Below are 110,739 nucleotides of genomic sequence, written 5' to 3'. Positions count from 1 at the left end.
TAGCCGCGGACCAGTTCGCACAGCTGCATCATCGGCACCGGCGAGAAGAAGTGCGCGCCGACGACCCGCTCGGGGCGCTCCGTCGCGGCCGCGATCTTGGTGATCGGGATGGCGGAGGTGTTGGAGGCGAGGATCGCCTCGTCCTTCACGAGCTTGTCGAGCGCGCGGAAGATCTCGTGCTTGATCTCGAGCTTCTCGAAGACGGCCTCGACGACGACGTCCGCGTCGGCCACGGCGTCCAGGTCGGTGGTGGCGGTGATTCGGGCGAGGGCGGCGTCGGCGTCGTGCGCCTCCAGCTTGCCCTTGGCGACGAACTTGTCGTACGAGGCCTTGATTCCGTCGGTGCCCCGCTTCAGCGCCTCGTCCGTGACGTCGCGCAGGACCACGTCCCAGCCCGCCTGTGCCGATACCTGGGCGATGCCGGCTCCCATGAGGCCGGCTCCGATGACGGCGAGCTTCCCTGCCACGTTACGACTCCCTGCTGACACGGCTCTTATGTATGCCTCTCGGGCGGACACTAGCGCTCGTGAGGCGCTGTGTGACCGCTAAGTAACGCGCGTCACGTCTCACATGACGGACATCACACCGGGCAGGGTCACGCGGCGCCTCGTACGGCGTAGTTGAGCACCTTGTCGCTCAACAGCTCCTCGATGCCGTCGAGGAGGACGAGCACCTCTCGTGACACTTCGTCCGGGTTGCGCCCCTTGACCATCTCGCGGCCGATGGCGGCGAAGACGGTGCCGTGGATCCAGCAGATCTGACCGGCGATCAGCCCCGGCAGCGGGTCGCCGTCACCGGCGCCGCTCTCCTCACGGAGGGTGACCTCCAGGTTGTCCTGGACCTCCTGCTGGATGCTCCACAGCCGGGAGCGCAGCGGCGGCGCCTCGTCGATGCAGCGCATGAAGCGGTCGTAGCCCTCGATGAGGCCCATCCGGGGTGAGACGGCCTCGATCTCGGCGCGCAGCTCGCGCAGTACCGCCCCGGTGGCCGACTCCCCCGCGTCCCGGCCGCGCACCCAGCGGGAGAGGCGGTCGACGACGCCCTGGGAGCGGTCGAAGAAGAGATCCTCCTTGGCCGGGAAGTAGTTGTAGACGGTGTTCACGGAGACGTCGGCCGCCTCCGCCACGTCCGCGATCGTCACCGTCACGAAGCCGTGCTCCAGGAACAGCCCGGTGGCGATGTCCGAGATGCGCTGCCTGGTCTCGCGCTTCTTCCGCTCTCTGAGCCCCTCAGCCATGTCCGAATCCTAGCTTCCCTGGGGGCTACCAAAACTTGGGGTCATTGCAAATTTTAAGAGACTCTGTTTTTCTGTGCGCATGGCAATCATCAGTACGGCCGGTCTGGCCCGTACCTTCCAGACGAAGCGCGGCCCGGTCGAGGCCGTGCGCGGCATCGACCTGACCGTCCGCGAAGGCGAGATCCTCGGCTTCCTCGGCCCGAACGGCGCCGGCAAGACGACGACCCTGCGGATGCTGACGACCCTGCTGGAACCGACCGGCGGGGCCGCCACCGTCGCGGGCCACGACCTGGCGACCGACCCGGCAGGGGTGCGGCGGGCCTGCGGCTACGTGGCGCAGTCCGGCGGGGTGGACCCGCAGATCACCGTGCGGGAGGAACTGGTCACCCAGGGGCGCCTGTACCGGCTGACGAAGCCGCAGGCTGCCGAGCGCGCCGAGGAACTCGCCCGCGACCTGGGCCTCACCGAGCTGCTCGACCGCAAGTGCGTCGCGCTCTCCGGCGGACAGCGGCGGCGCCTGGATATCGCGATGGCGCTCACCCACCGCCCGAAGGTGCTGTTCCTCGACGAGCCGACGACCGGTCTCGACCCCGGCAGCCGCGCCGACCTGTGGGACCTGGTGCGCCGGCTGCGCGACGAGCACGGCACGACCGTCTTCCTGACCACCCACTACCTCGACGAGGCCGACGCGCTCTCCGACCGGCTGGTCGTCGTCGACCAGGGCGTGGTGGTCGCCGAGGGCACCCCGGGCGCGCTGAAGCTCCGGTACGGCGGCTCACTCGACGCCTCGCTCCAGGACACCTTCCTCGCCATCACCGGCCGCAGCGCCACCCCGGCCGACGCCGAACCCGTAGCCGTATAGGAATCCCAGAGATGCTCTTCCACGACACCGCGCTCGTCTACGGGCGCTATCTGCGCCAGTCCCTGCGCTCCCGATTCGCACTGCTCTTCGGCGTCCTGATGCCGCTGCTTTACCTGCTGTTCTTCGGTCCCCTGCTCACGGACCTGCCGCTCGGTGAGCAGGGCAGCTCCTGGCAGGTGCTCGTCCCCGGCCTGCTGCTCCAACTGGGCCTGTTCGGGGCGTCGTTCGCCGGCTTCTCGATCATCATCGAGAAGGGCCACGGGGTGGTCGAACGCATGCGCGTCACCCCGGTCAGCCGACTGGCCCTGCTGCTGGGCCGGGTGCTGCGGGACGCCACGGTGTTCGTCTTCCAGGCGGTGCTGCTGGTGCTGGCGGCGATGGCGATGGGGCTGCGGGCCCCGCTGGGAGGCGTTCTGATCGGCTTCGGGTTCGTCGCCCTGCTCTCGCTCTCGCTGGCCTCGCTGTCGTACGCGCTGGCCATGAAGCTGAGCACCCCGCAGAGCTTCGGCCCGGCGGTCAACGCGCTGACCATGCCGTCCATGCTCCTGTCCGGCCTGATGCTGCCGATGACGCTGGGCCCGGCCTGGCTGGACGTCCTGTCGCACCTCATGCCGTTCCGCTATCTGGTGGACGCGGTGCGGGACGCCTACGTCGGCAGCTACGCGACGGCGCCCATGCTGTACGGCGTCCTGGTGGCCGTCGGCCTCACGGCTCTGTCCGTGACAGTGGGCACACGCGTGTTCCGAACCGCCGGAGCGTAACTACGCTGGCCACATGGTCAATCTGACGCGCATCTACACCAGGACCGGCGACCAGGGCACCACCGCCCTCGGCGACATGAGCCGGGTCGCCAAGACCGACCTCAGGATCTCCGCGTACGCCGACGCCAACGAGGCGAACGCGGCGATCGGCGCGGCGATCGCCCTGGGCGGCCTGGACGAGGAGATCGTCAAGGTTCTCACCCGTGTGCAGAACGACCTGTTCGACGTGGGCGCGGACCTGTCGACACCGGTGGTGGAGAACCCGGAGTTCCCGCCGCTGCGGGTCGAGCAGTTCTACATCGACAAGCTCGAAGCCGACTGCGACCGCTTCAACGAGCGGCTGGAGAAGTTGCGGTCCTTCATCCTGCCGGGCGGCACCCCGGGCGCGGCCCTGCTCCACCAGGCCTGCACGGTCGTACGCCGGGCGGAGCGCTCGACGTGGGCCGCCCTGGAGGTGCACGCCGAGACGATGAACCCCCTGACGGCGACCTACCTCAACCGCGCCTCCGACCTGCTGTTCATCCTCGCGAGGACGGCGAACAAGCAGGTCGGAGACGTGTTGTGGGTGCCGGGCGGAGAGCGCTAGGTTCTCCCCCGGGCGGCATGCCAGAGGCCGTTGGCGGAGAGGACCCCGCCGACGATCATCATCACGATGCCGACCTTGGTGAGGGTGACGACGGGGACGTCGACGTCTCCGGTGAAGCGCCACAGCAGCAGGCCGATCAGGAAGGTGACGACGCCTTCGGTCAGATACTGCTTTGCCTTGGTCATGACTGGATCCTTTCCTTCGAGGTGACGACGGGGGTGTCCTGCTCCCCGTCGGAGGGCTTGCGCGGCCAGACGAAGTAGCTCAGCGCGACCACGCCGTGGATGCCGGCCGCGCGCCAGGCCGTGTAACGCCAGCTCTCCAGGGAGGTGACGCGGCTCGGGTCGTCCACGTACCAGATGGCGCCCTGGAGCAGCACGGTCGCGACGACGGCGCCGATCAGCGTGCCCAGCCAGATCCTGGCCTCGTGGCGTGCGCGGGCCATTCCGTTGCGCGGGGGCTTCTGCGGAGGCGGGGCACCGCCGAACCGGTGGGCCGCGTGGCCGTCGAGCCACTTCACCGTGCGGTGGCCGTGGCCGACGGTGTAGCCGATGTACAGCGCGGCCAGTCCGTGCGTCCAGTTCGGGTCGGCACCGTTCTTCAGGTCCAGCGCGGTGGCGACCAGCAGGACGACCTCCAGCAGCGGCTCGCAGAGCAGCAGCGCCAGGCCGGTGCGCGGCATCTTCAGCAGATAGCGGGCGCCCAGTCCGGCGGCCAGCAGCACCCAGAAGCCGATCTCGCAGGCGGCGATCAGTGCGACGATCACGGTTCGCTCCTCTCGGTCACCTTCAAGGCTCCCGGCCGGGGCGGCCGGAATCGTCGTCGCGACTGACGAACCCGCCGTACATCGAAAGATGCAGCCAGGGACCCTACGCGCGGATCACGCGTGCGGCGCCACGGCCGTGTTGGATGGAGTCATGGCCGTACGACTCCCCCGCCCACGCCGCTTCGACGTCCACATCGCGACGGGCGGCATGCTCGGCGGACTGCTGCTGTGGGGCGTCGGACTGGCCACCCGTCCGCACACCGAGGTGTATGTGCTCCTGCCGGGGCGATGGCCGGTGCTGCTGCCGCTCTTCGTCATGGCAGGCTGCGAGCTGCTGCGCCGGGCCGCCCCGCGCACCGCCCTGCTGACCGGCACGGCCGCGATCGTCCTGGACACCCTCACGCAGGGCAACCTGGTCACGATCCTGATGTACACCGACGTGATGTACGCGGCCGTCCTGTACGGCACGCCTTCCTCGGCCCGCCGCATTCCGCGGATCACCGGGCTGCTCTCGGTGATCGGGGCCGTGGTGCCGTTCGCCCTGTGGCGCGAGCCCGAGGCGCTGCTGATCGGTGTAATCACGGGCATCGTGGCCTTCGGTCCCGCCGCCACCGGCCTGATCGTCCGCAACCACCGCGACGCGGCCGAGTCCGCCCGGCTGCGCGCCGAGCAGACCGCGCTGCTCGCCGAGATGGACCGCACCCAGGCGGTGACCGCCGAACGCGCCCGGATGGCCCGCGAACTGCACGACATGGTCGCCAACCACCTGTCCGCGATCGCCATCCACTCCACAGCCGCGCTCTCCCTCGACGACCCGAAGACCTCCCAGGACGCCCTGGTCGTCATCCGCGAGAACAGCGTGGAGGGGCTCTCGGAGATGCGGCGGCTCATCGGGATCCTCCGGGACTCCAGCGGTGACACCGAGCCCGTCGCCGCCCCCACCCTCGACGGACTCGGCGCCCTGGTCGAGGGGGCGGGCACCAACGGCCTCGACGTCACGCTCGACGCCTCCCACGGAACCGTCCCGGCGCCCGTCGAACTCGCCGCCTACCGCATCGTGCAGGAGTCCCTCACCAACGCCCTCAAGCACGCCGGCCCCGGCCGGGTCACCGTGTCCCTCACCCAGCGGGCCGGACTGCTGACCGTCGCGGTGACCAGCCCCTACGGCGACCGGGACGGGCCGACAGCTCCCGGCTCAGGCGCCGGTCTGGTCGGTATGCGGGAACGCACGGCGCTGCTGGACGGCACGTTCGAGGCCGGCCCGGAGGACTCGCCGCACGGCAAGATCTGGGTCGTACGCGCGACCCTGCCCGTCACCGAAGGAGAACCCGAATGATCCGCGTCCTGGTCGCCGAGGACCAGTCCGCCGTCCGCGCCGGACTGGTGCTCATCCTGCGCAGCGCGCCCGACATCGAGGTGGTCGGCGAGGCGGCGGACGGCGAGCAGGCGGTGGCGCTGGCCCGCGAGCTGCGGCCCGACCTGGTGCTGATGGACATTCAGATGCCCCGCCTGGACGGGGTGTCGGCGACCCGCCAGGTCGTCACGGAACAGCTCGCCGATGTGCTGGTGCTGACGACCTTCGACCTCGACGAGTACGTCTTCGGGGCGCTGCGGGCGGGAGCGTCCGGCTTCCTGCTGAAGAACACCGAGGCGAGGCAGCTGCTGGAGGCGGTACGGACGGTCGCGCGCGGGGAAGGGCTGATCTCCCCCGCGGTCACGCGGCGGCTGATCGCGGAGTTCGCCGCGAAGCCGACGCGGGAGCCCACGGCCGACCCGGCCGTCCTGGACCGGCTGACCCGGCGTGAGCGCGAGGTGCTGTCCTGCCTCGGCGAGGGCCTGTCCAACGCGGACATCGCCGACCGGCTCGACATGGCCGAGGCGACCGTGAAGACCCACGTCAGCAGGTTGCTGGCGAAGCTGGAGCTGCGCAGCCGGGTCCAAGCGGCGGTACTCGCACAGGAGTTGGGTGTCTGACCCGACCCTGAAGTGCGGTGGTCCAGACCTATTGACCGGTGGTCCAGACCTTTCTATTCTCACCGCACCATGAGGGACGTGAGGCTCAGTCACGCCCCGACCACCCCACAAGGGAGGCGCAGCATGCGCTTCAGACACAGAGCCGCGGCAGGGTTCGCGACCCTGTTGCTCCCGCTGGCCGGTCTCGTCGGCCTCGCGAGCCCCGCCGAGGCCGCGACATCCGCGACCGCCACCTACGCCAAGACCCAGGACTGGGGCTCCGGCTTCGAAGGCAAGTGGACGGTGAAGAACACCGGCACGACCGCCCTCAGCTCCTGGACCGTCGAATGGGACTTCCCCTCCGGTACGTCCGTCACCTCCGCCTGGGACGCCGACGTCACCTCCTCCGGCACCCACTGGACCGCCAAGAACAAGTCCTGGAACGGCACCCTCGCCCCCGGCGCCTCCGTCTCCTTCGGATTCAACGGCACCGGCTCCGGCTCCCCCGCGAACTGCAGGCTGAACGGCGGCAGCTGTGACGGCGGCACCACGGAACCCGGCGACAAGCCACCCAGCGCCCCCGGCACCCCCAGCGCCTCCCAGATCACCAACACCTCGGTGAAGCTGTCCTGGAGCGCCGCCACCGACGACAAGGGCGTCAAGAACTACGACGTCCTGCGCGACGGCACCAAGGTCGCCACCGTGACGACCACGTCGTACTCCGACACCGGTCTGACCGCCGGCACCGACTACTCCTACACCGTCCGGGCCCGAGACACCGCCGACCAGACCGGCCCGGTCAGCGGCGCCCGCGCGGTGCGCACCACCGGCGGTACCACCGAGCCGCCCACCGGCGACAAGATCAAGCTCGGCTACTTCACCGAGTGGGGCGTCTACGGCCGCAACTACCACGTCAAGAACCTGGTGTCCTCGGGCACCGCCTCGAAGATCACCCACATCAACTACGCCTTCGGCAACGTCAAGAACGGCCAGTGCACCGTCGACGACACCTACGCCGCCTACGACAAGGCCTACACGGCCGACCAGTCCGTCAGCGGCACCGCCGACACCTGGGACCAGCCGCTGCGCGGCAACTTCAACCAGCTCCGCCAGCTGAAGGCCAAGTACCCGCACATCAAGGTGCTGTACTCCTTCGGCGGCTGGACCTACTCGGGCGGCTTCGGCCAGGCCGCGCAGAACGCCGCCGCGTTCGCCAAGTCCTGCAAGGCCGTCGTCGAGGACCCGCGCTGGGCCGACGTCTTCGACGGCATCGACATCGACTGGGAGTACCCGAACGCCTGCGGCCTGACCTGCGACACCTCCGGTCCGGCGGCCTTCAAGAACCTCTCCCAGGCCCTGCGCACCGAGTTCGGCTCGAACTACCTGGTCACCGCGGCCATCACCGCCGACGGCTCCGCCGGCGGCAAGATCGACGCGGCCGACTACGGAGGCGCCGCGCAGTACCTCGACTGGTACAACGTGATGACGTACGACTACTTCGGCGCCTTCGACAAGGACGGCCCGACCGCACCGCACTCCCCGCTCACCTCGTACCCCGGGATCCCGCAGGCCGGCTTCAACTCCGCCGACGCGATCGCCAAGCTGAAGGCCAAGGGCGTCCCGGCGAAGAAGCTCCTGCTCGGCATCGGCTTCTACGGCCGCGGCTGGACCGGCGTCACCCAGTCGGCACCGGGCGGATCGGCCACCGGCGCGGCTCCCGGTACGTATGAGGCGGGCATCGAGGACTACAAGGTCCTGAAGAACTCCTGCCCGGCCACCGGCACGATCGCGGGCACGGCGTACGCCCACTGCGGCAGCAACTGGTGGTCGTACGACACTCCGTCGACCATCGCCGGGAAGATGAGCTGGGCCAAGAACCAGGGCCTCGGCGGCGCGTTCTTCTGGGAGTTCAGCGGCGACACCGGCAACGGGGAGCTGGTGACCGCGATCGACAACGGCCTGTCGTAAGGAAGTTCGGCGAATTACGCCACGTTGACACTCCCCCAGACTTCGTCCGGGGGGACCCCCACCCAGCGAGTGAACGCGGCTACGCCACGTTCACTCGCTGACCGGGCGGGGCTGCCTCAAGCCACGCGAGGAAACCGGTCAGCGCGTCCTCGCTCATCGCGAGTTCGAGACGCGAGCCCCGGTGCAGACAGGCCAGGATCACATGGTCGGAGAGCAGGGCCAGCTCCTCCTCGCCCTCCGGGACCCGGCGGCCGGCCACCTCGATCGCGGAACGCTCCAGGACGCGGCGCGGGCGCGGCGAGTACGAGAAGACGCGGTACCACTCGACGCGGTCGCCGTTGTACCGGGCCACCCCGTAGGCCCAGCCCTTGCCGTTCGTGTCGCCCTGCTCGGGGACGCCCCAGCGCAGGCTGGCGTCGAACGTGCCGCCCGAGCGCTGGATGAGCCGGCGGCGCAGACCGAAGACGAACAGGCCCACCACCACGAGGGCCACCACGATTCCGCACACAGTCAGAGCGAGGACCATCGACACCGACCTCCTCGTCTCCTAGGTAACGGAACGTAAAAATCACCCACATCCGCCTCAGCCGCGGCTGGGTCCGGATCTCTCCGGTACCCAGCCGCGGCTGAGTGACGTCATCACACGGCGGACTCCGGTCAGCGCGCCGCCGTCGCAGCCCGCAGCCGGACGTCCGCGCGGCGCTGGGCCTCCGCGTCGTCCTCCGCCTTCGCGCGCTCGAGCTCCTGCTCCGCGCGCTGGACATCGATCTCGTCCGACAGCTCCGCGACTTCCGCCAGCAGCGAGAGCTTGTCGTCCGCGAACGAGATGAAACCGCCGTGGACGGCGGCGACGACGGTCCCGCCATCGCTCGTACGGATGGTCACCGGGCCCGACTCCAGCACACCGAGCAGCGGCTGGTGACCGGGCATGACGCCGATGTCGCCGGACGTGGTGCGCGCGACGACCAGGGTGGCCTGGCCGGACCAGACCTCACGGTCGGCGGCGACCAGCGCGACGTGCAGCTCAGCAGCCAAGGTGGCTCCTCGGGTCACCACCCGGCGGTAGTGCCGGGTGTTGGTTACAAGTCTAGTAGGCGTGGCAGAGGGGGCGGGACGAACCCCGCCCCCTCATGACTCGAGCGCGGCCCGGGTCAGGAGACGCCCAGCTCCTTGGCGTTGTTCTTCAGGTCCTCGAGACCACCGCACATGAAGAACGCCTGCTCCGGGAAGTGGTCGTACTCGCCGTCGCAGATCGCGTTGAACGCGGCGATCGACTCGTCCAGCGGCACGTCCGAACCGTCCACGCCGGTGAACTGCTTGGCGGCGTGGGTGTTCTGGGACAGGAAGCGCTCCACGCGACGGGCGCGGTGGACAACGAGCTTGTCCTCCTCGCCGAGCTCGTCGATACCGAGGATCGCGATGATGTCCTGCAGGTCCTTGTACTTCTGCAGGATGTTCTTCACGCGCATCGCGGCGTTGTAGTGGTCCGCCGCGATGTACCGCGGGTCGAGGATGCGGGACGTCGAGTCCAGCGGGTCCACGGCCGGGTAGATGCCCTTCTCGGAGATCGGACGGGAGAGAACCGTCGTCGCGTCGAGGTGGGCGAAGGTGGTGGCCGGGGCCGGGTCGGTCAGGTCGTCCGCGGGGACGTAGATCGCCTGCATCGAGGTGATCGAGTGACCACGGGTCGAGGTGATGCGCTCCTGCAGGGTGCCCATCTCGTCGGCCAGGTTCGGCTGGTAGCCCACCGCGGAGGGCATACGGCCGAGCAGGGTCGACACCTCGGAACCGGCCTGGGTGAAGCGGAAGATGTTGTCGATGAAGAACAGCACGTCCTGCTTCTGGACGTCACGGAAGTACTCCGCCATCGTCAGGCCGGCCAGGGCCACGCGCAGACGGGTGCCCGGGGGCTCGTCCATCTGGCCGAAGACCAGGGCGGTCTTGTCCAGAACGCCGGACTCTTCCATCTCCGCGATGAGGTCGTTGCCCTCACGGGTGCGCTCACCGACGCCCGCGAAGACGGAGACGCCCTCGTGGAGGTTGGCGACACGCATGATCATTTCCTGGATCAGCACGGTCTTGCCGACACCGGCACCACCGAACAGACCGATCTTGCCGCCCTTGACATACGGGGTCAGCAGGTCGACGACCTTCAGGCCCGTCTCGAACATCTCGGTCTTCGACTCGAGCTGGTCGAACGCGGGGGCCTTGCGGTGGATGGACCAGCGCTCGCCCTCGTAGGTCTCGTCGCTGTTCAGCACCTCACCGAGGGTGTTGAATACCTTGCCCTTGGTGAAGTCACCGACGGGGACGGAGATGCCCGCGCCCGTGTCGGTCACCGAGGCCTGGCGGACCAGACCGTCCGTGGGCTGCATGGAGATCGCGCGGACCAGGCCGTCACCCAGGTGCTGGGCGACCTCCAGGGTCAGCGTCTTCTTCTCGCCCGCCAGCGCCGGGTCGGCGACCTCGACGTGAAGGGCGTTGTAGATGTCCGGCATCGCGTCGACGGGGAACTCCACGTCGACGACCGGGCCGATGACCCGCGCGACGCGGCCCGTCGCCGTGGCCGTCTCAACAGTGGTGGTCATTTTCAGTCACTCCCCGCGGTCGCGTCGGCCAGGGCACTGGCACCACCGACGATCTCGCTGATTTCCTGGGTGATTTCGGCCTGGCGGGCCTGGTTGGCAAGCCGGGTGAGGTTCTCGATGAGATCACCGGCGTTGTCGGTCGCCGACTTCATCGCGCGCCGCGTGGCGGCGTGCTTCGAGGCGGCCGACTGGAGCAGCGCGTTGTAGATGCGGCTCTCGACGTAGCGCGGCAGCAGGGCGTCCAGGACGTCCTCCGCCGAGGGCTCGAAGTCGAACAGCGGGAGGATCTCGCCCTTGGGCTTCGCCTCTTCCGCCACCTCTTCGAGGCTGAGCGGCAGCAGCCGCGCCTCGACAGCCGTCTGCGTCATCATCGACACGAACTCGGTGTAGACGATGTGGAGCTCGTCCACGCCGCCCTCGGCCGTCTCCGTCTCGATCGCCTCGATCAGCGGGGCCGCGACCTTCTTGGCGTCCGCGTACGAGGGGTCGTCGGTGAAGCCCGTGAACGACTCCGCGATCTTGCGCTCGCGGAAGTTGTAGTGGGCGACACCACGGCGGCCGACGATGTAGTTGACGACCTCCTTGCCCTCACCCTCGAGCTGCGCGGTGAGCCTCTCCGCGGCCTTGATGGCGTTGGAGTTGAAGGCGCCGGCCAGACCACGGTCGCTCGTGAGGAGCAGGACCGCGGCGCGGGTCGGGTTCTCCGCCTCCGTCGTCAGCGGGTGCTTGGTGTTCGACCCGGTGGCGACCGCGGTGACCGCGCGGGTGAGCTCGGTCGCATACGGGGTGGAGGCCGCCACCTTGCGCTGCGCCTTGACGACGCGCGAGGCGGCGATCATCTCCATCGCCTTCGTGATCTTCTTGGTCGCGGAGACGGATCGGATGCGACGCTTGTAGACCCGGAGCTGGGCTCCCATGAGTCAGGTCCCTTCCGTCGTCACTTACCGGCAGCCGGGGTGTCCTCGCCGAGCAGCTTGCCGTCGGAGGTCTCGAACTGCTTCTTGAACTCCGCGATGGCGTCGGCCATGGCCTGGAGGGTGTCGTCCGACATCTTGCCGCCCTCGCGGATGGAGGTCAGCAGGCCCTGCTCCTTGCGGTGCAGGTACTCCAGCAGCTCCTTCTCGAAGCGGCGGATGTCGACGACCGGGACCTCGTCCATCTTGCCGGTGGTGCCGGCCCAGATGGAGACGACCTGGTCCTCGGTGGCCATCGGCTGGTACTGCGGCTGCTTCAGCAGCTCGACCATGCGCTGACCACGCTCGAGCTGCGCCTTGGACGCGGCGTCCAGGTCGGAACCGAAGGCGGCGAACGCCTCCAGCTCACGGAACTGGGCGAGGTCCACGCGGAGGCGGCCGGACACCTGGCGGATCGCCTTGTGCTGCGCGGAACCACCGACTCGGGAGACGGAGATACCGACGTTCAGCGCGGGACGCTGACCGGCGTTGAACAGGTCCGACTCCAGGAAGCACTGGCCGTCGGTGATGGAGATGACGTTGGTCGGGATGAACGCCGAGACGTCGTTGGCCTTGGTCTCGACGATCGGCAGACCGGTCATCGAGCCGGCGCCCATCTCGTCGGAGAGCTTGGCGCAGCGCTCCAGCAGACGGGAGTGCAGGTAGAAGACGTCACCCGGGTAGGCCTCACGGCCCGGCGGGCGGCGCAGCAGCAGCGACACGGCACGGTAGGCGTCGGCCTGCTTCGACAGGTCGTCGAAGATGATGAGGACGTGCTTGCCGTCGTACATCCACTGCTGACCGATGGCCGAACCGGTGTACGGCGCGAGGTACTTGAAGCCGGCCGGGTCGGACGCCGGGGCGGCGACGATGGTCGTGTACTCCAGCGCGCCGGCCTCCTCCAGAGCGCCGCGCACACCGGCGATGGTGGAGCCCTTCTGGCCGATGGCGACGTAGATGCAGCGGACCTGCTTGTCCGGGTCGCCCGAGCGCCAGTTGTCGCGCTGGTTGATGATCGTGTCGACGGCCAGGGCGGTCTTGCCGGTCTGGCGGTCACCGATGATCAGCTGACGCTGGCCACGGCCGATCGGGGTCATGGTGTCGACGGCCTTGTAGCCGGTCTCCATCGGCTGGTGGACCGACTTACGGACCATGACGCCCGGGGCCTGCAGCTCCAGGGCGCGACGGCCGTCCGTCTCGATCTCGCCGAGGCCGTCGATCGGGTTGCCGAGGGGGTCCACCACGCGGCCGAGGTAGCCCTCGCCCACCGCGACGGAGAGAACCTCACCGGTGCGCTGCACCGGCTGCCCCTCCTCGACGCCGCTGAACTCGCCGAGGACGATGGCACCGATCTCGCGCTCCTCGAGGTTGAGGGCGAGGCCGAGGGTGCCGTCCTCGAACTTCAGCAGCTCGTTGGCCATGGCCGAGGGCAGACCCTCGACCTTCGCGATGCCGTCGCCGGCAAAGGTGACCGTACCGACCTCCTCGCGCGAGGCCGCGTCCGGCTTGTACGCCTGGACGAAGTTCTCCAGCGCGTCCCGGATCTCCTCCGGCCGGATCGTGAGCTCCGCCATCTGGGTTCCCTGCTCTCCTTGTTGGGCCCGAAGTTTCTAAGGGGGTCTGGGGGCGACCCCCAGGATTCTTCTGCACGGCCCAACCAGGGCCGTCGTAAGTACGTGGTGCTATTGAGTTGCTGCTCAGCTCGCCAGGCGGCGGCTCGCGTCCTCCAGCCGGTCCGCGAGGGAGCCGTTGATGACCTCGTCGCCGACCTGCACCCGGATTCCGCCGAGGACCTCGGGGTCCACGTCCAGGTTGAGGTGCATCCGGCGGCCGTAGATCTTCGCGAGGGCGTCGCCCAGGCGTCGCTTCTGCGGGTCGCTCAGCGGCACCGCCGAGGTGACGATGGCCACCATGCGGTCCCGGCGCTCGGCGGCGAGCTTGGACAGGGACTCCAGTCCCGACTCCAGGCTACGTCCCCGCGGCGCGGTCACAAGGCGCGTCACCAGACGCTCGGTGGCCGGCTGCGCGCGGCCGCCGAGCAGGCTGCGCAGCAGCTCGCCCTTGGCCGAGGTGGTGGCCTTGCGGTCGGTCAGCGCGGCGCGCAGCTCGGTGCTGCCGGAGACGATCCGGCCGAACCGGAACAGCTCGTCCTCGACGTCGTCGAGCTTGCCGGCCTGCTGCGCGGCGGTGAGGTCGGCGGTGTTCGCCAGCTCCTCCAGCGCGTCCACCAGGTCGCGCGACTGCGACCAGCGGGAGCGCACCATGCCGGCCACCAGGTCGGCGGCGGGGCCGCTGACCTGGGTGCCGAGCAGACGCTGGGCCAGCTCGGCCTTGGCCTCACCGGCCTGCGCCGGGTCGGTCAGGACCCGACGCAGCGAAACCTCGCGGTGGAGCAGCGCGGTGACGGCGGCCAGCTCGTCGGCGAGCCGCGCCGCGTCGGCGGACGTGGAGTCCGTCAGCGCGTCGAGACGCTCTCGTGCGGCTGCCAGGGCCTCGCGGCTCGCTCCGTTCATCGCCCGGCCTCGGCCTTCTCCTCGAGCTCGTCGAGGAACCGGTCGATCACGCGGCTCTGGCGGGCGTGGTCCTCGAGGGACTCCCCGACGAGCTTGCCGGCCAGGTCGGTGGCGAGCTTGCCGACGTCCTGGCGCAGCGCGGACGCGGCGGCCTTGCGGTCGGCCTCGATCTGGGAGTGGCCGGCGGCGACGATCTCCTCGCGCTGACGCTGGCCCTCGGCCCGCATCTCGGCGATGAGCGTGGCACCCTGCTCCTGCGCCTCCTGGCGCAGACGCGCGGCCTCGTGCCGGGCCTCGGCGAGCTGTGCCTTGTACTGCTCAAGGACGCTCTGGGCCTCGACCTTCATGGTCTCGGCCTCTTCGATACCGCCTTCGATCGCCGCGCGGCGCTCCTCCAGAACCTTGTTGATGTTCGGAAGCAGCTTCTTCCAGAAGAAGAAGAACACGATGGCGAAGGCGATGGTGCCGACGAGCAGCTCGGGGCCCGGAGGAACGAGCGGATTCTGCTCCTCCTCGGCCGCCAGCTGTACCAGGTTGGCGATCACATCAGTGCCTTTCGTCGATGCCTGTCGGTAGGAAATCTTTAGTCAATACCGAAGACGAACGGCATGACGATGCCGATGAGGGCGAGCGCCTCACAGAAGGCGAAGCCCAGGATCTGGTTGGCACGGATCAGGCCGGCGGCCTCGGGCTGGCGGGCAAGGGCCTGGGTGCCGTTACCGAAGATGATGCCGACGCCGATGCCGGGGCCGATAGCCGAGAGGCCGTAACCGACGGAACCGATGGAACCGGAGACAGCGGCAAGGGTCTCAGTGGCAGCCATGCTGAATCTTCCTTCTCTTAACGGACCGGTGGGGGTTGGCCACCGGACGACATGGTGTGGGGGTGGGGCTCAGTGGTGCTCGGCCAGAGCGCCCTGGACGTACGTGCAGGCGAGGAGTACGAAGACGTACGCCTGGACGGCCTGCACGAAAAGCTCGAAGCCGATCATGGCGACGGTCATGACGAAGGACACACCGGCCGCCGGGATCATCCAGCTGTTCAGCAGGTACCAGGAGGCCACGGTGAACATGACCAGCATCAGGTGGCCGGCGAACATGTTGGCGAACAGTCGCACCGCGTGCGTGAACGGCCGGACGAGCAGGTTCGAGAAGAACTCGATGACCATCACGAGCGGAAGCACTCCGCCGAGCGACTTGTCGTAGCCGGTGACGTTCTTGAAGAACCCGACGAAACCGTGCCGCTTGAAGGTCAGCGAGACCCAGGTCACGTAGACGATCACGGCAAGGACCGCCGGGAAGGCGATGATCGACGAGACCGGGAACTGGGCCAGCGGGATCACGGACCAGATGTTCATGATCCAGATGAAGAAGAACAGCGAGACCATCAGGGGGACGTACTTCTCGCCCTCCTTCTTTCCGAGGGTCTCGTAGACGATGCCTCGGCGGACGAAGTCGTAGCCGGCCTCGCCGACCATCTGCAGCTTGCCCGGCACCACCTTGGCTTTGCCGAAGGCCGCCCAGAAGAAGCCGATGACGAGGACAGTGGTGATGATGGCGAGCAGCATCACCTTGTTGAACTCGAACCCCCCGACCGTGGCAATCGGCTTGAAGAGGAACGAGTGCAGGCCCGGTGCCGGAAAACCACACCCGTCGGACATGATCCGACAGCTCCAGTCAAAGGCGAGCTGGGTCTGGTCAGCACTCACCGGGGGCTCCTTCGGCGTGACGCATGGGTACGGCAACCTCGTTGTGTCGGCGCGGCGCGCAGCCGCGGATCGGCACTGGACTGGTGTTACGGATGTGAGGGCGGCTTTGGGGCATCGAGCCTCGCGTTCGAGCAGGCGTCAGCTCAGATGCCCGCGCCCGCGATGCCGCAGTTGGCACCGGACGATAGCAGGAGTTCTCAGTGCCCTTTATCCCGCCCCTACTCGTCACGACGACGGCCCGGTCTTCTCCGGCTTCTCACTCTTCTCGGAGTCCGGGTCGATGTAGAAGATCTTGGCCTTCATATGCGCACGAGCCTGCGCAGCCATCCACACGACGGTCGCGACGACGATCCCGGCGGCGAACGCCCTCGGGTTGAAGAGTGAGGTGCCCTTGAAGAGGGCGACGAAAATGAGGAGCAGCAGGAGCTGGGCCATGTAGAGCATCAGCCCCATGGCCTGGAACAGCTGCGGGAGCGTTTTTGCCGTCCACTGGAGAACGAAGAGGCCGATTCCCATGAAGAGGATGGCCAGCGCCGCACCGACGGCCGCTCCGACGGCTCCCTTGCCTCCGGCCACCACGCCACTGACGGCGACCGCGACCGCACCGGCAGCCGCTGTGGGCACAGCGCACTGCAAGAGGTTCCGGGCGTCATTGGACGGCATGGCGGCAACTCCGCTTTCGCAGGGGGCAGGGGTGTCGTCATGGACGAGCGTAGTCCCGGGCTGAGTGGAGTCCTCACGCCAATGGACCGTCGCACTGCGGTCCTTCGGCTCTATCCGGGGGTTCTCGTGAACCGTATCACAAACTATTTGATGCAGTCTTTACCTGGAGGTGTGCGGACTGTCACACATGAGAGTGAACCTGCGCGTCTGAGCGAGAACCGCGCCGACTTGTCTGCTATTGGGGCGCTTCGCTCCCCCATCGCAACCCCACGACTTGGCAATGCTCTAGTCAGATTCTTACCTTGTCCCGGCCTTGCGCCGGTCCGCCAGACGCGAACGGGGGCCGATGGCGGTCGCCCCGTTGACCCCGGAGACACCAGAGACACCGGGCAAGGCCGCCGCGGGAGCCGGCGTCGAGGCCTCGGGTGCGAGGGCGGCGACCGAGACACGGCGCCGGTAGCGCGGCGGCACGAAGCGCTCCATCCAGCGCGGGGCGCGCGGCGTGAAGCGCGGCAGCAGAAGCAGCAGGAGCCCGATCGCGCTGAGGAACACGACACCGAGCACGATCCACATCGACGCCGAGTTGACCGAGTAGGCGAGCGCGCCGAAGGCGATCAGCGCCGACCAGAAGTACATGATCAGCACCGCCCGGCTGTGCGAGTGGCCGATCTCCAGGAGGCGGTGGTGCAGGTGGCCGCGGTCGGCGGCGAACGGCGACTGACCTCGCCAGGTGCGCCGCACGATGGCCAGGATCAGGTCGGCGGCCGGGATCGCGATGATCGTCAACGGCATCAGCAGGGGGATGAAGACGGGAAGCATCGCGTGGGTCGTCTCCCGGTCACCGCCGAGGTTGACGTTGAGCGCCTCGACGTCCAGCTGGCCGGTGACAGACACGGCGCTGGCCGCGAGGACCAAACCGATCAGCATGGACCCGGAGTCGCCCATGAAGATCCGGGCAGGGTGCATGTTGTGGGGCAGGAAGCCGAGGCACATACCCATGAGCACCGCGGAGAACAGGGTCGCGGGGGCCGCCGCTTCAGCGCCGTAGCCGTACCAGATCCGGTAGGTGTACAGGAAGAACGCCGCTGCGGCGATGCACACCATCCCTGCCGCCAGGCCGTCCAGGCCATCGACGAAGTTGACCGCGTTGATGGTGATGACCACGAGCGCCACGGTGAGCAGGTTGCCCTGCCACGGAGTGACGGACACCGTTCCGACGCCGGGGACAGGCAACCACAGAATGGTCAGGCCCTGCAGGATCATGACGCCGGCCGCGATCATCTGGCCGCCCAGCTTGATCAAGGCGCCCAGCTCGAACTTGTCGTCCAGCACACCGATCAGCCAGATCAGCGCCGCCCCGGACAGCAGCGCCCGGGGTTCGTTCGAGGTCTCGAAGACCTGGCTCAGGTTGGTCAGGTGGTCGGCGACGAGCAGGCCCGCGCACAGGCCGAAGAACATCGCGATCCCGCCGAGCCGCGGAGTGGGTTCCCGGTGCACATCACGTGCCCGGATCTCCGGCATCGCTCCGGCCACGATCGCGAATTTCCGTACCGGCCCTGTCAGCAGATACGTCACCGCGGCCGTGATGCAGAGCGTCAGCAGGTATTCACGCACGGGCTTCCCCACAGGTCTCGCTGGCCATCACAGCCCCACACCCTAGCGATGCGCGCATATGGGTGGGGACTTCCGGGTAGCGACGATGGTTGCACGAGTGGCTGTGCACCCTGGTGCGTCTACCCCCACTCAGCGCGGATACGGCGGAAATCCACCGGCCAGCTCCCGCACTTCTTCACGGGCCCTCACGGTCTCGGTCACGCCCCTGAGCACCCCCGCGAGCAGCTTGGCGATCCTCGCCATCTCGGCTTCTCCCATGCCCTGTGTGGTGACCGCGGCCGTGCCCAGTCTGAGGCCACGGGCGTCGCCGTGAGGAAGCGCACAGCAGTCCAGGACCAGGCCGGCCGCGGCGAGACGGCCGCGGGCGGTACGTCCTTCGACGCCCAGGGGTGCCGGGTCGGCGGTGATGAGGTGGGTGTCGGTGCCACCGGTGGTGACGACCAGGCCCTCGGCGGCCAGCCGGGCCGCGAGAACCCTCGCATTGGCGACCACCTGATGGGCGTACGCGACGTACGCCGGTGTTGCCGCCTCCCCGAACGCGACCGCCTTGGCGGCGATGGTGTGCATCTGCGCGCCGCCCTGTGTGAAAGGAAACACCGCCCGGTCCACCCGCTCGGCCAGCTCCGCGCGGCACAGGATCATGCCGCCGCGCGGGCCGCGCAGCACCTTGTGGGTGGTCGCGCAGACGATGTCCGCGTACGGCACCGGGTTCGGCGCCGCTCTCCCGGCGACGAGCCCGATGGGGTGCGCGGCGTCCGCGATCAGGTAGGCGCCCACCTCGTCGGCCACCTCGCGGAAGAACGCGTAGTCGATGTGCCGGGGGTAGGCGATCGAACCGCACACGATCGCCTTGGGCCGGCGCGTCCGGGCCAGGGTGCGCACCTGCTCGTGGTCGATGAACCCGGACTCGGCCTCCACGCCGTAGCCGGCGAAGTCGAACCAGCGGCCGGAGAAGTTGGCGGGCGAGCCGTGGGTGAGGTGGCCGCCGTGGGGCAGGCCGAGGGCGAGGACGGTGTCGCCGGGGCGGAGCAGGGCGGCATAGGCGGCCAGCACCGCCGAAGAGCCCGAGTGGGGCTGGACGTTGGCGTGGTCGGCGCCGAACAGGGCTCTGGCCCGGTCCACGGCGAGGCGCTCGGCGACGTCGACGATCTCGCAGCCGCCGTGGTGCCGAGCCCCCGGGTAGCCCTCGGCGTACTTGTTGGCCAGCGGCGAGCCGAGGGCGGCCAGCACGGCCGGCGAGGTGAAGTTCTCGGCGGCGATCAGCTGGAGCGTCGTCGACTGCCGCTCCCGCTCCGCGAGCAGGACATCGGCGAGCTCGGGGTCCTGGTGGCGCAGGACGTCGGCCTCGATGGCAGGGGTGACCGTCATGATGGGCTCCGGGCGGCGTCGACGGTGACGTACGTCCAATGTAGGCCCGGTGCCCCCGGGGCGCTCGGCTGCTACGCCTTTGCGGGGACACCCGTGAGGGCCGTGACCACCGGATCGAGTGCCTGGTGTATCTCGTCCCCGATGGACCGGAAGAACGTCAGGGGCGCCCCATACGGGTCGTACACCTCGTCCGCCTCGGCGTTCGGCGCCAGGAGCCACCCGCGTAGAGCCGCCGCGGCACGCACCAGCGCACGCGCGCGGATGACCACGCCCTCCTCCAGGGGCGGCAGGGTCGCCGGGTCGATGGCCTTCACCAGACGGGTGAACTCCTTGAGCGTGAAGGTCCGCAGGCCCGCCGAGTGCCCCATCGAGATGACCTGTGCCCGGTGGTCCCGGGTGGCGGTCAGCACCAGGTCGGCGCGGATCACGTGCTCGTCGAGGAGTTCACGCCCGGTGAAGCCGGAGGCGTCCGCGCCGAAGTCGGCCAGGACGGTCTCCGCGTGGGACTCCATGGGCGCGCCCTCGTGGCCCCAGGTGCCCGCGCTCTCCACGATCAGCCCGCCGCCCAGGATCCCCAGCCGCTCCCGCACGGCATGGCGGGTCAGCCGCTCGGTGATGGGCGAGCGGCACACATTGCCGGTACTGACGTGGAGGATGCGGAAGCTGTCACGCGGAAGCCCCACGAACGTCGTCGTGATCTCCGCCGCGCTTTCCCCGTTGCCTATGCCACGCCCCGCTCCAGGGGCCGTCAATTCGCCACCTCGAGGTCGGGTACGACCTTTCGGAGCTCGTCCGCGGAGATCGCGCCCGCGCGCAGCAGCAGCGGCACCTCACGGGTCACGTCGACGATCGACGACGGCACGTTGCCGGGGGTCGGGCCGCCGTCGAGGTAGACGGAGACGGAGTCGCCGAGCATCTCCTGCGCGGCGTCGCAGTCCTCCGGCGCCGGGTGGCCGGTGAGGTTGGCGGACGACACGGCCATCGGGCCGACCTCGGTGAGCAGCTCGATGGCGACCGGGTGCAGGGGCATGCGCACGGCGACGGTGCCACGGGTGTCCCCGAGGTCCCACTGGAGGGACGGCTGGTGCTTGGCGACGAGGGTCAGCGCGCCCGGCCAGAAGGCGTCGACGAGCTCCCAGGCCAGCTCGGAGAAGTCGGTGACGAGCCCGTGCAGGGTGTTCGGGGAGCCGATGAGGACAGGGGTGGGCATGTTGCGGCCCCGGCCCTTCGCGTCCAGCAGGTCGGCGACGGCCTCCGAGGAGAACGCGTCGGCGCCGATGCCGTACACCGTGTCCGTCGGCAGCACCACGAGCTCGCCACGGCGGACGGCGGACGCTGCCTCACGCAGACCGGTCACGCGGTCGGTCGCGTCGTTGGTGTCGTATCGCCGTGCCATCTTTAGCTGGCCTCCTCGTACACGTGCTGCTGGGATGAAGACTGCGAAGACTGGGGGGTGATCGGGTTGCTCACGGAAGCGCCTTGCGGGCCGTGGCGAAACGCGGGCGCTTGTTGAGGTCCGGATGGTCGGCCGCGTCGGCCCAGCCCCGCTCCTCGGTGAAGATCCACGGCACCTGGCCGCCCTGGGTGTCGGCGTGCTCCACGACCACGACGCCGCCGGGGCGCAGCAGCCGGTGCGCGGTGCGTTCCAGGCCGCGGATGAGGTCGAGGCCGTCCTCGCCGGAGAAGAGGGCCAGGTCGGGGTCGTAGTCCCGCGCCTCCGGGGCGACGTACTCCCACTCGGTGAGCGGGATGTACGGCGGGTTGGTGATGACCAGGTCGACCTGCCCGTCCAGGTCCGGGAAGGCCGTCAGGGCGTCGCCCTGGCGCAGCTCGACCCTGGACCCCTCCACGTTCTTGCGGGTCCACCTGAGGGCGTCCTCGGACAGCTCCACGGCGTACACGCGCGAGCGCGGCACCTCCTGGGCGAGGGCGAGCGCGATGGCGCCGGAGCCGGTGCACAGGTCGACGATGCACGGCTCGACGACGTCCATGGCCCGTACGGCGTCTATGGCCCAGCCGACCACGGACTCGGTCTCGGGACGCGGCACGAACACCCCGGGGCCGACCTGGAGTTCCAGGTACCGGAAGTAGGCCCGCCCGGTGATGTGCTGGAGCGGCTCGCGGGCCTCGCGGCGGGCGATGACCTCCCAGTAACGGGCGTCGAAGTCGGAGTCCTTGACGGAGTGCAGCTCGCCGCGCTTGACGCCGTGTACGAACGCGGCGAGTTCCTCCGCGTCGGTGCGCGGCGAGGGCACGCCGGCGTCGGCGAGCCGCTGGGTGGCCTGGGCCACCTCCGCGAGCAGCAGGTTCACGCAAGTCCTCCGGTACTCGTACTCCTACGTGTCTTACGCGGCCGCCAGCTTGGCCGCCGAGTCCGCGTCGACGCAGGCCTGGATCACCGCGTCGAGGTCGCCGTCCAGGACCTGGTCCAGGTTGTACGCCTTGAAGCCGACGCGGTGGTCCGAGATGCGGTTCTCCGGGAAGTTGTACGTGCGGATCTTCTCGGAGCGGTCGACGGTGCGGACCTGGCTGCGGCGGGCGTCGGCGGCCTCCCTCTCCGCCTCCTCCTGCGCCGCGGCAAGCAGCCTCGAGCGCAGGATACGCAGTGCCTGCTCCTTGTTCTGCAGCTGGCTCTTCTCGTTCTGGCAGGAGGCGACGACTCCGGTGGGAATGTGCGTGATGCGCACGGCGGAGTCGGTGGTGTTGACGGACTGTCCGCCCGGCCCGGAGGAGCGGTAGACGTCGATCCGGAGGTCGTTGGGGTTGATCTCCACGTCGACCTCCTCGGCCTCCGGGGTGACCAGCACACCGGCGGCGGAGGTGTGGATACGGCCCTGGGACTCCGTGGCCGGCACCCGCTGCACGCGGTGCACACCGCCCTCGTACTTCATCCGGGCCCAGACGCCCTGTCCGGGCTCGGTGGCGCCCTGGCCGCCCTTGGTCTTCACGGCGACCTGGACGTCCTTGTAGCCGCCCAGCTCGGACTCGGTGGCGTCGATGATCTCGGTCTTCCAGCCGACCCGCTCGGCGTAGCGCAGGTACATGCGCAGCAGGTCGCCGGCGAACAGCGCCGACTCGTCGCCGCCCGCGCCGGCCTTGATCTCCAGGATGACGTCCTTGTCGTCGCTGGGGTCGCGCGGGACGAGCAGGAGGCGCAGCTTCTCCGTGAGCTCCTCGCGCGCCTTCTCCAGCTCCTTGACCTCGGCGGCGAACTCCGGGTCGTCGGCGCCCAGTTCACGCGCGGTCTCGATGTCGTCGCCCGTCTGCCTCCAGGACCGGTACGTGGCGACGATGGGGGTGAGCTCGGCGTAACGCTTGTTCAGCTTGCGCGCGTTGGCCTGGTCGGAGTGGACCGACGGGTCGGCGAGCTTCTTCTCCAGGTCGGCGTGCTCGGCGACGAGTTCCTCGACGGCCTCGAACATCTTGGGCTCCTGTGTACGGACGGGGGGTGAAGGGGCGGGCGACCAAAAACGCCGGTCCCGGAGCGCCCGGTGAGGGGGCGCGTCCGTGGACCGGCGAATTGAGGCTCGCTACTTCTTGGAGCCGGCGGCCTTGCCGAAGCGGGCCTCGAAGCGGGCCACACGGCCACCGGTGTCGAGGATCTTCTGCTTGCCCGTGTAGAACGGGTGGCACTCGGAGCAGACATCGGCACGGATGGTGCCGGACTCGATGGTGCTGCGAGTCGTGAACGACGCGCCGCAGGTGCAGCTGACCTGCGTCTCGACGTACTCGGGGTGGATGTCGCGCTTCAAGGTGTCTCCTAGGTTTCGGGAGGGCGCCGGGTCGCTGCCGCGGGGTGCGGGAGCGTGAACCGGAGCCGACGTACCAGTCTGCCAGGACCGGGGCCATCCCCCAAAACCGGGGGTTGTTGTTGTTTGTTCCCTGCGGGCCGGTGGGGGCTTGTCGCGCCCACGCGGCGGAGCCGCAAATCGATACAGCCCCGCGCCCCTTATGGGGCGCTTACTACGCCCTTGGCCTCGCCCGAGGCGTTGCCCTTTGTGGCGCTCTTCGGGATCGGCTTGTCGTGCTCCAGGGCCTTCCAGATCTGGTCGGCCTTCTTTTCCTGGAGGAGGACGCGGTTGGGGTCGGCCGGGTCGTAGGCCACCGGCATCGTGACCATGTTCATGTTGGCCGGGGTGATGCCCTTGAGGCCGTTCGCGAAGGACACGAGCTTGTTGACCGAGCCGAGGTCGGAGTCGGCCGTCACCGTCTTGGTCGCGGTTTCCGCGAGGTCGTAGAGCTTCTTCGGGTTGGAGAAGACGCCGACGTCCTTGACCTGGTTGAGCAGGGCCTTGATGAAGGCCTGCTGGAGCTGGATGCGGCCCAGGTCGGAGCCGTCGCCCACGCCGTGCCGGGTGCGGACCAGGCCGAGGGCCTGCTCGCCGTCGAGTCTGTGGGTTCCGGCCTTCAGCTTCAGATGGCTGTCGGGGTCGTCGATGGCCTTGCTCGTGGTCACCTCGACGCCGCCGAGGTCGTCGATGAGCGTCTGGAAGCCGGCGAAGTCGACCTCCAGGTAGTGGTCCATGCGCAGATCGGTGATCGACTCGACGGTCTTCACGGCGCAGGCGGCCCCACCCGTGGAGTACGCGGAGTTGAACATCACGCCGTTCGCGGCGGGGTACTGCTTGCCCTTGGTGTCCGTGCAGGAGGGCCGGTCGATGAGGGTGTCACGCGGGATGGAGACCACGCTGGCCTTCTTGTGGCCCTTGTTGACGTGCACGATCATCGCCGTGTCGGAGCGGGCGCTGCCGTCGTCGGTGCCGCCGCCGAGCTTCTTGTTGCCACCGGCCCGGGTGTCGGAGCCGAGCACCAGGATGTTCTCGGAGCCGTTGTCGGCCTTCTTGGGCCGGTCGGTGCCGAGGGCCTGGTCGATGTCGACGCTCTTGAGGTTGCCGTTGAGCTTGAAGTACACGTACCCCGCCCCGGTCCCGCCCAGAACGACGATGCCCGCCGCGGTCCAGGCCATGATCATCATGCCCTTGTGACGCTTGCGGGGCTTGCGGCGTCGGCCCTTGGCGCGGCGCGATCCGGTGGTGCCGGTCTCGCCCGGTATACCCGGACCCGGCGTGCTCTCGGCAGACATGTGCTCCTCGGCTCGTCTTCGGTCGATTACCCCCTGCGGTCGGTGCCAGGCGTACTCGGTCGGGGGACTGCCCCCTGGCACCATCGTCGCTCCGCCTGGTCAGACGGGGAAACTCGGGAAAGGGTTGCACAACGGACTGTGCCCACCGCGTGCGGCGGTGGGCACAGTCCGTGTTCGTCACAGCGGGGAGTATCCCGCTCACCTGCGGTTTCAACCGAAGATGTCGTACTGCTTGAAATCGGTACCTACGGACTTTCTTGTGGCAAAGATCTCGCTGGTCGCCTTTCCGGTCCCCGGGTAGAGGTAGAGCGTGCCGCCGGGGGTGCGGGCCAGGAAGTCGGCCTTGCCGTCGCCGGTGATGTCACCGGTCGCGTCGAAGGCGTTGTAGCCGCCCCAGGAGCGCACCTTGACCCGGGCCGAGAAGGCGCCGGAGCCGGACTTGCCGGTGCCCTTGTAGAGGTAGATGTCGCTGCCCGACTTGCTGCGGGCGATCAGGTCGGTCTTGCCGTCACCGGTGAAGTCGCCCTTGCCGCGCACGGAGTTGTACTGGTTCCAGCCCGAGCCGACCTTCACGCGGGCCGCGAAGGTGCCGTTGCCCTTGCCCGGGTAGATCCACATGACGCCCGCCGAGTCGACCGAGAGCAGGTCGGGCAGATAGTCGCCTGTGACGTCACCAGGGGTGATGACGCGGGTGCGGGTCTTCCAGTTGTCGGCGATCTGCTTGGTGGACCAGGTGCCGCTGGCGATGACGTAGTGCGTCCAGAAGAGGTCGCCGTCGCTGCTGCGCCGGTAGACCAGGTCCTGGTAGCCGTCGCGGTCGAGGTCGGTCTGCAGGACGACGTTGAAGCCGTTCCAGTTGCCCCAGGACTCACGGGCGGCGAACGACGTGCCCTTGGAGTCCTTGGAGTAGCCGGTCTTGGTGGAGGCGTTGCGCACCCACAGGTCGGCCTTGTGGTCGCCGCTGATGTTGGTGTCGTCGACGCGTGGGTAGGCGGCGCCGACGTACGTGCTGACCTTGCTGAAGACGCTGTAGGCGCCCTTGGCGACGCAGTCGGTCACGCCCCAGGACACGACACCGACGATCCGGTTGTTGACGACCAGGGGGCCGCCGGAGTCGCCGTTGCAGGCGGAGGTGGTGCCGGTGTCGCTGCCGGTGGCGGCCTTGCCCGCGCAGACCATGTGGCCCTTGACGAAGTCCCTGCCGTAGTAGCCGGCGCAGGTGGTGTCGGACTGGACGGGCAGCGTGGCCGTCTTCAGCGTCTCGGAGATGTCGTCGCTGGTGGAGCTGGTGCGGCCCCAGCCGTAGACCTTGGCGCTGGTGCCGGCCTTGTACGACGTGGTGTCACCGGAGGTCGTCATGCGGATGGGCGTGGCCTTGACCGGGACCGGCAGGGTGAGCACCGCGATGTCGTTGTCGATGGTCGTCGCGTTGTACGACGGGTGGTTCCACTGCCTCCAGACGCCCGTGACGGTGCCGCCGTGCAGGTCGGTGCCGTCGGCCGAGGGCAGCTGGGAGGTGCCGGTGACGACGGCGCCGTTGGCGTTCCAGTTGTAGCCCTTGACGCAGTGCGCGGCGGTGAGGATCTTCGTCGGCGCGACGACGGCGCCGCCGCAGAAGAAGCCGATGTCGTCGCTGGTGCCGGCCGTGCCCCGGTCGTCGAAGTAGTGGAGCTGCGTCATCCACGGGGCCGAGGTGATGGTGGTCTGGCTGCCGCCGATGACCTTCGGGTCGATGCGGCCCTCGGTGGTGCTGGCGCTCAGCGACGCCTTGCTCGTGCTGCCCGCCGTGTCGTCGCCGGCCAGGGCGCCCGCGACGCGCTTCTCCAGCTCCGCGAGCGACGGCGAGCCCGTGGCGGGCTTGACCGTCGGCTGCGGCAGCGGGGTGGCCGCGCCGGCGGACGTCGTCAGCAGCGCGGCGGCCACGGCAGCCGCGACTCCGGCCGCGGCCACGGGCAGTGCGATACGTATCCGGCGTCTGTGGCGCCCGCCCCCAGGCATGGATGTACCCACGTGTGTCCCCCCTCGGGATCACATGTGTCCCCCCTCGGGATCACATGTTCGAAGAGCGTGATCCTACCTGCACACGAACACCACAAAGGGCCGCCCCCGTCCTTTCCCGACGGGGGCGGCCCTTTGTGGTCTGACGGTGCCTAGTCGCCGTTCCCCGGCATCGGCGTCGTCTTCTGGATCTGCATCAGGAACTCGGCGTTCGACTTCGTCTGCTTCATCTTGTCGAGGAGCAGCTCGATCGCCTGCTGCTGGTCGAGCGCGTGCAGCACGCGGCGCAGCTTCCAGGTGATGGCGAGCTCGTCGCTGCCGAGCAGGATCTCTTCCTTACGGGTGCCGGACGCGTCGACGTCCACCGCCGGGAAGATGCGCTTGTCGGCGAGCTTCCGGTCGAGCTTGAGCTCCGCGTTGCCGGTGCCCTTGAACTCCTCGAAGATCACCTCGTCCATGCGGGAGCCGGTGTCGACGAGCGCGGTGGCCAGGATGGTGAGCGAGCCACCGTCCTCGATGTTCCGCGCGGCACCGAAGAAGCGCTTCGGCGGGTACAGCGCGGTCGAGTCGACACCACCGGACAGGATGCGGCCGGAGGCGGGCGCGGCCAGGTTGTAGGCACGGCCCAGACGGGTGATGGAGTCCAGCAGGACGACCACGTCGTGCCCGAGCTCGACCAGCCGCTTGGCGCGCTCGATGGCGAGCTCGGCGACGGTCGTGTGGTCCTCGGCCGGGCGGTCGAAGGTCGAGGAGATGACCTCGCCCTTGACCGACCGCTGCATGTCGGTGACCTCTTCCGGACGCTCGTCGACCAGGACGACCATCAGGTGGCACTCGGGGTTGTTGTGCGTGATCGCGTTGGCGATCGCCTGCATGATCATGGTCTTGCCGGTCTTCGGCGGGGCCACGATCAGACCGCGCTGGCCCTTACCGATCGGCGACACGAGGTCGATGATGCGGGTGGTCAGGACGCCCGGGTCGGTCTCCAGACGGAGCCGGTCCTGCGGGTACAGCGGCGTCAGCTTGTTGAACTCCGGCCGCCCGCGCCCGGATTCGGGCGCCATGCCGTTGACGGAGTCCAGGCGGACCAGCGCGTTGAACTTCTCGCGGCGCTCGCCCTCCTTCGGCTGACGGACGGCACCGGTGATGTGGTCACCCTTGCGCAGGCCGTTCTTGCGGACCTGGGCGAGGGAGACGTACACGTCGTTCGGGCCGGGCAGGTAGCCGGATGTGCGGATGAAGGCGTAGTTGTCGAGGATGTCCAGGATGCCCGCGACGGGGATCAGGACGTCGTCCTCGGTGATCTGCGGCTCCTGCACGTCGTCGCGGCCGCGACGGCCTCGGCGGTCGCGGTAACGCCCGCGACGGCCCCGGCGGCCGCCCTCGAAGTCGTCGTCGTCCTGCTGCTGGCCACGGTCCTGGCGACCGCCGCCACCCTGCTGCTGGCCCTGCTGCTGGCCGCGCTGGCCGCCCTGCTGGTCGTCGCCCTTGTTGCCCCGGCCGCGGTCCCGGTCACGGTCGCGACCGCCACGGTCCCGGCGGTCGCGGCGGCGGCCCTCGCCACCGTCGCCGGAGTCGGACTTGGCGTCGTTCTGGGACTGCTGCTGCGACTGCTGCGCCGGCGCCTCGGCCTTGGCGTCGTTCTTCGCCTCGGCGGTGACCGTCTCGGCGGCGGAGGCCGGGGATCCGGCGTCGGCGGTGGCACGGCGACGACGGCGCTCGGAGGGCTCGTCGTTGCTGGCGGGCTGGCCGGGAATCTCGATCTGCTGCTGGGCCACGGCCTTCTCGGCCTTGTCGGCCTTCTCGGCGGGGGCCTCGGCGGCCTGCTTCGCGTCCGCCTTCTTCTCCGCCTTCTCGGCGTTGTCCCCCGTACGGGTCCGGGAGGTGGCGCGGCGCTTCGGCTTGGTCTCGGCGGGGGCGTCGGCCTTGGCGGCCGGAGCGGCGCCGCCGGACGCCTGCGCCTCCTTGATGACCTCGATCAGCTGGCTCTTGCGCATACGCGCCGTGCCCTTGATGCCGAGGCCGGATGCGACCTGCTGCAGCTCGGCCAGCACCATGCCCTCGAGGCCGGTACCGCGGCGCCGCCGGGAGCCGGCACCGCTGGCAGGCGCGGAGGCGTCCGTGGCGGGCGCGGCAGCGGTCTCCTCGACACGTGCGCCCATCAGATCGGTGGTGTCGCTCACGAAGGGTCCTTCCCTGGAGCGGACGTCGGCCTGTCTGGCTCGGCGACCGGTTGTGCTGTCCGACTTCGGTCCGTGTGGTGTGAACCGTGCCGGGGCGGTGGTCCGCCTAAGCGGCGGAGGAATCTGGTGATGGCGCTTCCTTGAGCCGTGGCACCCAGTGTCAGTGTCACGCGGCGTGGTCGCACCGGTTCCGGAGCGTGCCCTGCGCCCCGCTCAGTGTCCGCGTACGGCGTACGGTCCGACGTACAAAACACAGTGCGGCTTGGGGGGCTCCCGGAAGAATGTCTGTCCCGGACGGGGACACGAGGCACCTCGCCATGGTGGGGTCGGGTGCAGACTTGAGGTTAACACTACCGGATCCAACAAACATTCCCCCTCTCCAAATCCGGCAACCGAGTGCTTTTAAAAGTCGCCGGGGGCCGCCAGCGGAAGAACGCTCGCGCCCTGTGCGTCGAGGCTCAGCCGGTTCGCGGCCCAGTCCGCGCCCGCCAGGGCCTCGACCTTGTCCGCGGTGCCCGCGTCGGTCAGTGCCATGACCGTCGGTCCGGCGCCGGAGATGACCGCGGGGACCCCCTCGGCCCGCAGCCGCTCCACCAGCGCCGCGCTCTCGGGCATGGCGGGGGCGCGGTACTCCTGGTGCAGGCGGTCCTCGGTGGCGGGCAGCAGCAGTTCGGGGCGCCGCGTCAGGGCCTCGACGAGCAGGGCGGCCCGGCCCGCGTTGGTGGCGGCGTCGATGTGCGGGACGGAGCGCGGGAGCAGGCCGCGCGCCGTCTCCGTCAGAACCGGCTTTCCGGGCACGAAAACCACCGGAACGATGGAATCGGCGGGCTCCATCCTGATCGCGCGGGCCGCGCCGCCCTCCATCCAGGACAGGGTGAAGCCGCCCAGCAGACACGCCGCGACATTGTCGGGGTGACCCTCGATCTCGGTGGCGAGCTCGAGCAGCGCGGTGTCGTCGAGCTTGGCGTCGGCGCCTATGGTCACGGCGCGGGCGGCGACGATCCCGGCGCAGATGGCGGCCGAGGAGGAGCCCAGGCCCCGGCCGTGCGGAATGCGGTTGGCGCAGACGATCTCCAGGCCGCGCGGCTGTCCGCCGAGCAGGTCGAAGGCCGTGCGCAGGGAACGGACGAGGAGGTGCTCCTCGTCGCGCGGGAGCGTCTCGCTGCCCTCACCCGCGATGTCGATGTGCAGCCCGGAGTCGGCCACCCGGACGACGACGTCGTCGTACAAGCCCAGCGCGAGGCCGAGGGCGTCGAAGCCCGGGCCGAGGTTGGCGCTGGTGGCGGGGACGCGCACCCGGACGGCGGCGGCGCGGAAGGCTGGACCGGCCATCGCTCGATGACTCTCCTTGAGCTGCGTGATTGTCGAATGACGTTCGATGGACATTCGATGCGTACGAGAACCCTGGGGGCCGCTGCCGACCGGGATGGCCGGCCGCTGTCCCGGCCGCGGAGACGGCGCGGCACCGCGCTCTATGCGGAGGCATATGCGGCGGGCGGGTTCAGTACAGCCTATCGAAAGAAGGTTCTGCGGCGACATAGGGCGCACAGGAGGCGCACGATGCGTGTCGTATGAGCCCCGTGCACCCCCCGTAGGGAAGTTCCCCGGGCGAGCGCCGTCTTACGCCGGACCGTGCCGAGCGCTACACCGGCGCTCGGCACGTCCACGCAGGTCAGGCGAGTCCGAGGCGCTCCGCCGCGGCCGCCGAGTCGACGGGGACGGTGACCGGCTGCGGGGCACCGGCGACGGCCCAGTCGGGGTCCTTCAGCCCGTTGCCGGTGACGGTGCACACGATCCGCTGCCCCGGGTCGACCTTGCCCTGCTCGGCGGCCTTCAGCAGACCGGCGACGGAAGCGGCGGACGCGGGCTCGACGAAGACGCCCTCCTGGGAGGCCAACAGCCGGTAGGCGCGCAGGATCTCACGGTCCGTCACCTCATCGATGAAGCCGCCCGACTCGTCCCGCGCGGCGATCGCGTGGTTCCACGACGCAGGGTTGCCGATGCGGATGGCGGTGGCGACGGTCGACGGGTCCTTGACGATCTCGCCGCGCACGATCGGGGCGCTGCCGGAGGCCTGGAAGCCCCACATCCGGGGGGTCCGGGCGGCGACGCCGTCGGCGGCGTACTCCTTGTAGCCCTTCCAATAGGCCGTGATGTTGCCCGCGTTGCCCACCGGCAGGACGTGGATGTCGGGCGCGTCGCCGAGCATGTCCACGATCTCGAAGGCGGCCGTCTTCTGACCCTCGATACGTACCGGGTTGACCGAATTGACCAGCGCGACGGGGTAGTTGTCGCTCAGCGCGCGCGCGAGGGTGAGGCAGTCGTCGAAGTTGCCGTCGACCTGGAGGATCTTCGCGCCGTGCACGAGGGCCTGGCCCATCTTGCCGAGCGCGATCTTGCCCTGGGGCACGAGCACGGCGCAGACCATCCCGGCCCGCACGGCGTACGCGGCGGCGGAGGCCGACGTATTGCCGGTGGAGGCGCAGATGACGGCCTTGGCCCCCTCCTCCTTGGCCCGGGTGATGGCCATGGTCATGCCGCGGTCCTTGAAGGACCCGGTGGGGTTCGCGCCCTCCACCTTCAGGTGGACCTCGCAGCCCGTGCGCTCGGAGAGCACCTGCGCGGGCACGAGCGGGGTGCCGCCCTCGCGGAGCGTCACGACCGGCGTGGTGTCGGATACCGGCAGCCGGTCCCGGTACTCCTCGATGATTCCGCGCCACTGGTGGGTCATTGCTGGTTACTCTCCTTCAACCCGCATGATGCTGGCGACACCACGCACGGTGTCGAGCTTGCGCAACGCCTCGACGGTCCCGGTGAGGGCGGCGTCGGACGCACGGTGCGTGACGACGACGAGGGAGGCCTCGCCGTCCTTCCCCGACTGGCGAACCGTATCGATCGAGACTCCGTGCTCGGCGAAGACGGTCGCGACCTGGGCGAGAACACCCGGTTTGTCGGCCACGTCGAGGCTGATGTGGTAGCGCGTGACCACCTCGCCCATGGGCGACACCGGCAGGGCGGCGTAGGCGGACTCGCCCGGTCCGGTCGCGCCGCTGAGCCGGTTGCGGCAGACGGCGACGAGATCGCCGAGCACGGCGGAGGCGGTCGGGGAACCGCCCGCTCCGGGCCCGTAGAACATGAGCTGCCCGGCGGCGTCGGACTCGACGAACACGGCGTTGTAGGCGCCGCGGACGGAGGCCAGCGGGTGGCTCAGCGGGATCATGGCCGGGTGCACGCGCGCGGTGACGGACGCACCGTCGGCGGCCCGCTCGCAGATGGCGAGCAGCTTGATCGTGCAGCCCATCTCCCTGGCGGAGGCGAAGTCCGCGGCGGTGACCTCGGTCATGCCCTCGCGGTAGACGTCGTCGAGACGCACGCGCGTGTGGAAGGCGATGCCGGCGAGGATGGCGGCCTTGGCGGCGGCGTCGAAGCCCTCGACGTCGGCGGTGGGGTCGGCCTCCGCGTACCCCAGGGCGGTGGCCTCGTCGAGGGCCTCCTGGTAGCCGGCCCCGGTCGAGTCCATCTTGTCGAGGATGAAGTTGGTCGTGCCGTTGACGATGCCCATCACCCGGTTGATCTTGTCGCCGGCGAGGGACTCGCGCAGCGGCCTGATCAGCGGGATGGCACCGGCGACGGCGGCCTCGTAGTAGAGGTCCTTGTCGTGCTGCCCGGCGACGGCGTGCAGGGCGGCCCCGTCCTGGGCGAGCAGCGCCTTGTTGGCGGAGACGACGGAGGCACCGTGCTCGAAGGCGGTGGTGATGAGGGTCCGGGCGGGCTCGATCCCGCCGATCACCTCCACCACGACATCAATGTCGCCGCGCTTGACGAGGGCGGTGGCGTCGGTGGTGACGAGGTCCTGGTCGATGCCTTCCCTGACCCGGTCGGGCCGCCGCACGGCCACGCCCGCGAGCTCCACGGGGGCACCGATCCGGGCTGTGAGGTCGTCGGCGTGCGTCGTCATGATGCGCGCCACCTCTGAGCCGACCACTCCACAGCCCAGCAGCGCCACCTTCAGCGGACGCGTACGCATCATCCGACCTCTTTCCTCATACCGTCTACGGTTGCACCAGTCTCACTCACCGGACGGGACTTTCTGCCCTTCGTCCGGATCGTGAGATATCTATTTCATTTGTACGGGGGTGGAAGACAGGAGATCTTCCACCCCACCCCTGGCGTGGCTCAGCCGACGTCGAGACGCAGCAGGTCCTCCTCGGTCTCCCGGCGGACGATCACCCGGGCCTCGCCGTTGTGCACGGTGACGACCGGCGGCCGCAGCACGTGGTTGTAGTTGCTGGCCATGGACCGGCAGTAGGCGCCCGTCGCCGGTACGGCGATGAGGTCACCCGGTGCCAGGTCGGCCGGCAGGAACGCGTCCTTGACCACGATGTCCCCGCTCTCGCAGTGCTTGCCGACGACACGGGCGAGCATCGGCTCGGCGTCGGAGGTGCGGGAGACGAGCGCGACGCTGTATTCGGCGTCGTACAGCGCGGTGCGGATGTTGTCCGACATGCCGCCGTCGACGGAGACGTACGTCCGCAGCCCGTCGAGGGGCTTGATGGTGCCGACCTCGTAGAGCGTGAAGGCGGTCGGGCCGACGATGGCGCGCCCGGGCTCGACGGAGATGCGCGGCGTGCGCAGGCGGGCGGCCTCGCACTCCCGCGTGACGATCTCGGTGAGCGCCTTGGCGATCTCGTGCGGCTCACGCGGGTCGTCGTCGCTGGTGTACGCGATACCGAGCCCGCCGCCGAGGTCGATCTCCGGCAGCTCGACGCCGTGCTCGTCGCGGACGTCCTTGAGCAGCGAGACGACCCGGTGGGCGGCGACCTCGAACCCGGACATGTCGAAGATCTGCGAACCGATGTGGCTGTGGATGCCGACGAGTTCGAGTCCGTCGAGCTGCAGGGCACGCCGTACGGCCTCGGCGGCCTGCCCGCCGGCCAGCGGAATCCCGAACTTCTGGTCCTCGTGGGCGGTGGCGATGAACTCGTGCGTGTGGGCTTCCACACCGACGGTGATCCGGATCAGGACCTTCTGCCGCTTCCCGAGGCCCTGCGCGATGTGGGCGACCCGGGCGATCTCCTGGAAGGAGTCGAGCACGATGTGGCCCACGCCGGCCTCGACGGCCCTGGTGATCTCGTCGACGGACTTGTTGTTGCCGTGGAAGGCGATGCGGTCGGCGGGCATACCGGCGGAGAGGGCGGTGGCCAGCTCGCCGCCGGAGCAGACGTCGACGTTCAGCCCTTCCTCGTGCAGCCAGCGCACGACGGCACGGGAGAGGAACGCCTTGCCGGCGTAGAAGACGTCGGCGTCGGTCCCGAAGGCGGTCCGCCACGCACGCGCACGGGCCCGGAAGTCGGCCTCGTCGAGGACGTAGGCGGGGGTACCGAACTCCTCGGCGAGCTCCGTGACGGCGATGCCGCCGACGGTGACCACACCGTCCGCGCCCCGCGTGACGGTCTCGGCCCACACCTTGGGGTCCAGGGCGTTGAGGTCGGCGGGCGGGGCGGAGTAGTGACCCTCGGGGTAGACATCGGCGTGACGGGGCCCGGCGGGGTGTGCGGAACGGCTCATGTTCGTGTCTTTCAGAGGTGATCGGGTGCGTCGATGCCGAGCAGGGACAGGCCGCCGGCCAGCACCGCCCCGGCGGCTTCGGCGAGCGCGAGCCGGGCACGGTGGGCGGCCGAGGGTTTCTCCTCGCCGAGGGGCAGCACGGCGGAGAGCAGCGGCAACGTGGCGTCGGCGACGGTGACGAGGTGCCGGGCCAGGCGGTCGGGGGTGTGGCCGGTGGCGGCGGTCGCGAGGACACGGGGGTGGTCGCCGAGTGCGGCGATCAGCGGTGCCGTGTCGGGTGTGTGCGCGGGGCCGGGCTCGGACCGGAAGCCGAGGTCGTCGGCGTTGCGCAGCAGGGCCCGGGTGCGGGCGTGGGCGTACCGGACGCGGAAGAGGGGATTGGTCTCCCGCTGGACCAGATGATCGCCGGTGATCCTGGGCCGGTCGTGCGCGGCGGGGTGCAGCAGGGCCCAGCGGGCGGCGTCCCGGCCGAGGGGGAGGGGGTCGGTGGGGGCGGGGACGGGGCGGATGGTGAGGGGGGTGACGGGGCTGTCGATACGAAGGCCGGGCTCGCGGGTGGCGACGGGGCTGTCGATACGAAGCCTGGGCCCGTGGGTGGTGACGTCCGCGCCGATGACGGACTCCCACTCCGGGGCGGGCCGGCCGTCGCACTCGACATGGACGGAGTCCCCCTGGCTGCGCAGCACGCGGGCAAGGGCATCCGCGACCACGACAGCACGGACCTCTGCCGGGCAGCGGAGCCGGACGATGTTCCCGCTGAACCCCGCGGCGTGGCCGTAGCGCGATCCGCGCCGCAGGATCTCCTCGACCAGGGCGGCGGAAGCGGTGCGCTCGAGGCTGAGATTGAGGAACCCGGGCCCGGTGACGACGACGTCGCTGATGCGGCACTCGTCCAACAGCCGCACCCGCAGGATGTCGGCCACGCGCCACGGCGACTCCCCCGCCGCACCGGCGAGCTGGAGGGCGATGTTGGTGGCGTAGTCGCCGCAGCCCCCCGGTCCTGGCCGGGTGACCACGGCCCGCTCCGGCACGGTCACGCTGAGCTCACCCTCGTCGACAGCGCGACGCACGGCGTGCAGCACGGTGCGGGAGAGCTCGACGGGGGTCACGGGCACAAGCGTATGGGAGGAGGGGGGTGGGCATGCGAGCCGGTTTGGGGAGGGTCCGGGATGTGGACGCGGCTTCCCTCAGGAGGCCGAGCGGCTGCTCGTCACCTACGGTACGGCCGGCTGATCGACGGTCTGGGCCTGGGCACCGTCGCCCCCTACGTCGGGGCCATCACCGCCCTGTCTCTCCCGACGCCGGGCCCGCTCCATCAACTGCCGCACCATCCCGACCAGTTCGGCGGGCTCGAAGGGTTTGGCGAGGAAGGCGTCGACACCGACTTCGAGCCCGGCCTCGACCTCGTGCTGGGTACAGGCACTGATGATGGCGAGGGGCAGGTCACGGGTCAGCGGATCGGTCCGCAGCCGAGCGGCGGTCCTCAGCCCGTCCAGCCGGGGCATGACGACATCGAGGGTCACGACATCGGGCCGCACCTGATGAATGACATCAAGGCACTCGGCACCATCGGCCGCGGTCACGACCTCCAGCCCCTCCAGCTCGAGGTTGACCCTGATCAACTGCCGGATGACCTTGTTGTCGTCCACAACAAGCACCCGACCCGACGCGCCTGGCACAACTCGAGAGTAGGTCGGCCCCCGCCACCGCGTCCGGGTTTTCCCCACTTCCACCCCGCACGGGCGACCCGCACACCCGCCCCCGGCAGCGGAAACCCGTTGATGACCACCCCGAGGGAGCTGGTAGTGTTCTACCCGTCGCCGCGAGCAATCGCGCCGGACACGCCCCCGTAGCTCAGGGGATAGAGCAACGGCCTCCGGAGCCGTGTGCGCAGGTTCGAATCCTGCCGGGGGCACTTCGCTATCGGTCAGCGTCATCAGGCAGTTGATCAGCGTAGTGCCTTGCACGAAGAGCGGGACCCAGTGGGACTGGGGCCCGCTCTTCATCGTTGTCGGGTTCAGTCCGCCTGGCGCTGCGCGAAGCGGCGACGTGCCGCTGTCGCGAGCAGGGCCGTGCCCGCGCAGCCGACCAGGAGGGTTGCCCACTCCGGTACGTGGGCCGCCCGCAACAGGCCGGAGACGCCGAAGCTCGTGTTCCAGCCGGCCTCCGTGATGGCGGAGCCGAAGCCCTGGACGGTCAGGATGGCGCCGAAGAGCCAGAGCGAGCCTTGACCTGAGCCGGCGTTCGAATTCTTGGGCTGCTGCTTCGGCATGACGGGTCCCCTCCGAGCGAATGCGGTTTTTCCGATGCGGTCGCATCACATCGTGCAGTGTCAGCGGTTACGATGCAACCGCATCGGAACATGGGAGGAGTGGAGCTTGCCCCGGCAGGTCGACTACGAGGAGCGGCGGTTGCGGATCGCCGAGGCGGTCTGTGCCCTGATCGCGCGTTCCGGGATGGAGACCGTGAGCCTCCGGGACGTCGCCACCGAGGCGGGGGTGTCCATGGGGGCCGTCCAGCGGTGCTTCCGCACCAAGGAGGACATGATGCTCTTCGCGCTGGAGCACGTCTCGCAGCGCGTCAGTGAACGCGCCGAACAGCGCATCGCCGCGGCCTCCTCCCCGCAAGCAGCGTCCACGTTGCTGTCACACACCCTGGCCGAACTCGCCTTGCTGGACGAGACGTCGAAGACTGAGGCGCATGTCTGGCTGGCCTTCGTCAGCCGGGCCCCGGCCGGCGAGCGACTGCCCGCCGTCCTGCGCGACACCTACGGCAAGCTCCATGACCTCATCGTGTGGCTCATCCGCTACGGCCAGGACACCCAGGAGGTCCCAGAACACCTCGACGCCGTCCAGGAGGCACACGCTCTTCTCGCCGTGGCCGACGGACTCACCGTCCATGTCCTCGCCGGGCACCACTCCCCCGAGGTCGCACTGGCTGTCCTCCAGCGCCACGTCGACCGTCTGCTGCGGTGAGGGTCGTATGGGCGCTGGAGGGCCGTCTGGGGCTTTCCATCACTTTCGCCCCATACGCACCGTTGTTCTACCGTAGATAGGAACGACGCTGCTCATACCCCCGCACCCAGTCATCGAGGTGACGGTCATGACGGAGACCACTCAGCGCAGAAACACCGCTCCCGGCACCAGGACGGGAAAGCAGGACGGGGCCACGGCACCGCAGGGCGGCGGCGGGGGCAGCGCTCCCCCCGAGGCCCGTGGAAGCACCGCGATCGCGGACACGGTCGTGGCGAAGGTCGCGGGCATGGCCGCCCGGGAGATTCCGGAGGTTCACAACCTCGGTGGAGGGATGACCAGGGCCTTCGGGGCCGTGCGCCAGCGCGTGCCCGGTGGGGGCAGCGGGGTCACCCAGGGGGTGAAGGTGGAGGTCGGTGAGCGCCAGGCCGCCGTGGATCTCGATCTCGTCGTCGAGTACGGGGCCGCCATCGCCGACACCGCGGCGGATGTCCGGACCAACGTCGTCAACGCGGTGGAGCGGATGACCGGTCTGGAGGTCGTGGAGGTCAACATCGCCGTCGACGACGTACATCTGCCGGACGAGGAGGAGAGCGAGCCCGAGCAGCAGGAGGGGCAGCGGCGCGTGGCCTGAGAGAGGCGTGCCGGTTCTTCCCCCTCTCCCTTCCGTTCCTCCTTCCGTTCCCCCTTCCGTTCCCCCTTCCGTTCCTCCTTCCGTTCCCCCTTCCGTTCCTCTCGGTTCAGTTTCCCTTCCGGGGTGTCGCACTCGTGGCGCCCCGGAAGTCGTAGCCGTGCCGCAGTGTAAGCGTTTACCGGTGCCCATCTCCCCTGTCCGTCAGTATTGACGGTCCATCGGGCCAGTGCTTCCATCACGGATGTGAAAGCGCTTAACCCCGCGTTCGAACCGTCGGCACCCGAAGGAGGCAGAGTTGTCATGGGCATGAGGGTTACCGCGACAGTCCTGGCCGTCTGCGCCACGCTCACCGTCGCCGGTGCGAGTCCCGCCCCGTCGGTGAAGGCCGCACGTGTGATGGAGGACCTCGGCCGCGGGGTCGTGGCGGTGCGGGCAGGCAGTGGCCAGGTTCTCGTCTCCTGGCGGCTGCTGGGGCTCGACCCCGAGGGCATCGGGTTCAACGTGTACCGGTCCACGGCGGGCGGCGCGTACGTCAGGCTCAACTCCGGTGTGCTGACCGGCGGGACGAACTACACCGACGCCACGGCCGATCTGACGCGTGCCAACAGCTACCGCGTGACCCCGGTCGTCGGCGGCCGGGAGCAGGCGCCCAGCGATGCCTTCACGCTGACGGCCGGCCACGCCGTGGAGCCCGTGGTGCGGGTGCCGTTACGGTCCGGGGGCGCGGTGAAGTTCGTGTGGGTCGGCGACCTCGACGGCGACGGAGAGTACGACTACGTCGTCGACCGGCAGACCTCCCCGCAGAAGCTGGAGGCGTACAGCGGCGACGGCGACTTCCTGTGGGAGGTCGATCTGGGGCCGAACAGCCGGAACCAGGACAACATCGAGCCGGGGTCGTCCGCGATCGACGTGGGCCACTGGGACGGCGTCACGGTCTACGACTTCGACAGCGACGGCCGCGCGGAGGTCGCCCTGCGGGTCGCCGACGGGGTCAGGTTCGGCGACGGGACGACCTGGACGCACGAGGACGACGCGCGCCAGTTCATGGCCGTGCTCGACGGCCGGACCGGGGCGCTCCGAAACTGGTCCGCCGTACCGACGACCTATCTGGCCGACGGCCCGATGGCCGCGCGGCTCGGGGTGGCGTATCTCAACGGCGCGACGCCCAGTCTGGTCGCCTACATGAAGAACCGGCGCGACGACGGGGCCTTCAACCTGATGACGGTCGCCTGGAAGTTCGACGGTGACTCACTGGACCGCCAGTGGACGTGGCAGCGCGGCGGCCAGGACGCGCCCGACGGGCACAACACCCGTGCCGTCGACGTCGACGGCGACGGCACGGACGAGGTCGCCGAGATCGGGTTCGTCCTCAACGGGAACGGTTCGCTGCGCTACTCCATGGGCCCGCGGGGCATCATCCACGGCGATCGCTTCCACATCGCCGACATGGACCCCGGCCGTCCTGGCCTGGAGGGCTACGGCGTGCAGCAGGACAACCCGAGCGGGCTGCTGGAGTACTACTACGACGCCGCGAACGGCAACGTGATCTGGCGGCACGGCGGCGGCCCCGGCGACGTGGGGCGCGGTATGGCGGGCGATGTCGACCCGCGCTTCGCCGGTATGGAGGTCTGGTCCTTCTCCGGCCTGTACAACGCGCCCACGAACCGGCTCACCGAGCCGGACACCTCGCTGCGCCCCTGGCCGCAGCTCGGGCTGTGGTGGGACGGGGACCTCACCATGGAACTGCTCAACGACGGCAAGATCGAGAAGTGGGATCCGGCCCGTCCGTCGCCGAGCGGCAGCCTGCCCCGGCTGGTCAGCACCTGGAACCACGGCGCGGTCAAGGCGGCCCAGGGCGGTCCCACCCTCGTCGGCGACATTCTCGGCGACTGGCGCGAGGAGGCCGTGTACACCAACGCGTCCTACGACGAGCTGATCATCTTCACCACGAACCAGCCGACGGACCACCGGCTGTACACCCTGGCCCACAATCCCGCCTACCGGAACGCCATGACGTTCAAGGGCTACATGCAGTCCCACCACGTCGACTACTTCCTCGGAGCCGGCATGAGCAGGCCGCCGCGGCCTGACATCGTGTACGCGCCATGAGGCGGTCAGGCCGTGCGTTTGCGTGAGGTCGACTTCTTCGAGGTCGTCTTCTTCGCGGTGCTCTTCGCCGCCGACTTCTTCGTGCCCTGGCCCGACTGCCCCGACTTCGCCGTGGATTTCTTGGCCGCTGTGGTCTTCTTGGCCGCCGTCTTCTTCGCCGCCGACGTCGACTTCTTGCCGCCGGTCTGCTTGGGGGCCGCGCGGGCCGTCTTGCGCTGCGGGAGCGACTTGACCTCGGCGTGGTCGTCGGCCTCCTCGCCGCGCGACTCGCGGGCCGCGCGGACGCTGCTCTCCAGGGCCGCCATCAGGTCCAGGACCTTGCCGCCCGTCGCCGGTTCCGGGGCCTGGCGCGGGGTCTCGCCGGCGGCCTTCGCGGCGATGACCTCCTCCACGGCCTCGCGGTACTCGTCGTGCAGATCCGCCAGGTCGACCTCGCCCAGGGTGTCCATCAGGGCGTCCGCCAGGTCCAGTTCCTGGTCGCGGACCGTGACGTTCGTGTCGGGGGCCACGCCCTCGGGGGCGCGGACCTCGTCCGGCCACAGCAGACCGTGCATCGCGATGGCCTCGCCGACCACCCGGAGCATGCCGAGGCGTTCCCGGCCGCGCAGGGCGAACTTCGCGATCGCCACCTTGTTGCTGCGCTTCAGGGCCTCGCGGAGGAGGGTGTACGGCTTCGCCGCCGGGGCGCCGCTCGCCTGGAGGTAGTACGCGGCGTCCATCTGGAGCGGATCGATCCGGTCGCCCGGGACGAAGGCGACGATCTCGATCGTCTTGGCGGTGGGGATGGGCAGGCTGGAGAGGTCCTCCTCGGTGATCGGGATGATCGTGCCGTCCGCGTCCTCGTAGCCCTTGCCGATCTCCGCCTGGGTGACCTCGCGGTCCTCCAGCTCGCAGAACTTGCGGTAGCGGACGCGGCCGCCGTCCTCGGTGTGGATCTGGCGGAAGGAGATCGAGTGGCTCTCGGTGGCGTTCACCAGCTTGATCGGGATGCTGACCAGCCCGAACGAGATGGCGCCGTTCCAGATGGATCTCACGTGCAGCACCCTTCCGGTCACTCTCGGGAGTGTTCGTCCTGGTTCGCGTGGGATTCTTATCGTATGGCGCCTATCACAGTGGTGGAGGGGCGACGGCTCGCGCTCAGCAATCTGGAGAAGGTGCTGTATCCCGCCACCGGCTTCACCAAAGGCGAGGTGCTGCACTACTACGCGACCGTCGCCGAGGTCCTGCTGCCCCATCTGCGGGACCGTGCGGTGTCCTTCCTGCGGTATCCGGACGGGCCGGACGGGCAGGTCTTCTTCGCGAAGAACGTGCCGCCGGGTACGCCCGAGTGGGTCACCACCGCCGAGGTACCGCGGGTCGAGGGACCCTCGCGGATGGTCCTGGTGCAGGACCTGCCGAGCCTGATGTGGGCGGCCAACCTCGTCACCGAGTTCCACACCCACCAGTGGCTCGTCGACACGCCGGACGAGGCCGACCGGATCGTCTTCGACCTCGATCCGGGGGCGCCGGCGAGCATCGTGCAGTGCTGCGAGGTCGCGCTGTGGCTGCGGGAACGGCTCGCGGACGACGGCATCGAGGCCTACGCCAAGACCTCCGGCTCGAAGGGGCTGCATCTGCTGGCCGCCGTGCGCGGGGCCTCGTCCGAGCGCGTCTCCGAGTACGCCAAGGAACTGGCGGTCGAGGCGGAGAAGGCCATGCCCCGCCTGGCCCTCCACCGGATGACCCGGAGTCTGCGCTCCGGGAAGGTCTTCGTCGACTGGAGCCAGAACGCCGCGCGCAAGACCACCGCGACCCCCTACACCCTCCGGGCCCGCCCCGAGCCGACCGTCTCGGCCCCCGTGACCTGGGAGGAGATCGAGCAGTGCGAGGCACCCGGCCGGCTGGACTTCGACGCGCGGGATCTCGCACCACGGGTGCGGGAACAGGGCGATCTGCTGGCTCCGCTGCTGGATCGGGAGCGGGCCGGGTCGCTTCCGTAGTCGTGCGGTCGCGGGTCGGGCCGGGTCGCTGCCATGGCCGTACCGTCGCGGATCGGGCCGGGGCGCTGCCGCGGGCGGGCGAGCGCAAAGCTGACCAGGTCGCTGCCATAGCCGTACGGTCGCGGGTCGGGCCAGGTCGCTGCCGCGGGCGGGCGAGCGCAAAGCTGACCAGGTCGCTGCCATAGCCGTACGGTCGCCAATCGGGCCGGGGCGCTGCCGCGGGCGGGCGAGCGCAAAGCTGACCAGGTCGCTGCCATAGCCGTACGGTCGCCAATCGGGCCGGGTCGCTGCCGCGGGCGGGCGAGCGCAAAGCTGACCAGGTCGCTGCCATAGCCGTACGGTCGCGGATCGGGCCAGGTCGCTGCCGCGGGCGGGCGAGCGCAAAGCGGACCGGGGCGCTGCCATAGCCATACGGTCGCGGATCGGGCCGGTTCGCTGCCGTAGCCGTACGGTCGGCCGGTCAGGCCGCTCGGTGTGGGCCGTGTGGGGGCGGCTTGTCGCCCGGTCGGTGGCCGGGGCGGACGTCGGCGGCGGTTGACCGGCCGGCCGGGGCGGCTCTCCAGGCGACTCGGGCCGTGTGCCCGTCTCGGTGTGTGGTCGCGCCCGGTCGGGGCGACCGCGTCCTCGCGGCCCGTGGCACCCTCACACCCTCGCCCAAGTCCTCCGGTCCCGGGCCATCGCGTACAGGGCCTCCACGTCCGCCGGTTTCAGGACGGCGCCCTGGGTGGCCAGGCTCTGGACGTCCGTGTCCGTCAGGATGCGGAGGTCACGCGGCGGGGCCTGGACCGACATCGTCGTGGGGCCCAGGAGGGCGAGTACCGGGTGGACCTCCGCCGTCAGGGCGTAGGAAGCGCGGTCGGCGTCGGTGCGGACTCGGCGGAGCGGGGGGTGCGGTTCGCGGCGGCCCAGGGTGACCATGGGGTCGGCGACCGTCACGCGGTGCCTGCGCGCGTACAGGCTGTGTACGGCGTACAGCCCGCCGGGGCCGATCAGCAGATGGTGGATGCGGCTGCCGCCGGGGAGCGGGACGGAGTGCAGGGCGTGCCAGCCCGCGCCGTCCAGGCGGTCCAGGGCGTCCCCGACGGCCTGCTCGGCCGCCAGGGCCCGGCGGCGCGGGTCGGGGCGGAGCCGGTGGGGCGGGCCGGGGTCGCGGTCGAGGGCGACGACGAGGGCCTCGCCGGGGCGGTTGGGGGCCAGGTCGTCGTCGGGGTGGAGCGCCAGGCGGGCGAGTTCGGCGGGGGTCGGCACCGGGGGCGGCCCCACCGTCACCGGGCCGGTGATGAAGGGTCCGAGGGCCCGGAGCACATCGTCCTCGCGGTCCGCGCCGAGGAGGTTGACCCGGGCCGCCTCACGGTCGTACCAGGCGACGTTCCTGCCGTCCGGGAGGCAGACGTACAGCCGTTCCTGGCCGTGTCGCCGGGCCGGTATGACGCGCAGTCCGTCCATGCACCATCACCCCCGACCATGGGAACAGGCGGGGTGCTGCGGGGGCAAGAACCCGGCTACCTTTGAGAGGAGTTGGGCAGGCCCCCGGGCGGCGATGGTGGGGAGGCTTCGTTGCGTACCCGCAGGAAACCCGATGTGCCGGCTCCGGAGAGCCCGTGGAGCGAGGTGGTCCCCGGACTGTGGATGGGCGGCCACGAGTACACGGGCACCCTGGGCCACCCGGAGTTCGTCGTCGTACGCGACGAGTTCGACCTCGTGCAGACGCTGCTGCGGCTGCCGGGACACGGCCCCGATCCGGGCGTCCGGCATCACGTCTGGCCCATTCCCGACGGACCGCTCGACGGGACGCAGCTCGCCGGGGTGATCCGACTGGCCGAGGCGGCGTGCGAGGCACTGGACGAGGGCCGCAGGGTCCTCGTTCGCTGTTACCACGGGTACAACCGCTCAGGACTCGTCGTCGCGCACGCGCTGATGCGCCGGGGCGACTCCGCCGAGACGGCGATCCGGCTGATCCGGGACCGCCGCTCGCCCTGGGCGCTGCACAACGAGCTGTTCGTCGAGTACCTGCGGGCCGGGCTGGCCACGGCCCGGCTGCTGGAGGAACTCACCGAGTAGGACGGCACAGAACCAGCACAGCACCCGGCCGGTGCGGCGGCAAACGGGCTCCCTCGCGCGCAAATGGGACTTCCGCGCGAATAAGGTGTACGGGGCCGGCGGGGTCGTGCCCGAGCCGTGTGTCACCCTCGAACCGCAGGAGTGCAGTGCCCCTCAGCCGTCCCGGAGGCCCTCTCGGAAGCCGACCCGTCCAAGCCGCCCGCCGCGCCATCGCCGGCTCCCGCCGCGCCATCGCCGGCTCCCGCCGCGCCATCGCCAGCTCCCGGCGCGCCATCGTCGGCTCCCGCCGCGCCATCGTCGTTCCCCGCCGCTCCGTCGTCGCCGCCCGCCGCGCCATCGTCGTCGCCCTCCTGCTGGCGACCGCCGCGGGCTGCGGGGACGCCGGAGGGCTCGAGGGCGCCGGGGCGACGCCGACGGCGGTCGGTCCGGCCCGGCTCTGGCCGGAGCAGACCCCCGCGTCCAGCCCGGCCTTCGAGATCGGCGAGGTGAACACCGAGGTGGTCAAGGGCGTCAACGTCCCCGCCGGTGACGACATCCGCGGCGTGGACCCGGTCGACGTCGTCCGGGCCGAGATCGCCGCGAGCCCGGGCGACTACGAGGGCGGCAAGGCCCCGTACCGCGACACGGCCGGCCGTATGACCGGCTGCGGCAAGGGCCCCGGGCACGGAAAGTGCCCGGTCCTCAAGCCGTACTACCGGGACCTGACCGGCGACGGGCGCGACGATCTGACGTTGGGCTTCCGGCTGCTGCCCGGCAAGACGACCGCGGTGCGCGTCTACACCGTGGAGAAGCACCGGCTGGTGCAGGTGATGTCGTGGGAGGACGCGCTGAGCGGGGTGGAACTGGCCGGGCGTTCCCTGGTCATCCGCTCGCCGTCCGAGGTGGCGGGGTACGAGTACCGACTCCAGTGGACCTGGGACCGGGACCAGCGGGCCATGCTCCTGACCCACGACGAGATGCTGCGCACCGGCCCGCGGAAGCACTCCCGCCACCCGTCCGCCTCCCCCTCGGCGAGCACCGGATGAGACCCACGCTCCCCCAGTGGTCGGGGACGCTCGCCGTGAAGGCCGCCGCCTTCATCACGGTGATGTGCTGCGCGCTGGCCGCCCTGCTCGGCGTCCTGGTGCATGTGCAGGTGACCGACCAGACCGTCGGCCAGGCCCGTGACCAGGCGTTGCAGCGGCTGGAGCAGGCGACGGAGCGGTATGAGGCCGGGGACCCGCTGCGGCGGGGCGCCGCACTGGATCCCCCGGAGCTGCCCCGGAAGTTGCGGGATCTCGCGGTGGCCGGCGACCGGGGCACGATGGTGGCCGACCGCGAGGGGCGCCCCACGATGTGGGCGGCGGGGCCGGCCGACGGCGGACGCGCCCTGGCCGTGGCGGTGGACTACTCGCAGCAGGCGCGGACCATCGCGGGCCTGGACCGGGCGATCCTGTGGTCGTCGGGCCTGGCGATCGGGGCGACACTGCTGGTCGGCGCGTTCGCGGTGACGCGGGTGACGCGGCGGCTGCACACCACGGCGCGGGTGGCCCGGCGGATCAGCGCGGGCGACCTGGACGCACGCGTGAACGATCCCCGTACCGCCGCGCGAGCGGACCTGCCCGCCAGGGTTCCGGCGCGCCCGCAGGACGAGGTGGCCGCGGTCGCCGCCGCGCTGGACTCCATGGCGTCGTCGCTGCAGGGCAAGCTGCTGGCCGAGCAGCGGTTCACGGCGGACGTGGCCCATGAGCTGCGCACGCCGTTGACCGGGCTGCACGCGGCGGCCGAACTGCTGCCGCCGGGACGCCCGACGGAGCTGGTGCGGGACCGGGTCGCGGCACTGCGCACGCTCACCGAGGACCTGCTGGAGATCTCCCGGCTGGACACCAGGCGGGAGCGGCTGGAGCTGGACACGGAGCGGTTGGGGCCGTTGGCCGAGCGGGCGGTGCGGGCCGCGGGGAACGGCACGGAGGTCAGGGTCGTACGGGACGTGTCCGTGGAGACGGACCGGCGGCGGCTGGAGCGGGTGCTCGGGAATCTCGTGGCCAACGCGCACAAGCACGGCCGGGGGCCGGTCGTACTGACCGTGGACGGGCCGGTGGTGACGGTTCGCGATCACGGGGACGGTTTTCCGGAGTACCTGGTGGCGCACGGTCCGCAGCGATTCCGTACGGAGGGCGGGGCCAGGGGGCACGGGCTGGGGCTGACCATCGCGCTGGGGCAGGCCGAGGTGCTGGGCGCGCGGCTGGGGTTCGCGAACGCGCCGGAAGGCGGGGCGGTGGCGACGCTGAGACTGGCGGCAGAGGCGCACTAGAGGCCGGGGCTGCGGATCATCGGCGTCCGCGCGTCCCCTGTGGCCGGTCGCGCGGTTCCCCGCGCCCCTTCCAGGCGCGCCCCAGCGGCCTTCCTCCTATGGCCCACTGTGACGGGCGGGCCGCAGGGGGCGCTCCTAATGTGGCGATTAGTCAGCTTCGGTCCTTCCGCCCCCACATGGAGGTACTCCCCATGTCTCTGCGCTCCCGCCTCTCCATAGCCACCGCCGCCGCACTCCTCGCCGCCGCTGTCGCCGTGACGCCCGCCGCCGCGGACGACGAGTGGGACACGACGGGTGACACCACGATGGGCGCCGGCACGATGGGCGCCGGCACGATGGGCGGCGACGGACACCACCGCCACGACGACGACCGGCGCTTCACCAGAGGCATCGTCACGGCGAACACGCTGGCGCTGCGCAGCGCCCCGAACCGCGGCTCGCGGATCATCCGGTTCGCCCACCGGGGCGACATCGTCAAGATCTTCTGCAAGACCCCCGGCCAGACCGTGCAGGGCAATCCGCTCTGGTACCTCCTGGCGGACGGCACCTGGGCCTGGGGCTCGGCCCGCTTCATCGACAACATCGGCCCCGCGCCACGCTGGTGCTGACACTCCGTCACCCAAACACACACAAGACTCACCGTTTGGGTAGGTTCCGGACATGAGCAAGGCCGGAATCACCGTGGCGACGGCGGACCCGCCCGCGCCCGCCGTCCGCCCCCTCCCCCAGCGCCGTGGCATCGAGCTCGCCCTCATCGTCGTGGCCGTACTGCTGTCCGTGTACGGCTACTGCGACGTGGGCCTCGCCCAGCACGGCACCCTCCCGCCCGGTGCCGCCGGCTACGGCGCCGGACTGGGCGTCCTCGCGCTGCTGGCGCATCTGGCGGTGCGGCTGCGGGCCCCCCACGCCGACCCCCTCCTCCTCCCCATCGGCGTGCTGCTCAACGGGCTCGGCCTGGTGCTCATCTACCGGCTCGACCTGGAGACCCCGGGCGACCGGGCGGCACCGGCCCAGCTGGTGTGGTCGACGCTGGGCGTGACGCTGTTCATCCTGGTCGTCCTGCTTCTGCGCGACCACCGGGTGCTCCAGCGCTACACCTACGTCTGTGTCGTCGCCGTGCTCGTCCTGCTCACCCTGCCGATCCTGTTCCCGGCGGTGAACGGGGCCCGCATCTGGATCCGGATCGCCGGGTTCTCGATCCAGCCGGGCGAGTTCGCGAAGGTGCTGCTGGCGGTGTTCTTCGCCGCGTACCTGGCCGCGAACCGCAACGCCCTCGCGTACACCGGCCGCCGCGTCTGGAAGTTCCAGTTCCCCACCGGCCGGGTGCTCGGCCCGATCGTCGCCGTCTGGCTGGTGAGCGTCGGCGTGCTGATCCTGGAGCGGGACCTCGGTACGTCGCTGCTCTTCTTCGGCCTGTTCGTCGTCCTCCTCTACGTCGCCACGGGCCGCACCGGCTGGATCGCCGTCGGGTTGCTGCTGGCGGCGCTGGGCGCGGCCGCCGTCGGCCGGCTCGAGCCGCATGTGCACAGCAGGATCGAGACATGGCTGCACCCGTTCGCCTCGGTCGAGGCGGGCGAAGGCCCGAACCAGCTCGCCCAGTCCCTGTTCGCCTTCGCGGAGGGCGGCTTTCTCGGCACGGGCCTCGGACTGGGCCACTCCGTCCTCATCGGCTTCGCCGTGAAATCGGACTTCATCCTGGCCACGGCGGGCGAGGAACTGGGCCTGGCGGGCCTGTCGGCCATCTTCGTCCTCTACGGCCTGCTGGTGGAGCGCGGGTTCCGGGCGGGCCTCGCGCTGCGGGAGCCCTTCGGGCGGTTGCTGGCGGTGGGGCTCGCCTCGCTCGTGGCGCTCCAGGTGTTCGTGATCGCGGGCGGGGTGACCGGCCTGATCCCGCTGACCGGCATGGCGATGCCGTTCCTGGCGCAGGGCGGCTCGTCGGTGGTCACCAACTGGGCGATCGTCGCGCTGCTGGTACGGGTGAGCGACTCGGCCCGGCGTCAGCACGACGTGCAGGAGACCCCATGACCCGGCACATCCGGCACGCCGGCCTCTTCTGCGCCCTGCTGCTGGTGGCCCTGCTGCTGAACGCCGCCCGCGTCCAGGTCGTCCAGGCCCCGCTGTACGAGGGCCACCCCGCCAACCGCCGCCCGGAGATCGCCCGTTACGAGCAGCCGCGCGGGAACATCCTGGTCGGCGGCAGGCCGATCACCGGCTCGCAGGACACCCGAGAGCATCTGCGCTACGAGCGGACCTACGCGGACGGCCCGATGTACGCGCCGGTCACCGGCTTCGCCTCCCAGCTGTACGGCACGACGCTCCTGGAGCACACCGAGGACGGCGTCCTGTCCGGCTCGCACCCGATGCTCGCGCCGTTCCCGCTGTGGAACGACTTCACGCGTGCGCGCAACGCCGGCGGGGACGTCGTGACGACACTCGCCCCGGCGGCACAACGGGCCGCGTACCAGGGGCTCGCCGGGCGCAAGGGCGCGGTGGCGGCCCTGGAGCCGTCGACCGGCCGGATCCTGGCCCTGGTGTCCGCCCCGTCCTACGACCCCCAGCCGCTGTCCGGGAACGGAGCGGCGGCGGCCCGGGCCTGGAAGCGGCTGAACGCCGACCGGGACCGGCCGATGCTCAACCGGGCGGTACGGCAGACGTATCCGCCGGGTTCGACCTTCAAGATCGTCACCTTGGCCGCCGCGCTGGACGCCGGTCTGGTCCCGGACCTCGACAAGCCGACCGACTCCCCCGACCCCTACCGGCTGCCCAGTACGAGGACGCGACTGTCGAACTATGCCAAGGGCTGCGCGGACGCCTCCGTGCGCGAGGCGTTCGTCTTCTCCTGCAACACGGTGTTCGCCCAACTGGGCGTGGAGGTGGGCGTGCCGGGCATGACGGCGGCGGCCCGGGCCTTCGGCTTCAACGACACGGCGCTCCGTATCCCCTTCTCAGTGGCACGGTCCACCTTCGACACCTCCCTCGACAAGGCACAGCTCGCGCTGTCGTCGATCGGCCAGTACAACACCCGCGCCACCCCACTGCAGATGGCGATGGTGGCGGCGGCCGTGGCGAACGGCGGACAGGTACGGGAGCCTTATCTGGTGGAGCGTACGACCCGTCCTGGCGGCAGCACGCTGGCGACCGCCGGCTCGCGCGCGATCCGCCAGGCGATGTCCCCCGCGACCGCGGCGCGGCTGCGCGGGCTGATGCGGGGCGTGGTCAAGGGGGGCACGGGACGCAACGCCGCGATCCGCGGTGCCACCGTGGGCGGCAAGACCGGCACCGCCCAGCACGGCATCGGCAACTCCGGCACGCCGTACGCCTGGTTCGTCTCCTGGGCGCAGGGCGATCGCGATCTGCAGCCGCGGGTGGCGGTCGCGGTCGTCGTGGAGGACGCGGACGCGGACCGCGGGGAGATCAGCGGGGGCGGCGACGCGGCGCCGATCGCGCGGGCGGTGATGGAGGCGGTCCTGAAGTCCCGGGACCGGCTGCCCGGCTCCTGAGACGGCCCTACCGCGAGGGCAGGCTGCCGACCTAGCGTTCGGTCATGACTTCTGCCGCGGCCTTCGAACTCGCACAGGTCAACATCGCCCGCCTCAAGGCCCCCCTGGACTCCCCGCAGTTGAAGGACTTCGTCGACGCCCTGGACCCCGTGAACGCGGACGCCGACACCGCCGAGGGTTTCGTGTGGCGGTTGCAGGACGAGTCCGGCGACGCGACGAACGTGCCCGTCTTCGGTGACTCCTGGCTGATCGTCAACATGTCGGTGTGGCGGGACACGGACGCGCTCACGGCGTTCATGTACCAGGGCAGGCACCGGGAGATGCTCGCCCGCCGTCGCGAGTGGTTCGAGCGGGTCCAGGAGGCGATGGTGGCGATGTGGTGGGTCCCGGCGGGCCACCGCCCGACCGTGGCCGAGGCCGAATCCCGCCTCCTCCACCTCCGCACCCATGGTCCGACCCCGTACGCCTTCACCCTGCGGACGTCGTACCCGCCCCAGGGGGCCACGCCGCTGCTGGGCGATGTGCCGGAAGGGCTCGGCTGCTCGGTCTAGCGGCGGCGGTCGATGGCGGTGAGGTCGATGTCGAGAGGAAACGGGACGGTGAGTTCGAGCTTGTCGTGGAAGATGCCGTTGGGGACGTACGCCCTGGTTGCCGGGTCGAGTTCGTAGACGTAGACAACGGGAAGGCCACCGATCTCCTCGACCCGCCAATAGTGGCGGATGCCGGCCTTGGCGTACTTCCGGGGCTTCAGTTCGCGGTCGCGCTCCTCGGAGTCCTCGGACACGATCTCGACGGCGAGGATGACGTCATCGGGATGGACTCGCGTCTTCCGGGGACCTCTGTCCGCGTCGGCCCTGATCACCATCACGTCGGGCTCCGGTCGATCCCGCTCGCTGAGCTTGACGGTGAACTCCCGGAAGACATCCAAGTCGTCCGGGACCTGATCCAGCAGGCGGTGCTCCAGCAGACGCAGGACGCGCATGTGGAACTCGGTCTGTGGACTCATGAGGACAAGACTCCCGTCGATCAGCTCCGTGTGCGGAGGCAGGTTGGGAAGCTCGTCGAGGTCGTCCGCCGTCCAGCCGCCCTCGGGCGGACGAGGCCACTCGTAGTCGTCGTCCAGCCCGTAGTCACGCGCGGCGCTCATGATTGCTCCCATGTGCCGGAGTCTGCCTGGCACAGCCAGCGTACCCAGGGGAATATGCCGATTCATCGGTCGAACGAGTGATCAGCCATCGAGCCGTTGACCGGCTTCGATCGCCCCCTCCACCTCCGCGACCCGCTCCCGCTCCTCCACCGCGAACCGCTCGGCGTCCAGCTTCTCGGCGATCTCCTCGTCCTGGGACATCAGCAGGTCGAGGTTGGAGTCGCCCATGTCCAGCACGCCCATGTCGACGTAGGCCTGCTGGAGGCGTTTTCCCCACAGGCCGATGTCCTTGACGCAGGGGACGATGCGGCTGAAGAGGAGTTTGCGGAAGAGGGCGAGGAACTCGGACTGCTCGCTGCAGGCCTCGGCCTCGGCCTTCGGGATGCCGAAGTTCTCGAGCACCTCCACGCCCCGCAGCCGGTCGCGCATGAGGTAGCAGCCCTCGATGACGAACTCCTCGCGCTCGCGGAGCTCGGCGTCGGTGAGCTGCCGGTAGTAGTCCCTGAGCGCCATCCGCCCGAAGGCCACGTGCCGGGCCTCGTCCTGCATGACGTACGCGAGGATCTGCTTGGGCAGCGGCTTGTCCGTGGTGTCCCTGATCATGCCGAAGGCGGCCAGCGCCAGGCCCTCGATCAGTACCTGCATGCCCAGGTACGGCATGTCCCAGCGGGAGTCCCGCAGCGTGTCGCCCAGCAGGGACTGGAGATTGTCGTTGATCGGGTACAGCAGCCCGACCTTCTCGTGCAGGAACCGGCCGTAGATCTCGGCGTGCCGGGCCTCGTCCATCGCCTGGGTCGCCGAGTAGAACTTCGCGTCCAGGTCAGGGACGGACTCGACGATCCGCGCGGCACAGATCATCGCGCCCTGCTCACCGTGCAGAAACTGGCTGAACTGCCAGGAGGCGTAGTGCAGGCGCAGCTCCCCCTTGTCCTTCTCCGTCAGCTTCGCCCAGTGCCTGGTCCCGTAGAGGGACATCGCCTCATCCGGAGTCCCCAGCGGATCGTAAGGATCCACCTCCAGCTCCCAGTCGATCCGCCGCTGGCCGTCCCACTGCTTGTCCTTGCCCTTCTGATAGAGGGCCAGAAGCCGGTCACGGCCGCGGTCGTACTCCCAGTCGAAACGGGCCGCGCCGCTCGCCGGCACCTGCCACACGGACTCTTCCGGTTCCTCGGCGTACAGGTCGAAGGTCGGCATGCCTCGCAGGTTCCTACGTGGTAGACGCCGCGTCAACAAGTCACGCACAGGGGATTGACGAGCTTGCTGACACGCAGTCTCATAAAGGGGACAGTGACGTGTGCACAACGAGGTGGGCAGCCATGACGACCCTGACGGAAGCCGACGCGCTCGACGGCCTGCGCGACGCCCTCGGCCTGCTCAAGGACCGGGAGCAGGTGGCCCAGCGGCTGCTCGACTCCTCCGCCAAGCACTCCTTCGACCCGGACAAGGAACTGGACTGGGACGCGCCCTTCGAGGAGGGAAAGTGGTTCTGGCCCCCTGAGCTGGTCTCTCTCTACGACACCCCGCTCTGGAAGCGCATGGGCGAGGAGCAGCGCATCCTGCTCTCCCAGCACGAGGCGGCGGCCCTAGCCTCCCTGGGCATCTGGTTCGAGATCATCCTCATGCAGCTCCTCGTCCGCCACATCTACGACAAGGCCGCGACCAGCGCACACGTCCGCTACGCGCTCACCGAGATCGAGGACGAGTGCCGCCACTCCAAGATGTTCGCCCGCCTGATCTCCCACGGCGACACACCCTGGTACCCGGTCAGCCGCACCCACCAGCACCTGGGCCGCCTGTTCAAGACCATCTCCACCACCCCCGGCTCCTTCACGGCCACCCTCCTCGGCGAGGAGGTCCTCGACTGGATGCAACGCCTGACGTTCCCCGACGAGCGCGTCCAGCCCTTGATCCGGGGCGTCACCCGCATCCACGTCGTGGAGGAGGCCCGCCACGTCCGCTACGCCCGCGAGGAACTCCGCCGCCAGATGGTGACGGCCCCGAAGTGGTCCCAGGAGTTCACCCGGGTCACCTCCGGCGAGTTCGCCCGGGTCTTCTCGGTGGCGTTCGTGAACCCGGACGTCTACACGAACGTCGGCCTCGACAAGCGCGAGGCCCTCGCCCAGGTCAGGGCCAGCGGACATCGCCGGGAGGTCATGCAGAACGGCTCGAAGCGCCTGACGGACTTCCTGGACGACATCGGAGTGCTGCGGGGAGTGGGCCGCCGCCTGTGGAAGTCCTCGGGCCTGCTGGCGTAGCGCGCTGGCGGGGAGCCGAACGCTCCCGCACCCGCCGGCTCACGGAAGGGGACGTGTCGGGGGGTGTCCGCCCGCAGCGGTTGTCGCGTCAACGAACAGCCAGTCGGTTCGCAACCCCATCGCGACGTTCCGAGGACGGACACCCCCCGACACGTCCCCGACCCACACCCGGCGAGACGGCGCCACGCGCACCCCCACCAACCCCCGCAGGCCGCCGCAGGCACCCCACCCCCGGCCCCCCGGCTACGCTGCGAGTCATGACACCAGCCGCCGCCACCCCCGCCTACCGGCGACTCAGCGTCGAGGAACGCCGCAGCCAGCTGCTCACCTCCGCGCTGTCGCTCTTCGCGCACCGCGCCCCGGAGGACGTGTCCCTGGACGACGTGGCGGAGGCGGCGGGAGTGTCCCGCCCCCTGGTGTACCGGTACTTCCCCGGCGGCAAGCAGCAGCTCTACGAGGCCGCCCTCCGCTCCGCCGCCGACGAGCTCCGAACCTGCTTCGACGAACCCCGCGAGGGCCCCCTCCTCCCCCGCCTCTCCCGCGCCCTCGACCGCTACCTCGCCTTCGTCGACCAGCACGACACCGGCTTCAGCGCCCTCCTCCAGGGTGGCAGCGTCGTGGAGACCTCACGGACCACCGCCATCGTCGACGGCGTACGCCGCGCCGCCGCCGCGCACATCGTCAGCCACCTGGAGGTCACCACCCCGGGCCCCCGCCTGCGCATGACCATCCGCATGTGGATCACGGCCGTGGAGGCCTCGTCGCTCATCTGGCTGGACGAGGACAAGCAGCCCCCCGCCGAGGACCTCCGCGACTGGCTCGTCGAGCAGTTCGTGGCCATGCTGTCGGTGACCGCCCGCCGGGACCCGCAGACCGACGCCCTGGTCCAGACCCTCGCCGAGGATGTCTGACACTGATCTGGTGAAGAGCGAAGACACCCCCTTCGAGGGCGGCCCCATGGACGGCAGGGTCCTGCCCGTCCTGCTCGGCATCACCGGCCACCCGCCCAAGACGTACCGCATCCCCGTCCCGGACCCGGCCGGCGGCCCGCCCACCGTGCTCGTCTACCGCCGCGTCCCCCGAGGACCGGGCACGGTCGGCCTGACCAACCGCTGGAAGTACGAGTACGCCCCCGAGGGCGTCCCGCCCCGGCGGCTCACATGGCCCTGGTCGAAGCCACACGCCACGCCGCCCGGCAAGCGGGACGACGCCGACGGGTGACCCTGTTGCGCCGAACCGCGCAGGCTTACCGCACACACCGCCCCACACCCCTCATCCTCACGATGTCCGGTGGCCGAAGGGCCGCCCCCACATCGGAGGTGATGGCATGTCAGGAACCCTTCCGCGTCTGGCCTGTACGGCGGCGATGGCAGCAGCAACCATCCTCGCCCCCGCTCCCACCCCGGCCACAGCAGCCCCGAAACCCGACCCCGGACCACCCCCCGCCTCCCTCGCCTACCTCCTGACGGACCTTCAGACCCTCTACCGCAAGGCCGAACAGGCCACCGAGGCCTACAACGCCACCGAGGAGAAGCTGAAGAAACAGCGCGCCGAGACCGACCGCCTGAACCGCGCCCTGGCCCGTACCCGGCTCTCCCTCCACGACAGCCGGAGCGAGGTCGGCCGCCTGGCCCGCCAGCAGTACCAGAGCAGCACCGACATCTCTCCGTACGTACGGATCCTCCTGGCCCGCGACCCCCAGCACGCGATCGACCAGGGTCATGTGATCGCCCGGATCGCACGGGACCGGGCCGGCACCATCAAACGACTGACCGGCGACGAGCGAAAGGCCGACGACCTGGCCCGCAAGGCCCGCAAGGCACTCGACGCGCAGCTCGCCCTCACCGAGCGGCGGAAGAAGGAACGGGACCAGGTCGTCAAACGGCTGCACGACGTCGAGGACCTGCTCGCCACCCTCAGCCGCGACCAACTGGCCGCTCTCGCCGAGTTCGAGAGGAACGGGATCACGAAGGCCCAGAGGAAATTCATGGCGTCCGGCGCGCTCAGCAGCGTCCGCAAACCGTCAGCGGAGGGCGACCGAGCCCTGCGCTACGTCCTCCGGCAGCTCGGCAAGCCGTACAAGTGGGGCGCGGAGGGCCCGAAGTCGTACGACTGCTCTGGCCTGACCTCACAGGCCTGGGCGGAGGCCGGGGCGCCCATCCCCCGGACCAGCCAGGAGCAGTGGAAGCGGCTGAAGCGCATCCCGCTCGCCGAGCTGCGCCCGGGGGATCTGGTCGTGTACTTCCCCGAGGCCACGCACGTGGCGATGTACCTCGGCGACGGCATGGTCGTACAGGCACCCCGCCCGGGCGCGAAGGTGAAGGTGTCACCGATCGCGGCCAACCCGCTCCTGGGCGCCGTACGCCCGGACCCGGCCGGGAAGCCCCTGCGGCGGTACGCGCCGCCGAAGCTCCCCAAGGGCGCCACGGACGGGTCGGACGACGGGTACGACGGGTAAGACGGCTACGCGGCGCCCGCTCCCGACACCTCGACGAGGTAGGCCTGGGCCTTGTCCGGCTCGTAGAAGAAGTTCTCGAAGCCGGCCGGGTCGTTGAAGCCGTTGGCGAAGCGGTCGGCGACCGGCTGGAGCTCACCGGCGGCGCCGATCAGGTTCAGGATGTGCTCCGGCGGCGGCGCGAGCATCGCGTTGGTCCACTTGGTGACGTGCTGGGCGGTGTCCCAGTAGCGGTCGAAGGTGGCCCGCATCCACTCCTCGTCGAACGGCTTGTCACCGTGCTCGACGATCGAGGAGAGGTACGCGGCGGCGCACTTGGACGCCGAGTTGGAGCCCTGCCCGGTGATCGGGTCGTTCGCGACGACGACGTCCGCCACGCCCAGCACGAGCCCGCCGCCGGGGAGCCGGCCGATCGGGTTGCGGACGGTGGGGGCGTAGCGCCCGGCCAGCGTGCCGCCCGCGTCGGTCAGCTCGACCTTGGTGGCCCGCGCGTACTCCCAGGGGACGTACCGCTCCATGAGTTCCAGGGTCAGGGAGAGGTGCTCCGCCGGGTCCTTGACGCCGCTGAAGGCGTCGAGCGGGCCGCCGGGTATGCCCTCCCAGAACAGGATGTCGGCGCGGCCGGAGGTGGTCAGAGTGGGCATGACGAACAGCTCGCCGACGCCCGGCACGAGGTTGCAGCGGACCCCTTCGGTGTCCGGGTGCTCGGGGCGCGGGCCCAGACCGTGGACGTACGACACGGCCAGCGCGCGCTGCGGCTCGCTGTAGGGGGAGCGCTCCGCGTCCCGGCCGAACATCTGGACCAGCTCGCCCTTGCCGGCCGCGACCAGCACCAGGTCGTACGTGCGGGAGAAGTAGTCGAGGTCGCCGACGGCCGCGCCGTGGATGACGAGCTGGCCGCCGCGCTGCGCGAAGGTCTCCATCCAGCCGGCCATCTTCACGCGCTGGTCGACCGACTGCGCGTACCCGTCGAGCCTGCCCAGCCAGTCGATCGCACGCGCCGCGGGGCCCTCGGCCCAGGAGCCGGGGGCGGCGACCGAGACGCCGAGTCCTTCGATCTTCGGGGCCTGGGACTCCCAGAAGTTCAGCTGGAGATCGCGCTCGTGCTGCAGTGCCGTGTGGAACATGCACTGCGTCGACATGACCCGGCCGGTACGGATCTCGTCCGCCGTCCGGTTGGACATCAGGGTGACCTCGTACCCCTGTGACTGGAGGCCGAGAGCTATCTGGAGCCCGGACTGACCGGCTCCGACGACGAGTATCTTCCGCATGCGGGGCTGTCCTCTACTCGGGGGTTTCGTCGAGCGCGTGGCCCACCAGGGCCAGGAGGGTCTCGATCACGGAGATCCGGCGACGCGCGTCCATGATCATGACAGGTATGTGTCGCGGGATGGTCAAGGCCTCCCGCACATCCTCCGGCTCGAACAGCTCGCTGTCGTCGAAGTGGTTGACCGCGACCACGTACGGCAGTCCTGAGCTCTCGAAGTAGTCCAGGACCGGGAAGCAGTCCTTCAGCCGCCGTGTGTCGGCCATGACGACCGCGCCGATCGCGCCGCGCACGATGTCGTCCCACATGAACCAGAACCGCTGCTGGCCCGGCGTGCCGAACAGGTAGAGCACCAGGTCGTCGTCGAGCGTGAGGCGCCCGAAGTCCATGGCCACGGTGGTGGTGGTCTTGCCCGGTGTGTCGGTGAGGTCGTCGGTGGCCTCGCTCGCCTCGGTCATCAGCGCCTCGGTCTGCAGGGGCGTGATCTCCGAGACGGCGGTGACCAGGGTGGTCTTGCCCACGCCGAAACCGCCCGCCACCACGATCTTCGTGGCGATGGGTGCGCGGGTACGGTCCGTCTCCCAGGCGTGCATGCTCGCGTCGGGCTGAACGAACGGGGAGGTTGCGGAGACGCCGTGAGCGGCGTCAGAGACGACGGAGTCCACTCAGCACCCTTTCCAGCAGAGCTCGGTCCGGGCGGCCCGTGCCGTGGCCGGTTCCCGTTCCGTACACACGAATCTTTCCCTGGTCCGCGAGGTCGCTGAGGAGCACGCGGACCACGCCGAGCGGCATCTTCAGCAGCGCGGCGATCTCGGCCACCGTACGCATCCGGCGGCACAGTTCGACGATGGCCTGGAGCTCCGGCATCACGCGGGTGGAGAGGGAGCCGTTGGTCAGTTCCCGGCGCTCCTCCGGGGCCTCCAGCGCGGCAGTGCTCGCCACGAACGTCTCCACGAGGAGGACGTGGCCGAACCGGGTGCGGCCGCCGGTGAGCGAGTAGGGGCGGACCCGGGCCGGTTTGCGGGCACCGCCGCGGACCGGGAGGTGATGCTTCGGCGTACTGCTCATCGGGCACTCCCCGTCGTCTGGGACCGCTCCAGGGAACTACGGAGCTCGCTGCGGAGTTCGGGCGTCAGGACATGGCCGGCGCGGCCGACGAACAGGGCCATGTGGTACGCCACCACGCTCATGTCGCACTCCGCGGAGCCGTGGACGCCGAGCAGCGAACCGTCGCTGATCGACATGACGAACAGGCTGCCCTCGTCCATCGCGACCATCGTGTGCCTGACCCCGCCGAAGTCCATCAGCTTGGCGGCGCCGACGGTGAGGCTGCCGATGCCGGAGACGATGGTGGCCAGGTCGGCGGCTGAGCCGCGCGGGCCGGTCCGCTTGGTTCCGCGGGCCTGCAGGGCTTCCCTGGCCTGCCGGTTGCGGTGGTCGTCGGAGGAGAGCAGGAGCAGTCCGTCGGAGGAGACGACCGCGACCGAGAGGATGCCGGGTACCTCCTCGACGAGGTTGGTCAGCAGCCAGTGCAGGTTGCGGGCCTCACTGCTCAGCCCGATCAGTCCGAAGGTACTGGGAGCGGTCAACTACTTGCCTCCTCGGCTGTGCCCCCCGTGGCTTCTTCGGATTCAGCTGGTCCTGATGTGCCGGTGACCGGCCGCTTGTGCGAGGCCGTCTGCTCGGCGATCTCCGCCTCCACCTCGCGGTAGCCGGCCTGGGCGCCCTGGCGGAAGCCGCCGAGGCGGCGGCGGAGGGCCGCGGCGTCCACGGAACCGGTCCGCTGGCGCGGAGCCTGGGCCTGGGCGGTGATCTTGGGAGTGCGCTTGGGGAGACCCTTGTCGGTGACGCGTTCGTGCTCCGCGTCGACCTCGGCCTCGCCCTCGGCGTGTTCGCTCTCACCCGCACCCCCCGTGCGGGTTTCGTGGTCGAGTGCGGGCGGCCCCTGCGGGGCGGAATCGCCGTCGGCGGCCGCGGACTCGTGCTGCGTCGGCTCCGGTTCCCCCTCCGGCACCGGAAGCAGCAGCTCCATCGTGGTCTCGGCAGGGGTTTCCCGAGGTGCCATCAGCACCTCGGACTCCATCGGCACCTCGGATTCAACCGGAGCCTCGGACTCGACCGGAGCCTCGGACTCGACCGGAGCCTCGACATCGGCCGGTGCGCCGGCTTCCGCCGGCTCCGGGTGCTCGGCGGCCTCCGCCGCCTCGTCCCGCCGTACCGCCTTCTCCGCCAGCGCCACCAAGGGGTCCCCACCGCCGGCGCGGCCGTGCAGGACGTTGGAGTTGGCCTCGGCGTCGGCGCCCGGGAAGGAGACGGTGTGGGTCGTGGCGGAGAGCGGGCCGGAGGCCGGGACGGCCGCGTGCGGGGCGGCCGCGAGGAGGGCGCGGGGCAGGACGACGACCGCCGCGACACCGCCCTGCTTCTGCTCGCGCAACTGCACCCGCACCCCGTGCCGGTGGGCGAGGCGGGCCACGACGTACAGGCCGAGGCCGAGACCGTCCTCGCCCTCCTGGTCGTAAGGCGCCTCCGGGTCGAAGTCGGCGAGGCGGGAGTTCAGGCGCTCCAGCCGATCCTCGGTCATGCCGATGCCCTCGTCCTGGACGGAGAGCATGACCTCGCCGTTCTCCAGCAGCCAGCCGGAGACCTCGACGGGCAGGTCGGGCGGCGAGAACGACGTGGCGTTCTCCATGAGTTCGGCCAGCAGGTGGGACAGGTCGTCCGCGGCGAACCCGGCTATGTGCGCGTGCGGCGGCAGGGCGGCGATACGGACCCGCTCGTACCGCTCGATCTCGCTCACCGCGGCACGGACGATGTCCACGAGCGGCACGGGCCCGGCGGCGTGCTGGACGTGCTCGGTGCCGGCGAGGACCAGCAGGTTCTCGCTGTGCCGGCGCATGACCGTCGCGAAGTGGTCCAGCTTGAACAGGGTGGCGAGCCGGTCGGGGTCCTGCTCGCGCTCCTCCAGGTTCTCGATGACCGCGAGTTGCCGCTCGACCAGTCCGAGGGTGCGCAGCGCGAGGTTGACGAACGTACCGCCGATGGCCGTGCGCACCCGCTCCAGCTGGGCGACGGACTCGGCGAGTTCGCCGCGCAGTTCCTCGCGGGCGTCGGCCATCTTCTGGCGCTGGCCGACGAGGTGCTTGCGGTCGGACTCCAGCGTGGTGATCCGCTCTGTCAGGGCGGCCGCGTGCGCGTGCAGGGCATTGACGGAGCGGATGACCTGGGCGAACTCGTCGTTGCGGCCGGTGAACTTGACCGGTTCCTCGGCCGCCGGGTCCTCGGCCTCGGCGAGGCGCTTCGACCCCAGCCGCAGGACCGCCAGGGGCCGGGTGAGGCTGCGGGCCATGCCCGTGGCGACGCCGACGGCGAGCAGCATGAGGGCGCCGAGGACGGCGATGCGGATCTCCAGCGCGGTGACGTCGTCGTCGCGCAGCGCCTCGAGGTCCTTGGTGCTCCGGTCGAAGAGGGCGGACTCCACGCCGCGCATCAGGTCGACCCGGGCCGAGAGTGCCGCGTCCAGTTTCTTCGGGTTGGCGGCGAAGTCGCCGCCGCTGAGCGTCGGCTGGTCGGTGAGGGTGGCGAGGTACTTCTCGGCGGAGTTGACCTCGGTGCCGGTGACCGTGGAGTCGAACGAGGTGCGGGCCGTCTTGGGCGCGGTGTCGCGGAAGTCGGCCAGTGCCGCGTCGGAGCGCAGCCGGGCCTGCTGGGCGGCGGCGCTCAGGGCGTCGCGCTGCCGGGCGTCGGCGTCGGAGGAGGTCTCGGTCGGCAGGCCGGTGACCGGGTCGATCGTCTCGGTGCCGCGCGGCACGCTGAGGGCGGCGAGCAGCAGCCCGCGGGCCGCGGCGGCCTGCTGGACGGCGGAGTCCAGTTCGGCCCGGGCGTAGGCGCCGGAGCCCGCGCGGGGCGGCGTCTGCTGCGCGAGCTGCTCGGCGAGCCGGTGGAGTTGGGTGATGGCGGTGGAGTACGCCTGGTGCGCTTCGAGCGCGTTGCTCTTGCCGGTGAGCGCCGCCCGGCGGACGGCCGCGATGTCGTCGAGGTCCGAGCGGAGCGAGGCGGGCGTGTCGGTGTCGGCCCGCAACTCCTCGACCTGCCGGTCCACACGGGCGCTGCGCTGCTCGGAGGGCGCCTTGGCCTTGGGGCGGCCGGCCGCTATGTAGGAGGTGACGTCGTCCCGCTCGTCGGCGAGGGAGTGCGCGAGCCCGAGGGCGTCCTGTGTCTGCTCCGCGAGCGTCACCAGCTCCTGCGAGTCATGGAGTTGCCCGGAGGCGGCCAGGACGGACGGGGTGCCGGCACCGGCGATGGCCGCTGCGACCACGGCCACGGCCACGATGAGCCGGTTGCGTACATGCGTGGCGCGGCCCCTGCCGGTGGAGGGCGTCGGCTCAGTGTCCTGAGCGGGGGCCGTCTGCTTGCCTGTACGACGAGGCCGCGTCTTCTGCACCGGTGCTCGCATTCCTGACTCGTGAACCCATGGGCCCGGGTGACGTTCCGTCAACTGGCGCGCACTCCCGGTACGCTTCCCGACCCTCCCAGCGCCGGTGGGCAGCGCACGCGCATCACCTGACCCGCCACCCGAAGGAGTGAACCCCGGACGAGAGTTGAGGGGCAAGTTCCGCTGACCGTTGCAGCGGCCTTGTGCGGCACGCCGGTTGGACGTCGGCGGCGGGCGGTGGCAATATTCGCCACCACGCCTTCCCGGAACAAAGCATTCCAGCCCAAAACAGGCGTCTGACCTGCGCGGCCGCACCGATCCCGCAACTATTGCCAGTCTTTTGCGACCCTTGTGGAGGGCTCGTGCAGACTGGCTGGATGCGCACTGAACTCGCCTCGGAGCCGGGAGACGCCGACCGCCCCAACGAGGACTTCGCCAGTGTCGGACTACCGGCCTCCGGACAGGGCGGTTCGGTCGTCGTCCTGGACGGTGTCACGCCACCGAAGGGCGGGACGGGCTGTCTGCATTCCGTCCCCTGGTTCACCGCACGCCTCGGCGGAGCTCTGACCGAACTGACCGTTTCACTCCCGGATGCTCCCCTGGTCGAAGCCTTGTCCAGCGCCATCGCGCGTACCTCCGAGGCGCACGCCGCAACCTGTGACCTTTCTCACCCCCGGACACCGCAGGCCACGGTGGTCGTGGCCCGCTGGACCCCGGCCACGGTGGAGTACCTGGTGCTCTCGGACTCCGCACTCCTCCTTGAGTCCCCCGACGGCGTGGTGACGCCCGTCCTCGACGACCGTCTCTCCCTCCTCCCCCGCTCGGCCCTGGCCACGGACGCGCTGGTGGACTCCACGGTCCGCAACAAGGAGGGCGGCTTCTTCACGGCGGCCGCCGACCCCTCGGTGGCCCGGCGGGCGGTGACCGGAACCGTGCCCCGCCACGAGGTACGTGCCCTGGCCGCCCTGACGGACGGTGCCGCCCGCTGGGTGGAGAGGTTCGAGGAGGGTGACTGGAGGGACTGCTTCCAGCTCGTGCGCAAGGAGGGCCCGCAGGCGCTGGTGGACCGCGTACGGGCGCTGGAGCGGGGGGACATCGCGAGGACGTTCCTGGGCCGGAGCAAGACGCACGACGACGCGACGGTGGTGTTCGTCGAGTTCTAGTACCCGGCTCCCGGTGCCGGGCGCTACTTCTCCATGCCGCGGTTGAGCTGGTGCAGCAGCCGGGCCAGTTCCGTGACCTCGTGGGTGTCCCAGTCGGCCAGGCGGCCGGCGTAACGGGCGCGGCGGGCCTCCCGCACCCGGCGAACCCGGTCGTGGCCCTCCTGGGTGAGGGCGACGAGCCAGGCGCGGCCGTCGGCGGGGTCGGGCTCGCGCGCGACCAGCCCGAGTTCCTCCAGGGCGCGCAGCTGGCGGGACATCGTGGCCTTGCCGACGCCGATGTAGGCGGCGAGCTCGGTGGCCCGCTGGCTGCCGCACTCGTCGAGCCGGACGAGGAGCCCGTACGCGGACGACTCCAGGTCGGGGTGGACCTCGCGGGCCATCTCGCCCTGGTTGGCCCGGGCACGCCGCAGCAGCACGGTCAGCTCACGCTCCAGCGCGAGGAAGGCGGGCTGGTCCACACCGCTCGCGGCCAGGGCGGATTCGCCTCCCGGTCCGTCGCCGTTCCCGTTGTCCTGCACGTCAGCCCCTGCCTCGGTCTCGCCCCGTACTGAGATTTTCCGCCACCTGCCGTCATCACCGCAGTTCGGCAAGTATTCCGCAGGTCACGGCACACGTGTACACAGGGCCACTACACGGTGAAGGCCCGGGCCTCCCTCACGAGAACCCGGGCCTTCCCTCATCCGGCGGCCTCCGTCACGCGGCCACCGGAACCTCCGGCGCCGCCCCGTTCGTCGCGGGCGCGAGCGCCAGCTCCAGGACCTGGCGGACGTCGGTCACGGCGTGGACGTCGAGCCTGTCCAGCACCTCGGCCGGGACGTCGTCCAGGTCGGGCTCGTTGCGCTTGGGGATGATCACGGTGGTGACCCCGGCGCGGTGCGCGGCCAGCAGCTTCTGCTTCACGCCGCCGATCGGCAGGACCCGCCCCGTCAGCGAGACCTCGCCGGTCATCGCCACGTCCGTGCGGACCAGCCGGCCGGACAGCAGGGACGCGAGGGCCGTGGTCATCGTGATGCCGGCGCTGGGGCCGTCCTTGGGGACCGCGCCCGCCGGGAAGTGGATGTGCACGCCCCGGTCCTTCAGATCGCCCACCGGCAGCTCGAGCTCGGCACCGCGGGAGCGCAGGAAGCTCAGCGCGATCTGCGCGGACTCCTTCATCACGTCGCCCAGCTGGCCGGTCAGGGTCAGCCCGGCCGCGCCCGTCTCCGGGTCGGCCAGCGACGCCTCCACGTACAGCACGTCACCGCCCGCTCCCGTCACCGCGAGCCCGGTCGCCACGCCCGGCACCGACGTCCGCCGCTCCGCCGGCTCCTGCGCGGACTCGGGCACGTGATGCGGCCGGCCGATCAGTGCGCGCAGATCCCCGTCCGTGACGGTGTACGGCAGCTCCCGCTCGCCCAGTTCGTGCTGGGCCGCGACCTTGCGCAGCAGCCGCGCGACGGACCGCTCCAGGTTCCGGACGCCTGCCTCGCGGGTGTACTCCCCGGCGAGCTTGCGCAGCGCGCTCTCGTCGACGGTCACCTCGTCCTCGGCGAGCCCGGCCCGCTCCAGCTGGCGCGGCAGCAGGTGATCGCGGGCGATGACGACCTTCTCGTCCTCGGTGTAGCCGTCCAGCCGGACGATCTCCATCCGGTCGGCCAGCGCCTCCGGGATGGCCTCCAGCACGTTGGCGGTTGCCAGGAAGACGACGTCCGACAGGTCCAGCTCGACCTCCAGGTAGTGGTCCCGGAAGGTGTGGTTCTGCGCCGGGTCGAGGACTTCGAGGAGGGCGGCGGCCGGGTCGCCACGGAAGTCCGAGCCCACCTTGTCGATCTCGTCGAGCAGCACGACCGGGTTCATCGACCCGGCCTCCTTGATGGCGCGGACGACACGGCCGGGCAGCGCGCCGACGTACGTACGCCGGTGACCGCGGATCTCGGCCTCGTCGCGCACACCGCCGAGGGCGACGCGCACGAACTTGCGGCCCATCGCGTGGGCGACGGACTCCCCGAGGCTGGTCTTGCCGACGCCGGGCGGCCCCACGAGCGCGAGCACGGCACCGCCACGTCGCCCGCCGACCACGCCGAGGCCCCGGTCGGTACGCCGCTTGCGCACCGCGAGGTACTCCGTGATCCGCTCCTTCACGTCCTCCAGACCGGCGTGCTCGGCGTCGAGGACGGCCTGGGCGCCCTGGATGTCGTACGCGTCCTCGGTGCGCTCGTTCCACGGCATCTCCAGGACCGTGTCGAGCCAGGTGCGGATCCACGAGCCCTCGGGCGACTGGTCGGAGGACCGCTCCAGCTTGTCGACCTCCTTGAGCGCGGCCTCGCGGACGTTGTCGGGCAGGTCGGCGGCCTCCACGCGGGCGCGGTAGTCGTCGGACTCCTCGCCGTCCTGCTCGCCGTTCAGCTCGCGCAGCTCCTTGCGGACGGCTTCCAGCTGACGCCGCAGCAGGAACTCGCGCTGCTGCTTGTCGACACCCTCCTGGACGTCCTTGGCGATGGACTCGGCCACGTCCTGCTCGGCGAGGTGGTCGCGCAGCTGCTGGGCGGCGAGCTTCAGACGGGCCACCGGGTCGGCGGTCTCCAGCAGCTCGATCTTCTGGTCGGTGGTCAGGAACGGCGAGTAGCCGGAGTTGTCGGCGAGCGCCGAGACGTCGTCGATGGCCTGGACCCGGTCGACGACCTGCCAGGCGCCGCGACCCCGCAGCCAGGCGGTGGCGAGGGCCTTGTATTCCTTGACCAGTTCGGCGACCTGGCCGGGCAGCGGCTCCGGCACGGTCTCCTCGATGCGGGTGCCCTCGACCCAGAGGGCGGCGCCGGGTCCCGTGGTCCCCGCACCGATGCGGACCCTGCTCCGGCCTCGGATCAGGGCGCCCGGGTCGCCGTCGGCGAGCCTGCCGACCTGCTCGACGGTGCCGAGGACACCGGTGTTCGCGTATGTCCCGTCGATCCGTGGCACCAGGAGTACCCGGGGCTTCCCCGGCGTTGACCTGGCAGCGGCCTGCGCGGCCTCCACCGCGGCACGGACCTCGGAGTCGCTCAGATCGAGCGGGACCACCATCCCGGGCAGCACGACCTCTCCGTCGAGCGGCAGCACGGGCAGGGTGAGCGATGTGAACGCCTTGGACTCAGCAGCCATGATCTCCCCTTCGGCAGTCAAGTTGAGCTATGCCGACTCAATGCGCGGGAGCCGCTGGATGTTCCCTCAGCGCCGTTCGCTCTGAGCGATCACTTACGAGGCGCCAGATTTATTCGAGGCGCCGGATCGAGAGGTCCCAGCTCGCTTCGCGCGCCACCGCCGGAGCACCGGCCAGGTCGCGATGCCGATGGCCAGGGCGATCAGATGCCCCCAGTTCGTCATCGGGTCGGTGAAGGCGAGGAGGTCCTGGAGCAACATCCCGCCGAAGACGGCCAGCAGCGGCACGCGCAGCCAGGGGGACAGCAGGCCGGCCAGGGCGCCGGTGCCGGCCGCGACGCCGAAGCTGACGCCGTAGTCGAGGCGGTGGAGCGAACTGTCGGGGAGGTGCCCGGCCAGCACCGCCAGTCCCACCGGGACCTCGGTCGCCAGGGTGGCCAGGACATGCCCGAGCAGGAAGACACCGGCCGTGCGCAGGCCTCCGATCCGCCGTTCCAGCGCGGTCAGCACCAGCACGAACCCGATCGTGAACGGCGAGGCCACGCCGCCCGCGACCCACAGCGCGCTGCCGATCAGCACCAGCCCCGGCGTCCGCACCAGGTGCGCGACATCGGTGCTGGCTCCCTGGAGCAGGGCGTGGACCAGCGCGGGGTCCGCGTACGCGGAGATCAGCGAGGTGACACAGAGCACGACCGCGTACCCGAAGGTGAACGGCGTGCCCGTGGGCGTGGGCAGCAGCCGCCAGGGCCGCGGCACCCGGAGCCGGGGCTCCCGCACCGGCACGGACTCCCGCATGCCCTCTCGCGGACCGCGCTGCCTCGGAACCCCGTCCAGGAGCCCCGGCGCATCGGACACGGGCACGCCCGGTCGCGTCGTCACGGCCGTCTCGTCGGGCGGCGCGGTGCGTTCCGCCACGGGCGCTCCTTCCGTCATGTCCCAGCCTTCGCGCCCCTTAGCCCACTGTCTGTGACCGGCGCCACGCGAGAGCCGATTCACAGCAACCCGAAAGCCGCGCACCGCGTCCGCCACGGGCCGCTCCGTAATTCTTGGCGCCGGGCACCCCGCACCTGCCAGGATGCTCCGATGCCCACCTCGAACGACACGCCCGATGTACTGGACCGTCGCGAGGGCCCGCACGGTGAGGTCGTGCTGCGGCGGCACGGAGACCGGCTGGAGATCATCGCGAACGGCTGCTTCCTGATGGACACCTCCGACGGCCGCTCGGAGCGGCGGCTGGTCGACGCGGCCCTGGACGCCCTGGCCGGCCGGGACCGCCCGGACGTCCTGATCGGCGGACTCGGTGTCGGCTTCTCCCTGGCCCACGCGGCCGCCGACCCCCGCTGGGGAGGGATCGCGGTCGTGGAACGCGAGCACGCGATTGTCGAATGGCACCTCGACGGCCCGCTCTCCGCGTTCTCCGCCGAGGCCCTTGCCGACCCCCGCACGAAAATCGTCGAAGCCGATCTCGTGACATACGTCAATGAGACATCCGACACGTTCGACGCCCTGTGCCTCGACATCGACAACGGACCCGGCTGGACCGTCACGGAGGGCAACGGAAATCTCTACTCGGAGGCCGGACTGGCAGGCTGCGCACGGGTGTTGAGACCCGGCGGGGTGCTCGCCGTCTGGTCCGCCCAGCCCTCGCCGGAATTCGAAGAAACCTTGCGGAATGCCGGGTTCCAACGGGTGCGTACCGAAGAGATCCCGGTTGCCCGGGGCGTTCCCGACGTCGTACACCTCGGCATCCGCCCTGGATAGCAAAGGTGTGCTGACTCCCCGTACGCTGCTCCTCTGACGCCGATCATTCAAGCGTCAATCGCAACCATGCGCAGGCATAGCCAGTCATGAGGAATCACCCCACTGATTCCGGAAAGCACACCCCAGGGGCGGGCGATGGAGCAGACACAGACCTCCCACAACGGTTCGGCGACGGCTACCCCGGGCGCGCAGCGCCGGGTTCTCGTCGTCGAGGACGACGCCACGATCGTGGACGCCATCGCGACCCGCCTGCGAGCCGAGGGATTCCTCGTGCAAACGGCGGGCGACGGTCCGGCGGCGGTCGACACGGCCGAGGCCTGGCAGCCCGACCTGCTGATCCTCGACATCATGCTGCCCGGCTTCGACGGTCTGGAGGTCTGCCGTCGCGTGCAGGCCGCCCGGCCGGTGCCGGTGATGATGCTCACCGCGCGCGACGACGAGACCGACATGCTGGTCGGGCTGGGCGTCGGCGCCGACGACTACATGACGAAGCCTTTCTCGATGCGGGAGCTGGCGGCGCGTGTGCACGTGCTGCTGCGCCGTGTGGAGCGGGCCGCGCTGGCCGCCGCGACGCCGCGCAGCGGCATCCTGCGCCTCGGCGAGCTGGAGATCGACCACGCACAGCGACGCGTGCGGGTGCGCAGTGAGGATGTTCACCTCACGCCGACCGAGTTCGATCTGCTGGTCTGCCTGGCGAACACCCCGCGCGCGGTGCTCTCGCGCGAGCAGCTGCTCGCCGAGGTCTGGGACTGGGCGGACGCCTCCGGCACCCGCACCGTCGACAGCCACATCAAGGCGCTGCGCCGGAAGATCGGCGCCGAGCGGATCCGCACGGTGCACGGCGTGGGCTACGCCCTGGAGACCCCGACGCCATGAGCGGCGGGCCGGCCGCACGGAGAAACCCCGGGGAGCCGGAACCCTGGGTCGGGGTGAGCCCGTTCTCGATCAAGACCAAGCTGGGCGCGCTGGTCGTCATCTCGGTGCTGATCACCACAGGTCTGTCGGTGATCGCGGTGCACACGAAGACGGAGCTGCGCTTCATCACGGTCTTCTCGATGATCGCCACACTTCTCATCACGCAGTTCGTGGCCCATTCGCTCACCGCGCCGCTGGACGAGATGACCGCCGTGGCCCGCTCCATCTCGCAGGGCGACTACACCCGCCGGGTGCGGGACAACCGCCGTGACGAGCTGGGCGACCTGGCGGTGACGATCAACGCCATGGCCGACGAGCTGGAGGCCCAGGACCGCCAGCGAAAGGAGCTGGTGGCGAACGTCTCGCACGAGCTGCGCACACCCATCGCGGGACTGCGCGCGGTGCTGGAGAACATCGTCGACGGTGTCACCCAGGCCGACCCGGAGACGATGCGCACGGCCCTGAAGCAGACCGAGCGGCTCGGCCGGCTGGTGGAGACGCTGCTGGATCTGTCCCGCCTGGACAACGGCGTCGTACCGCTCAAACAGCGGCGCTTCGAGGTGTGGCCGTATCTGTCGGGCGTACTGAAGGAGGCCAACATGGTCGCCTCGGTGCGCGCGGGCATCGCCACCGGCTCGGGCAGTCACACCCGTACGGACGTCCATCTGCACCTCGACGTCTCGCCGCCGGAGTTGACCGCGCACGCCGACCCGGAGCGCATCCACCAGGTCGTGGCCAACCTCATCGACAACGCGGTCAAGCACAGTCCGCCGCACGGCCGGGTGACGGTCAAGGCGCGGCGCGGCACACTGCCGGAGTCACTGGAGCTGGAGGTCCTGGACGAGGGCCCCGGCATTCCGAAGTCCGAGTGGCACCGTGTGTTCGAGCGGTTCAACCGCGGCAGCGCCAAGCGGCCGCCGGGCTCGGGCAGCGACGGCGGCACGGGTCTAGGCCTCGCCATCGCCCGCTGGGCGGTGGATCTGCACGGCGGACGGATCGGAGTGGCCGAATCCGAGCGAGGTTGCCGGATTCTTGTCACTCTTCCGGGACTTCCATCTCTGCCAAGTTGACGTAAAGTTCGAAGCGGAGCCTCAAGATCCACGGGCGTCCGCGCTGACGGACACGTGTGATCAGGCACAGACCCGCGCCGTCGGCGCCCCGGGTGCCGCTCCCCCCTTCCCTCCTTAAGCGGAACCACGCTTGTTTCCCGCCATTTCAAGCCCCGAAACACTCTTTGAAGTGTGACTTGCGTGACGTTGAACGGGCCCGGCCTGACCTTCACGGTCCGGGAGGCGTAGCCTTGATTCCCGCTGTCCATCATCTTGTGAAGCGGAAGAGGGCGGTTGCCGCCGTGTCGCCACAGTCCCCCAGTAACTCGAGCATCTCGACCGACACCGACCAAGCGGGGAAGAACCCCGCCGCGTCGTTCGGTGCCAACGAGTGGCTCGTCGACGAGATCTATCAGCAGTACCTCCAGGACCCGAATTCGGTAGACCGAGCCTGGTGGGACTTCTTCGCCGACTACAAGCCAGGGGCGGCCGCCGCCTCGGCTCCGGCGGGTACCGCGGCCGCGGGGGCCGCGGGGACCACCACCGCTCCGGCGGCCCAGGCCGCCCCCGCCCAGGCCGCGGCCCCCGCCCCGGCGGCCGAGAAGCCCGCCGCCGCCCCGGCTCCCGCCCAGGCGAAGCCCGCCGCGCAGGCCCCGGCTCAGGCCGCCGCTCCGGCGAAGGCCGCTCCGGCCCCCGCCAAGCCGGCCGCCGCGAAGCCGAAGGCCGAGCCCGACGGCGAGGCCCCCGCGGGCCCCGAGCAGGTCGTGCTGCGCGGCCCCGCCGCCGCGGTCGCGAAGAACATGAACGCCTCCCTGGAGGTGCCCACGGCCACGTCCGTGCGCGCCGTCCCGGTGAAGCTGCTCTTCGACAACCGCATCGTCATCAACAACCACCTGAAGCGCGCCCGGGGCGGGAAGATCTCCTTCACGCACCTGATCGGCTACGCGATGGTGCAGGCCATCAAGGCCATGCCGTCGATGAACTACTCCTTCGCGGAGAAGGACGGCAAGCCGACCCTGGTCAAGCCGGAGCACGTCAACTTCGGCCTCGCGATCGACCTGGTCAAGCCCAACGGCGACCGCCAGCTCGTGGTCGCGGGCATCAAGAAGGCCGAGACGCTGAACTTCTTCGAGTTCTGGCAGGCCTACGAGGACATCGTCCGCCGCGCCCGCGACGGCAAGCTCGGCATGGACGACTTCACCGGCGTGACGGTCTCCCTGACCAACCCCGGCGGCCTCGGCACCGTCCACTCCGTGCCGCGCCTGATGCCCGGCCAGTCGGTGATCATGGGCGTCGGCTCCATGGACTACCCGGCGGAGTTCCAGGGCACGTCCCAGGACACCCTGAACAAGCTCGGCATCTCCAAGGTCATGACGCTCACGTCGACCTACGACCACCGGGTCATCCAGGGCGCCGCCTCCGGCGAGTTCCTTCGGATCGTCGCGAACCTCCTCCTCGGCGAGAACGGCTTCTACGACGAGATCTTCGAGGCGCTGCGCATCCCCTACGAGCCGGTCCGCTGGCTCAAGGACATCGACGCCAGCCACGACGACGACGTCACCAAGGCCGCCCGTGTCTTCGAGCTGATCCACTCCTACCGGGTCCGCGGCCACGTCATGGCCGACACCGACCCACTGGAGTACCAGCAGCGCAAGCACCCCGACCTGGACATCACCGAGCACGGGCTCACCCTGTGGGACCTGGAGCGCGAGTTCGCCGTCGGCGGCTTCTCCGGCAAGTCCCTGATGAAGCTGCGCGACATCCTCGGCGTGCTGCGCGACTCGTACTGCCGCACCACCGGCATCGAGTTCATGCACATCCAGGACCCCAAGCAGCGCAAGTGGATCCAGGACCGCATCGAGCGCCCGCACACCAAGCCGGAGCGCGAGGAGCAGCTGCGCATCCTGCGCCGGCTGAACGCGGCGGAGGCCTTCGAGACCTTCCTGCAGACGAAGTACGTCGGCCAGAAGCGGTTCTCCCTGGAGGGCGGCGAGTCCGTCATCCCGCTGCTGGACGCGGTCCTCGACTCGGCCGCCGAGTCGCGCCTGGACGAGGTCGTCATCGGCATGGCCCACCGCGGCCGGCTGAACGTCCTGGCGAACATCGTCGGCAAGTCGTACGCGCAGATCTTCCGCGAGTTCGAGGGCAACCTCGACCCGAAGTCGATGCACGGCTCCGGCGACGTGAAGTACCACCTGGGCGCCGAGGGCACCTTCACGGGCCTGGACGGCGAGCAGATCAAGGTCTCGCTGGCCGCCAACCCCTCCCACCTGGAGGCGGTCGACCCGATCCTGGAGGGCATCGCCCGCGCCAAGCAGGACATCATCAACAAGGGCGGCACGGACTTCACCGTCCTGCCGGTGGCGATCCACGGCGACGCGGCCTTCGCGGGCCAGGGCGTGGTGGCCGAGACCCTGAACATGTCGCAGCTGCGCGGCTACCGCACCGGCGGCACGGTCCACGTGGTCATCAACAACCAGGTCGGTTTCACGGCGGCTCCCGAGTCGTCGCGCTCCTCGATGTACGCCACCGACGTGGCCCGCATGATCGAGGCCCCGATCTTCCACGTGAACGGCGACGACCCCGAGGCGGTCGTCCGCGTCGCCCGCCTGGCCTTCGAGTTCCGCCAGGCGTTCAACAAGGACGTGGTGATCGACCTCATCTGCTACCGCCGCCGCGGTCACAACGAGTCGGACAACCCGGCCTTCACCCAGCCGCTGATGTACGACCTGATCGACAAGAAGCGCTCGGTGCGCAAGCTGTACACCGAGTCCCTCATCGGTCGCGGCGACATCACCCTGGAAGAGGCCGAGCAGGCGCTGCAGGACTACCAGGGCCAGCTGGAGAAGGTCTTCACGGAGGTCCGCGAGGCCACCTCGCAGCCGGCCGCCGCGGAGCCCACCGACCCGCAGGCCGAGTTCCCGGTCGCCGTGAACACCGCGGTGACCTCGGAGGTCGTCAAGCGGATCGCCGAGTCCCAGGTCAACATCCCCGACCACATCACCGTCCACCCGCGTCTGCTGCCGCAGCTGCAGCGCCGGGCGTCGATGGTCGAGGACGGCACCATCGACTGGGGCATGGGCGAGACCCTCGCCATCGGCTCCCTCCTGCTGGAGGGTGTCCCGGTCCGCCTCGCGGGCCAGGACTCGCAGCGCGGTACGTTCGGCCAGCGCCACGCGGTCATCATCGACCGCACCACGGGCGACGAGTACACGCCGCTGCAGTACCTCTCCGAGGACCAGGCGAGGCTCAACGTCTACAACTCCCTCCTCTCCGAGTACGCGGCGATGGGCTTCGAGTACGGCTACTCGCTGGCCCGCCCGAACGCGCTCGTGATGTGGGAGGCGCAGTTCGGCGACTTCGTCAACGGCGCCCAGACGGTCGTGGACGAGTTCATCTCGTCGGCCGAGCAGAAGTGGGCCCAGACGTCCGGCGTCGTCCTGCTCCTGCCGCACGGCTACGAGGGCCAGGGCCCGGACCACTCCTCGGCCCGCCCGGAGCGGTTCCTGCAGCTCTGCGCCCAGAACAACATGACGGTCGCCACGCCGACGTCGCCGTCGAACTACTTCCACCTCCTGCGGTGGCAGGTGCACAACCCGCACCACAAGCCGCTGGTGGTCTTCACGCCGAAGTCGATGCTGCGCCTGAAGGCGGCGGCGGCGAAGGCGGAGGAGTTCACGACGGGCCAGTTCCAGCCGGTCATCGGAGACGCGTCGGTCGACCCGGCCGCGGTCAAGAAGGTCGTCTTCTGCGCCGGCAAGGTCTACTACGACCTGGAGGCCGAGCGTCAGAAGCGCGGCGTCACGGACACGGCGATCATCCGCATCGAGCGCCTGTACCCGCTGCCGGGTGCCGAGCTCCAGGCGGAGATCAAGAAGTACCCGAACGCCGAGAAGTACCTGTGGGCCCAGGAGGAGCCGGCGAACCAGGGTGCCTGGCCGTTCATCGCGCTCAACCTGATCGACCACCTGGACCTGGCGGTCGGCGCCGACGTCCCGCACGGCGAGCGCCTGCGCCGCATCTCGCGCCCGCACAGCTCGTCCCCGGCGGTCGGTTCCGCGAAGCGGCACCAGGCCGAGCAGGAGCAGCTGGTGCGTGAGGTGTTCGAGGCGTAAGCGCCCTCGCGCGTCCTGTGACCGGGCCGCATCCCCGCTGCGGGGGTGCGGCCCGGCCGTTTGCGCGCACATATCCTTGACGGCATGTACTTCACGGACCGTGGCATCGAGGAACTGGAGAAGCGGCGCGGCGAGGAGGAGGTCACCTTCGAGTGGCTCGCCGAGCAGCTGCGGACGTTCGTCGACCTCAACCCCGACTTCGAGGTGCCGGTGGAGCGCCTGGCGACGTGGCTGGCACGGCTGGACGACGAGGACGACGAGTAGGAATCCGCCGCGTCAGTCGCGTGGATGTGTGAGGCCGTACGCCAGGCCCAGCGTGCCGTTGGCCAGCAGCAGCCCTCCGGCCGCGACCCAGCCCCCGCTGCGCCGCCGTAGCCCCCAGGCCAGGAGCGGTACGCCCGCCGCCACTTGAGCGAGAGCCAGCGCGCGAGCCCTTGGGTCGCCGGTCCACGGCATCCAGGGGCCGAGGCGGCTGTGATCAGCCGTACGGCGTGCCGCGGCCTCACGCCCGCCCGGCCATGCGACCGGGAGGCTGTCCGGCAGGAGCGCGGCGGCCTTGCGGAGGCGGTCGGCGGGTTCGCCGGGGGCGAGTTCGGGCGGCAGTGAGACGCCCACGCGCGCGAGGACCGCCAGCAGGCCGCGCAGCCGGGCGCGGGCATCGGCGTCGGCGTCGGCCTTCGCCAGTCGCTCGAGGGCCTGCACGTCCAGGACGGGCTCGAGGCCCACGCGCGCGGCGAAGGTCCGCATCGCCTCGTCCTCCCCCACCGGGACGCCGCTCGCGAGCCAGACGAATCCGACCGGGCGGCGGAAGCCGGACGCCAGCAGGAACCCCGAGTGATCGACGTCCCACCACAGGGCGAGCACGGGCCAGGGAGCGCCGACGGCGAGGGCCGTGGCCCAGCCGGTGACCACCCGGTCGACGGGCTCGCCGCCGTCCCGCCAGGGCCCGCCCTCGGGGACGAGCACGCTCCATTCGTCGCCCGCGCGAAGGAGCTGCACGGGTTCGCGCAGCAGGTGGGCGACGGGGGCGACGGCCCCGGGCACCGCCCGGCACAGCAGCAGCGCCCCAGAGGCGCGACCTGCGGGACCCGTGCGGCCAGCTTCCGTCGGCATGGTCACACGCTAGGGCGACTCACCCCTCTTTGAACACTTTTGCCCACCCTGCCATCCCCAGAACGAGTGCCTTGACTTTCCCCTCCCACGATATATCGTGAATACGAGAAGACGCGATATGGCGCGTTGAATCGGGGAGGTCTGCACCATGTCCGAGTGGTCCGTCACGGAACCGAGGAAGCTCACGTTCGACGAGCCCGTGAGCGATCTGCACGTGCGACTCGTCAACGGAACGGTGAACGTGGTGGGCACGGACGAAGGTTCCGCCCGCCTGGAGATCTCCGAGATCGAAGGCCCGCCCCTGGTGGTGACCCAGCAGGACGGCACACTCACGGTGGCTTACGAGGACCTGCCCTGGAAGGGCTTCCTCAAGTGGCTGGACCGTAAGGGCTGGCGCCGCAGCGCCGTGGTCTCCCTGGCCGTCCCGGCCGGCACCCGGGTGGAGGTGGGGGTGGTAGGCGCGGCCGCCGTGATCTCCGGGATCCAGGGACCGTCGGTGGTGAAGGGCGTCACGGGCGACACCACCCTGGTGGGACTCTCCGGCCCGGTCCGCGCCGACACGGTATCCGGCAGTCTGGAGGCCCAGGACGTGACCGGCGACCTCCGGTTCAACTCCGTCTCCGGCGACCTCACGGTGGTCGAGGGCTCCGGCCCCTCCGTACGGGCCGAGTCGGTCAGCGGCTCCATGATCATCGACCTCGACCCGGACGGCCCCACGGACGTGCGGCTGACCAGCGTCTCGGGCGAGATCGCGATCCGACTGCCCTACCCGGCGGACGCGGAGGTCGAGGCCAACACGGCGAGCGGCGCCATCTCGAACGCCTTCGACGGACTACGGGTACACGGCCAGTGGGGCGCCCACAAGATCACGGGCCGTCTCGGCGCGGGCAACGGCACGCTGCGGGCCACGACCGTCTCCGGCTCGATCGCCCTGCTGCGCCGCCCGACCAGGGAGGACGAGGACGAGCCGTGGGGCACGCGACCCGGCACAGGCAGCTCGCCGACGGACCCGCCGCCCGGCCCCCGGGGCGACTCGGGAGACAATTCCGTCTCCGGCCGGGACGAGGGCGCCGCCGGCGTCCCGGCCGACGGCACGACCGACAAGAAGGTGCTCTGACATGCCCCCCGTCTTCGCCCACGGCCGCCTCCGCCTCTACCTGCTGAAGCTGTTGGACGAGGCCCCCCGCCACGGCTACGAGGTGATCCGACTCCTCGAGGAGCGCTTCCAGGGGCTGTACGCACCGTCGGCGGGCACGGTCTACCCGCGTCTGGCGAAGCTGGAGGCCGAGGGCCTGGTCACCCACACCACCGAGGGCGGCCGCAAGGTGTACTCGATCACGGACGCCGGCCGGGCCGAACTGGCCGACCGCAGCGGCGAGCTGGCCGATCTGGAACTGGAGATCCGGGAGTCGGTCGCGGAACTGGCCGCCGAGATCCAGGCCGATGTGCGCGGGGCCGCGGGCGACCTGCGCCGCGAGATGCGCGCGGCGGCGACCGAGGCCCGCCGCGGCAACGGCGGCAAGACCTCCGGCGCACAGGACGCCCCCTTCGGGGACTTCACGGCCCACGGCGACAAGGAGGCGTGGCGCATCGCCAAGGAGGAGATGCGGCGCGCCAGGCAGGAGTGGAAGGAACAGGCCCGCCGCGCCAAGGACGAGAGCCGCCGCGCCCGCGAGGACGCCCAGCGCGCCCGCCGTCAGGCCAAAGAGGCCCAGGAACAGGCCCGGGCCCAGGCGCAGGAGCAGGTGCAGCACATCGCCCGCCGGGTCCAGGAACAGGTACAGGACCATTTCACACGCGGCGACTGGCCGACGGGCCTGCGCGAGGGCCTGAGCGAACTGGTCAAGGAGGTGGGCGAGTTCGGAAAGGACTACGGCAAGGACTTCGGCTTCGACTGGACAGGCACGGGCCCCGCATCCGCCCCCCACAGGCGGACCACCCCCGAGCCACCGACCACCCCCGAGCCACCGGCCCCCTCCCCTCCCTCCGCGGACTTCCCGGCCGCCTACGAACCGGCCTGGGCCCACGAGGACACCGCGGATTCCACCGGCGACCCCGCCCGCGATCTGGACCGCCTGCTCGACCGCTTCCGGGACGACATCCGCGACGCGGCCCGCGACCACGGCGTCACCTCCGGCCAACTGCGTGACGCCCGCCGCCACCTGTCGACGGCGGCAGCCCACCTGGGAGCGCTGCTGCGCACGCCGAAGAAGTAGCCGGCCGGAGGGAAAGCCGCGTCACCCGGCCTTGGCCTCGCCGCCCCCGTACAGCACCCGCACCAGGGACTCGTACGTCACCCCGTGGTCGGCGAGGACCTCGGCCGGCACGCCGGGGCGCATGGTCAGGGCCAGCAGGATGTGCTCATCACCGATGTGCCGGTCCCGCTGGGCGAGAGCGACACGCAAGGAGTGCTCCAGCACGCCCTTGGCACCCCGCCCGAACGAGGGCCGCCCGGACCACCACCCTTTTTCCTTCCGGTCACCGGACATGGCGCCGACCCCATGCACGTCCTCCACCCGGGCGACGATCTCGGCCACATCGATCCCCAACCCGGCGAGCGCATCCGTATCGGCCTGCGACAGCCCTGCCCGCCGCCGTGCCTCACGCAGCGCCTGACGCACGGACTCCCGCCGCTCCCCGAGCCCGAGAGCGGTCAGCGCGAACGACCCACGACTGCCCTCACGGTCGAGCAGCGCCAGCAGCAGATGCTCCGGCTCCACACTCTGCCCGTCTCCCCCCTCCACGTACTCGAACGCGCTCTTCACCACACCCCGGGCGTCTTTCGTGAACCGCTCGAACATCAATGCCTCCCGTACTTCTTGTGCACGGCCTGCCTGCTCACACCGAGTTCGGCGGCGATCTCCTGCCACGACCAGCCCTGATTGCGCGCATTACGCACCTGTACGGCTTCCAACTGCTCCAGCAGCCTGCGCAGCGCGGCGACAGCCCTCAGGCCGACCCGTGGATCACGGTCACCCGCGCGCTCGGCCAGATCCGTTGCTTCGGTCATACCGTCAACCTAAGTTGACACCCGCCATTCGTCAACCCCAGTTGACACACGAAAGCGGCCGGCCCATCCCGGACCGACCGCCCACGTCACTCAGGAGGCACCTCACATACGCCCCCGGAACACCTCAGGAATTCGCCAGCACGACCTTCCCGATCTGCTCACCCGAAGCCAGCCGCTCGAAGCCCTCACGCGCACGGTCCATGGGCAGCACCTCGTCGATCACGGGCCGCACCCCGGTGGCGGCACAGAACGCGAGCAGATCCTCCAGCTCGTCCTTGGTCCCCATCGTGGACCCGACGACCTTGAGCTCAAGGAAGAAGATCCGGGTCAATTCAGCGTGCGACGGCCGGTCACCACTCGTCGCACCGGAGATCACCAGCGTGCCCCCGGGCTTCAGCGACTTCACGGAGTGCGACCATGTCGCCGCCCCGACGGTCTCGATCACGGCGTCGACCCGCTGCGGCAGCCGCGCCCCGGACTCCACAGCCTCCACGGCCCCCAGCTCCAGGGCCCGCTTCCGCTTGGCCTCGTCCCGGCTGGTCGCGAAGACCCGCAGCCCGGCGGCCTTCCCGAGCACGATGGCGGCCGTGGCGACACCACCGCCGGCCCCCTGCACCAGCACGGAGTCACCGGGCCGGACGCCCGCGTTGGTGAACAGCATCCGATACGCGGTCAGCCACGCGGTCGGCAGACAGGCGGCCTCCGCGAAGGAGAGCTCCTTGGGCTTGGGCAGGAGGTTCCAGGTCGGCACGGCGACCTGCTCCGCGAACGTGCCCTGATACCGCTCGGTGAGGATGGAACGGGGCTCCTTGGGCCCCACCCCATGCCCGGTCTGTCCGATCACGGAATGCAGGACGACCTCGTTGCCGTCCTCGTCGACACCGGCGGCGTCACAGCCGAGGATCATCGGCAGCTTGTCCTCTGCGAGGCCGACGCCGCGCAGGGACCACAGGTCGTGGTGGTTGAGGGAGGCGGCCTTGACCGTGACGGTACTCCAGCCGGGCCGGGCCTCGGGAGCCGGACGCTCTCCCAACTCCAGGCCGGTCAGCGGCTGGTCGCGGTCGATTCGGGCGGCATAGACAGCGAACATGACCTTGACGATAGGTTCCCCACCCAACCCGTTGGAACCACCACCCCGTGTGAGACACACCCTCTTGCCAGCCGCACGACGTCGGTGCTGGGCCCGCAGCGCGGCGACTGCGGCGGATGGCGGAAGCCGAACGCGCCCGCACCCGCCGGCTCACGGAAGGGGACGTGTCGGGGGGTGTCCGCCCGCAGCGGTTGTCGCGTCAACGAACAGTCAGTCGGTTCGCAACCCCATCGCGACGTTCCGAGGACGGACACCCCCCGACACGGCCCCGACCCACCACCGGCGAGACGGCGCTACGCACACCCCCACCAACCCCCGCAGGCCGCCGCAGGCATGGCCCGCCACCCGAACAGCCGCACCCACCAGCCCCAGCAAAAGAAATGACCCCGCCCACACAGGACGGGGTCACATCACGGCAGCGTCACCGCCGGGCCACACCCTCGGCCCGCGCGGCCGCGGCCACAGCCGCTGTCACCGCCGGCGCGACCCGCTCGTCGAACGGCGACGGAATGACGTAGTCGGCAGCGAGATCGTCCCCGACCACGGACGCCAGCGCCTCGGCAGCCGCCAGCTTCATCCCCTCGGTGATCCGGGAGGCCCGCACCTGCAGCGCCCCCGCGAAGATCCCCGGGAACGCCAGCACGTTGTTGATCTGGTTCGGGAAGTCCGACCGCCCGGTCGCCACGACAGACGCGTACTTGTGCGCGACCTCCGGGTGCACCTCAGGGTTCGGGTTCGCCATGGCGAACACAAACGCACCCTCGGCCATGGAGGAAACCGCAGCCTCCGGCACCGTCCCACCGGACACCCCGATGAACACATCGGCCCCGGCCAGCGCGGCCTCCAGCGACCCGCTGATCCCCGCCTTGTTCGTGAACCCGGCAAGCTCCTGCTTCACCGCGGTGAGGTCGTCCCGGTCCGCCGACACGACACCCTTGCGGTCGGCGACCGCGACATCCCCGATCCCGGCCTCGACCAGCATCCGCGCGATGGCGACACCGGCCGCCCCCGCCCCGGAAATGACAGCCCGCAGCTCCCCCAACGACCGCCCGCTCAGCCGCGCAGCGTTCCGCAGGGCCGCCAGCGTCACCACCGCCGTACCGTGCTGGTCGTCGTGGAAGACAGGAATGTCCAGCCGCTCCTGCAGCTTCCGCTCGATCTCGAAGCACCGCGGCGCCGAGATGTCCTCCAGGTTGACCCCGCCGAACGACGGCGCGAGCCGCACCACGGTCTCGACGATCTCGTCGACGTCCGTGCAGTTCAGCGCGATCGGAACCGCGTCCACACCGCCGAACTGCTTGAACAGGATCGCCTTGCCCTCCATCACCGGGAGGGAGGCTTCGGGGCCGATGTCACCGAGCCCCAGCACGGCCGTACCGTCCGTCACGACGGCGACGACCGAGGACTTCCACGTGTAATCGTGGACGAGGTCCGGCTGCTCCGCGATCGCGCTGCACACCTTCGCGACGCCGGGCGTGTACGCCAGGGACAGGTCGTCCTTGTCACGGACCGGCACCGTGGCCTGCACGGCCATTTTGCCGCCGCGATGCAATGCGAACGCCGGGTCGAAGGAGTCGAGGGGCTCCGCACCGCCCTCGTGATCCGTATCGCCGGTCTTGCTCTCGCTGCGAGGATTGACGATCTCCGCTGCCACTTCGTTCTACCCCTTAAATCTTCATTGGTCTGAGGGTGGCCACTCCTGGTGAGGGGTGGGCGGGACCGCGTACCGCCGTGGTCGTGCTCTGTACGTGATACGTACGGGCGCGTACGCGACGGGCGCGCCGCACACGCGCCCTGAGCCCCGGATGAGGGGTGTAAAGACCCTTCTTACCGGACGGAAGGCGCCGACGACGAGTCCATAACGCGAAGGTCACATGACGGCGCCCCGACGCTTCGTCCAATTTCGGGACAACCCCTGGACAAAGCAGCGACAACCACTCAAGCATCCGCGAAGTTCGCGGGCCCCATGCTGAAATCCCTGGTTACGCCGAAGATCTTCCGGCCGGAAGCACCGATTCCCATAGAAGGTCCAGCCGTGATGTACCTGGGTGATGCGGTTCGGGGATCGCCCGTTATCCGATTTTGACATGGCTGGCCCCCAGAATCGCGCAGTCCGAATGGCAAGATGCCGTAATCACACGAGGTCGCGACACTCGAAGGTGCGTGCACTCGTCGACCCATGGCGCTGCCGCACCGGCAGTCGCCGGCCCCATCGGCAACTCCACCCATCCGCCGGAGGAACCCACCATGACCGCAAGCTCCACCCGTCGTACGACCGCCGCGCACTCCCGGCTAGCAGCGGTCGGTGCGATCGCGGTCGCAGGCGCGCTGATGCTCACCGGATGCGGTGACCAGACCAAGGACAACGGCTCCAGCGACACGGCGGCCTCGGCCCCGCTCGCCGACAAGCTGCCGAAGTCCATCCGCGACAAGGGCGTCATCAAGGTCGGTTCCGACATCGCCTACGCCCCGGTCGAGTTCAAGGACGACGCCGGCAAGGTGGTCGGGATCGACCCGGACCTCGCCGCCGCCATGGGCAAGCAGCTCGGGGTCGACTTCCAGTTCGAGAACGGCACCTTCGACACGCTGATCACGGGTCTGCGCTCCAAGCGGTACGACATCGCCATGTCCGCGATGACCGACACCAAGGACCGCCAGGAGGGCATCGACTCCGACACCGGCAAGAAGGTCGGTGAGGGCGTCGACTTCGTGGACTACTTCACCGCCGGTGTCTCGATCTACACCAAGAAGGGCGACGACCAGGGCATCAAGACCTGGTCCGACCTGTGCGGCAAGAAGATCGTGCTGCAGCGCGGCACGGTCTCCGAGGACCTCGCCAAGGCGGAGTCGAAGAAGTGCCCGGCCGGCAAGAAGATCGCCATCGAGCCCTTCGACAACGACCAGCAGGCCCAGACCCGCCTGCGCGCGGGTGGCGCCGACGCCGGCTCGTCCGACTTCCCGGTCGCCGCGTACGCCGTGAAGACGTCCGGTGGCGGCAAGGACTTCCAGCTGGTCGGCGAGCAGGTCGAGGCCGCCCCGTACGGCATCGCGGTCGCCAAGAACCAGACGCAGCTGCGGGACGCCCTCAAGGCCGCGCTTGACGCCGTCATCGAGAACGGCGAGTACGAGAAGATCATGAAGAAGTGGGGCGTCACCGACGGCTCCATCGACGAAGCCACGATCAACGGCGGCAAGTGACCGCGACGCAGCGGCACTGAAAGGCAACACCCGTGACTGTTGACATCGACAAGACGCCGGCTGACACGCCCCCGGCCGGACCGGAGGCCATCAAGGCCATCCCGGTCCGGCACTACGGGCGGTACGTCTCCGCCGTCATCGCCATCGCCCTGCTGGTCGGGGTCGTCTACGCGTTCTCCCAGGGCAAGATCAACTGGGGCGCGATCCCGGACTACTTCTTCGACGACCGCATCCTGGACGGCGTGGGCAAGACGCTCCTGCTGACCGTCCTGTCCATGGCGATCGGCATCGTCGGCGGCGTCCTGCTGGCCGTGATGCGCCTGTCGAAGAACCCCGTGACCTCGTCGATCGCGTGGTTCTACATCTGGTTCTTCCGCGGCACCCCGGTCCTGGTCCAGCTGATCGTCTGGTTCAACCTGGGCCTGGTCTTCGAGTACATCAACCTCGGGCCGTTCTACAAGGACGAGTGGTCGGACTTCATGACCCCGTTCCTGACGGCTCTGCTGGGCCTCGGCCTCAACGAGGCCGCCTACATGGCGGAGATCTGCCGTGCCGGTCTGCTCTCGGTCGACGAGGGCCAGACGGAGGCGTCGCACGCGCTGGGCATGAGCCACACGAAGACGCTGCGCCGGATCGTCATCCCGCAGGCGATGCGCGTGATCGTGCCGCCGACGGGCAACGAGGTCATCAACATGCTGAAGACGACCTCGCTGGTCTCGGTCGTCCAGTATCCCGAGCTGCTCCGCGCCGCCCAGGACATCGGCCAGACCTCCGGCGCCCCCGCCGAGATGCTGTTCCTGGCGGCGGCCTGGTACCTGCTGATGACGTCGATCTTCAGCGTGGGCCAGTACTACCTGGAGCGGTACTACGCGCGTGGTTCGAGCCGGTCCCTGCCGGCCACCCCGTTCCAGAAGATCAGGGCGAACGTGCTCTCCCTGTCCAGCCGCTCCAAGCCGACGGGAGGCAAGGCATGACCGTCATGGTCAAGGCCGAGGGCGTTCACAAGTCCTTCGGCCCCGTAGAAGTCCTCACGGGCATCGACCTGGAGGTGAAGACCGGCGAGGTGTTCTGCCTCATCGGCCCCTCCGGCTCCGGCAAGTCGACCTTCCTGAGGTGCATCAACCACCTGGAGAAGATCAACGCCGGCCGTCTGTACGTGGACGGCGAGCTGGTCGGCTACCGCCAGAAGGGCGACAAGCTCTACGAGCTGAAGGACAGCGAGGTCGCGGTCAAGCGCCGGGACATCGGCATGGTCTTCCAGCGCTTCAACCTGTTCCCGCACATGACGGCCGTCGAGAACGTCATGGAGGCACCGGTCCAGGTCAAGGGCGTGAGCAGGAGCCAGGCCCGCTCGCGCGCCCAGGAGCTCCTGGACCGGGTGGGGCTGGCCGACAAGGCGGGCAACTACCCCTCGCAGCTCTCCGGCGGCCAGCAGCAGCGCGTCGCCATCGCCCGGGCCCTGGCCATGGACCCGAAGCTGATGCTGTTCGACGAGCCGACCTCGGCGCTCGACCCGGAGCTGGTCGGTGACGTCCTGGACGTCATGCGAGACCTCGCCGAGTCGGGGATGACGATGATCGTCGTCACCCACGAGATGGGCTTCGCCCGCGAGGTGGGCGACAGCCTGGTCTTCATGGACGGCGGTGTGGTGGTCGAATCCGGTCACCCGCGCGAGGTGCTGACGAACCCGCAGCACGAGCGGACGAAGTCGTTCCTGTCCAAGGTGCTCTGACGGTACGGACACCGAGGGGGCGGTACGGATCTCCGTGCCGCCCCCTTCGCTCGTCCGCGCCCGGCTACTTCAGGGCGAGCAGCAGGGTGTCCGAGGGCGAGCACCACACCGGCCTGGCCTCGCCGAATCCCTGCTCGCGCAGCACGCGCGCGTGCCACGCCGCCGAGGGCATGTCGCCGTCGGCGTGTTCGCCGTAGATCTCGTAGCGCCGGGCCGTGGGCCCCGCGAGGACCGGGTCCTTGGCGGCGAGCTGCCACCATTCGGACCAGTCGAGGATGCCGTCCCGCTTGGCCTGATCCATACGGGCGTGCCGCTGCGCCCGCTCCGCCGCGTTGATCCGGGGCGTCGACTCGTCGATCATGTGATCCGCGTTCATGAAGACACCGCCGTCGCGGACGAGTCCCGCGACCTGGCCGTAGAGGTCCGCGAGGGGTTCCCGGTGCAGCCAGTGCAGGGCCGTCGCGGTCAGGACGGCGTCGTACGAGTCGTACGGCAGCTTCGCCGGCCAGTCGGGGTCCTTGAGGTCGGCGGTGACGAGGCCGACCCGGTCGTCGCCCGCGAAGGTGCCCTCGGCGATGGCGAGGAGTGCCGGGTCGAGGTCGACGCCGGTGCTGGTGGCCTCGGGGAACCGGGTGAGCAGCCGGGCCGTGATGCTGCCCGTGCCGCAGGCGAGGTCGAGCACGCGCGGGGCGGTGCCCACCAGGGCCTCGACCATGTCGAGCATGATCTGGAACCGCACCTCGCGGTCGGGCAGGTACCACTCCTGCTGCCGGTCCCAGCTCTCCTGCCAGGCACGCCAGTCGGTGGTGGCCGTAGGGGTGTCGGCGTCCGTCATCGAACCCCTCCCTCGTAATACCCTGGAAGCACCATCAGCTGTTACAAGTCCGCGCTCACGACAATAAAGCCCCTCCGTAAGGACTACAAGTGGAACTGGCCTATTACTCGGACTATGCCGTGCGCCTCGTCAACACCGAGGAACCGGTCCGGGGGAAGGACACGCTGACGTCGGTCGAGGCCGTCCGCGACCTGTTCGGCGCCAGCCAGTCGGCGGCCCGCCGCGCCACCGACTCGGACGTGACGCGGTTCCGCTCGATCCGGGCCCGGCTGCGCGCGGTCTTCGAGGCGGCCGACGCGGGCGACGAGACCCTGGCCGTCGATCTGCTGAACTCACTGCTGCTGGAGTTCCCGGTGAGCCCGCAGATCTCCGGGCACGACTTCCGCGACGACGACGGCCGCCCGCTGTGGCACATGCACCTGGCGGACCACCCGTCCAACGCCACCGCGGGCTACGCGGCGATCGCGGCGATGGGCCTGGCGTTCCACCTGACCGAGTACGGCGTGGACCGGCTCGGCCTGTGCGAGGCCGCGCCCTGCCGCAACGCCTACCTGGACACCTCCACGAACCGCTCCCGGCGCTACTGCTCCGACCGCTGCGCGACCCGCGCCAACGTGGCGGCCTACCGGGCCCGCAAGCGCCGCGAGGCCGATCTGTCGGAGAACACCGGCCTGGCGGCCGACAGCGCCCAGCCCAGCAGCGCCCAGGGCGAGCGCCCGGTCCCGCGCGGCCGGTAACGGAACCGGACCCGCCCCAGCACCAGGTCGTCCGGCACGACGCCGTAGTCCGTGCTGTCACCACCGGCGTACGCGTTGTCCCCGAGCACCCACCAGCCGCTCTCGCGCCGCTGGGCGACCCGCTTCACGACGAGCAGGTCCTGCTGGAAGGGATGTTTCAGCACGACGACGTCACCGGGCTTGACCCGGGTCCCGTAGTGCACCAGGAGCCGGTCCCCGTGGTGCAGCGTGGGCACCATGGACGGCCCGGTCACCTCGGCGACGCCGAAGGGCGCGGCCGACCTCCCCCGCTCGGACTCCTGCGACAGCTCCGGCATCACCCGGCACCTCCCCGGTTCTTCGTCCACCAGTCTCAGTCTCACCCCGGACTTTTGTCCTAAGCCCATGGGGGCACCCGCGAAAACCGGTCCCGCACGGAGTAATGTCCCCTGTGAGAAGACGATCACGAGGAAGGAATGCTCCATGCTTTCCCGCCTGTTTGCCCCCAAGGTCAAGGTCAGTGCGCACTGCGACCTGCCCTGCGGTGTGTACGACCCTGCCCAGGCCCGCATCGAGGCGGAGTCGGTCAAGGCTGTCCAGGAGAAGATGGCCGGCAACGACGACCCGCACTTCCAGGCGCGCGCCACCGTCATCAAGGAGCAGCGCGCCGAGCTCGCGAAGCACCACGTGTCCGTGCTCTGGAGCGACTACTTCAAGCCGCCGCACTTCGAGAAGTACCCGGAGCTGCACCAGCTGGTCAACGACGCCCTCAAGGCCCTCTCGGCCGCCAAGGGCTCGACCGACCCGGCGACCGGCCAGAAGGCTCTGGACTACATCGCCCAGATCGACAAGATCTTCTGGGAGACCAAGAAGGCTTGATTGGCTAGGCCCTCTGACCTGCGGTTTCGCGGGTCGCATCGCCTACCTGTCCGCACCCGGTCCGCAGGCCGCCAAGTACGGCGTCCAGGACGGTCCGGGTGCGGATTTTTGCTACCCGGCCACAGGTGGGTGCCGCCCGGCCGACCCGGGGGAGGAATTCCAGTCATCAGAAATCGGTATGTACACCGGAATCCCACCCTCCTTTCACACCAGCCACACGGCAAACCGGCAGATGAGCGGGAGGAACCGGCTACCTCGGGCCTCCCTTCGGTGTCATGGCATGTTCAAGCCATCCACCCTTCGCCCCATCTGTCCCTCTTGCCCCTCGACTATCGCCTGTGGCTATGGTGACCATCGCAAACGCAGCGTGACCAAGCTGCTTTGACAGTGCGTCACCCAGCACACGGGGGACGCTGTCGCCATGGGGGGATACATCGTCATGCCTCGATGCCGTGCTGTTGACGCACGCCGATTCGGCTCTGCCTGCCTGCCCGCCTTCATGCGGCTTTCCTGACGCCTGGCACGCAGTGGGCTGCCCGGGTTGACGCGCACGACCCGCTCCGCTTCATCTCCGTTCGCGCGCGTTCTCAGGGCTCCGACCGCTGAGCGAGAAGCCGTCACATGGCTGACGAGAAGGTTCTCGCCGCCCAGAAATGGGTCAACGCCACCTGCCCTGAAACCGGCGCCGGATCGATCGACCCGTTCCTCCCGCAGCGCCGCAGAGAGGCCGCGGCCTGCCCCTCAGGCCAGTGAACACACGAAGAAGGGAACACCTGATGTCCATGCGCACCCTGTCACGCGCCATAGCCCCGGTCGCCGCTCTTGTCGCCGTCCTGGCGACCGCCCCGCTGGCCTCGGCGGAAGGCCAGGCTCCAGCAGACCACACCATGGTCGTCGCCGGGACCGGCGTCGAGTTCTCCGAAGCCGGCGCACGCGATGCGCAGACCCGTGCCGTGGCGGCCGAGAATCCGGCGGCGGTCCGTGCAACCGCCTCGCTGTGCGGAAGTGGCTACGAACTGGAGCACGCGGAGCGGCTTCCCGACGAACGGCGCTTCGGAACCCTGTTCACCTACACCAAGCACACGGTCGGCAAGGCCGGCGCCTGCGCCGTCTTCGACAACAACCTCGGCACGGCGAAGAAGATGAAGCTCAAGCTGTGCCCGAACCTGACCGGCGCGGCGTGCAAGGTGGATGAGGGCAACTTCTCGCAGTACGCGGGGCCGGTGAAGTACGAGACCACTGGCAGAGACTCGGTGGACTGTGCCGAGGTGACTGCCATCATGTGGTCGGGCGGTGTGCCGATCATCGACCGGGTCAAGTCCGTCGCGCCCTGCGACTGATCCCACGGCAGACGCGTCGTACGACGGCCGTTGGGACTCGGACGGCCGTCGTACGCGCGCTCAGTGGAACTGAGGCACGATCAGGTAGATCCCGTACGCCACCACGGCCGCGCAGGCGAGGAAGCACACGGCGGCCTGGGTGAGGCCGAGGGCGGAGGTGCCGCCCGGCCTTTCGCGGGCGCCCTCCAGCCGGGCGAGGCCGAGAACGCCGAAGGCGAACACGACGACCACGGCGACGGTGACGCCGACGCTCACCGCGCCGACCTGGCCGAGTGCGGTCCAGTCCAGATGCATGTCGACTTCCCGTTCAGGCTGCCGTGCCGACCTTGGCGGGCGGCTCGGTGCGGATGCTGACCTCGTGCGCGTCGTTGACGTTGTGCGCGTGCACCGGGTTGCGGCGCGAGACGGCCACGATGCCCGCGGCCAGGGCCGCGCAGACCAGCGCGACGACCGTCGTACCGAGGTCGCCGCCGTTCTGGACGACGCTCGCGGCCAGACCACCGACCAGCGCGGCGGCGGGCAGGGTGATCATCCAGGCGAGCGCCATCCGGCCCGCGACGCCCCAGCGGACTTCCGCGAGCCTGCGGCCGAGCCCCGCGCCGAGGATGCTGCCCGAGGCGACCTGGGTGGTGGACAGGGCGAAGCCGAGGTGGGCGGAGGTGAGGATGACGGTGGTGGAGGCGGTCTCGGCGGCGAAGCCCTGCGGCGACTGGATCTCGGTGAGGCCCTTGCCCATCGTGCGGATGATGCGCCAGCCGCCGAGATAGGTGCCGAGGCCGATCGCGAGGCCCGCGGAGGCGATGACCCACAGGGGCGGGCCGGCGTCGTGGCCGAGCGCGCCCGCCGAGATCAGGGTGAGGGTGATGACGCCCATGGTCTTCTGCGCGTCGTTCGTGCCATGGGCGAGGGAGACCAGGGAGGCGGAGGCGATCTGGCCGATCCGGAAGCCCTTGGTGACGGAGTCCTTGCGGGCGCGGTCGGTGAGCCGGTAGGCGAGGTAGGTGGCGAGCAGCGCGGCGACACCGGCCACGATCGGCGAGGCCACCGCCGGGACGAGTACCTTCTCGACGACCTTGTCGAAGTTGACGCCGTGGCTGCCCGCTCCGACCCACACGGCCCCGATCAGTCCGCCGAACAGGGCGTGCGAGGAGCTGGAGGGCAGTCCGACGAGCCAGGTCAGCAGGTTCCACAGGATGGCCCCCACCAGTCCCGCGAAGATCATCCCCGGGCTGACGAGAGTGTCGTCCACGATGCCGCCGGAGACCGTCTTGGCCACCTCGGTGGAGAGAAAGGCACCGACGACGTTGAGGACACCGCTGATCAGGACCGCCGTACGGGGAGCCAGCGCGCCGGTGGCGATGGACGTGGCCATCGCGTTCGCCGTGTCGTGGAATCCGTTGGTGAAGTCGAAGGCGAGCGCCGTGACGATGACGACCGCCACGAGGAACGTGATGTGGTCCATTCCTGAATGCAAACAAGCGCGGACCAATACGCGGGGAACGGCGAGGCAAAGGCTGGTCAAGGTTCACGCAGGTGGCCGTGGCGGACGGGCACTACGGTCGCGCGCATGAGAATCCGCTGCGTGTACTGGTCCCTCCACCGCGTGTACTAGTCCCTCAACCGCGCAGCCCGCGCCTGGAGATAGCGCTGCTCGGGCAGGCTGAGGGTCTGGGCGGCCGCCGACTCGTAGGCGGCCCGGGCGGCTTCGGGCTCGCCCGCGCGCTCGAGGAGATGGCCCCGTACCGCGTCGAGGCGGTGGCCTTTCAACTCACCTGACAGGGACTCCAGTTCGGTCAGGCCGGCGCGTGGGCCGTGGACCATGGCGACGGCGACCGCGCGGTTGAGGCGTTCGACCGGGCCGGGGACGAAGCCGACGAGGACGTCGTACAGACCCAGGATCTCGGCCCAGTCCGTCGCCTCGGGCGAAGGCGCCTCGTCGTGTACGGCTGCGATCGCGGCACGCAGGGGGTAGGGCCCGGGCCTGCCCCGGGACAGAGCCCGGGTCACCAACGCGACGCCCTCCTCGATGGCGGCCTTGTCCCAGCGGTCGCGGTCCTGCTCGTCGAGGGGGATCAGCTCCCCGCGCGGTCCGCTGCGCGCATCACGGCGGGCATCGGTGAGCAGCATCAGCGCGAGCAGCCCGGCCACCTCTCCGTCGTCGGGCAGCAGCCGGTGGACCGTACGGGTCAGCCGCACGGCCTCGCCCGCCAGGTCGGGGCGTTGCAGGGCGGCGCCCGAGGTGGCGGTGTAGCCCTCGTTGAAGATCAGGTAGAGGATCTGCAGAACGGACGGCAGCCGCTGCTCCCAGCGGTCCGGGCGGCCGAAGCGCACGCCCCGCACCTTCTGCTTGGCCCGGCTGATGCGCTGCGCCATCGTCGCCTCCGGGACCAGATACGCGCGGGCGATCTCCGCCGTGGTCAGCCCGCCGACGGCGCGCAGCGTGAGCGCGATCTGTGCGGGCGGGGTGAGGTCCGGGTGGCAGCACAGGAACAGCAGCGAGAGGGCGTCGTCCTCGCGGGGAGCCCGCTCCCTGGGCGGCGGGGCGGTGAAGGCGTCCCGGGGTGTGAGCGCCGCCGCCCGCTCCTCGCGCTGCCGCCGGGCCTCCTCGCTGCGCAGGGCGTCGGTCAGCCGCCGCGAGGCCACCTTGATCAGCCAGCCGCGCGGATTGTCAGGCACGCCCGCCGAGGGCCACTGCCCGGCCGCGGCGAGCAGCGCCTCCTGTACGGCGTCCTCGGCCGCGTCGAAGTGCCCGTACCGTCTGACCAGCGCGCCGAGGACCTGCGGCGCGTTCCGGCGCAGCAGGTCCTCGACCTCGGGTGTGTTCCTCACCGGCGGGTCCGTCGGCGTCGCGCGGGCCGGCTCGTCAGATGTCCCCGCTGCCGTCCATGATCGGGCGGATCACGACCGGGTAGTCGGGGGCACCGGCCGGCTGGGGGCAGCGGGAGATGCGTTCGGCGATCTCCGTGACCCGCTCCAGGCTCTCGCACTCCAGGACCCAGTAGCCGGCCAGCAGCTCCTTGGTCTCGCTGTACGGGCCGTCGGTGATCACCGCCTTGCCGTCGTCACCGAGGGTGACGTGCCGGGTCTGCGCCGGCTCGGCCAGGCCCTGCCCGTCGACGAACTCGCCGGTCTCGGAGAGATCGTCGTTGATGGCTCCCATGTAGGCGAACATGGCCTGCAGCTCGTCCTCGTTCCATGCGGGTGAGTCCGCTGACGCCTTGCCGCGCATGGCCTCGTAGTCCGCCTGTGTGCCCTGCACCATGACCAGGTACTTCATCAGTCCGCTCCTTCGGCTCTCACCACCCTGCCGGGCGGCTCTCACAGGGGACGTCGGAGCCGGGCCGGGATTCTCGACACGGGCTCAGGAGTTTTCCGGGACGGTTTCTCCGGGGGCCGTTTCGGCCGGGTTCGTCGCAGGTGGGGCGGTGCCATCGGCCGACCGGGGGTCCGCGTCGGGCCGGGTCTTCCCGGCAGGCCGCGTGTCCTCGACGGCGCGGCCGCCCTCAGCGCCCTCCACGTCGTAGGCCCCGCACTCGGGGTTGTGGCAGGGGCCCGCCACCCACAGGGGGACCCATGTGCCCAGCGTCTTGTGGCGCCGGACGACTGTTTCCACTGGCTGTCCGCAGGCCGGACAGACGTGTTCGTCACTGCCCATGTCCTCAGAGTAGGACGGTCGCAGGCGCAGCGCTTCCTGCTGTACGAGCGCACCAGCACGTCGTTGCCGAACGAACGCGCGGACTCCAGCGTGAACTCCAGGCCGGTGCGCGGAGACCTGCTGTATCTGGCCATGCTCGGGCTGCTCCTGGAGCATCTGACCCTGCCGGGCGTCCCAGAGGGCGTATTGCCCGGGGAGGGCGTGCCGGACGGACTGGTGGAGCGGAGCGTGGCGGCGGTGCTGCCGGAGCAGGACCAGGAGGGCGGGGTCTCTAGGAGACCGCGCGCGTACGCGGCTCGCGCCACATCGGCCACATGGCCGGGCCGTCCGGGAGGTCGAGGGCGGGACCGGTGACCTCGAAGCCGAGACGCTCGTACAGCTTGCGGCTGCGGGCGTTGCTGGCCTCCAGATAGGCGGACAGCCCCTCGCGGTCGCAACGGCCGAGGACCGACTCGATGAGCGCGGTGCCGAGCCCCTCGCCCTGCCGGCCGGGGGCGACGCCGATCATCCACAGGTACTCGTGCGCCCGCCCCGAGGGGTGGACGGCGGCCGTCAGCCGGCCGATCAGCTCGATGCGCTCGTTGTCCGGGTCGACAGCCGCCCGCACCTGTGCCGGACCGTCGTCGTCCTCGGAGTCGCCGTCATGGTCGTCGGCCGGTATGGACAGCCACAGCGCACAGGCCGAGCCGTCCTCGGTGACGTCGATACGCCCGGCCGCGAGCACGATGTCGGTGAAGGCGGCCATGAGCCCGGGGTGGTGTTCACGGCGGTCCTCCGCACCGGGGAAGACCCAGCCGCTCACCGGGTCGTCCTGGAACGCCTCGTCCAGCAACCGGACGACCGACTCCCGGTCCGCCTCCCCCGCTGTACGGATCGCCACGCCCATGCCCCGCCCCTTCGCTCGTCCCGACGGGCGTTGATCGTAGGGGGGTTGAGGGTCGCCCGGGCAGGCGGGGCGGGAGCTTGGCGGAATTCAGTCGAACGCCTGTCGAAACTCGATCGCGCGACACGTGAAAGGGGCGGGCCCCGCACACCGTGGGGCAGTGCGGGACCCGCCGGCCGGAGTCCGGAAGCCGCGCGGGGTCAGGAGCCGCACGGCCCCGGCGCTCCGGGGACCGGCCTTCGGTCGCCCGAAGGTTCATGCTGTGCTGCCGGCCGTCCAGTGCCGTCGGCCGCCAGGCCTTGCCGACGGCCGCAGGGCCGGCATCCCTTGGCGAGGCCCCGGTCTGTGCCGGGTGCCGCCGGTCCCAGCCGGTGCCCGCCCGCTCCTGCCGATGCCCGCCGGTGCCGCCCGCTCCTGCCGATGCCGCCGGCCCTGCCGATGGCCGACCGCTGCCGGCCGTCAACCACCGCCGAACGTCAACTGCGGCCGGACGTCAACTGCTCCCGACGTCAACTGCTGCGCCGTGTCACGAACTCGGCGAGGGCCAGCAGACCGCCCGCCGCCTCCGGATCCGGCACCGCGCGCGCCAGTTGCTGCATCGCCCGCGCCATCCGGTCGGCCGCCTGGCCCTGCGCCCAGTCACGGCCGCCCGCGCGCTCCACGGTCAGGGCGATGTGGTCCAGGTCCTCCTTCTCACGAGGTCGTGCGTACAGGTCGGCGAGCTCGGCGGCCGCCGGCGTGCCGGACGTGAAGGCCGCGACGACCGGCAGGGATTTCTTGCGGGCGGCCAGGTCCGCGCCGACGGGTTTGCCGGTGCGGTGCGGGTCGCCCCATATGCCGATGACGTCGTCGATGAGCTGGAAGGCGAGCCCGGCCTCACGGCCGAACGCGTCCAGCGCCGCCACGTCCCCGTCCCCGGCGCCCGCGTACAGGCCCCCGATCGCGCAGGCACTGCCCAGCAGCGCGCCCGTCTTGGCCTCCGCCATGGCGAGCACCTCCTCGAGAGTGACCTCGCCGGGGTCGCACCGCTCCATGGCCGTGTCCGCGTGCTGGCCCGCGCACAGTTCGACCACGCAGTCCGCGAGCCGGACCGCGGCGGCCCGGGCCGCCGGGTGCGGATCCGTCGCGAGCAGTCGCAGGGCCAGCGCCTGCAGGGCGTCACCGCCGAGGATCGCGTCGGCGTCTCCGAACACGGTCCACGCGGTGGGCCGGTGCCGGCGGGTGGTGTCCCGGTCCATCACGTCGTCATGCAGCAACGTGAAGTTGTGGATCAGCTCCACCGCCGCGGCCGCCCGGACCGCCCCCGCCCGCGCCTCGGGCCCCCCGAGAGCGGACGCCGCGGCGAGGACGAGCGCGGGGCGGATCGCCTTGCCCGAGCCGCCCTCGGCCGGGGTGCCGTCCGCCTCCTCCCAGCCGAAGTGGTAGAGCGCGATCCGGCGCATCGGCCCGGGCAGCGAGTCGACCGCGGCCCGCAGCACCGGGCCGACCTCCGCCCGGGCCCGGTCCAGGAGCATGACCGCCTCGTGCCCCTCGGCCGGTCCCGGCCGGCCGTCCCGCTGTGCCCCGATGGATCCCCGCCCTTCCGGCACCCCGGCCGCACGCCCCGGCTCGGCACTTCGCTGCTCACCGAGGGCGGCTCGCTGCTCACCAGGGGCGGACAGCGGCGTCTGCGCCCTGAACTCCGTAAGGGACTCACCCATGGGACCGCCTCGGAGTGTGAGCGGACGGTGGCGCTTCCGCTGCCGCTGGGCGCGTACCCCGAGGGTGTACCCGCCCGGGCGGGCGGGGACACGGCCGACGTACCGGAAGCGTCACCGCCAGCGGCCGATCTCGACGTTCTCCAGGACTCCGAGCGCGTCCGGTACCAGGACCGCGGCCGAGTAGTACGCCGTGACCAGGTACTTGATGATGGCCTGTTCGTTGATGCCCATGAAGCGCACCGACAGGCTCGGCTCGATCTCGTCCGGGATGCCGGTGGCCCGCAGGCCGATGACACCCTGGTCGGACTCGCCGGTACGCATCGCGATGATCGACGTCGTACGGGCCTCGGTCACCGGGATCTTGTTGCACGGATAGATCGGCACACCACGCCAGGTGGGGATGCGGTTGCCGCCGACGTCGATGGTCTCGGGCACCAGCCCGCGCTTGTTGAGCTCACGGCCGAACGCGGCGATGGCACGCGGGTGGGCGAGGAGCAGTTTGGTGCCGCGGCGCCTGCTGAGCAGCTCGTCCATGTCGTCCGGGCCGGGCACACCGTCGTGCGGCTGGATCCGCTGCTCGTACTCGCAGTTGTGCAGGAGCCCGAAGTCGCGGTTGTTGACGAGCTCGTGCTCCTGGCGCTCCTTCAGCGCCTCGACCGTCAGCCGGATCTGCTGCTCGGTCTGGTTCATGGGCTGGTTGTAGAGGTCGGCCACGCGCGTGTGCATGCGCAGCACGGTCTGGGCGACGCTCAGTTCGTACTCGCGGGGCTTGGCCTCGTAGTCGACGAACGTGTGCGGGATGTCCGGCTCGCCGGAGTGGCCGGAGGAGAGGTCGATCTCCTTCTCGCCGTACTTGTTGGAGCGCTGCTCGGGGATCGCGCGGCGCTGCCGCACGTGTTCGCGCAACGAGTCCGAGCGCTCCGCGATCTGCTCGAACTCCTGGCGGGGCAGCACGAGCACGGTGCACGCGGTGAGCGCGCGGGCCGTGTACTCCCAGATGGCGTCTTCGTTCAGCAGGGACTCGTCGCCGAAGTAGGCGCCGTCGGCGAGGACTCCGAGGGACTCGTCGTCGCCGTAGGGGCCCGTGCCGATCTTCTCCACGCGGCCGTGCGCCAGCAGGTACACCTCGTCGGACTGGCTGCCGAACGACGCGATCACCTCGCCCGCCTGGATCTCCCGCTGCTCACAGCGGCGGGCGATCTCGGAGAGCACCTCCTCGTCCTCGTACGACCGCAGCGCAGGCAGTTCGCCCAGCTCCGCGGGGATGACCTCGACGCGGTCGCCGGTCTTCACGAACGTCAACCGGCCGTCGCCCACGGCGAACGTCAACCGTCGGTTCACCCGGTACGTACCACCCTGGATGTCCACCCAGGGAAGCATCCGCAGCAGCCAGCGGGAGCTGATCTCCTGCATCTGCGGCACGGACTTGGTCGTGGTGGCCAGGTTCCGCGCGGCCGCCGTGCCGAGACTCTGCTGCGGCTTGGTCTCCTCCGTGCGGACCTCTTCGCCTACCGACATAGAGAACTGCCCTCCCGGTTATGCCCAACGCCCATATGACTCGGGCATCGATGTCCACGGGCAAGCCTTCCTCACTCGACGTCGCGGTGCTATTACCCGAAAGAGCGGGAATGGATCTTCGTGTCACTGGGCAGAAGGGGCCCGTTTCGGCGTGTTGAGGGTTCCGTGGCCGGACCGGGTGGCGACAACCCGTGGAAGCCTGTCGCTCACGCCACTGGGGAGCGGGCGGGGCCGGATCTAGCGTGAGGAGCCGTTCCCCTCCCGGCTCGAGAAACGGCCCCATCGATGCAGTACGTCGCGCCGATCGGCATCGGCATCCTCTACGCCCTGTTGATGTCCCTGGTCCGCGAACCCCACCGGCGGCGCCTGAACGCGGTGATGGTCGCCGGTGCCGGTGCCGCCTATCTCAGCGGCGGCGGCCTGGGCGTCTGGGAGTTCCCCTTCACCGCGCTGGTCACCTACGTCGCCTTCCGCGGTCTGGAGTCGTGGACGTGGATCGGCATCGGCTGGCTGCTGCACACGGCGTGGGACATCGTCCACCACATCAAGGGCAACCCGATCATCCCGTTCCTCCACACCTCGTCCCTGGGCTGCACGATCTGCGACCCGGTGATCGCGCTCTGGTGTCTGCGGGGCGGGCCGTCACTCATCGAGTTCGTGCGCGACAGCCGAAGCCGCCGCAGCCGGACCGGGCCGAAAGCCGGATCGCCCCCACCCCGGGCGACAATGACGAGGTGACCAGCCCCGACGCCTCCGACCCGCCCGGCCTCGCGGCCCTGCGCCCCCGGCTGCCCTCGCCGTTGCGGGAGGTCGTCGACGGCCGGTTCGAGCGCCGGGGCGTCCGGCTGCTGCTGAAGCGGGACGACCTGATCCATCCGGAGCTGATCGGCAACAAGTGGCGCAAGCTGGCGCCGAATCTCGTGGCGGCGGCCGGCCGTCCCGTCGTCACCTTCGGCGGCGCCTACTCCAACCACCTGCGCGCCACGGCCGCGGCCGGCCGGCTGCTCGGCGTCCCCACGGTCGGTGTCGTACGCGGCGACGAGCTGGCGGGCCGCCCCCTCAACCCCTCCCTCGCGCGGTGTGCGGCCGACGGCATGCGGCTGCACTTCACCGACCGGGCGACGTACCGCCGCAAGTCGGAGCCGCGGACCCTGGCCGGAATCCTGCGGGCGGCCGACGCCGAGGGGGCCTACGTCGTCCCCGAGGGCGGCAGCAACGCCGAGGCCGTACGCGGCTGCCGGGCGCTCGGCGCCGAGCTGCGCGACCGGGCCGATGTCGTGGCCGTGGCCTGTGGCACCGGAGGCACGCTGGCGGGACTGGCCGCGGGGCTCGCTCCCGGTCAGCGCGCCCTGGGCGTGCCGGTCCTCAAGGGCGGCTTCCTGACCGCCGAGACCGAGGCGCTGCAACGGCGGGCCTTCGGCGGCCCGCGCGGCACCTGGAGCCTCGACGACCGCTTCCACTTCGGCGGCTACGCGCGCGTGCCCGACGAGCTCGACGCCTTCGCCGCGGACTTCGAAGACCGCCACGGCCTGCCCGTCGAACGTCTGTATGTGGCCAAGCTGCTGTACGGCCTCGTCGCCCTGACCGAGGAAGACGCCTTCCCGCGCGGGACGACGGTGGCTGCCGTCATCACCGGCCGCCCCTTCCCATGACACCCGGCAGGGTCTCCCGAGCCCCGCCAGCGCCTCCTGGCGCCCGGCAGCGTCCCCTCGCGCCTACGCCGCCTCCCGGAATGCCGCCGCCTCCTCCAGGTCAAGCCTGCGCAGCAGGGTCCGCAGCATCTCGTCGTCGATGTACCGGGCGTCCCGGAGCCTGACGAACACCTCGCGCTCGGCGCTGATCATCTCCCGCGACAGCCGCCGGTAGGTGTCGTCGACGGACTCCCCGGTGACCGGGTTGGCCTGCCCCAGCCGCTCCCATACGGCGTTGCGGCGGCGCTCCAGGACGATGCGCAGCCGGTCGGCGAGCGGGGCGGGCAGGGCGTTGCGCTCGTCGGTGAGGAGTTCGTCCAGGTGCCGCTCGGCGGCCCGGGAGGCCTGCGCCTGGGCGTTCGCCTCGGCGAGCGTCTCGGCCTGGGTGTCCCGCCCGGGAATCTTCAGCAGACGGATCAGCGGGGGCAGGGTCAGGCCCTGCACGACCAGGGTGCCGATGACCGTCGTGAAGGTCAGGAAGAGGATGAGGTTGCGGTGCGGGAAGGGTTCCTCTCCGTCGTGCATGGTCAGCGGGATGGAGAAGGCGATGGCCAGCGAGACCACGCCCCGCATGCCGGCCCACGCGATGATGAACGGCCCCTTCCAGGTCGGGGTCTCCTCCCGCTCCCTGATCCGCGCCGACAGCAGCCTGGGCAGGAAGGTCGCCGGATACACCCAGACGAACCGGGCCGCGACGACCACCAGGAAGACGGCGAGCGCGTACCAGGCGGCTTCGGCGCCCTCGTACTGTCCGAGGCCCCTCAGGACCACCGGCAGCTGCAGTCCGATCAGCGCGAACACGGCCGACTCCAGGACGAAGGCCACCATCTTCCACACCGCCTCTTCCTGGAGGCGCGTGGCGAAGTCGACCTCCCACGCGCGGTGTCCCAGGTAGAGCGCGACGACCACGACCGCGAGGACACCGGAGGCGTGCACCTGCTCGGCCACCGCGTAGGCGACGAACGGGATCAGCAGGGAGAGCGTGTTCTGCAACAGCGCCTCCTTCACGTGCGTGCGCAGCCAGTGGATCGGCGCCATCAGCACCAGCCCGACCACGACACCGCCGACCGCCGCGAGCAGGAACTCGCCGATCCCCCCGGCCCAGGAGGCGCTCTCTCCGACGGCGGCCGCGAGGGCCACCCGGTAGGCGGTGATCGCGGTGGCGTCGTTCAGCAGGGACTCGCCCTGGAGGATCGTGGTGATCCGGGACGGCAGCCCGACCCGGCGCGCCACCGCGGTGGCCGCGACGGCGTCCGGCGGCGCGACGACCGCGCCGAAGACCAGGGCCGCGGTCAGCGGCAGGTCGGGCACGATCAGGTACAGGGCCCAGCCGACGACGAAGGTCGCGAAGAGCACGTACCCGACGGACAGCATCGCGACCGGCCTGAGCTGGGCCCGCAGGTCCAGGTAGGAGCTGTCGGTGGCTGCCGTGTGCAGCAGCGGGGGCAGGATGAGCGGCAGGACGATGTGCGGGTCGAGCGTGTAGTCGGGCACTCCGGGGACGTAGCTGACCGTTAGCCCGATCGCCACCAGCAGCAGCGGCGCCGGCACCGGGGTGCGCCGCGCGGCCGCGGCGATCGCGGCACTGCCCGCCACCAGCAGCAGCAGTGGCATCACGTCCATCGTTCTCGCCCGCCCTCTTTTTTTCGCGCGGTCTTCCGCTCGACCGTCGTAACCTGGCAATCATGAAACAGTGCACGCACGCCGAGGCGCTGCCGCACCCCGAACCCGGCCCGCTCAGCGAGACGTGTCCGGAGTGCTTGGCGGAAGGCATGGATCCGGTACAACTACGGCTGTGCCTCAGCTGCGGTCACGTCGGCTGCTGCGACTCCTCGCCGGGGCGGCACGCGGCGGGGCACCACAAGGAGTCCGGTCATCCCGTGATGCGGACGCACGAGCCCGGGGAGACCTGGCGATGGTGCTTCGTCGACCATGTCCTGGTGTGACTCGGCAAGACCCCGGCGGCGGACGGTTCGACCGTCTGACGTCTGGGTACGTCAACCCGGCGCGCGCTCTTCCCATTTGGGCCCGCCCAACCCCTAGACACGGAGCGTATCCACAGGTTTACTGTGAGTGACGACAAGGGGTTGGGGTCCCGGGGACAGGACCGTCGAGAGCGCGATAGCGTCACCGCTGAACCACGTATCGCGTTACCCCGGGGGGCGACCCTCGGCCCTGAAACGCTTGTACCACCATGGAGGTGAGGGTGTCCCAGATCGCAGGCGAGCCCGCGACCCAGGACTTCGTGGAAGTCCGGCTGCCGGCCGCGGGTGCCTACCTGTCGGTGCTGCGTACGGCCACGGCCGGTCTCGCGGCCCGTTTGGACTTCACCCTCGACGAGATCGAGGACCTGCGCATCGCGGTGGACGAGGCCTGCGCGATCCTGCTTCAGCAGGCCGTGCCCGGCTCGGTGCTCAGCTGTGTGTTCCGCCTCGTCGACGACTCACTCGAGGTCACTGTCTCGGCACCGACCACGGATGGCCATGCCCCCTCGCGGGACACCTTCGCCTGGACCGTCCTGTCCGCCCTCGCGGGCAAGGTCTCCTCTGCCGTGGACAAGGACAAAACCGTTTCGATCAGCCTCTACAAACAGCGCGGCGCGGGACCCGGGCCGGCGTGAGGAGCGAGGACGGGCCGGTGCGGGACGAAGAGCGCAGCACACGAGAGCTGCCGGCCGAGGGCACGGGCACGAGTGGTCCGAGCGGGGCCCGGCGCATGGCGGACGGCATCGACGGCATCCCCGAGCAGGCCCGCCCGCACCCTGAGGACGACTCCGCGGGGGCCGTCCTCCCGAGTGGCGGGCCACTGGAGCAAGGCGGTGCCGTGCGGAGCACGCCTCCGGGCGGGGGGATCACCGCATCCCCCGTCCCAGGGGGTCCTCCCACTCGCGCGAAGTCGAGAGTGGCGGAGGAGGCGAGGGCTCGGGGAAGGGCGACGGGCGGGACGATGAGCGAGCACGAGCGAGACTCCGAGCATCAGGCGCCGAGCGCGCACCACGCACAGGGTGGGCACCACGGCTCTACGGACCGCAGCGGGGCGCGCGAGATGTTCCTCAAGCTGCGCACCCTGGCGGACAGCAGTCCGGAGTACGCGGAACTGCGCAACCAGCTGGTCCGCATGCACCTGCCGCTCGTCGAGCATCTCGCGCGCCGCTTCCGCAACCGCGGCGAGCCGCTGGACGACCTCACCCAGGTCGCCACGATCGGGCTGATCAAGTCGGTCGACCGCTTCGATCCGGATCGCGGCGTGGAGTTCTCGACGTACGCGACCCCGACGGTCGTCGGCGAGATCAAGCGGCACTTCCGCGACAAGGGCTGGGCGGTGCGCGTCCCGCGCCGGCTGCAGGAGCTGCGTCTGGCGCTGACCACGGCCACGGCCGAGCTCTCGCAGCTGCACGGCCGCTCCCCCACGGTCCACGAGCTCGCCGAGAAGCTGGCGATCTCGGAGGAGGAGGTCCTGGAGGGCCTGGAGTCCGCCAACGCGTACTCCACGCTGTCCCTGGACGTCCCCGACACCGACGACGAGTCCCCGGCGGTCGCGGACACCCTCGGCGCGGAGGACGAGGCGCTGGAGGGCGTGGAGTACCGGGAGTCCCTCAAGCCGCTGCTGGAGGACCTCCCGCCGCGCGAGAAGCGGATCCTGCTGCTGCGGTTCTTCGGGAACATGACCCAGTCGCAGATCGCGCAGGAGGTCGGCATCTCACAGATGCACGTCTCGCGGCTGCTGGCGCGCACGCTCGCACAGCTGCGGGAGAAGCTCCTCGTCGAGGAGTGACGGCTACTTCTCGACGTTGCCGGGGTTGCCGGGCCCGCGGATCCCCAGGGCCCGGGTCGTCTCGGGGTTCACCAGCAGGACGAGCGCCGTGACGGCCACGACCGCGAGGGCGATCCCGGCCGGAATGGCCATGCTGTCGGCCTGCAGCAGGTTGTAGGCCACCGGCAGCGCCATGAGCTGGGTGATGACGGCCGGGCCGCGGCTCCAGCTGCGCTGGGCGAGCAGACCACGGGCCGCGAGCAGCGGCAGAAGTGCGAGCACGACGAGCGTGATGCCTCCGGTCACCGCCTGCTGCCGGTCGTCCGGATGCCCCGTGAGGCCGAGGACGAGGATCCAGACGCCGCCGACGACCAACGCGAGCCCCTCCAGCGCGGCCAGCAGCGCGGCGTACGTCAGACGCCGGGGGCGGGGGCCGGTGGTTTCCTCGGTGGTGGGGGTCTGCTCACTGCTCACCCCTGAAGAGTAGCCCTCGTCGTACGCCCCCCCGTGGCGAGGTTCACCCCTGGTCTCTTACCTGATCCCTACCTCGGTCTGGGCCCGGTACCCCCCAGTAGGTACGCTGCCAGTCATGCGTGCACTTCTCGTGGTCAATCCGGCGGCAACCACCACCAGTGCGCGCACGCGCGACGTACTGATCCACGCGCTCGCCAGCGAGATGAAGCTGGAGGCGGTCACCACCGAGTACCGCGGCCACGCGCGCGACCTGGGCCGGCAGGCGGCGGACAGCGAGGACATCGACCTGGTGGTGGCCCTCGGCGGCGACGGCACGGTCAATGAAGTGGTCAACGGCCTTCTGCACGCCGGCCCCGACCCGGGGCACCTCCCCGGCCTCGCCGTGGTCCCGGGCGGCTCCACCAACGTCTTCGCCCGCGCCCTCGGCCTGCCCAACGACGCGGTGGAGGCCACCGGCGCGCTGCTGGACGCCCTGCGCGACGGCAGCGAACGCACTGTCGGCCTGGGCCTGGCCTCGGGTACGCCCGGCACGGAGGACGAGACGGTGCCGGCCCGCTGGTTCACCTTCAACGCGGGCCTCGGCTTCGACGCCGGTGTGGTCGGCCGGGTGGAACAGCACCGCGAGCGCGGCCGGAAATCCACACACGCTCTCTACGTACGCCAGGTCGTGCGACAGCTCCTCGGTGAGACCAACCGTCGGCACGGCATGATCACGCTGGAGCGGGCCGGCGAGGATCCGGTCACCGATCTGGTGCTGTCCATAGTCTCGAACACCTCCCCGTGGACGTTTCTGGGGAATCGCCCGATCTACGCGGCACCTAAGGCCTCGTTCGATACCGGGCTCGATCTCTTCGGTCTCAGCCGTCTGTCCACCGCCGCTGTTGCCCGGTATGGGACCCAGTTGCTCACTTCGTCCCCCGAGCGTGGACCCCATGGCAAACACGCCACTTCCCTGCACGACTTGACCGAGTTCACCTTGCATTCCAAGGTGCCGCTCCCCCTCCAGATGGACGGTGACCACCTGGGCCTGCGAACGAGCGTGACGTTCACAGGCGTACGCCGTGCACTGCGTGTGATTGTGTGAGCAGAACTGGCTAAAGTCCTTTCACTCGAACGTTTAGGCCAGGATCCACCCCATGGAAGTACGGCTGTGACCTAGTCGACACCGAAGAATCAAAAAAAACTTTCCAGAAGGGGTTGTATCCGCCGCTGAGGTTTGCGAGTCTCTACGTGGCGATCGGGACGGCCCGCAACACCGGCCTCCACTGATCACCAGAATCCCCCTTCAAAACACAGGACCCACGCCAGGGAACCTGGCGGTCGGCCCTTCACTTGTTGAGGGATTCGTGAAAGCGTTCACATTCACAAGCAAGCCCTGCACGTAATACCAAGGAGAGGTAGCAGCCATGGACTGGCGTCACAACGCCGTTTGCCGCGAGGAAGACCCCGAGCTCTTCTTCCCCATCGGCAACACCGGTCCTGCGCTGCTGCAGATCGAGGAAGCCAAGGCCGTCTGCCGTCGCTGCCCGGTAATGGAGCAGTGTCTGCAGTGGGCGCTCGAGTCCGGCCAGGACTCCGGCGTCTGGGGTGGTCTCAGCGAGGACGAGCGCCGTGCCATGAAGCGCCGCGCCGCCCGCAACCGGGCCCGTCAGGCCTCCGCCTGACAACCCACCCCTGCTGACAGCCTGAGCTTGGCGGCGCGTACAGCGAGTACGCATCTCCCGCCCCCGAGCCGCAGCGCGCAGTTCCCCCGATGCGCTTAGCAAAGCAGCAACGAGCTTTAAGCCCCGGGCCACCAAGTGGCCCGGGGCTCAATGCTGTTCAGGGGGCTTCGGTACAAGCCCGTCGGCCGCTTCCTACTTCTGTGAGCGCACCGGGATGTCGAGGATCACGCGGGTCCCGCGCTCAGGAGCCGGGACCATGTCGAAGGTGCCGCCCAACTCGCCTTCCACCAGGGTCCGTACGATCTGCAGGCCGAGGTTGCCCGCGGTGTGCGGATCGAAGCCCTCCGGTAGACCGACGCCGTCGTCCTGGACGGTGACCAGCAGCCGGGCCTCCTTGGTCGTGCCGCCGCGGACCGCCGACACCTCGACCGTGCCGGTGTCGCCCTCGCGGAAGCCGTGCTCCAGGGCGTTCTGCAGAATCTCGGTCAGCACCATCGACAACGGGGTGGCGACCTCGGCGTCGAGGATGCCGAAGCGACCGGTGCGCCGGCCCGTGACCTTGCCCGGGGAGATTTCCGCGACCATGGCCAGGACGCGGTCGGCGATATCGTCGAACTCGACGCGCTCGTCCAGGTTCTGAGAGAGCGTCTCGTGCACGATCGCAATCGAGCCGACACGTCGCACCGCTTCTTCCAGGGCTTCGCGGCCGCGGTCGGACTCGATGCGCCGGGCCTGGAGCCGGAGCAGGGCCGCCACCGTCTGGAGGTTGTTCTTGACCCGGTGGTGGATCTCCCGGATCGTCGCGTCCTTGGTGATCAACTCGCGTTCGCGGCGGCGGAGTTCGGTGACGTCACGGAGCAGGACCAGCGAGCCGATGCGGGTGCCCTTGGGGCTGAGGGGGATCGCGCGGAACTGGATCACCCCGTCGCTGGCCTCGATCTCGAACTCGCGCGGCGCCCAGCCGCTGGCCACCTTGGCGAGCGCCTCGTCCACCGGGCCCCGGGTCGGGGCGAGTTCCGCGGTGGTCCTTCCCAGGTGCTGGCCCACGAGGTCGGAGGCGAGGCCGAGCCGGTGGTAGGCGGAGAGGGCGTTCGGTGAGGCGTACTGGACGAGGGCATCGGCGTCGAGCCGGATCAGACCGTCGCCCACGCGGGGCGAGGCGTCCATGTCGAGCTGCTGGTTCGCGAACGGGAAGGACCCGGCCGCGATCATCTGTGCGAGGTCGGAGGCGCTCTGCAGGTAGGTGAGCTCCAGGCGGCTCGGGGTGCGCACGGTGAGGAGGTTGGTGTTGCGCGCGATGACGCCGAGGACGCGCCCCTCCCGCCGCACGGGGATTGACTCGACCCGGACGGGGACCTCTTCGCGCCACTCGGGGTCGCCCTCGCGCACGATGCGGCCCTCGTCGAGGGCGGCGTCCAGCATGGGACGGCGGCCTCGCGGGACGAGGTGGCCCACCATGTCGTCCTGGTACGAGGTCGGGCCGGTGTTGGGCCGCATCTGGGCGACCGAGACGTACCGGGTGCCGTCGCTGGTGGGGACCCACAGGACCAGGTCGGCGAAGGAGAGGTCGGAGAGCAGCTGCCACTCCGAGACCAGCAGGTGCAGCCACTCGAGATCGGTGTCGTCGAGTGCGGTGTGCTGGCGTACGAGTTCGTTCATGGAGGGCACGTGTGCGAGCGTACCCGGGGGTTTGTACGGCTCTGAAATGTTCGGATCCCCTCCGGGCCCAAAACACCCGCGGGCCGCGGCGCCTGAGAGGGACCCTCAACCCTCCCGGCACCGCAGCCCGGAGCAGCATCGGCCGTGGGGTGTGCGGTCCCGGTCGGCCGAAGGATGAGGACCCGGGGCAGTCAGGGCAGAGAGCCTCGGTTCCTCGGTCCGCCCTCCTGTGCGGGGAAGACGGAGGCTTGTACGTGCTTCGCAAGCACCCTCGTACGCATTGTGGACTAGACCACTAGGGGGTGTCCATGCGTTGGAGGCTGTTCGTTGTTGTGCTGTCTCCCGCGAATCGGACGTACTGACGTCCACCACGCAGCCTAACCCTTGTGGGTTCCTGTGTGGGGCCAGATGGTCATGGCAATTTTCGCGACCGCCTCCAGTTCCTCCCGGCTCGCCCCGTCCCGCGCCTGTTGTGACATGCCCTGGATCATCGCCCCGACATGGCGGGCCAGGGCGGCGGCGTCGGTGGCCGAGGGCAGCACGCCGGCGGCGACATCGGCCCTGATGCGGCTCTCGAACGCGGCGATGTTGGCGTTGCGGCGGTCCCGGAGCGACTGCTCGACTTCGGCGTCCGAGCAGTTCGTGGCGGCGTGGACGACGAGACAGCCGTGCGGGTGGCCGGGTTCCGTGTACGCGGTGGCGGCCTCGCGCAGCGTGCGCTCGACGGCGGCCCGGGCGGTGGACTCCTCCGCGAGGGCGCGGTCGGTGAAGGAGCCGTGCCTCGTGCCGTACACGCGGACGACCTCCTCGAAGAGGGAGCGCTTGTCACCGAAGGCCGCGTAGAGGCTGGGGGCGCCGATGTCCATGACGCGGGTGAGATCGGAGACGGACGTGGCCTCGTAGCCGTGCTCCCAGAAGGCCAGCACGGCCTTCTCCAGCGCGGTCTCGCGATCGAAGGAGCGAGGGCGGCCGCGAGGCCTGCCCTTCTTCTTGCCCTCGCCCGCGGCCCCCACCTTCCGGGCGTCCGCGGTGGCATGCCTCTCGGTCTTCGCGGTCGCGTCGTCGCCGTTCACCATGGGGTGCATTTTATAGCGGGCACTAGAGAAATGTCGCCGGGTCGTTGTACGGTCTTTTCTGTAGCGACCACTAGGAAAATGCGAAGGGGGCGCGGCCATGGGCGTGCTCACAGGCCGGACGGCACTCGTCACTGGGGCGAGCAGGGGCATCGGGCGAGGAATCGCCGAGCGACTGGGGCGCGAAGGCGCTCGGGTCGCGGTGCACTACGGCAGGAGCGAGGCGGCGGCGAAGGAGACGGTCGCGGCGATCGAGGCGGCAGGGGGCTCCGCGTTCACGGTGGGCGTGGAGCTCGGAGTACCGGGTGACGCCGAGGCGCTGTGGGAGGAGTTCGACCGGTACGCGGACGGGCTCGACATCCTGGTGAACAACGCGGGGATCGGGAACACGCGACCGATCGGGGAACTGGACGAGCGGGAGTACGACCAGGTCTTCGCGGTCAATGTGAAGGCGCCGTTCTTCATTCTCAAGCACGGCATGACGCGACTGCGGGACGGCGGCCGGGTCGTCAACATCTCGTCGGGGCTGGCCCGGACGGCAGTGATGCCGGACAACATGGCCTACGCGATGACGAAGGGCGCGTTGGACGTCCTCTCACGGGACCTGTCCAAGGTGCTGGGCCCCAGGGGCATCACGGTGAACTCGGTGGCGCCCGGGATCATCGACACGGACAACACGGCGGGACTGCTGCGCGGAAGTGCCGACGGCTGGGCCAAGGCCGCGGCGATATCGGCACTGCGCGGAGTGGGCGAGCCCGCCGAGGTGGCGGACGTGGTGGCGTTCCTCGCCTCGGACGGGGGCCGGTGGGTGACGGGGAGCTGGGTGGATGTGACGGGCGGTTCGCTGACGTAGCCGGGTGCGGGCGACATCGGGGCCCGCTCGCCCGCACCCGAGCCGGGCTCACACGAGGGCGGTCAGGACCGAGGGCACTCCCCCGACACCCCTGAGCCCCCGTGGTTCAGCGCGTCTCCGTCACCTTCGCCAGGGCGCGAGGCGCGTCCGGGTCCTGGCCGCGGGCGATGGTGACCTCGTAGGCGAGGAGTTGGAGGGGGATGATCTCCAGGACGGGCTGGACCTCTTCGGCCACGCCGTCCGTCGGCAGGGCGAAGCCGGCCGACGCCTGCTCGACCTGGTGACTGGGGCCGATGACGACCAGGTCGGCGCCGCGGCCACGCAGCCGGTCGAGGACAGGCTGGAGCGCTTCGCCGCCCTTGCCGTCGGTGACCACGGCGATGACCGGCGAGACGTTGTCCACCATGGCGAGCGGGCCGTGCAGCAGATCGGCGCCGGAGTAGGAGAGGGCGGGGATGTAGCTGGTCTCCATCAGCTTGAGGGCGGCCTCCTTGGCCGTGGGGTAGCCGTAGCCGCGTGAGGTGATCACCATGCGCTCGGCGAAGCGGTAGCGGGCGGCCAGGGTACGTACCTCGTCCTGCCGGGCGAGCAGTTGCCCGGCGAGGTCCGGCAGGACGTGCGCGGGCGCGCCGTCGCCGCCGCGCAGGCCCTCGACGAACAGATACAGCGCGAGGAGGGAGGCGGTGTAGGTCTTGGTCGCGGGGAGTGCCTTCTCCGGTCCGGCCATGATGTCGATGTGGTACTCGGAGACGTCGGCGAGCGGTGAGTCGGGGTTGTTGGTGACGGCCAGGGTGATCGCGCCGGCCTCGCGGGCGGCCCGGGTCGAGGCGACCAGGTCCGGGGAGCCGCCGGACTGGCTGACGGTGACGACGAGGACGTCCGTGAGGTCGGGTCGGGCGCCGTAGGCCGTGGTGGTGGACATCGAGGCGAGTCCGCAGGGCAGGCCGAGGCGGATCTCCAGAAGGTACTTGGCGTAGAGGGCGGCGTTGTCGGACGTGCCGCGGGCGGTCAGCAGGACGAAGCGGGGTGCGCGGGCGGCGATCCGCCGTGCCACGTCCCGGACGGCGGGGGCGCCGTCGGCCAGGATCCGGCGCAGGACGGCGGGCTGCTCGGCCATCTCCCGGGCCATGGTCCGGCCCGGGAGCTCGCTGAAGGGGTCCGGTGCGGCGGCGGTCATGGCGGGTTCCTTCCGTGGCGCGGGCGTCTGCAGCTCCCATTCCACTCCCCCGGGCCGGAGAACGCCCCCGCGGGACCGGCACTGTTCACCTGGTCGAGGCCTGGTCGGAACAGTCGTGCCGCCCGCCCGGGACCGAGTGCGTACACCCTGGGAGCGGCGGCCCCGCTCTGTTAGATTGGTCTAAACCACATACCCTTTCGAGGGTCCAGTCCCAGTCGAGCATTCCTCTCAGATCGGCAGGCCCAGCGTGGAAGTTGTCATCGTTCCGGACGCCAAGGCGGGCGGCGAGCTCATCGCCGAGGCCATGGCCCAGCTGCTCCGGCGCAAGCCCGACGCGCTGCTCGGTGTGGCGACGGGCTCGACGCCGCTGCCCGTGTACGAGGCGCTGGCGGCCAAGGTGCTCTCCGGTGCCGTGGACATCGCGGGGGCGCGGATCGCGCAGCTCGACGAGTATGTGGGACTGCCCGCGGACCATCCGGAGTCGTACCGCTCGGTGCTGCGGCGTGAGGTGCTGGAGCCGCTCGGGATAGGGATGGGCCGATTCACGGGCCCGGACGGCACCGCCGAGGATGTGCAAGCGGCGTGCGAGGCGTACGACAAGGCGCTGTCGGAAGCCGGGGGTGTGGACCTGCAGTTGCTCGGGATCGGGACCGACGGGCACATAGGGTTCAACGAGCCGTGCTCGTCGCTGGCGTCGCGGACCCGGATCAAGACGCTGACCGAGCAGACCCGGATCGACAACGCGCGGTTCTTCGACGGCGACATCGACCAGGTGCCGCATCACGTGATCACGCAGGGCATCGGGACGATCCTGGAGGCCCGGCACCTGGTGCTGCTGGCCACCGGCGAGGGCAAGGCGGACGCGGTCGCCGCGACGGTGGAAGGGCCGGTCGCCGCGGTGTGCCCCGCGTCCGCGCTCCAGCTCCACCCGCACGCGACCGTCGTCGTCGACGAGGCCGCCGCGTCGAAGCTGAAGCTGGCGGACTACTTCCGGCACACGTACGTCAACAAGCCGGAGTGGCAGGGGATCTAGGGCTTGTTCGCGAAGTCCCCTTTCGTTCGGATCATGCCGCGGACGCGGGTGCCTCGCGTTCCAGTTCGTCGTCCTCGGCCGGTTCGTCCTGGGCGCGCAGGCCGGCGACCCAGAGCGGCATCACCCAGTGGACGACGAAGACGGCGATGAGCAGGGGCGCGGCGTAGGCCTTCGGGGCGTCGCCGTCGGAGAGGCCCGCCGCGAGCAGGGCCAGTACCGCTGCCGCGAGGAGCAGGGTCGTCGTGCGGTGGGCGCGGGCCAGGACGCGGCTGCGTTCCGCCGACTGCCTCTCGTCCAGGACGTGTTCGCGCAGCTCCAGCAGGCCCCTGGTGGCACCGTTGATGACGCCGGTCGCGACCATCCAGGGAAGCAGCAGTACGGCCATCACGGCGACGGGCCACAGCGGCTCACCCTTGGCGAGGAAGAAGTGGGTCATCAGTCCGCCGAGGGCCACGGTGAGGGTGATGTGCGCCGCGACGGCCAGACGTCGGCGTGCCGCCGTGGCGTACCAGGCCTGGCCCCGGCGGTCGTTCATCAGCCGCAGCATGCTCCGGTCGTAGCGGGTCAGGCGTGTCGTCGTCATGGCTGGTTCCTCCCGTAGACCTCGTCCGTGAGCGGCCGGAACGGTTCGAGTGAGAACACGGCCTCGACCGGCAGGCCGAAGAACTTCGAGATCTTCAGCGCCAGGTCGAGGCTCGGGTTGTACTGCCCTCGCTCGATGTAGCCGATGGTCTGGTAGTGGGCTCCCACTGCCTCGGCCAGGCTCTGGCGCGACACCTTCCGTTCGGCACGCACCATGGCCAACCTGTTGTGCACCTGCTCGCTCATGTATAAGAAGTACTACATTCAGATGCAGCCTTACAACCTTGTGATCCCGGCCAGTCCGGTGATCACCTCGGCTGCCGCCCGGCCGCAGACGCGAGCCGCGCCATGGGTGGCGATGTGCAGCGCGCCCCGCGGGGCGGCCTGGGGGACGCCCATCTCGACCACGATGGTGTCCGGGCGGGCGGCCAGCAGGGTGTCGAGGGCCGAGGCCATCCAGGGGTGGCGGTGTTCGTCGCGGACGACGGCGACGATGCGGCGCGGACCGGCCGCCTGGAGGGCCGCGTGTCCGGCGCTCGCCCCGCTCTTCCCGTCCGTGTCGGCCCTGCCGCCCTTGCCGTCCTTGCCGTCCCCGGCGGAGAAGCTGCCGGTCACCGTGCCCGGCAGGAGGTGGATGAGTTCCGCGGCGACGCCCCACGGGGTCTCGTCACCGACCGCGATGTTGGCGACGGGGGTGAGGGCGGCGACGTAGGGCGGTTCGGTGAGGGGCTTGAAGCTCTCCGGGCCCTCCAGGCCCGGGGCGACGGTCACCGTGAGGGCGCGGCGGGCGGCCCGCAGGCCGATGTCGTCGCGGTGCGCGTCCCCGGGTGAGCGGTCCGCGGCGCCCGCCCAGCGGGCCAGCGCCCGTACCCGGGCCGCGGCGTCGGCGAGGCGTTCCTCCGGGAGTTCGCCCGCGCGCACCGCCGCGACCAGGGCGTCGCGCAGCCGCAGTACGGTCGCGTCGTCGGCCAGGCCGCCGCCCACGCAGATCGCGTCGGCTCCGGCGGCGACGGCGAGGACGCTGCCGCGTTCGATGCCGTAGGTGCCGGCGATGGCCCGCATCTCCATGCCGTCGGTGACGATGAGGCCGTCGTAGCCGAGTTCGCCGCGCAGCAGGCCGGTCAGGATCCGCCGGGAGAGGGTGGCCGGGTGGTCGGGGTCCAGGGCCGGGACCAGGATGTGGGCGCTCATCACGGCACGGGTGCCGGCGGCGATGGCGGCCCGGAACGGGGCGAGTTCGCGGTCGGCGAGCACGTCCGCGGGGACATCGATGTGCGGGAGGGAGTGGTGGGAGTCGACGGCCGTGTCGCCGTGGCCGGGGAAGTGCTTGGTGCAGGCGGCGACCCCGGCGGACTGGAGACCATCGACATAGGCAGCGGTGTGCCGGGCGGCCAGCCCGGTGTCGGCGCCGAAGGAGCGGACACCGATCACCGGGTTGGACGGGTTGGAGTTGACGTCGGCGGAGGGGGCCCAGTTGAGGTTCACGCCACAGGCCGCGAGGCGGCGGCCCAGTTCGTG

General features: G+C 70.3%; 111 protein-coding genes, 1 tRNA gene and 1 pseudogene (2 of these 113 cut by a window edge). 47 read left to right on the top strand and 66 right to left on the bottom strand.

Annotation, left to right across the window (positions count from 1 at the left end):
* Both AC07DF_RS04815 and AC07DF_RS04810 read right to left on the bottom strand, forming a co-directional pair.
* Window positions 1–467 carry the 5' portion of a 3-hydroxyacyl-CoA dehydrogenase family protein gene (locus tag AC07DF_RS04815; RefSeq protein ID WP_382581231.1) on the bottom strand. Its footprint begins 382 nt before the window's first position, so only the first 467 of its 849 coding nucleotides appear in the window; the start codon lies at window positions 465–467; the stop codon falls past the left edge of the window.
* A 128-nt stretch (window positions 468–595) separates the two neighbouring features.
* On the bottom strand, window positions 596–1,237 hold the full coding sequence (locus tag AC07DF_RS04810; protein WP_478966907.1) for a TetR/AcrR family transcriptional regulator: 642 nt from the start codon (window positions 1,235–1,237) through the stop codon (window positions 596–598).
* Window positions 1,238–1,316: 79 nt separating this feature from the next.
* On the opposite strand from AC07DF_RS04810, the gene AC07DF_RS04805 reads away from it, so the two are divergent.
* Genes AC07DF_RS04805 through AC07DF_RS04795 form a run of 3 tightly spaced genes read left to right on the top strand, consistent with a single transcriptional unit; the run spans window position 1,317 to window position 3,446 of the window.
* Window positions 1,317–2,099 (top strand): ABC transporter ATP-binding protein, encoded by a 783-nt coding sequence (locus AC07DF_RS04805; protein ID WP_478966905.1) that lies wholly within the window; start codon window positions 1,317–1,319, stop codon window positions 2,097–2,099.
* Between the two features lie 11 nt (window positions 2,100–2,110).
* On the top strand, window positions 2,111–2,860 hold the full coding sequence (locus AC07DF_RS04800; RefSeq protein WP_478966903.1) for an ABC transporter permease: 750 nt from the start codon (window positions 2,111–2,113) through the stop codon (window positions 2,858–2,860).
* 13 nt (window positions 2,861–2,873) lie between these two features.
* Window positions 2,874–3,446, top strand: coding sequence for a cob(I)yrinic acid a,c-diamide adenosyltransferase (locus AC07DF_RS04795; protein WP_478966901.1), 573 nt, complete (start codon window positions 2,874–2,876; stop codon window positions 3,444–3,446).
* On the opposite strand, the gene AC07DF_RS04790 is transcribed toward AC07DF_RS04795, so the two are convergent.
* Complete coding sequence (locus AC07DF_RS04790; RefSeq protein WP_189723238.1) at window positions 3,443–3,631, bottom strand: DUF5708 family protein; 189 nt, start codon at window positions 3,629–3,631, stop codon at window positions 3,443–3,445. The genes AC07DF_RS04795 and AC07DF_RS04790 overlap by 4 nt on opposite strands.
* Window positions 3,628–4,212: a hypothetical protein gene (locus tag AC07DF_RS04785; protein ID WP_478966899.1), complete on the bottom strand. Its 585-nt coding sequence runs from the start codon at window positions 4,210–4,212 to the stop codon at window positions 3,628–3,630. Before AC07DF_RS04785 ends, AC07DF_RS04790 begins: the two co-directional genes overlap by 4 nt.
* Window positions 4,213–4,363: 151 nt before the next feature.
* On the opposite strand from AC07DF_RS04785, the gene AC07DF_RS04780 reads away from it, so the two are divergent.
* The 3 genes from AC07DF_RS04780 to AC07DF_RS04770 all read left to right on the top strand — a co-directional run bounded on the left by AC07DF_RS04780 (window position 4,364) and on the right by AC07DF_RS04770 (window position 8,133).
* Window positions 4,364–5,548, top strand: a complete 1,185-nt coding sequence (locus tag AC07DF_RS04780) for a sensor histidine kinase (RefSeq protein ID WP_478966897.1) — start codon at window positions 4,364–4,366, stop codon at window positions 5,546–5,548.
* Entirely contained in the window at window positions 5,545–6,186 is a 642-nt protein-coding gene (locus AC07DF_RS04775) for a response regulator (RefSeq protein ID WP_478966895.1), read from the top strand. The genes AC07DF_RS04780 and AC07DF_RS04775 overlap by 4 nt, the downstream gene beginning before the upstream one ends.
* Window positions 6,187–6,309: 123 nt before the next feature.
* Window positions 6,310–8,133, top strand: a complete 1,824-nt coding sequence (locus tag AC07DF_RS04770; RefSeq protein WP_478966893.1) for a glycosyl hydrolase family 18 protein — start codon at window positions 6,310–6,312, stop codon at window positions 8,131–8,133.
* A gap of 79 nt (window positions 8,134–8,212) precedes the next feature.
* Here AC07DF_RS04770 and AC07DF_RS04765 read toward each other — a convergent pair whose 3' ends face one another.
* The 26 genes from AC07DF_RS04765 to AC07DF_RS04640 all read right to left on the bottom strand — a co-directional run bounded on the left by AC07DF_RS04765 (window position 8,213) and on the right by AC07DF_RS04640 (window position 36,099).
* Window positions 8,213–8,659, bottom strand: a complete 447-nt coding sequence (locus tag AC07DF_RS04765; RefSeq protein WP_478966891.1) for a DUF2550 domain-containing protein — start codon at window positions 8,657–8,659, stop codon at window positions 8,213–8,215.
* Between the two features lie 131 nt (window positions 8,660–8,790).
* The gene (locus AC07DF_RS04760) at window positions 8,791–9,168 is read right to left on the bottom strand and encodes a F0F1 ATP synthase subunit epsilon (RefSeq protein ID WP_053670581.1); all 378 of its coding nucleotides are present in this window, start codon (window positions 9,166–9,168) and stop codon (window positions 8,791–8,793) included.
* A gap of 116 nt (window positions 9,169–9,284) precedes the next feature.
* Window positions 9,285–10,721: a F0F1 ATP synthase subunit beta gene (gene atpD / locus AC07DF_RS04755; protein WP_399024190.1), complete on the bottom strand. Its 1,437-nt coding sequence runs from the start codon at window positions 10,719–10,721 to the stop codon at window positions 9,285–9,287.
* 2 nt (window positions 10,722–10,723) lie between these two features.
* Complete coding sequence (locus AC07DF_RS04750) at window positions 10,724–11,638, bottom strand: F0F1 ATP synthase subunit gamma (RefSeq protein WP_478966889.1); 915 nt, start codon at window positions 11,636–11,638, stop codon at window positions 10,724–10,726.
* Window positions 11,639–11,658: 20 nt separating this feature from the next.
* Window positions 11,659–13,248, bottom strand: a complete 1,590-nt coding sequence (atpA, locus tag AC07DF_RS04745) for a F0F1 ATP synthase subunit alpha (protein WP_184590444.1) — start codon at window positions 13,246–13,248, stop codon at window positions 11,659–11,661.
* Window positions 13,249–13,371: 123 nt separating this feature from the next.
* Window positions 13,372–14,187, bottom strand: coding sequence for a F0F1 ATP synthase subunit delta (locus AC07DF_RS04740; RefSeq protein ID WP_478966886.1), 816 nt, complete (start codon window positions 14,185–14,187; stop codon window positions 13,372–13,374).
* Window positions 14,184–14,732, bottom strand: a complete 549-nt coding sequence (locus AC07DF_RS04735; protein WP_142159450.1) for a F0F1 ATP synthase subunit B — start codon at window positions 14,730–14,732, stop codon at window positions 14,184–14,186. Before AC07DF_RS04735 ends, AC07DF_RS04740 begins: the two co-directional genes overlap by 4 nt.
* A gap of 38 nt (window positions 14,733–14,770) precedes the next feature.
* The gene (locus tag AC07DF_RS04730; protein WP_030246434.1) at window positions 14,771–15,010 is read right to left on the bottom strand and encodes an ATP synthase subunit c family protein; all 240 of its coding nucleotides are present in this window, start codon (window positions 15,008–15,010) and stop codon (window positions 14,771–14,773) included.
* Window positions 15,011–15,079: 69 nt separating this feature from the next.
* Window positions 15,080–15,847, bottom strand: coding sequence for a F0F1 ATP synthase subunit A (gene atpB, locus AC07DF_RS04725; protein WP_478967597.1), 768 nt, complete (start codon window positions 15,845–15,847; stop codon window positions 15,080–15,082).
* 273 nt (window positions 15,848–16,120) lie between these two features.
* Window positions 16,121–16,558, bottom strand: a complete 438-nt coding sequence (locus AC07DF_RS04720) for a hypothetical protein (RefSeq protein WP_478966883.1) — start codon at window positions 16,556–16,558, stop codon at window positions 16,121–16,123.
* Window positions 16,559–16,855: 297 nt separating this feature from the next.
* On the bottom strand, window positions 16,856–18,172 hold the full coding sequence (locus AC07DF_RS04715) for an MraY family glycosyltransferase (protein WP_478966881.1): 1,317 nt from the start codon (window positions 18,170–18,172) through the stop codon (window positions 16,856–16,858).
* Window positions 18,173–18,301: 129 nt separating this feature from the next.
* Window positions 18,302–19,540, bottom strand: a complete 1,239-nt coding sequence (locus tag AC07DF_RS04710) for a serine hydroxymethyltransferase (RefSeq protein ID WP_478966880.1) — start codon at window positions 19,538–19,540, stop codon at window positions 18,302–18,304.
* 71 nt (window positions 19,541–19,611) lie between these two features.
* Window positions 19,612–20,292, bottom strand: a complete 681-nt coding sequence (locus AC07DF_RS04705; protein WP_382497342.1) for an arsenate reductase/protein-tyrosine-phosphatase family protein — start codon at window positions 20,290–20,292, stop codon at window positions 19,612–19,614.
* Window positions 20,289–20,936, bottom strand: a complete 648-nt coding sequence (locus AC07DF_RS04700) for an L-threonylcarbamoyladenylate synthase (protein WP_193480933.1) — start codon at window positions 20,934–20,936, stop codon at window positions 20,289–20,291. The genes AC07DF_RS04705 and AC07DF_RS04700 overlap by 4 nt, the downstream gene beginning before the upstream one ends.
* A 70-nt stretch (window positions 20,937–21,006) precedes the next feature.
* Window positions 21,007–21,852: a peptide chain release factor N(5)-glutamine methyltransferase gene (gene prmC, locus AC07DF_RS04695; protein ID WP_311127758.1), complete on the bottom strand. Its 846-nt coding sequence runs from the start codon at window positions 21,850–21,852 to the stop codon at window positions 21,007–21,009.
* 33 nt (window positions 21,853–21,885) lie between these two features.
* Window positions 21,886–22,962 (bottom strand): peptide chain release factor 1, encoded by a 1,077-nt coding sequence (gene prfA / locus AC07DF_RS04690; protein ID WP_478966876.1) that lies wholly within the window; start codon window positions 22,960–22,962, stop codon window positions 21,886–21,888.
* Between the two features lie 108 nt (window positions 22,963–23,070).
* A complete protein-coding gene (rpmE, locus tag AC07DF_RS04685; protein WP_003992975.1) occupies window positions 23,071–23,292 on the bottom strand; it encodes a 50S ribosomal protein L31 in 222 nt (73 codons plus the stop codon).
* A gap of 197 nt (window positions 23,293–23,489) precedes the next feature.
* Entirely contained in the window at window positions 23,490–24,623 is a 1,134-nt protein-coding gene (locus AC07DF_RS04680) for an LCP family protein (RefSeq protein WP_478966874.1), read from the bottom strand.
* A 210-nt stretch (window positions 24,624–24,833) separates the two neighbouring features.
* The gene (locus AC07DF_RS04675; protein ID WP_478967595.1) at window positions 24,834–26,621 is read right to left on the bottom strand and encodes a trypsin-like serine protease; all 1,788 of its coding nucleotides are present in this window, start codon (window positions 26,619–26,621) and stop codon (window positions 24,834–24,836) included.
* Between the two features lie 152 nt (window positions 26,622–26,773).
* The gene (gene rho, locus AC07DF_RS04670; protein WP_478966872.1) at window positions 26,774–28,804 is read right to left on the bottom strand and encodes a transcription termination factor Rho; all 2,031 of its coding nucleotides are present in this window, start codon (window positions 28,802–28,804) and stop codon (window positions 26,774–26,776) included.
* Between the two features lie 402 nt (window positions 28,805–29,206).
* On the bottom strand, window positions 29,207–30,136 hold the full coding sequence (gene thrB / locus AC07DF_RS04665; protein WP_478966870.1) for a homoserine kinase: 930 nt from the start codon (window positions 30,134–30,136) through the stop codon (window positions 29,207–29,209).
* A 340-nt stretch (window positions 30,137–30,476) separates the two neighbouring features.
* Complete coding sequence (gene thrC, locus AC07DF_RS04660) at window positions 30,477–31,535, bottom strand: threonine synthase (protein WP_382583514.1); 1,059 nt, start codon at window positions 31,533–31,535, stop codon at window positions 30,477–30,479.
* Between the two features lie 6 nt (window positions 31,536–31,541).
* Window positions 31,542–32,834: a homoserine dehydrogenase gene (locus AC07DF_RS04655; RefSeq protein ID WP_478966867.1), complete on the bottom strand. Its 1,293-nt coding sequence runs from the start codon at window positions 32,832–32,834 to the stop codon at window positions 31,542–31,544.
* A gap of 146 nt (window positions 32,835–32,980) precedes the next feature.
* The gene (lysA, locus tag AC07DF_RS04650; RefSeq protein ID WP_478966865.1) at window positions 32,981–34,372 is read right to left on the bottom strand and encodes a diaminopimelate decarboxylase; all 1,392 of its coding nucleotides are present in this window, start codon (window positions 34,370–34,372) and stop codon (window positions 32,981–32,983) included.
* A gap of 11 nt (window positions 34,373–34,383) precedes the next feature.
* Window positions 34,384–35,481 carry an ArgS-related anticodon-binding protein NrtL gene (nrtL, locus tag AC07DF_RS04645; protein ID WP_478966864.1) on the bottom strand — a complete coding sequence of 366 codons (1,098 nt, stop codon included), beginning with the start codon at window positions 35,479–35,481 and terminating at the stop codon, window positions 34,384–34,386.
* Between the two features lie 105 nt (window positions 35,482–35,586).
* Window positions 35,587–36,099 (bottom strand): response regulator, encoded by a 513-nt coding sequence (locus tag AC07DF_RS04640; RefSeq protein ID WP_478966862.1) that lies wholly within the window; start codon window positions 36,097–36,099, stop codon window positions 35,587–35,589.
* A 116-nt stretch (window positions 36,100–36,215) separates the two neighbouring features.
* Here AC07DF_RS04640 and AC07DF_RS04635 point away from each other — a divergent pair.
* A tRNA-Arg gene (locus tag AC07DF_RS04635) sits at window positions 36,216–36,287 on the top strand.
* 102 nt (window positions 36,288–36,389) lie between these two features.
* Here the strand turns inward: AC07DF_RS04635 and AC07DF_RS04630 are convergent.
* Window positions 36,390–36,644, bottom strand: coding sequence for a hypothetical protein (locus tag AC07DF_RS04630; RefSeq protein WP_478966860.1), 255 nt, complete (start codon window positions 36,642–36,644; stop codon window positions 36,390–36,392).
* Window positions 36,645–36,750: 106 nt separating this feature from the next.
* On the opposite strand from AC07DF_RS04630, the gene AC07DF_RS04625 reads away from it, so the two are divergent.
* The 3 genes from AC07DF_RS04625 to AC07DF_RS04615 all read left to right on the top strand — a co-directional run bounded on the left by AC07DF_RS04625 (window position 36,751) and on the right by AC07DF_RS04615 (window position 40,087).
* On the top strand, window positions 36,751–37,347 hold the full coding sequence (locus AC07DF_RS04625; RefSeq protein WP_478966858.1) for a TetR/AcrR family transcriptional regulator: 597 nt from the start codon (window positions 36,751–36,753) through the stop codon (window positions 37,345–37,347).
* Window positions 37,348–37,474: 127 nt separating this feature from the next.
* The gene (locus tag AC07DF_RS04620) at window positions 37,475–37,978 is read left to right on the top strand and encodes an Asp23/Gls24 family envelope stress response protein (protein WP_478966856.1); all 504 of its coding nucleotides are present in this window, start codon (window positions 37,475–37,477) and stop codon (window positions 37,976–37,978) included.
* 300 nt (window positions 37,979–38,278) lie between these two features.
* A complete protein-coding gene (locus tag AC07DF_RS04615) occupies window positions 38,279–40,087 on the top strand; it encodes a rhamnogalacturonan lyase family protein (protein ID WP_478966854.1) in 1,809 nt (602 codons plus the stop codon).
* Window positions 40,088–40,092: 5 nt separating this feature from the next.
* On the opposite strand, the gene ku is transcribed toward AC07DF_RS04615, so the two are convergent.
* Complete coding sequence (gene ku, locus AC07DF_RS04610; protein ID WP_478966851.1) at window positions 40,093–41,121, bottom strand: non-homologous end joining protein Ku; 1,029 nt, start codon at window positions 41,119–41,121, stop codon at window positions 40,093–40,095.
* Window positions 41,122–41,184: 63 nt separating this feature from the next.
* Between ku and ligD the strand changes: the two genes are divergently transcribed.
* A complete protein-coding gene (ligD, locus tag AC07DF_RS04605; RefSeq protein ID WP_478966849.1) occupies window positions 41,185–42,066 on the top strand; it encodes a non-homologous end-joining DNA ligase in 882 nt (293 codons plus the stop codon).
* A gap of 642 nt (window positions 42,067–42,708) precedes the next feature.
* Here the strand turns inward: ligD and AC07DF_RS04600 are convergent.
* Window positions 42,709–43,512 (bottom strand): nuclease-related domain-containing protein, encoded by an 804-nt coding sequence (locus AC07DF_RS04600; RefSeq protein WP_478966847.1) that lies wholly within the window; start codon window positions 43,510–43,512, stop codon window positions 42,709–42,711.
* A gap of 111 nt (window positions 43,513–43,623) precedes the next feature.
* Here AC07DF_RS04600 and AC07DF_RS04595 point away from each other — a divergent pair, with 111 nt between their 5' ends.
* From AC07DF_RS04595 to AC07DF_RS04565, 7 genes are all read left to right on the top strand, one after another.
* Window positions 43,624–44,127 (top strand): protein-tyrosine phosphatase family protein, encoded by a 504-nt coding sequence (locus tag AC07DF_RS04595; protein WP_399024257.1) that lies wholly within the window; start codon window positions 43,624–43,626, stop codon window positions 44,125–44,127.
* Window positions 44,128–44,420: 293 nt separating this feature from the next.
* Entirely contained in the window at window positions 44,421–45,152 is a 732-nt protein-coding gene (locus AC07DF_RS04590) for a hypothetical protein (RefSeq protein WP_478967593.1), read from the top strand.
* Entirely contained in the window at window positions 45,149–46,420 is a 1,272-nt protein-coding gene (locus tag AC07DF_RS04585; RefSeq protein ID WP_478966845.1) for an ATP-binding protein, read from the top strand. Before AC07DF_RS04590 ends, AC07DF_RS04585 begins: the two co-directional genes overlap by 4 nt.
* Before the next feature lie 191 nt (window positions 46,421–46,611).
* The gene (locus AC07DF_RS04580; RefSeq protein WP_478966843.1) at window positions 46,612–47,028 is read left to right on the top strand and encodes an SH3 domain-containing protein; all 417 of its coding nucleotides are present in this window, start codon (window positions 46,612–46,614) and stop codon (window positions 47,026–47,028) included.
* A 52-nt stretch (window positions 47,029–47,080) separates the two neighbouring features.
* The gene (locus AC07DF_RS04575) at window positions 47,081–48,445 is read left to right on the top strand and encodes an FtsW/RodA/SpoVE family cell cycle protein (protein WP_478966841.1); all 1,365 of its coding nucleotides are present in this window, start codon (window positions 47,081–47,083) and stop codon (window positions 48,443–48,445) included.
* Complete coding sequence (locus AC07DF_RS04570) at window positions 48,442–49,920, top strand: penicillin-binding transpeptidase domain-containing protein (RefSeq protein ID WP_478966839.1); 1,479 nt, start codon at window positions 48,442–48,444, stop codon at window positions 49,918–49,920. Before AC07DF_RS04575 ends, AC07DF_RS04570 begins: the two co-directional genes overlap by 4 nt.
* 44 nt (window positions 49,921–49,964) lie before the next feature.
* Window positions 49,965–50,471, top strand: a complete 507-nt coding sequence (locus AC07DF_RS04565; protein ID WP_478966837.1) for a DUF3291 domain-containing protein — start codon at window positions 49,965–49,967, stop codon at window positions 50,469–50,471.
* Here the strand turns inward: AC07DF_RS04565 and AC07DF_RS04560 are convergent.
* The gene (locus AC07DF_RS04560; protein WP_478966836.1) at window positions 50,468–51,067 is read right to left on the bottom strand and encodes a Uma2 family endonuclease; all 600 of its coding nucleotides are present in this window, start codon (window positions 51,065–51,067) and stop codon (window positions 50,468–50,470) included. The genes AC07DF_RS04565 and AC07DF_RS04560 overlap by 4 nt on opposite strands.
* Before the next feature lie 81 nt (window positions 51,068–51,148).
* Window positions 51,149–52,261: a ferritin-like domain-containing protein gene (locus AC07DF_RS04555; protein WP_478966834.1), complete on the bottom strand. Its 1,113-nt coding sequence runs from the start codon at window positions 52,259–52,261 to the stop codon at window positions 51,149–51,151.
* A 122-nt stretch (window positions 52,262–52,383) separates the two neighbouring features.
* Between AC07DF_RS04555 and AC07DF_RS04550 the strand changes: the two genes are divergently transcribed.
* From AC07DF_RS04550 to AC07DF_RS04535, 4 genes are all read left to right on the top strand, one after another.
* Window positions 52,384–53,322, top strand: coding sequence for an AurF N-oxygenase family protein (locus AC07DF_RS04550; protein ID WP_478966832.1), 939 nt, complete (start codon window positions 52,384–52,386; stop codon window positions 53,320–53,322).
* A 257-nt stretch (window positions 53,323–53,579) separates the two neighbouring features.
* Window positions 53,580–54,233, top strand: a complete 654-nt coding sequence (locus AC07DF_RS04545; RefSeq protein WP_478966830.1) for a TetR/AcrR family transcriptional regulator — start codon at window positions 53,580–53,582, stop codon at window positions 54,231–54,233.
* On the top strand, window positions 54,226–54,543 hold the full coding sequence (locus tag AC07DF_RS04540) for a hypothetical protein (RefSeq protein WP_478966829.1): 318 nt from the start codon (window positions 54,226–54,228) through the stop codon (window positions 54,541–54,543). The genes AC07DF_RS04545 and AC07DF_RS04540 overlap by 8 nt, the downstream gene beginning before the upstream one ends.
* Before the next feature lie 106 nt (window positions 54,544–54,649).
* Complete coding sequence (locus AC07DF_RS04535; RefSeq protein ID WP_478966827.1) at window positions 54,650–55,780, top strand: C40 family peptidase; 1,131 nt, start codon at window positions 54,650–54,652, stop codon at window positions 55,778–55,780.
* A 5-nt stretch (window positions 55,781–55,785) separates the two neighbouring features.
* Here AC07DF_RS04535 and AC07DF_RS04530 read toward each other — a convergent pair whose 3' ends face one another.
* From AC07DF_RS04530 to AC07DF_RS04510, 5 genes are read right to left on the bottom strand one after another with little or no spacing between them, the layout of a single operon-like run.
* Window positions 55,786–57,048, bottom strand: coding sequence for a styrene monooxygenase/indole monooxygenase family protein (locus tag AC07DF_RS04530; RefSeq protein WP_478966825.1), 1,263 nt, complete (start codon window positions 57,046–57,048; stop codon window positions 55,786–55,788).
* A gap of 13 nt (window positions 57,049–57,061) precedes the next feature.
* A complete protein-coding gene (locus AC07DF_RS04525) occupies window positions 57,062–57,709 on the bottom strand; it encodes a GTP-binding protein (protein ID WP_382490635.1) in 648 nt (215 codons plus the stop codon).
* Window positions 57,690–58,112, bottom strand: a complete 423-nt coding sequence (locus AC07DF_RS04520; protein ID WP_478966823.1) for a DUF742 domain-containing protein — start codon at window positions 58,110–58,112, stop codon at window positions 57,690–57,692. Before AC07DF_RS04520 ends, AC07DF_RS04525 begins: the two co-directional genes overlap by 20 nt.
* Window positions 58,109–58,633, bottom strand: a complete 525-nt coding sequence (locus AC07DF_RS04515) for a roadblock/LC7 domain-containing protein (RefSeq protein ID WP_184590512.1) — start codon at window positions 58,631–58,633, stop codon at window positions 58,109–58,111. The genes AC07DF_RS04520 and AC07DF_RS04515 overlap by 4 nt, the downstream gene beginning before the upstream one ends.
* A complete protein-coding gene (locus AC07DF_RS04510; RefSeq protein WP_478966821.1) occupies window positions 58,630–61,497 on the bottom strand; it encodes a sensor histidine kinase in 2,868 nt (955 codons plus the stop codon). Before AC07DF_RS04510 ends, AC07DF_RS04515 begins: the two co-directional genes overlap by 4 nt.
* Before the next feature lie 356 nt (window positions 61,498–61,853).
* Here AC07DF_RS04510 and AC07DF_RS04505 point away from each other — a divergent pair, with 356 nt between their 5' ends.
* Window positions 61,854–62,639 (top strand): protein phosphatase 2C domain-containing protein, encoded by a 786-nt coding sequence (locus AC07DF_RS04505; protein ID WP_478966819.1) that lies wholly within the window; start codon window positions 61,854–61,856, stop codon window positions 62,637–62,639.
* Window positions 62,640–62,662: 23 nt separating this feature from the next.
* Here the strand turns inward: AC07DF_RS04505 and AC07DF_RS04500 are convergent, their stop codons facing one another.
* The 3 genes from AC07DF_RS04500 to AC07DF_RS04490 form a co-directional block, all read right to left on the bottom strand.
* Complete coding sequence (locus AC07DF_RS04500; RefSeq protein WP_478966817.1) at window positions 62,663–63,157, bottom strand: MarR family winged helix-turn-helix transcriptional regulator; 495 nt, start codon at window positions 63,155–63,157, stop codon at window positions 62,663–62,665.
* Between the two features lie 175 nt (window positions 63,158–63,332).
* Window positions 63,333–65,756: an endopeptidase La gene (lon, locus tag AC07DF_RS04495; protein WP_478966815.1), complete on the bottom strand. Its 2,424-nt coding sequence runs from the start codon at window positions 65,754–65,756 to the stop codon at window positions 63,333–63,335.
* A 93-nt stretch (window positions 65,757–65,849) separates the two neighbouring features.
* Window positions 65,850–66,548, bottom strand: coding sequence for a rhomboid-like protein (locus tag AC07DF_RS04490; protein ID WP_478967591.1), 699 nt, complete (start codon window positions 66,546–66,548; stop codon window positions 65,850–65,852).
* A gap of 288 nt (window positions 66,549–66,836) precedes the next feature.
* Between AC07DF_RS04490 and AC07DF_RS04485 the strand changes: the two genes are divergently transcribed.
* The 5 genes from AC07DF_RS04485 to AC07DF_RS04465 all read left to right on the top strand — a co-directional run bounded on the left by AC07DF_RS04485 (window position 66,837) and on the right by AC07DF_RS04465 (window position 73,857).
* Complete coding sequence (locus tag AC07DF_RS04485) at window positions 66,837–67,514, top strand: spermidine synthase family protein (protein WP_478966813.1); 678 nt, start codon at window positions 66,837–66,839, stop codon at window positions 67,512–67,514.
* 135 nt (window positions 67,515–67,649) lie between these two features.
* The gene (locus tag AC07DF_RS04480; protein WP_184590528.1) at window positions 67,650–68,390 is read left to right on the top strand and encodes a response regulator transcription factor; all 741 of its coding nucleotides are present in this window, start codon (window positions 67,650–67,652) and stop codon (window positions 68,388–68,390) included.
* Window positions 68,387–69,499 carry a sensor histidine kinase gene (locus tag AC07DF_RS04475; protein WP_478966811.1) on the top strand — a complete coding sequence of 371 codons (1,113 nt, stop codon included), beginning with the start codon at window positions 68,387–68,389 and terminating at the stop codon, window positions 69,497–69,499. Before AC07DF_RS04480 ends, AC07DF_RS04475 begins: the two co-directional genes overlap by 4 nt.
* 281 nt (window positions 69,500–69,780) lie before the next feature.
* The gene (locus AC07DF_RS04470) at window positions 69,781–73,593 is read left to right on the top strand and encodes a multifunctional oxoglutarate decarboxylase/oxoglutarate dehydrogenase thiamine pyrophosphate-binding subunit/dihydrolipoyllysine-residue succinyltransferase subunit (protein ID WP_478966809.1); all 3,813 of its coding nucleotides are present in this window, start codon (window positions 69,781–69,783) and stop codon (window positions 73,591–73,593) included.
* Between the two features lie 84 nt (window positions 73,594–73,677).
* Window positions 73,678–73,857: a DUF6104 family protein gene (locus tag AC07DF_RS04465; RefSeq protein WP_003992906.1), complete on the top strand. Its 180-nt coding sequence runs from the start codon at window positions 73,678–73,680 to the stop codon at window positions 73,855–73,857.
* A 12-nt stretch (window positions 73,858–73,869) separates the two neighbouring features.
* On the opposite strand, the gene AC07DF_RS04460 is transcribed toward AC07DF_RS04465, so the two are convergent.
* Window positions 73,870–74,706: a hypothetical protein gene (locus AC07DF_RS04460; protein ID WP_478966807.1), complete on the bottom strand. Its 837-nt coding sequence runs from the start codon at window positions 74,704–74,706 to the stop codon at window positions 73,870–73,872.
* A gap of 148 nt (window positions 74,707–74,854) precedes the next feature.
* On the opposite strand from AC07DF_RS04460, the gene AC07DF_RS04455 reads away from it, so the two are divergent.
* Window positions 74,855–75,823: a DUF4097 family beta strand repeat-containing protein gene (locus AC07DF_RS04455; protein WP_478966805.1), complete on the top strand. Its 969-nt coding sequence runs from the start codon at window positions 74,855–74,857 to the stop codon at window positions 75,821–75,823.
* Between the two features lies 1 nt (window position 75,824).
* Window positions 75,825–76,922: a PadR family transcriptional regulator gene (locus tag AC07DF_RS04450; RefSeq protein WP_478966803.1), complete on the top strand. Its 1,098-nt coding sequence runs from the start codon at window positions 75,825–75,827 to the stop codon at window positions 76,920–76,922.
* Window positions 76,923–76,943: 21 nt separating this feature from the next.
* Here the strand turns inward: AC07DF_RS04450 and AC07DF_RS04445 are convergent, their stop codons facing one another.
* The 4 genes from AC07DF_RS04445 to AC07DF_RS04430 form a co-directional block, all read right to left on the bottom strand.
* On the bottom strand, window positions 76,944–77,507 hold the full coding sequence (locus AC07DF_RS04445; RefSeq protein ID WP_478966801.1) for a Clp protease N-terminal domain-containing protein: 564 nt from the start codon (window positions 77,505–77,507) through the stop codon (window positions 76,944–76,946).
* A complete protein-coding gene (locus AC07DF_RS04440) occupies window positions 77,507–77,716 on the bottom strand; it encodes an HTH domain-containing protein (protein WP_004925761.1) in 210 nt (69 codons plus the stop codon). Before AC07DF_RS04440 ends, AC07DF_RS04445 begins: the two co-directional genes overlap by 1 nt.
* Before the next feature lie 124 nt (window positions 77,717–77,840).
* On the bottom strand, window positions 77,841–78,806 hold the full coding sequence (locus AC07DF_RS04435; RefSeq protein ID WP_478966799.1) for a zinc-binding dehydrogenase: 966 nt from the start codon (window positions 78,804–78,806) through the stop codon (window positions 77,841–77,843).
* A gap of 421 nt (window positions 78,807–79,227) precedes the next feature.
* Window positions 79,228–80,460 (bottom strand): NAD(P)-dependent malic enzyme, encoded by a 1,233-nt coding sequence (locus AC07DF_RS04430; protein WP_478966797.1) that lies wholly within the window; start codon window positions 80,458–80,460, stop codon window positions 79,228–79,230.
* Between the two features lie 593 nt (window positions 80,461–81,053).
* Between AC07DF_RS04430 and AC07DF_RS04425 the strand changes: the two genes are divergently transcribed.
* From AC07DF_RS04425 to AC07DF_RS04415, 3 genes are read left to right on the top strand one after another with little or no spacing between them, the layout of a single operon-like run.
* Window positions 81,054–82,004, top strand: a complete 951-nt coding sequence (locus AC07DF_RS04425) for an ABC transporter substrate-binding protein (protein WP_478966794.1) — start codon at window positions 81,054–81,056, stop codon at window positions 82,002–82,004.
* Window positions 82,005–82,036: 32 nt separating this feature from the next.
* Window positions 82,037–82,978 carry an amino acid ABC transporter permease gene (locus tag AC07DF_RS04420; protein WP_478966792.1) on the top strand — a complete coding sequence of 314 codons (942 nt, stop codon included), beginning with the start codon at window positions 82,037–82,039 and terminating at the stop codon, window positions 82,976–82,978.
* Window positions 82,975–83,736 (top strand): amino acid ABC transporter ATP-binding protein, encoded by a 762-nt coding sequence (locus AC07DF_RS04415; RefSeq protein WP_478966790.1) that lies wholly within the window; start codon window positions 82,975–82,977, stop codon window positions 83,734–83,736. Before AC07DF_RS04420 ends, AC07DF_RS04415 begins: the two co-directional genes overlap by 4 nt.
* Before the next feature lie 64 nt (window positions 83,737–83,800).
* Here AC07DF_RS04415 and AC07DF_RS04410 read toward each other — a convergent pair whose 3' ends face one another.
* A complete protein-coding gene (locus tag AC07DF_RS04410; RefSeq protein WP_478966788.1) occupies window positions 83,801–84,571 on the bottom strand; it encodes a class I SAM-dependent methyltransferase in 771 nt (256 codons plus the stop codon).
* 89 nt (window positions 84,572–84,660) lie between these two features.
* Here AC07DF_RS04410 and AC07DF_RS04405 point away from each other — a divergent pair, with 89 nt between their 5' ends.
* Window positions 84,661–85,308: a CGNR zinc finger domain-containing protein gene (locus AC07DF_RS04405; RefSeq protein WP_478966786.1), complete on the top strand. Its 648-nt coding sequence runs from the start codon at window positions 84,661–84,663 to the stop codon at window positions 85,306–85,308.
* On the opposite strand, the gene sodX is transcribed toward AC07DF_RS04405, so the two are convergent.
* A complete protein-coding gene (gene sodX / locus AC07DF_RS04400) occupies window positions 85,194–85,625 on the bottom strand; it encodes a nickel-type superoxide dismutase maturation protease (RefSeq protein WP_478966785.1) in 432 nt (143 codons plus the stop codon). The genes AC07DF_RS04405 and sodX overlap by 115 nt on opposite strands.
* Before the next feature lie 145 nt (window positions 85,626–85,770).
* Here sodX and sodN point away from each other — a divergent pair, with 145 nt between their 5' ends.
* The 3 genes from sodN (at window position 85,771) to AC07DF_RS04385 (ending at window position 87,506) form a co-directional block, all read left to right on the top strand.
* Window positions 85,771–86,166 (top strand): superoxide dismutase, Ni, encoded by a 396-nt coding sequence (gene sodN, locus AC07DF_RS04395; protein ID WP_030928916.1) that lies wholly within the window; start codon window positions 85,771–85,773, stop codon window positions 86,164–86,166.
* Between the two features lie 621 nt (window positions 86,167–86,787).
* The gene (locus AC07DF_RS04390; protein ID WP_478966782.1) at window positions 86,788–86,919 is read left to right on the top strand and encodes a hypothetical protein; all 132 of its coding nucleotides are present in this window, start codon (window positions 86,788–86,790) and stop codon (window positions 86,917–86,919) included.
* Between the two features lie 23 nt (window positions 86,920–86,942).
* Window positions 86,943–87,506, top strand: coding sequence for a hypothetical protein (locus AC07DF_RS04385; RefSeq protein ID WP_478966780.1), 564 nt, complete (start codon window positions 86,943–86,945; stop codon window positions 87,504–87,506).
* Window positions 87,507–87,566: 60 nt separating this feature from the next.
* Here AC07DF_RS04385 and AC07DF_RS04380 read toward each other — a convergent pair whose 3' ends face one another.
* The 5 genes from AC07DF_RS04380 to AC07DF_RS04360 form a co-directional block, all read right to left on the bottom strand.
* A complete protein-coding gene (locus AC07DF_RS04380; RefSeq protein WP_478966778.1) occupies window positions 87,567–87,800 on the bottom strand; it encodes a hypothetical protein in 234 nt (77 codons plus the stop codon).
* 13 nt (window positions 87,801–87,813) lie between these two features.
* A complete protein-coding gene (locus tag AC07DF_RS04375; protein WP_478966776.1) occupies window positions 87,814–88,968 on the bottom strand; it encodes an inorganic phosphate transporter in 1,155 nt (384 codons plus the stop codon).
* 146 nt (window positions 88,969–89,114) lie between these two features.
* Complete coding sequence (locus AC07DF_RS04370) at window positions 89,115–90,335, bottom strand: RNA polymerase sigma factor (protein ID WP_478966774.1); 1,221 nt, start codon at window positions 90,333–90,335, stop codon at window positions 89,115–89,117.
* A gap of 34 nt (window positions 90,336–90,369) precedes the next feature.
* A complete protein-coding gene (locus AC07DF_RS04365; RefSeq protein WP_478966772.1) occupies window positions 90,370–90,783 on the bottom strand; it encodes a YciI family protein in 414 nt (137 codons plus the stop codon).
* An 84-nt stretch (window positions 90,784–90,867) separates the two neighbouring features.
* Window positions 90,868–91,161 (bottom strand): hypothetical protein, encoded by a 294-nt coding sequence (locus tag AC07DF_RS04360; protein WP_478966770.1) that lies wholly within the window; start codon window positions 91,159–91,161, stop codon window positions 90,868–90,870.
* Window positions 91,162–91,278: 117 nt separating this feature from the next.
* On the opposite strand from AC07DF_RS04360, the pseudogene AC07DF_RS04355 reads away from it, so the two are divergent.
* A pseudogene (locus AC07DF_RS04355) lies at window positions 91,279–91,419 on the top strand (TetR/AcrR family transcriptional regulator); the annotation flags it as partial.
* 13 nt (window positions 91,420–91,432) lie between these two features.
* Here AC07DF_RS04355 and AC07DF_RS04350 read toward each other — a convergent pair.
* From AC07DF_RS04350 to AC07DF_RS04340, 3 genes are all read right to left on the bottom strand, one after another.
* On the bottom strand, window positions 91,433–92,047 hold the full coding sequence (locus AC07DF_RS04350) for a GNAT family N-acetyltransferase (protein WP_478966768.1): 615 nt from the start codon (window positions 92,045–92,047) through the stop codon (window positions 91,433–91,435).
* A gap of 506 nt (window positions 92,048–92,553) precedes the next feature.
* Window positions 92,554–93,744 carry a family 2 encapsulin nanocompartment cargo protein polyprenyl transferase gene (locus AC07DF_RS04345; RefSeq protein WP_478966767.1) on the bottom strand — a complete coding sequence of 397 codons (1,191 nt, stop codon included), beginning with the start codon at window positions 93,742–93,744 and terminating at the stop codon, window positions 92,554–92,556.
* Window positions 93,745–93,855: 111 nt separating this feature from the next.
* Window positions 93,856–95,262, bottom strand: coding sequence for a family 2B encapsulin nanocompartment shell protein (locus AC07DF_RS04340; protein ID WP_478966765.1), 1,407 nt, complete (start codon window positions 95,260–95,262; stop codon window positions 93,856–93,858).
* A gap of 285 nt (window positions 95,263–95,547) precedes the next feature.
* Between AC07DF_RS04340 and AC07DF_RS04335 the strand changes: the two genes are divergently transcribed.
* Together AC07DF_RS04335 and AC07DF_RS04330 are read left to right on the top strand one after the other, a co-directional pair.
* On the top strand, window positions 95,548–96,000 hold the full coding sequence (locus AC07DF_RS04335; protein ID WP_478966763.1) for a DUF6010 family protein: 453 nt from the start codon (window positions 95,548–95,550) through the stop codon (window positions 95,998–96,000).
* A complete protein-coding gene (locus AC07DF_RS04330) occupies window positions 95,997–96,914 on the top strand; it encodes a 1-aminocyclopropane-1-carboxylate deaminase/D-cysteine desulfhydrase (RefSeq protein ID WP_478966761.1) in 918 nt (305 codons plus the stop codon). The genes AC07DF_RS04335 and AC07DF_RS04330 overlap by 4 nt, the downstream gene beginning before the upstream one ends.
* 63 nt (window positions 96,915–96,977) lie before the next feature.
* Here the strand turns inward: AC07DF_RS04330 and AC07DF_RS04325 are convergent, their stop codons facing one another.
* Entirely contained in the window at window positions 96,978–98,576 is a 1,599-nt protein-coding gene (locus AC07DF_RS04325) for a Na+/H+ antiporter (RefSeq protein WP_478966759.1), read from the bottom strand.
* Between the two features lie 62 nt (window positions 98,577–98,638).
* On the opposite strand from AC07DF_RS04325, the gene AC07DF_RS04320 reads away from it, so the two are divergent.
* The 3 genes from AC07DF_RS04320 to AC07DF_RS04310 all read left to right on the top strand — a co-directional run bounded on the left by AC07DF_RS04320 (window position 98,639) and on the right by AC07DF_RS04310 (window position 100,727).
* Entirely contained in the window at window positions 98,639–98,899 is a 261-nt protein-coding gene (locus tag AC07DF_RS04320) for a UBP-type zinc finger domain-containing protein (protein ID WP_454360303.1), read from the top strand.
* A 260-nt stretch (window positions 98,900–99,159) separates the two neighbouring features.
* Window positions 99,160–99,573, top strand: a complete 414-nt coding sequence (locus AC07DF_RS04315; RefSeq protein WP_003992877.1) for an ATP-binding protein — start codon at window positions 99,160–99,162, stop codon at window positions 99,571–99,573.
* Between the two features lie 17 nt (window positions 99,574–99,590).
* Complete coding sequence (locus AC07DF_RS04310) at window positions 99,591–100,727, top strand: SigB/SigF/SigG family RNA polymerase sigma factor (RefSeq protein WP_478966756.1); 1,137 nt, start codon at window positions 99,591–99,593, stop codon at window positions 100,725–100,727.
* Window positions 100,728–100,730: 3 nt separating this feature from the next.
* Here the strand turns inward: AC07DF_RS04310 and AC07DF_RS04305 are convergent, their stop codons facing one another.
* A complete protein-coding gene (locus tag AC07DF_RS04305) occupies window positions 100,731–101,180 on the bottom strand; it encodes a hypothetical protein (RefSeq protein ID WP_478966754.1) in 450 nt (149 codons plus the stop codon).
* A gap of 115 nt (window positions 101,181–101,295) precedes the next feature.
* Here AC07DF_RS04305 and AC07DF_RS04300 point away from each other — a divergent pair, with 115 nt between their 5' ends.
* Window positions 101,296–102,264, top strand: coding sequence for a diacylglycerol/lipid kinase family protein (locus AC07DF_RS04300; protein ID WP_478966752.1), 969 nt, complete (start codon window positions 101,296–101,298; stop codon window positions 102,262–102,264).
* A 322-nt stretch (window positions 102,265–102,586) separates the two neighbouring features.
* Window positions 102,587–102,844 carry a WhiB family transcriptional regulator gene (locus AC07DF_RS04295; RefSeq protein ID WP_016639615.1) on the top strand — a complete coding sequence of 86 codons (258 nt, stop codon included), beginning with the start codon at window positions 102,587–102,589 and terminating at the stop codon, window positions 102,842–102,844.
* 192 nt (window positions 102,845–103,036) lie between these two features.
* Here the strand turns inward: AC07DF_RS04295 and AC07DF_RS04290 are convergent, their stop codons facing one another.
* A complete protein-coding gene (locus AC07DF_RS04290; RefSeq protein ID WP_478967589.1) occupies window positions 103,037–104,503 on the bottom strand; it encodes a sensor histidine kinase in 1,467 nt (488 codons plus the stop codon).
* 377 nt (window positions 104,504–104,880) lie between these two features.
* Window positions 104,881–105,579, bottom strand: a complete 699-nt coding sequence (locus tag AC07DF_RS04285; protein ID WP_478966750.1) for a TetR/AcrR family transcriptional regulator — start codon at window positions 105,577–105,579, stop codon at window positions 104,881–104,883.
* 97 nt (window positions 105,580–105,676) lie between these two features.
* On the opposite strand from AC07DF_RS04285, the gene AC07DF_RS04280 reads away from it, so the two are divergent.
* Complete coding sequence (locus tag AC07DF_RS04280; RefSeq protein ID WP_478966749.1) at window positions 105,677–106,429, top strand: SDR family oxidoreductase; 753 nt, start codon at window positions 105,677–105,679, stop codon at window positions 106,427–106,429.
* A gap of 106 nt (window positions 106,430–106,535) precedes the next feature.
* Here AC07DF_RS04280 and AC07DF_RS04275 read toward each other — a convergent pair whose 3' ends face one another.
* On the bottom strand, window positions 106,536–107,606 hold the full coding sequence (locus tag AC07DF_RS04275) for an SIS domain-containing protein (protein ID WP_478966747.1): 1,071 nt from the start codon (window positions 107,604–107,606) through the stop codon (window positions 106,536–106,538).
* Between the two features lie 247 nt (window positions 107,607–107,853).
* On the opposite strand from AC07DF_RS04275, the gene nagB reads away from it, so the two are divergent.
* The gene (gene nagB, locus AC07DF_RS04270) at window positions 107,854–108,639 is read left to right on the top strand and encodes a glucosamine-6-phosphate deaminase (RefSeq protein ID WP_478966745.1); all 786 of its coding nucleotides are present in this window, start codon (window positions 107,854–107,856) and stop codon (window positions 108,637–108,639) included.
* Window positions 108,640–108,670: 31 nt separating this feature from the next.
* Here nagB and AC07DF_RS04265 read toward each other — a convergent pair whose 3' ends face one another.
* The 3 genes in view from AC07DF_RS04265 to AC07DF_RS04255 are tightly spaced (at most 30 nt apart) and all read right to left on the bottom strand, a layout consistent with a single transcriptional unit that may run on beyond the window.
* Complete coding sequence (locus tag AC07DF_RS04265) at window positions 108,671–109,222, bottom strand: hypothetical protein (RefSeq protein WP_478966743.1); 552 nt, start codon at window positions 109,220–109,222, stop codon at window positions 108,671–108,673.
* The gene (locus AC07DF_RS04260) at window positions 109,219–109,467 is read right to left on the bottom strand and encodes a helix-turn-helix transcriptional regulator (protein WP_184590604.1); all 249 of its coding nucleotides are present in this window, start codon (window positions 109,465–109,467) and stop codon (window positions 109,219–109,221) included. Before AC07DF_RS04260 ends, AC07DF_RS04265 begins: the two co-directional genes overlap by 4 nt.
* A gap of 30 nt (window positions 109,468–109,497) precedes the next feature.
* Window positions 109,498–110,739, bottom strand: the 3' portion of a protein-coding gene (locus tag AC07DF_RS04255) for a glycoside hydrolase family 3 protein (protein WP_478966741.1). It continues 333 nt past the right edge of the window; 1,242 of the gene's 1,575 nt are visible here — the last part of the coding sequence; its start codon lies off the right edge, out of view — the gene reads right to left on this strand; the stop codon is at window positions 109,498–109,500.

The organism is Streptomyces sp. NPDC044719, assembly GCF_056433405.1.
This window is presented reverse-complemented; position numbering and strand designations above follow the sequence as displayed.

Bases quoted from the DNA above. Each gene is read 5' to 3' on its own strand.
- AC07DF_RS04375 (WP_478966776.1), bottom strand. From the start codon at position 88,968: ATGGACCACATCACGTTCCTCGTGGCGGTCGTCATCGTCACGGCGCTC.
- AC07DF_RS04380 (WP_478966778.1), bottom strand. From the start codon at position 87,800: ATGCATCTGGACTGGACCGCACTCGGCCAGGTCGGCGCGGTGAGCGTC.
- AC07DF_RS04340 (WP_478966765.1), bottom strand. From the start codon at position 95,262: ATGTCGGTAGGCGAAGAGGTCCGCACGGAGGAGACCAAGCCGCAGCAG.
- AC07DF_RS04385 (WP_478966780.1), top strand. From the start codon at position 86,943: ATGTCCATGCGCACCCTGTCACGCGCCATAGCCCCGGTCGCCGCTCTT.
- AC07DF_RS04655 (WP_478966867.1), bottom strand. From the start codon at position 32,834: ATGATGCGTACGCGTCCGCTGAAGGTGGCGCTGCTGGGCTGTGGAGTG.
- atpA (WP_184590444.1), bottom strand. From the start codon at position 13,248: ATGGCGGAGCTCACGATCCGGCCGGAGGAGATCCGGGACGCGCTGGAG.
- AC07DF_RS04435 (WP_478966799.1), bottom strand. From the start codon at position 78,806: ATGTTCGCTGTCTATGCCGCCCGAATCGACCGCGACCAGCCGCTGACC.
- thrB (WP_478966870.1), bottom strand. From the start codon at position 30,136: ATGGCCGGTCCAGCCTTCCGCGCCGCCGCCGTCCGGGTGCGCGTCCCC.
- AC07DF_RS04265 (WP_478966743.1), bottom strand. From the start codon at position 109,222: ATGACGACGACACGCCTGACCCGCTACGACCGGAGCATGCTGCGGCTG.
- AC07DF_RS04810 (WP_478966907.1), bottom strand. From the start codon at position 1,237: ATGGCTGAGGGGCTCAGAGAGCGGAAGAAGCGCGAGACCAGGCAGCGC.
- AC07DF_RS04630 (WP_478966860.1), bottom strand. From the start codon at position 36,644: ATGCCGAAGCAGCAGCCCAAGAATTCGAACGCCGGCTCAGGTCAAGGC.
- AC07DF_RS04410 (WP_478966788.1), bottom strand. From the start codon at position 84,571: ATGACGGACGCCGACACCCCTACGGCCACCACCGACTGGCGTGCCTGG.
- AC07DF_RS04485 (WP_478966813.1), top strand. From the start codon at position 66,837: ATGCCCACCTCGAACGACACGCCCGATGTACTGGACCGTCGCGAGGGC.
- AC07DF_RS04300 (WP_478966752.1), top strand. From the start codon at position 101,296: ATGCGTGCACTTCTCGTGGTCAATCCGGCGGCAACCACCACCAGTGCG.
- AC07DF_RS04535 (WP_478966827.1), top strand. From the start codon at position 54,650: ATGTCAGGAACCCTTCCGCGTCTGGCCTGTACGGCGGCGATGGCAGCA.
- AC07DF_RS04280 (WP_478966749.1), top strand. From the start codon at position 105,677: ATGGGCGTGCTCACAGGCCGGACGGCACTCGTCACTGGGGCGAGCAGG.
- sodN (WP_030928916.1), top strand. From the start codon at position 85,771: ATGCTTTCCCGCCTGTTTGCCCCCAAGGTCAAGGTCAGTGCGCACTGC.
- AC07DF_RS04345 (WP_478966767.1), bottom strand. From the start codon at position 93,744: ATGGGTGAGTCCCTTACGGAGTTCAGGGCGCAGACGCCGCTGTCCGCC.
- AC07DF_RS04620 (WP_478966856.1), top strand. From the start codon at position 37,475: ATGACGGAGACCACTCAGCGCAGAAACACCGCTCCCGGCACCAGGACG.
- AC07DF_RS04415 (WP_478966790.1), top strand. From the start codon at position 82,975: ATGACCGTCATGGTCAAGGCCGAGGGCGTTCACAAGTCCTTCGGCCCC.
- AC07DF_RS04765 (WP_478966891.1), bottom strand. From the start codon at position 8,659: ATGGTCCTCGCTCTGACTGTGTGCGGAATCGTGGTGGCCCTCGTGGTG.
- AC07DF_RS04580 (WP_478966843.1), top strand. From the start codon at position 46,612: ATGTCTCTGCGCTCCCGCCTCTCCATAGCCACCGCCGCCGCACTCCTC.
- AC07DF_RS04530 (WP_478966825.1), bottom strand. From the start codon at position 57,048: ATGCGGAAGATACTCGTCGTCGGAGCCGGTCAGTCCGGGCTCCAGATA.
- AC07DF_RS04675 (WP_478967595.1), bottom strand. From the start codon at position 26,621: ATGCCTGGGGGCGGGCGCCACAGACGCCGGATACGTATCGCACTGCCC.
- AC07DF_RS04445 (WP_478966801.1), bottom strand. From the start codon at position 77,507: ATGTTCGAGCGGTTCACGAAAGACGCCCGGGGTGTGGTGAAGAGCGCG.
- AC07DF_RS04555 (WP_478966834.1), bottom strand. From the start codon at position 52,261: ATGCCGACCTTCGACCTGTACGCCGAGGAACCGGAAGAGTCCGTGTGG.
- AC07DF_RS04490 (WP_478967591.1), bottom strand. From the start codon at position 66,548: ATGCGGGAGTCCGTGCCGGTGCGGGAGCCCCGGCTCCGGGTGCCGCGG.
- atpB (WP_478967597.1), bottom strand. From the start codon at position 15,847: ATGTCCGACGGGTGTGGTTTTCCGGCACCGGGCCTGCACTCGTTCCTC.
- lysA (WP_478966865.1), bottom strand. From the start codon at position 34,372: ATGAGCCGTTCCGCACACCCCGCCGGGCCCCGTCACGCCGATGTCTAC.
- AC07DF_RS04510 (WP_478966821.1), bottom strand. From the start codon at position 61,497: ATGCGAGCACCGGTGCAGAAGACGCGGCCTCGTCGTACAGGCAAGCAG.
- AC07DF_RS04720 (WP_478966883.1), bottom strand. From the start codon at position 16,558: ATGCCGTCCAATGACGCCCGGAACCTCTTGCAGTGCGCTGTGCCCACA.
- AC07DF_RS04425 (WP_478966794.1), top strand. From the start codon at position 81,054: ATGACCGCAAGCTCCACCCGTCGTACGACCGCCGCGCACTCCCGGCTA.
- AC07DF_RS04795 (WP_478966901.1), top strand. From the start codon at position 2,874: ATGGTCAATCTGACGCGCATCTACACCAGGACCGGCGACCAGGGCACC.
- AC07DF_RS04770 (WP_478966893.1), top strand. From the start codon at position 6,310: ATGCGCTTCAGACACAGAGCCGCGGCAGGGTTCGCGACCCTGTTGCTC.
- AC07DF_RS04360 (WP_478966770.1), bottom strand. From the start codon at position 91,161: ATGGGCAGTGACGAACACGTCTGTCCGGCCTGCGGACAGCCAGTGGAA.
- AC07DF_RS04325 (WP_478966759.1), bottom strand. From the start codon at position 98,576: ATGGACGTGATGCCACTGCTGCTGCTGGTGGCGGGCAGTGCCGCGATC.
- AC07DF_RS04480 (WP_184590528.1), top strand. From the start codon at position 67,650: ATGGAGCAGACACAGACCTCCCACAACGGTTCGGCGACGGCTACCCCG.
- AC07DF_RS04560 (WP_478966836.1), bottom strand. From the start codon at position 51,067: ATGAGCGCCGCGCGTGACTACGGGCTGGACGACGACTACGAGTGGCCT.
- AC07DF_RS04805 (WP_478966905.1), top strand. From the start codon at position 1,317: ATGGCAATCATCAGTACGGCCGGTCTGGCCCGTACCTTCCAGACGAAG.
- AC07DF_RS04710 (WP_478966880.1), bottom strand. From the start codon at position 19,540: ATGACGGTCACCCCTGCCATCGAGGCCGACGTCCTGCGCCACCAGGAC.
- sodX (WP_478966785.1), bottom strand. From the start codon at position 85,625: ATGCCGGAGCTGTCGCAGGAGTCCGAGCGGGGGAGGTCGGCCGCGCCC.
- AC07DF_RS04465 (WP_003992906.1), top strand. From the start codon at position 73,678: ATGTACTTCACGGACCGTGGCATCGAGGAACTGGAGAAGCGGCGCGGC.
- AC07DF_RS04545 (WP_478966830.1), top strand. From the start codon at position 53,580: ATGACACCAGCCGCCGCCACCCCCGCCTACCGGCGACTCAGCGTCGAG.
- AC07DF_RS04540 (WP_478966829.1), top strand. From the start codon at position 54,226: ATGTCTGACACTGATCTGGTGAAGAGCGAAGACACCCCCTTCGAGGGC.
- AC07DF_RS04455 (WP_478966805.1), top strand. From the start codon at position 74,855: ATGTCCGAGTGGTCCGTCACGGAACCGAGGAAGCTCACGTTCGACGAG.
- AC07DF_RS04550 (WP_478966832.1), top strand. From the start codon at position 52,384: ATGACGACCCTGACGGAAGCCGACGCGCTCGACGGCCTGCGCGACGCC.
- AC07DF_RS04800 (WP_478966903.1), top strand. From the start codon at position 2,111: ATGCTCTTCCACGACACCGCGCTCGTCTACGGGCGCTATCTGCGCCAG.
- AC07DF_RS04440 (WP_004925761.1), bottom strand. From the start codon at position 77,716: ATGACCGAAGCAACGGATCTGGCCGAGCGCGCGGGTGACCGTGATCCA.
- thrC (WP_382583514.1), bottom strand. From the start codon at position 31,535: ATGACCCACCAGTGGCGCGGAATCATCGAGGAGTACCGGGACCGGCTG.
- AC07DF_RS04585 (WP_478966845.1), top strand. From the start codon at position 45,149: ATGAGACCCACGCTCCCCCAGTGGTCGGGGACGCTCGCCGTGAAGGCC.
- AC07DF_RS04320 (WP_454360303.1), top strand. From the start codon at position 98,639: ATGAAACAGTGCACGCACGCCGAGGCGCTGCCGCACCCCGAACCCGGC.
- AC07DF_RS04565 (WP_478966837.1), top strand. From the start codon at position 49,965: ATGACTTCTGCCGCGGCCTTCGAACTCGCACAGGTCAACATCGCCCGC.
- atpD (WP_399024190.1), bottom strand. From the start codon at position 10,721: ATGACCACCACTGTTGAGACGGCCACGGCGACGGGCCGCGTCGCGCGG.
- AC07DF_RS04520 (WP_478966823.1), bottom strand. From the start codon at position 58,112: ATGAGCAGTACGCCGAAGCATCACCTCCCGGTCCGCGGCGGTGCCCGC.
- AC07DF_RS04600 (WP_478966847.1), bottom strand. From the start codon at position 43,512: ATGGACGGACTGCGCGTCATACCGGCCCGGCGACACGGCCAGGAACGG.
- lon (WP_478966815.1), bottom strand. From the start codon at position 65,756: ATGGCTGCTGAGTCCAAGGCGTTCACATCGCTCACCCTGCCCGTGCTG.
- ligD (WP_478966849.1), top strand. From the start codon at position 41,185: ATGGCGCCTATCACAGTGGTGGAGGGGCGACGGCTCGCGCTCAGCAAT.
- AC07DF_RS04365 (WP_478966772.1), bottom strand. From the start codon at position 90,783: ATGAAGTACCTGGTCATGGTGCAGGGCACACAGGCGGACTACGAGGCC.
- AC07DF_RS04460 (WP_478966807.1), bottom strand. From the start codon at position 74,706: ATGCCGACGGAAGCTGGCCGCACGGGTCCCGCAGGTCGCGCCTCTGGG.
- AC07DF_RS04350 (WP_478966768.1), bottom strand. From the start codon at position 92,047: ATGGGCGTGGCGATCCGTACAGCGGGGGAGGCGGACCGGGAGTCGGTC.
- AC07DF_RS04290 (WP_478967589.1), bottom strand. From the start codon at position 104,503: ATGAACGAACTCGTACGCCAGCACACCGCACTCGACGACACCGATCTC.
- AC07DF_RS04335 (WP_478966763.1), top strand. From the start codon at position 95,548: ATGCAGTACGTCGCGCCGATCGGCATCGGCATCCTCTACGCCCTGTTG.
- AC07DF_RS04260 (WP_184590604.1), bottom strand. From the start codon at position 109,467: ATGAGCGAGCAGGTGCACAACAGGTTGGCCATGGTGCGTGCCGAACGG.
- AC07DF_RS04390 (WP_478966782.1), top strand. From the start codon at position 86,788: ATGGCTGACGAGAAGGTTCTCGCCGCCCAGAAATGGGTCAACGCCACC.
- AC07DF_RS04750 (WP_478966889.1), bottom strand. From the start codon at position 11,638: ATGGGAGCCCAGCTCCGGGTCTACAAGCGTCGCATCCGATCCGTCTCC.
- AC07DF_RS04285 (WP_478966750.1), bottom strand. From the start codon at position 105,579: ATGGTGAACGGCGACGACGCGACCGCGAAGACCGAGAGGCATGCCACC.
- AC07DF_RS04775 (WP_478966895.1), top strand. From the start codon at position 5,545: ATGATCCGCGTCCTGGTCGCCGAGGACCAGTCCGCCGTCCGCGCCGGA.
- AC07DF_RS04295 (WP_016639615.1), top strand. From the start codon at position 102,587: ATGGACTGGCGTCACAACGCCGTTTGCCGCGAGGAAGACCCCGAGCTC.
- AC07DF_RS04615 (WP_478966854.1), top strand. From the start codon at position 38,279: ATGGGCATGAGGGTTACCGCGACAGTCCTGGCCGTCTGCGCCACGCTC.
- AC07DF_RS04475 (WP_478966811.1), top strand. From the start codon at position 68,387: ATGAGCGGCGGGCCGGCCGCACGGAGAAACCCCGGGGAGCCGGAACCC.
- AC07DF_RS04730 (WP_030246434.1), bottom strand. From the start codon at position 15,010: ATGGCTGCCACTGAGACCCTTGCCGCTGTCTCCGGTTCCATCGGTTCC.
- AC07DF_RS04275 (WP_478966747.1), bottom strand. From the start codon at position 107,606: ATGACCGCCGCCGCACCGGACCCCTTCAGCGAGCTCCCGGGCCGGACC.
- AC07DF_RS04450 (WP_478966803.1), top strand. From the start codon at position 75,825: ATGCCCCCCGTCTTCGCCCACGGCCGCCTCCGCCTCTACCTGCTGAAG.
- AC07DF_RS04780 (WP_478966897.1), top strand. From the start codon at position 4,364: ATGGCCGTACGACTCCCCCGCCCACGCCGCTTCGACGTCCACATCGCG.
- AC07DF_RS04680 (WP_478966874.1), bottom strand. From the start codon at position 24,623: ATGTCTGCCGAGAGCACGCCGGGTCCGGGTATACCGGGCGAGACCGGC.
- AC07DF_RS04575 (WP_478966841.1), top strand. From the start codon at position 47,081: ATGAGCAAGGCCGGAATCACCGTGGCGACGGCGGACCCGCCCGCGCCC.
- AC07DF_RS04505 (WP_478966819.1), top strand. From the start codon at position 61,854: ATGCGCACTGAACTCGCCTCGGAGCCGGGAGACGCCGACCGCCCCAAC.
- AC07DF_RS04790 (WP_189723238.1), bottom strand. From the start codon at position 3,631: ATGACCAAGGCAAAGCAGTATCTGACCGAAGGCGTCGTCACCTTCCTG.
- AC07DF_RS04570 (WP_478966839.1), top strand. From the start codon at position 48,442: ATGACCCGGCACATCCGGCACGCCGGCCTCTTCTGCGCCCTGCTGCTG.
- AC07DF_RS04700 (WP_193480933.1), bottom strand. From the start codon at position 20,936: ATGGCACGGCGATACGACACCAACGACGCGACCGACCGCGTGACCGGT.
- AC07DF_RS04740 (WP_478966886.1), bottom strand. From the start codon at position 14,187: ATGAACGGAGCGAGCCGCGAGGCCCTGGCAGCCGCACGAGAGCGTCTC.
- prfA (WP_478966876.1), bottom strand. From the start codon at position 22,962: ATGTTCGAGGCCGTCGAGGAACTCGTCGCCGAGCACGCCGACCTGGAG.